This is a genomic window from Variovorax sp. GW821-FHT09A10, from assembly GCF_059418385.1.
The window spans coordinates 773,848-886,986 of record NZ_JBWKPT010000001.1 but is presented as its reverse complement, the minus strand read 5'-3'; the positions used below and the strand labels follow the sequence as shown (position 1 = coordinate 886,986).

The 113,139-nt window shown below is 68.8% G+C and carries 106 protein-coding genes (2 of these 106 cut by a window edge); 60 read left to right on the top strand and 46 right to left on the bottom strand.

Annotation, left to right across the window (positions count from 1 at the left end):
• The 3 genes from flgK to AC07Q9_RS04200 form a co-directional block, all read left to right on the top strand.
• A protein-coding gene (flgK, locus tag AC07Q9_RS04210) for a flagellar hook-associated protein FlgK (RefSeq protein ID WP_495307567.1) crosses the window boundary here: on the top strand, window positions 1–1,943 show its 3' portion. It extends 10 nt beyond the left edge of the window; 1,943 of the gene's 1,953 nt are visible here — the last part of the coding sequence; its start codon lies beyond the left edge, outside the window; it ends in the stop codon at window positions 1,941–1,943.
• Window positions 1,944–1,972: 29 nt separating this feature from the next.
• Complete coding sequence (gene flgL / locus AC07Q9_RS04205; protein WP_495307565.1) at window positions 1,973–3,184, top strand: flagellar hook-associated protein FlgL; 1,212 nt, start codon at window positions 1,973–1,975, stop codon at window positions 3,182–3,184.
• 149 nt (window positions 3,185–3,333) lie between these two features.
• Window positions 3,334–3,957 carry a pentapeptide repeat-containing protein gene (locus tag AC07Q9_RS04200; RefSeq protein WP_495307563.1) on the top strand — a complete coding sequence of 208 codons (624 nt, stop codon included), beginning with the start codon at window positions 3,334–3,336 and terminating at the stop codon, window positions 3,955–3,957.
• 97 nt (window positions 3,958–4,054) lie between these two features.
• Here AC07Q9_RS04200 and AC07Q9_RS04195 read toward each other — a convergent pair whose 3' ends face one another.
• Complete coding sequence (locus tag AC07Q9_RS04195) at window positions 4,055–4,711, bottom strand: dihydrofolate reductase family protein (protein WP_489059588.1); 657 nt, start codon at window positions 4,709–4,711, stop codon at window positions 4,055–4,057.
• A gap of 199 nt (window positions 4,712–4,910) precedes the next feature.
• Here AC07Q9_RS04195 and AC07Q9_RS04190 point away from each other — a divergent pair, with 199 nt between their 5' ends.
• Window positions 4,911–5,282 (top strand): hypothetical protein, encoded by a 372-nt coding sequence (locus AC07Q9_RS04190; protein WP_495307561.1) that lies wholly within the window; start codon window positions 4,911–4,913, stop codon window positions 5,280–5,282.
• Between the two features lie 73 nt (window positions 5,283–5,355).
• Here the strand turns inward: AC07Q9_RS04190 and AC07Q9_RS04185 are convergent, their stop codons facing one another.
• Both AC07Q9_RS04185 and AC07Q9_RS04180 read right to left on the bottom strand, forming a co-directional pair.
• Window positions 5,356–6,303, bottom strand: a complete 948-nt coding sequence (locus tag AC07Q9_RS04185; protein ID WP_492677401.1) for a Bug family tripartite tricarboxylate transporter substrate binding protein — start codon at window positions 6,301–6,303, stop codon at window positions 5,356–5,358.
• Between the two features lie 89 nt (window positions 6,304–6,392).
• Entirely contained in the window at window positions 6,393–7,229 is an 837-nt protein-coding gene (locus AC07Q9_RS04180; protein ID WP_495307558.1) for an IclR family transcriptional regulator, read from the bottom strand.
• Window positions 7,230–7,577: 348 nt separating this feature from the next.
• Between AC07Q9_RS04180 and AC07Q9_RS04175 the strand changes: the two genes are divergently transcribed.
• The 4 genes from AC07Q9_RS04175 to AC07Q9_RS04160 are packed head-to-tail and all read left to right on the top strand — an operon-like array spanning window position 7,578 to window position 12,348.
• Entirely contained in the window at window positions 7,578–8,414 is an 837-nt protein-coding gene (locus AC07Q9_RS04175; protein WP_495307556.1) for an alpha/beta fold hydrolase, read from the top strand.
• Window positions 8,405–9,340, top strand: coding sequence for a VOC family protein (locus tag AC07Q9_RS04170; protein ID WP_495307555.1), 936 nt, complete (start codon window positions 8,405–8,407; stop codon window positions 9,338–9,340). Before AC07Q9_RS04175 ends, AC07Q9_RS04170 begins: the two co-directional genes overlap by 10 nt.
• 9 nt (window positions 9,341–9,349) lie before the next feature.
• Entirely contained in the window at window positions 9,350–11,179 is a 1,830-nt protein-coding gene (locus AC07Q9_RS04165; RefSeq protein ID WP_495307553.1) for a gamma-glutamyltransferase family protein, read from the top strand.
• Window positions 11,180–11,220: 41 nt separating this feature from the next.
• Complete coding sequence (locus AC07Q9_RS04160) at window positions 11,221–12,348, top strand: FAD-dependent monooxygenase (RefSeq protein WP_495307551.1); 1,128 nt, start codon at window positions 11,221–11,223, stop codon at window positions 12,346–12,348.
• Between the two features lie 17 nt (window positions 12,349–12,365).
• On the opposite strand, the gene AC07Q9_RS04155 is transcribed toward AC07Q9_RS04160, so the two are convergent.
• From AC07Q9_RS04155 to fliF, 14 genes are all read right to left on the bottom strand, one after another.
• Window positions 12,366–13,247, bottom strand: a complete 882-nt coding sequence (locus AC07Q9_RS04155) for a hypothetical protein (protein ID WP_495307549.1) — start codon at window positions 13,245–13,247, stop codon at window positions 12,366–12,368.
• A gap of 110 nt (window positions 13,248–13,357) precedes the next feature.
• Entirely contained in the window at window positions 13,358–14,155 is a 798-nt protein-coding gene (gene fliR, locus AC07Q9_RS04150) for a flagellar biosynthetic protein FliR (protein WP_492677408.1), read from the bottom strand.
• The gene (gene fliQ, locus AC07Q9_RS04145) at window positions 14,152–14,421 is read right to left on the bottom strand and encodes a flagellar biosynthesis protein FliQ (protein WP_495307547.1); all 270 of its coding nucleotides are present in this window, start codon (window positions 14,419–14,421) and stop codon (window positions 14,152–14,154) included. Before fliQ ends, fliR begins: the two co-directional genes overlap by 4 nt.
• The gene (gene fliP, locus AC07Q9_RS04140) at window positions 14,418–15,176 is read right to left on the bottom strand and encodes a flagellar type III secretion system pore protein FliP (protein ID WP_062469318.1); all 759 of its coding nucleotides are present in this window, start codon (window positions 15,174–15,176) and stop codon (window positions 14,418–14,420) included. The genes fliQ and fliP overlap by 4 nt, the downstream gene beginning before the upstream one ends.
• On the bottom strand, window positions 15,173–15,655 hold the full coding sequence (fliO, locus tag AC07Q9_RS04135; protein WP_495307545.1) for a flagellar biosynthetic protein FliO: 483 nt from the start codon (window positions 15,653–15,655) through the stop codon (window positions 15,173–15,175). Before fliO ends, fliP begins: the two co-directional genes overlap by 4 nt.
• On the bottom strand, window positions 15,652–16,080 hold the full coding sequence (gene fliN / locus AC07Q9_RS04130) for a flagellar motor switch protein FliN (RefSeq protein ID WP_062469325.1): 429 nt from the start codon (window positions 16,078–16,080) through the stop codon (window positions 15,652–15,654). The genes fliO and fliN overlap by 4 nt, the downstream gene beginning before the upstream one ends.
• Complete coding sequence (gene fliM, locus AC07Q9_RS04125; protein ID WP_062469328.1) at window positions 16,073–17,074, bottom strand: flagellar motor switch protein FliM; 1,002 nt, start codon at window positions 17,072–17,074, stop codon at window positions 16,073–16,075. The genes fliN and fliM overlap by 8 nt, the downstream gene beginning before the upstream one ends.
• A gap of 30 nt (window positions 17,075–17,104) precedes the next feature.
• Window positions 17,105–17,620: a flagellar basal body-associated protein FliL gene (gene fliL / locus AC07Q9_RS04120; RefSeq protein WP_495307543.1), complete on the bottom strand. Its 516-nt coding sequence runs from the start codon at window positions 17,618–17,620 to the stop codon at window positions 17,105–17,107.
• Window positions 17,621–17,737: 117 nt separating this feature from the next.
• Window positions 17,738–19,075: a flagellar hook-length control protein FliK gene (locus tag AC07Q9_RS04115; protein WP_495307541.1), complete on the bottom strand. Its 1,338-nt coding sequence runs from the start codon at window positions 19,073–19,075 to the stop codon at window positions 17,738–17,740.
• Window positions 19,076–19,094: 19 nt separating this feature from the next.
• Window positions 19,095–19,553, bottom strand: coding sequence for a flagellar export protein FliJ (gene fliJ / locus AC07Q9_RS04110; protein ID WP_062469337.1), 459 nt, complete (start codon window positions 19,551–19,553; stop codon window positions 19,095–19,097).
• Window positions 19,550–20,977 (bottom strand): flagellar protein export ATPase FliI, encoded by a 1,428-nt coding sequence (gene fliI, locus AC07Q9_RS04105; protein WP_495307540.1) that lies wholly within the window; start codon window positions 20,975–20,977, stop codon window positions 19,550–19,552. The genes fliJ and fliI overlap by 4 nt, the downstream gene beginning before the upstream one ends.
• Before the next feature lie 4 nt (window positions 20,978–20,981).
• The gene (gene fliH / locus AC07Q9_RS04100) at window positions 20,982–21,746 is read right to left on the bottom strand and encodes a flagellar assembly protein FliH (protein ID WP_495307538.1); all 765 of its coding nucleotides are present in this window, start codon (window positions 21,744–21,746) and stop codon (window positions 20,982–20,984) included.
• Window positions 21,733–22,734, bottom strand: a complete 1,002-nt coding sequence (gene fliG, locus AC07Q9_RS04095; RefSeq protein ID WP_062469343.1) for a flagellar motor switch protein FliG — start codon at window positions 22,732–22,734, stop codon at window positions 21,733–21,735. The genes fliH and fliG overlap by 14 nt, the downstream gene beginning before the upstream one ends.
• On the bottom strand, window positions 22,727–24,424 hold the full coding sequence (gene fliF, locus AC07Q9_RS04090) for a flagellar basal-body MS-ring/collar protein FliF (RefSeq protein WP_495307536.1): 1,698 nt from the start codon (window positions 24,422–24,424) through the stop codon (window positions 22,727–22,729). Before fliF ends, fliG begins: the two co-directional genes overlap by 8 nt.
• A 280-nt stretch (window positions 24,425–24,704) precedes the next feature.
• On the opposite strand from fliF, the gene fliE reads away from it, so the two are divergent.
• The 24 genes from fliE (at window position 24,705) to AC07Q9_RS03970 (ending at window position 48,673) form a co-directional block, all read left to right on the top strand.
• Entirely contained in the window at window positions 24,705–25,022 is a 318-nt protein-coding gene (fliE, locus tag AC07Q9_RS04085; RefSeq protein ID WP_495307535.1) for a flagellar hook-basal body complex protein FliE, read from the top strand.
• A 166-nt stretch (window positions 25,023–25,188) separates the two neighbouring features.
• A complete protein-coding gene (locus tag AC07Q9_RS04080) occupies window positions 25,189–26,844 on the top strand; it encodes a FliC/FljB family flagellin (protein ID WP_495307533.1) in 1,656 nt (551 codons plus the stop codon).
• A 163-nt stretch (window positions 26,845–27,007) separates the two neighbouring features.
• A complete protein-coding gene (locus AC07Q9_RS04075) occupies window positions 27,008–27,373 on the top strand; it encodes a flagellar protein FlaG (protein WP_495307531.1) in 366 nt (121 codons plus the stop codon).
• A 54-nt stretch (window positions 27,374–27,427) separates the two neighbouring features.
• Complete coding sequence (gene fliD, locus AC07Q9_RS04070) at window positions 27,428–28,876, top strand: flagellar filament capping protein FliD (RefSeq protein WP_495307529.1); 1,449 nt, start codon at window positions 27,428–27,430, stop codon at window positions 28,874–28,876.
• A 14-nt stretch (window positions 28,877–28,890) separates the two neighbouring features.
• A complete protein-coding gene (gene fliS / locus AC07Q9_RS04065; protein ID WP_495307528.1) occupies window positions 28,891–29,310 on the top strand; it encodes a flagellar export chaperone FliS in 420 nt (139 codons plus the stop codon).
• Window positions 29,310–29,675: a flagellar protein FliT gene (locus AC07Q9_RS04060; RefSeq protein WP_223301366.1), complete on the top strand. Its 366-nt coding sequence runs from the start codon at window positions 29,310–29,312 to the stop codon at window positions 29,673–29,675. Before fliS ends, AC07Q9_RS04060 begins: the two co-directional genes overlap by 1 nt.
• A gap of 31 nt (window positions 29,676–29,706) precedes the next feature.
• A complete protein-coding gene (gene fliK, locus AC07Q9_RS04055; protein WP_495308217.1) occupies window positions 29,707–30,930 on the top strand; it encodes a flagellar hook-length control protein FliK in 1,224 nt (407 codons plus the stop codon).
• Window positions 30,927–31,211 carry an EscU/YscU/HrcU family type III secretion system export apparatus switch protein gene (locus tag AC07Q9_RS04050; protein WP_492685892.1) on the top strand — a complete coding sequence of 95 codons (285 nt, stop codon included), beginning with the start codon at window positions 30,927–30,929 and terminating at the stop codon, window positions 31,209–31,211. Before fliK ends, AC07Q9_RS04050 begins: the two co-directional genes overlap by 4 nt.
• A gap of 350 nt (window positions 31,212–31,561) precedes the next feature.
• On the top strand, window positions 31,562–31,924 hold the full coding sequence (gene flhD / locus AC07Q9_RS04045) for a flagellar transcriptional regulator FlhD (protein ID WP_370869944.1): 363 nt from the start codon (window positions 31,562–31,564) through the stop codon (window positions 31,922–31,924).
• The gene (gene flhC, locus AC07Q9_RS04040; protein WP_070061562.1) at window positions 31,921–32,511 is read left to right on the top strand and encodes a flagellar transcriptional regulator FlhC; all 591 of its coding nucleotides are present in this window, start codon (window positions 31,921–31,923) and stop codon (window positions 32,509–32,511) included. Before flhD ends, flhC begins: the two co-directional genes overlap by 4 nt.
• Before the next feature lie 62 nt (window positions 32,512–32,573).
• Window positions 32,574–33,434, top strand: a complete 861-nt coding sequence (gene motA, locus AC07Q9_RS04035; protein WP_070061563.1) for a flagellar motor stator protein MotA — start codon at window positions 32,574–32,576, stop codon at window positions 33,432–33,434.
• Window positions 33,435–33,447: 13 nt separating this feature from the next.
• On the top strand, window positions 33,448–34,356 hold the full coding sequence (gene motB / locus AC07Q9_RS04030; protein WP_495307526.1) for a flagellar motor protein MotB: 909 nt from the start codon (window positions 33,448–33,450) through the stop codon (window positions 34,354–34,356).
• A gap of 52 nt (window positions 34,357–34,408) precedes the next feature.
• Entirely contained in the window at window positions 34,409–36,421 is a 2,013-nt protein-coding gene (cheA, locus tag AC07Q9_RS04025; RefSeq protein ID WP_495307524.1) for a chemotaxis protein CheA, read from the top strand.
• A gap of 22 nt (window positions 36,422–36,443) precedes the next feature.
• Window positions 36,444–37,730, top strand: coding sequence for an EAL and HDOD domain-containing protein (locus AC07Q9_RS04020; RefSeq protein WP_495307522.1), 1,287 nt, complete (start codon window positions 36,444–36,446; stop codon window positions 37,728–37,730).
• Between the two features lie 58 nt (window positions 37,731–37,788).
• Window positions 37,789–38,649: a CheR family methyltransferase gene (locus AC07Q9_RS04015; protein ID WP_495307520.1), complete on the top strand. Its 861-nt coding sequence runs from the start codon at window positions 37,789–37,791 to the stop codon at window positions 38,647–38,649.
• Window positions 38,646–39,239 (top strand): chemoreceptor glutamine deamidase CheD, encoded by a 594-nt coding sequence (gene cheD, locus AC07Q9_RS04010; RefSeq protein WP_062469392.1) that lies wholly within the window; start codon window positions 38,646–38,648, stop codon window positions 39,237–39,239. The genes AC07Q9_RS04015 and cheD overlap by 4 nt, the downstream gene beginning before the upstream one ends.
• 2 nt (window positions 39,240–39,241) lie before the next feature.
• Entirely contained in the window at window positions 39,242–40,333 is a 1,092-nt protein-coding gene (locus AC07Q9_RS04005; RefSeq protein ID WP_083259225.1) for a protein-glutamate methylesterase/protein-glutamine glutaminase, read from the top strand.
• A 37-nt stretch (window positions 40,334–40,370) separates the two neighbouring features.
• Window positions 40,371–40,763, top strand: a complete 393-nt coding sequence (gene cheY, locus AC07Q9_RS04000) for a chemotaxis response regulator CheY (RefSeq protein WP_056582361.1) — start codon at window positions 40,371–40,373, stop codon at window positions 40,761–40,763.
• Window positions 40,760–41,404 (top strand): protein phosphatase CheZ, encoded by a 645-nt coding sequence (cheZ, locus tag AC07Q9_RS03995; RefSeq protein WP_307586336.1) that lies wholly within the window; start codon window positions 40,760–40,762, stop codon window positions 41,402–41,404. The genes cheY and cheZ overlap by 4 nt, the downstream gene beginning before the upstream one ends.
• Window positions 41,405–41,538: 134 nt before the next feature.
• On the top strand, window positions 41,539–42,681 hold the full coding sequence (flhB, locus tag AC07Q9_RS03990) for a flagellar biosynthesis protein FlhB (RefSeq protein ID WP_159274399.1): 1,143 nt from the start codon (window positions 41,539–41,541) through the stop codon (window positions 42,679–42,681).
• Window positions 42,678–44,783 (top strand): flagellar biosynthesis protein FlhA, encoded by a 2,106-nt coding sequence (gene flhA, locus AC07Q9_RS03985; RefSeq protein ID WP_095946642.1) that lies wholly within the window; start codon window positions 42,678–42,680, stop codon window positions 44,781–44,783. Before flhB ends, flhA begins: the two co-directional genes overlap by 4 nt.
• Window positions 44,780–47,104 (top strand): flagellar biosynthesis GTPase FlhF, encoded by a 2,325-nt coding sequence (gene flhF, locus AC07Q9_RS03980; protein WP_495307517.1) that lies wholly within the window; start codon window positions 44,780–44,782, stop codon window positions 47,102–47,104. Before flhA ends, flhF begins: the two co-directional genes overlap by 4 nt.
• A gap of 5 nt (window positions 47,105–47,109) precedes the next feature.
• Complete coding sequence (locus AC07Q9_RS03975) at window positions 47,110–47,913, top strand: MinD/ParA family ATP-binding protein (RefSeq protein ID WP_495307515.1); 804 nt, start codon at window positions 47,110–47,112, stop codon at window positions 47,911–47,913.
• 25 nt (window positions 47,914–47,938) lie between these two features.
• Entirely contained in the window at window positions 47,939–48,673 is a 735-nt protein-coding gene (locus AC07Q9_RS03970; RefSeq protein ID WP_070061574.1) for an RNA polymerase sigma factor FliA, read from the top strand.
• 6 nt (window positions 48,674–48,679) lie between these two features.
• Here AC07Q9_RS03970 and AC07Q9_RS03965 read toward each other — a convergent pair whose 3' ends face one another.
• Genes AC07Q9_RS03965 through AC07Q9_RS03945 form a run of 5 tightly spaced genes read right to left on the bottom strand, consistent with a single transcriptional unit; the run spans window position 48,680 to window position 54,985 of the window.
• Window positions 48,680–49,543: an isocitrate lyase/PEP mutase family protein gene (locus AC07Q9_RS03965; protein WP_495307513.1), complete on the bottom strand. Its 864-nt coding sequence runs from the start codon at window positions 49,541–49,543 to the stop codon at window positions 48,680–48,682.
• A gap of 29 nt (window positions 49,544–49,572) precedes the next feature.
• Complete coding sequence (prpF, locus tag AC07Q9_RS03960) at window positions 49,573–50,763, bottom strand: 2-methylaconitate cis-trans isomerase PrpF (RefSeq protein ID WP_495307511.1); 1,191 nt, start codon at window positions 50,761–50,763, stop codon at window positions 49,573–49,575.
• 2 nt (window positions 50,764–50,765) lie between these two features.
• Window positions 50,766–53,360, bottom strand: coding sequence for a Fe/S-dependent 2-methylisocitrate dehydratase AcnD (acnD, locus tag AC07Q9_RS03955; protein ID WP_495307509.1), 2,595 nt, complete (start codon window positions 53,358–53,360; stop codon window positions 50,766–50,768).
• 60 nt (window positions 53,361–53,420) lie between these two features.
• Window positions 53,421–54,578 (bottom strand): bifunctional 2-methylcitrate synthase/citrate synthase, encoded by a 1,158-nt coding sequence (prpC, locus tag AC07Q9_RS03950; RefSeq protein ID WP_487850331.1) that lies wholly within the window; start codon window positions 54,576–54,578, stop codon window positions 53,421–53,423.
• Window positions 54,575–54,985, bottom strand: coding sequence for an acyl-CoA thioesterase (locus tag AC07Q9_RS03945; RefSeq protein WP_495307506.1), 411 nt, complete (start codon window positions 54,983–54,985; stop codon window positions 54,575–54,577). The genes prpC and AC07Q9_RS03945 overlap by 4 nt, the downstream gene beginning before the upstream one ends.
• A gap of 120 nt (window positions 54,986–55,105) precedes the next feature.
• On the opposite strand from AC07Q9_RS03945, the gene AC07Q9_RS03940 reads away from it, so the two are divergent.
• Entirely contained in the window at window positions 55,106–56,533 is a 1,428-nt protein-coding gene (locus AC07Q9_RS03940) for a short-chain fatty acyl-CoA regulator family protein (protein ID WP_495307505.1), read from the top strand.
• A gap of 58 nt (window positions 56,534–56,591) precedes the next feature.
• Window positions 56,592–57,647 carry a hypothetical protein gene (locus AC07Q9_RS03935; RefSeq protein WP_495307503.1) on the top strand — a complete coding sequence of 352 codons (1,056 nt, stop codon included), beginning with the start codon at window positions 56,592–56,594 and terminating at the stop codon, window positions 57,645–57,647.
• 28 nt (window positions 57,648–57,675) lie between these two features.
• On the opposite strand, the gene AC07Q9_RS03930 is transcribed toward AC07Q9_RS03935, so the two are convergent.
• The 4 genes from AC07Q9_RS03930 to AC07Q9_RS03915 all read right to left on the bottom strand — a co-directional run bounded on the left by AC07Q9_RS03930 (window position 57,676) and on the right by AC07Q9_RS03915 (window position 64,690).
• On the bottom strand, window positions 57,676–59,142 hold the full coding sequence (locus AC07Q9_RS03930) for an efflux transporter outer membrane subunit (protein ID WP_495307502.1): 1,467 nt from the start codon (window positions 59,140–59,142) through the stop codon (window positions 57,676–57,678).
• Window positions 59,142–62,306: an efflux RND transporter permease subunit gene (locus AC07Q9_RS03925; protein WP_495307500.1), complete on the bottom strand. Its 3,165-nt coding sequence runs from the start codon at window positions 62,304–62,306 to the stop codon at window positions 59,142–59,144. Before AC07Q9_RS03925 ends, AC07Q9_RS03930 begins: the two co-directional genes overlap by 1 nt.
• Window positions 62,307–62,315: 9 nt before the next feature.
• Window positions 62,316–63,542 carry an efflux RND transporter periplasmic adaptor subunit gene (locus AC07Q9_RS03920; protein WP_495307498.1) on the bottom strand — a complete coding sequence of 409 codons (1,227 nt, stop codon included), beginning with the start codon at window positions 63,540–63,542 and terminating at the stop codon, window positions 62,316–62,318.
• Window positions 63,543–63,739: 197 nt separating this feature from the next.
• Complete coding sequence (locus AC07Q9_RS03915) at window positions 63,740–64,690, bottom strand: LysR substrate-binding domain-containing protein (RefSeq protein ID WP_492677431.1); 951 nt, start codon at window positions 64,688–64,690, stop codon at window positions 63,740–63,742.
• A gap of 182 nt (window positions 64,691–64,872) precedes the next feature.
• Between AC07Q9_RS03915 and AC07Q9_RS03910 the strand changes: the two genes are divergently transcribed.
• Window positions 64,873–66,246 (top strand): amidohydrolase, encoded by a 1,374-nt coding sequence (locus AC07Q9_RS03910; RefSeq protein ID WP_495307496.1) that lies wholly within the window; start codon window positions 64,873–64,875, stop codon window positions 66,244–66,246.
• Window positions 66,247–66,256: 10 nt separating this feature from the next.
• Here AC07Q9_RS03910 and AC07Q9_RS03905 read toward each other — a convergent pair whose 3' ends face one another.
• Window positions 66,257–67,018 (bottom strand): glucose 1-dehydrogenase, encoded by a 762-nt coding sequence (locus AC07Q9_RS03905; protein WP_495307495.1) that lies wholly within the window; start codon window positions 67,016–67,018, stop codon window positions 66,257–66,259.
• 179 nt (window positions 67,019–67,197) lie between these two features.
• Here AC07Q9_RS03905 and AC07Q9_RS03900 point away from each other — a divergent pair, with 179 nt between their 5' ends.
• Window positions 67,198–68,151, top strand: a complete 954-nt coding sequence (locus AC07Q9_RS03900; RefSeq protein ID WP_495307493.1) for a 2-hydroxyacid dehydrogenase — start codon at window positions 67,198–67,200, stop codon at window positions 68,149–68,151.
• A gap of 14 nt (window positions 68,152–68,165) precedes the next feature.
• Window positions 68,166–69,233, top strand: a complete 1,068-nt coding sequence (locus AC07Q9_RS03895; protein ID WP_495307492.1) for an L-idonate 5-dehydrogenase — start codon at window positions 68,166–68,168, stop codon at window positions 69,231–69,233.
• Between the two features lie 120 nt (window positions 69,234–69,353).
• Here the strand turns inward: AC07Q9_RS03895 and AC07Q9_RS03890 are convergent, their stop codons facing one another.
• Window positions 69,354–70,265 (bottom strand): LysR family transcriptional regulator, encoded by a 912-nt coding sequence (locus AC07Q9_RS03890; protein WP_495307490.1) that lies wholly within the window; start codon window positions 70,263–70,265, stop codon window positions 69,354–69,356.
• 144 nt (window positions 70,266–70,409) lie between these two features.
• Here AC07Q9_RS03890 and AC07Q9_RS03885 point away from each other — a divergent pair, with 144 nt between their 5' ends.
• The gene (locus tag AC07Q9_RS03885; RefSeq protein WP_495307488.1) at window positions 70,410–71,612 is read left to right on the top strand and encodes an MFS transporter; all 1,203 of its coding nucleotides are present in this window, start codon (window positions 70,410–70,412) and stop codon (window positions 71,610–71,612) included.
• 36 nt (window positions 71,613–71,648) lie between these two features.
• Here the strand turns inward: AC07Q9_RS03885 and AC07Q9_RS03880 are convergent, their stop codons facing one another.
• Window positions 71,649–72,659, bottom strand: coding sequence for a LacI family DNA-binding transcriptional regulator (locus AC07Q9_RS03880; protein WP_495308216.1), 1,011 nt, complete (start codon window positions 72,657–72,659; stop codon window positions 71,649–71,651).
• Window positions 72,660–72,735: 76 nt separating this feature from the next.
• Window positions 72,736–73,137 carry a phage holin family protein gene (locus AC07Q9_RS03875; protein ID WP_489059527.1) on the bottom strand — a complete coding sequence of 134 codons (402 nt, stop codon included), beginning with the start codon at window positions 73,135–73,137 and terminating at the stop codon, window positions 72,736–72,738.
• 203 nt (window positions 73,138–73,340) lie between these two features.
• Between AC07Q9_RS03875 and shkS the strand changes: the two genes are divergently transcribed.
• The gene (gene shkS, locus AC07Q9_RS03870) at window positions 73,341–74,756 is read left to right on the top strand and encodes a surface-behavior sensor histidine kinase ShkS (RefSeq protein ID WP_489059525.1); all 1,416 of its coding nucleotides are present in this window, start codon (window positions 73,341–73,343) and stop codon (window positions 74,754–74,756) included.
• A gap of 103 nt (window positions 74,757–74,859) precedes the next feature.
• On the top strand, window positions 74,860–76,047 hold the full coding sequence (locus AC07Q9_RS03865) for a hypothetical protein (protein WP_495307487.1): 1,188 nt from the start codon (window positions 74,860–74,862) through the stop codon (window positions 76,045–76,047).
• A gap of 90 nt (window positions 76,048–76,137) precedes the next feature.
• Here AC07Q9_RS03865 and AC07Q9_RS03860 read toward each other — a convergent pair whose 3' ends face one another.
• The 8 genes from AC07Q9_RS03860 to AC07Q9_RS03825 form a co-directional block, all read right to left on the bottom strand.
• Complete coding sequence (locus tag AC07Q9_RS03860) at window positions 76,138–76,740, bottom strand: LuxR C-terminal-related transcriptional regulator (RefSeq protein WP_056578680.1); 603 nt, start codon at window positions 76,738–76,740, stop codon at window positions 76,138–76,140.
• Between the two features lie 76 nt (window positions 76,741–76,816).
• Window positions 76,817–78,148, bottom strand: a complete 1,332-nt coding sequence (locus AC07Q9_RS03855; protein ID WP_095744105.1) for a tryptophan--tRNA ligase — start codon at window positions 78,146–78,148, stop codon at window positions 76,817–76,819.
• A 17-nt stretch (window positions 78,149–78,165) separates the two neighbouring features.
• Window positions 78,166–78,837 carry a site-2 protease family protein gene (locus AC07Q9_RS03850; protein ID WP_489059521.1) on the bottom strand — a complete coding sequence of 224 codons (672 nt, stop codon included), beginning with the start codon at window positions 78,835–78,837 and terminating at the stop codon, window positions 78,166–78,168.
• A gap of 43 nt (window positions 78,838–78,880) precedes the next feature.
• On the bottom strand, window positions 78,881–79,516 hold the full coding sequence (locus tag AC07Q9_RS03845; protein WP_489059519.1) for an L-threonylcarbamoyladenylate synthase: 636 nt from the start codon (window positions 79,514–79,516) through the stop codon (window positions 78,881–78,883).
• An 18-nt stretch (window positions 79,517–79,534) separates the two neighbouring features.
• The gene (locus AC07Q9_RS03840) at window positions 79,535–80,512 is read right to left on the bottom strand and encodes a DMT family transporter (RefSeq protein WP_307694629.1); all 978 of its coding nucleotides are present in this window, start codon (window positions 80,510–80,512) and stop codon (window positions 79,535–79,537) included.
• Window positions 80,509–81,366 (bottom strand): 3',5'-nucleoside bisphosphate phosphatase, encoded by an 858-nt coding sequence (locus tag AC07Q9_RS03835; protein ID WP_062482136.1) that lies wholly within the window; start codon window positions 81,364–81,366, stop codon window positions 80,509–80,511. Before AC07Q9_RS03835 ends, AC07Q9_RS03840 begins: the two co-directional genes overlap by 4 nt.
• Window positions 81,367–81,486: 120 nt before the next feature.
• A complete protein-coding gene (locus tag AC07Q9_RS03830) occupies window positions 81,487–83,061 on the bottom strand; it encodes a GMC family oxidoreductase (RefSeq protein WP_495307486.1) in 1,575 nt (524 codons plus the stop codon).
• A gap of 7 nt (window positions 83,062–83,068) precedes the next feature.
• Window positions 83,069–84,016, bottom strand: coding sequence for a Bug family tripartite tricarboxylate transporter substrate binding protein (locus AC07Q9_RS03825; protein ID WP_495307485.1), 948 nt, complete (start codon window positions 84,014–84,016; stop codon window positions 83,069–83,071).
• Window positions 84,017–84,161: 145 nt separating this feature from the next.
• Between AC07Q9_RS03825 and AC07Q9_RS03820 the strand changes: the two genes are divergently transcribed.
• On the top strand, window positions 84,162–85,103 hold the full coding sequence (locus tag AC07Q9_RS03820) for a LysR family transcriptional regulator (RefSeq protein ID WP_495307484.1): 942 nt from the start codon (window positions 84,162–84,164) through the stop codon (window positions 85,101–85,103).
• Between the two features lie 13 nt (window positions 85,104–85,116).
• Here AC07Q9_RS03820 and AC07Q9_RS03815 read toward each other — a convergent pair whose 3' ends face one another.
• Both AC07Q9_RS03815 and AC07Q9_RS03810 read right to left on the bottom strand, forming a co-directional pair.
• Entirely contained in the window at window positions 85,117–86,157 is a 1,041-nt protein-coding gene (locus AC07Q9_RS03815) for a transporter (RefSeq protein ID WP_495307483.1), read from the bottom strand.
• 9 nt (window positions 86,158–86,166) lie between these two features.
• Window positions 86,167–87,810: an inorganic phosphate transporter gene (locus AC07Q9_RS03810; RefSeq protein ID WP_492677457.1), complete on the bottom strand. Its 1,644-nt coding sequence runs from the start codon at window positions 87,808–87,810 to the stop codon at window positions 86,167–86,169.
• A 157-nt stretch (window positions 87,811–87,967) separates the two neighbouring features.
• On the opposite strand from AC07Q9_RS03810, the gene ppk2 reads away from it, so the two are divergent.
• The 3 genes from ppk2 to AC07Q9_RS03795 all read left to right on the top strand — a co-directional run bounded on the left by ppk2 (window position 87,968) and on the right by AC07Q9_RS03795 (window position 91,540).
• Window positions 87,968–88,894 (top strand): polyphosphate kinase 2, encoded by a 927-nt coding sequence (gene ppk2, locus AC07Q9_RS03805; RefSeq protein ID WP_174250231.1) that lies wholly within the window; start codon window positions 87,968–87,970, stop codon window positions 88,892–88,894.
• 49 nt (window positions 88,895–88,943) lie between these two features.
• A complete protein-coding gene (locus AC07Q9_RS03800; protein WP_495307482.1) occupies window positions 88,944–89,978 on the top strand; it encodes an extracellular catalytic domain type 1 short-chain-length polyhydroxyalkanoate depolymerase in 1,035 nt (344 codons plus the stop codon).
• A 71-nt stretch (window positions 89,979–90,049) separates the two neighbouring features.
• On the top strand, window positions 90,050–91,540 hold the full coding sequence (locus AC07Q9_RS03795) for an MFS transporter (protein WP_495307480.1): 1,491 nt from the start codon (window positions 90,050–90,052) through the stop codon (window positions 91,538–91,540).
• Here the strand turns inward: AC07Q9_RS03795 and AC07Q9_RS03790 are convergent.
• A complete protein-coding gene (locus AC07Q9_RS03790; protein WP_495307478.1) occupies window positions 91,489–91,929 on the bottom strand; it encodes a hypothetical protein in 441 nt (146 codons plus the stop codon). The genes AC07Q9_RS03795 and AC07Q9_RS03790 overlap by 52 nt on opposite strands.
• Window positions 91,901–92,527 (bottom strand): nucleotidyltransferase domain-containing protein, encoded by a 627-nt coding sequence (locus tag AC07Q9_RS03785; RefSeq protein WP_495307476.1) that lies wholly within the window; start codon window positions 92,525–92,527, stop codon window positions 91,901–91,903. The genes AC07Q9_RS03790 and AC07Q9_RS03785 overlap by 29 nt, the downstream gene beginning before the upstream one ends.
• Window positions 92,528–92,577: 50 nt before the next feature.
• Here AC07Q9_RS03785 and AC07Q9_RS03780 point away from each other — a divergent pair, with 50 nt between their 5' ends.
• From AC07Q9_RS03780 to AC07Q9_RS03745, 8 genes are all read left to right on the top strand, one after another.
• On the top strand, window positions 92,578–92,901 hold the full coding sequence (locus tag AC07Q9_RS03780; RefSeq protein ID WP_495307474.1) for a nucleotide pyrophosphohydrolase: 324 nt from the start codon (window positions 92,578–92,580) through the stop codon (window positions 92,899–92,901).
• A gap of 117 nt (window positions 92,902–93,018) precedes the next feature.
• On the top strand, window positions 93,019–94,287 hold the full coding sequence (gene urtA, locus AC07Q9_RS03775) for an urea ABC transporter substrate-binding protein (protein WP_013543023.1): 1,269 nt from the start codon (window positions 93,019–93,021) through the stop codon (window positions 94,285–94,287).
• Between the two features lie 184 nt (window positions 94,288–94,471).
• Entirely contained in the window at window positions 94,472–96,019 is a 1,548-nt protein-coding gene (urtB, locus tag AC07Q9_RS03770) for an urea ABC transporter permease subunit UrtB (protein ID WP_495307472.1), read from the top strand.
• Window positions 96,016–97,239, top strand: a complete 1,224-nt coding sequence (gene urtC / locus AC07Q9_RS03765) for an urea ABC transporter permease subunit UrtC (RefSeq protein ID WP_495307470.1) — start codon at window positions 96,016–96,018, stop codon at window positions 97,237–97,239. The genes urtB and urtC overlap by 4 nt, the downstream gene beginning before the upstream one ends.
• Window positions 97,236–98,114, top strand: coding sequence for an urea ABC transporter ATP-binding protein UrtD (gene urtD / locus AC07Q9_RS03760; RefSeq protein ID WP_495307468.1), 879 nt, complete (start codon window positions 97,236–97,238; stop codon window positions 98,112–98,114). The genes urtC and urtD overlap by 4 nt, the downstream gene beginning before the upstream one ends.
• Window positions 98,115–98,377: 263 nt before the next feature.
• Window positions 98,378–99,070 (top strand): urea ABC transporter ATP-binding subunit UrtE, encoded by a 693-nt coding sequence (gene urtE, locus AC07Q9_RS03755; protein WP_062472198.1) that lies wholly within the window; start codon window positions 98,378–98,380, stop codon window positions 99,068–99,070.
• 109 nt (window positions 99,071–99,179) lie between these two features.
• A complete protein-coding gene (locus AC07Q9_RS03750; protein WP_095744119.1) occupies window positions 99,180–100,436 on the top strand; it encodes an MFS transporter in 1,257 nt (418 codons plus the stop codon).
• 73 nt (window positions 100,437–100,509) lie between these two features.
• Window positions 100,510–101,043, top strand: coding sequence for a hypothetical protein (locus tag AC07Q9_RS03745; protein ID WP_495307466.1), 534 nt, complete (start codon window positions 100,510–100,512; stop codon window positions 101,041–101,043).
• 81 nt (window positions 101,044–101,124) lie between these two features.
• Here AC07Q9_RS03745 and AC07Q9_RS03740 read toward each other — a convergent pair whose 3' ends face one another.
• Both AC07Q9_RS03740 and AC07Q9_RS03735 read right to left on the bottom strand, forming a co-directional pair.
• Window positions 101,125–101,802 (bottom strand): anti-sigma factor family protein, encoded by a 678-nt coding sequence (locus tag AC07Q9_RS03740; protein WP_495307464.1) that lies wholly within the window; start codon window positions 101,800–101,802, stop codon window positions 101,125–101,127.
• Window positions 101,789–102,367: a sigma-70 family RNA polymerase sigma factor gene (locus tag AC07Q9_RS03735; RefSeq protein ID WP_495301205.1), complete on the bottom strand. Its 579-nt coding sequence runs from the start codon at window positions 102,365–102,367 to the stop codon at window positions 101,789–101,791. The genes AC07Q9_RS03740 and AC07Q9_RS03735 overlap by 14 nt, the downstream gene beginning before the upstream one ends.
• Window positions 102,368–102,520: 153 nt before the next feature.
• On the opposite strand from AC07Q9_RS03735, the gene AC07Q9_RS03730 reads away from it, so the two are divergent.
• From AC07Q9_RS03730 to AC07Q9_RS03715, 4 genes are all read left to right on the top strand, one after another.
• Complete coding sequence (locus tag AC07Q9_RS03730; protein WP_495307462.1) at window positions 102,521–103,765, top strand: YVTN family beta-propeller repeat protein; 1,245 nt, start codon at window positions 102,521–102,523, stop codon at window positions 103,763–103,765.
• Between the two features lie 115 nt (window positions 103,766–103,880).
• Window positions 103,881–105,419: an alkaline phosphatase D family protein gene (locus AC07Q9_RS03725; RefSeq protein ID WP_495307460.1), complete on the top strand. Its 1,539-nt coding sequence runs from the start codon at window positions 103,881–103,883 to the stop codon at window positions 105,417–105,419.
• A gap of 89 nt (window positions 105,420–105,508) precedes the next feature.
• Entirely contained in the window at window positions 105,509–106,519 is a 1,011-nt protein-coding gene (locus tag AC07Q9_RS03720) for an aldo/keto reductase (RefSeq protein WP_495307458.1), read from the top strand.
• A gap of 151 nt (window positions 106,520–106,670) precedes the next feature.
• The gene (locus tag AC07Q9_RS03715; protein ID WP_070061610.1) at window positions 106,671–107,609 is read left to right on the top strand and encodes a VTT domain-containing protein; all 939 of its coding nucleotides are present in this window, start codon (window positions 106,671–106,673) and stop codon (window positions 107,607–107,609) included.
• A gap of 10 nt (window positions 107,610–107,619) precedes the next feature.
• Here AC07Q9_RS03715 and AC07Q9_RS03710 read toward each other — a convergent pair whose 3' ends face one another.
• Window positions 107,620–108,045, bottom strand: coding sequence for a hypothetical protein (locus AC07Q9_RS03710; RefSeq protein WP_495307456.1), 426 nt, complete (start codon window positions 108,043–108,045; stop codon window positions 107,620–107,622).
• Window positions 108,036–108,809 (bottom strand): LysM peptidoglycan-binding domain-containing protein, encoded by a 774-nt coding sequence (locus tag AC07Q9_RS03705; RefSeq protein WP_495307454.1) that lies wholly within the window; start codon window positions 108,807–108,809, stop codon window positions 108,036–108,038. The genes AC07Q9_RS03710 and AC07Q9_RS03705 overlap by 10 nt, the downstream gene beginning before the upstream one ends.
• 146 nt (window positions 108,810–108,955) lie before the next feature.
• On the opposite strand from AC07Q9_RS03705, the gene AC07Q9_RS03700 reads away from it, so the two are divergent.
• The 4 genes from AC07Q9_RS03700 to AC07Q9_RS03685 form a co-directional block, all read left to right on the top strand.
• A complete protein-coding gene (locus AC07Q9_RS03700) occupies window positions 108,956–110,320 on the top strand; it encodes a cache domain-containing protein (protein ID WP_495301208.1) in 1,365 nt (454 codons plus the stop codon).
• Window positions 110,321–110,325: 5 nt separating this feature from the next.
• A complete protein-coding gene (locus AC07Q9_RS03695) occupies window positions 110,326–111,006 on the top strand; it encodes a response regulator (protein ID WP_495307452.1) in 681 nt (226 codons plus the stop codon).
• 380 nt (window positions 111,007–111,386) lie between these two features.
• Complete coding sequence (locus AC07Q9_RS03690; RefSeq protein WP_495307450.1) at window positions 111,387–111,629, top strand: hypothetical protein; 243 nt, start codon at window positions 111,387–111,389, stop codon at window positions 111,627–111,629.
• A gap of 170 nt (window positions 111,630–111,799) precedes the next feature.
• Window positions 111,800–113,139 carry the 5' portion of an SEC-C metal-binding domain-containing protein gene (locus AC07Q9_RS03685; RefSeq protein ID WP_495307449.1) on the top strand. It continues 835 nt past the right edge of the window, so only the first 1,340 of its 2,175 coding nucleotides appear in the window; it begins with the start codon at window positions 111,800–111,802; its stop codon lies off the right edge, out of view.

The window sequence follows — 113,139 nt, the reverse complement described above, 5'->3', positions numbered from 1 at the left end:
CAGGTCTGAGCGGCCTCGCGGTCGCCCGCACCGCGCTGATGACCACGGCCCACAACACCGCCAACGTGTACACGGCCGGCTACAGCCGCCAGATCGCGCAGATCGCCTCGGCCGGCGGCATTGCCAGCGGCTCGGGCTTCATCGGCTCGGGCGCCAACGTGACGACCGTGTCGCGCAGCTACGACCGCTACCTCACGGTGCAGCTGGCCACCGCGCAGTCGCAGTCGGCCGCGCTCGCCACCAACGGCGTGCAGGTCAACCGCATCGACCAGCTGCTGGCCGACAAGACCTCGGGCATCGCGCCGCTGATGCAGAGCTTCTTCACCAGCGTGCAGGGCGTGGCCAACACGCCGGCCGACCCGGCGGCGCGCCAGCAGATGATCAGCGCGGCGCAGTCGCTGGCCAGCAAGTTCCGCGCGACCGACCAGTACCTGGCGGACCTGAACACCTCGGTCAACGAGCAGATCGTGGGCAGCGTGAGCCAGATCAACACCTACGCCGCCAAGATCGCCAGCCTGAACCAGCAGATCAGCCAGATGAGCGCGGTGGCCGGCGGCCAGGCGCCGAACGACCTGCTCGACCAGCGCGACCAGCTCGTGAGCGAGCTGAGCCAGGTGGTCGACGTGCGCGTGCTGCAGCAGGACAACGGCAAGTACAACGTGTTCATCGCCACCGGCCAGTCGCTGGTGGTGGGCGACCATGCCTCCAAGATGGCGGCGGTGACGTCGTCGGCCGACCCCACGCGCCAGGTGGTGGCGCTGTCGGGCTTTGCCGGCAACACCGTCGAGCTGGACGACAGCGCCTTCACCGGCGGCGTGCTCGGCGGCCTCATGGCCTTCCGCAAGGACACGCTGATCCCCACGCAGAACGCCGTCGGCCGGCTCGCCATGTCGGTGGCCGACGCGGTGAACGCACAGCACAAGCTCGGCGTGGACCTGAACGGCGCGCTGGGCCAGAACTTCTTCTCGCAGGCCGTGCCGGGCACGATCGCCAATGCCGGCAACAGCGGCAACCTCGAGCTGGGCGCCACGCTGACCGATGCGTCCAAGCTCACCACGAGCGACTACAACGTGAGCGTCACCGACGTGGCGGGCACGCTCACCTACACGGTCACGCGGCTGTCGGACAAGACGCCGATGGGCAGCTTCACCACCTTCCCGATCAGCTTCGACGGCGTGAGCCTCACGGCCGCGAGCGGCGCGGCGCAGGCCGGCGACTCGTTCCTGGTGCAGCCCACGCGCACCGGCGCGCGCGACCTCGAGGTGCTGGTGCGCGACCCGGCCAAGGTGGCCGCCGCCTCGCCCGTGATCACCGGCAACACCGCGGGCAACAAGGGCAGCGGCGCGCTGGGCGCGGCCAGCGTCGATGCCGCCTACCCGGGCTCGCCGCTGGCCGGCAACGTCACGCTGAGCTTCAACGCGGGCACCGGCACGCTGTCGGGCTTTCCGGCCGGCTCGGCCGTGACCGTCACGCTGGCCAACGGCACCGCCACCAGCTACCCGGCCGGCACGCCCGTGCCCTACACGGCCGGCGCGAAGATGAGCTTCGACGGCATCACCGTGGCCATGACGGGCGCGCCCGCGCAGGGCGATACCTTCACCATCGGCAAGAACACCGGGGGCGTCTCCGACGGCGGCAATGCGCTGCTGCTGGGCGCGCTGCAGCGCAAGACCACCATGTCGAACGGCACCGCGACCTTCAACGGCGCCTACTCGCAGCTGGTGAGCGACGTCGGCAACCGCGCCATGTCGATCAAGGTGGCCGCCGTCACGCAGGACAGCGTGATCGGCCAGATCAAGGCCAGCCAGCGCGCGATTTCCGGCGTGGTGCAGGACGAGGAAACCGGCAACCTGCTGATGTTCCAGCAGATGTACCAGGCCAACGCCAAGGTGATCCAGACCGCCTCGGCGATGTTCGACGCCATCCTCGGCATCCGTAGCTGAACCCTTTTGTACAGATTCCAGGACCCGCGATGCGCATCAGCACCCAATCCTTCTACGAACAGAGCCTGCAGTCGATGGGCCTGCAGCAGCAGAAGCTGTTCAAGGTCCAGCAGCAGCTGGCGACCAACTCCAAGTTCCTGTCGGCCGGCGACGACCCGGTGGGCGCGGCGCGCGCGCTCGGCGTGAGCCAGACGCTGGCGGAGGGCGCCCAGTTCGCCACCAGCCGCCAGCGCGCGGCGCTGGCGCTGTCGACCGAAGAGAACGCACTCGACTCGGTGACGTCGATCCTGCAGCACGTGAAGACGCTGGTCGTGCAGGCCGGCGGCGGCGGCCTGTCGGACGCCGATCGCGGCTCGCTTGCCACGGCCATCCAGAGCAGCCTGGAGCAGCTCGTGGGCGTGGCCAACAGCGACAACGGCAGCGGCCAGTACCTGTTCGCCGGCTACAAGAGCGGCAGCCCGCCCTTCGTGATGGCCGCCGGCGGCGGTGTGCAGTACGTGGGCGACCAGGGCGAGCGGCTGATGCAGATCGACGTGGCGCGCCAGATGTCGACCTCGGACGACGGCCGCAGCATCTTCCAGTCGGTGCAGGGCGGTGCGGGCTACGTGACCTCGGGCTCACCTGCCAACACCGGCTCGGGCGTGTTCGGCGCGGTGAGCATCACCGACGCCACCGCACCGAACTACGGCAAGGACTTCACCATCCGCTTCACCGGCACCGACTACACGGTGATGACCAAGGACACGCCGCCCGTGGTCGCCGCGAGCGGCCTGTTCACCGCCGGCACCCCGATCTCGTTCGGCGGCGTGCAAATCGCGATCAGCGGCACGCCGGCCAACGGCGACAGCTTCGACGTGTCGACCGCGCAGAACGCCGGCACCGACATCTTCGCGGCCCTGGGCGAGTTGGTGACGGCGCTGCGCGCACCGCTCAACGGTGGTGGCGCGGCGGCCCAGGCGCAGCTGCGCAACGCCTTGAGCACCGCCAACGTGAAGGTCACGAACGCGCACGACAACGTGCTCACCGTGCTGTCGTCGGTGGGCTCGCGCCAGGTCGAGCTGCAGGCGCTCGACAGCGCCGGCGCGATGAACAAGCTGCAGGAAGAAAGCTACCTGTCGTCGATCGAGGACCTCGATCCGTACACGGCGATTTCCGAGTTCTATCAGCGGCAGTCGTCGCTGCAGGCGACGCAGATGACGTTTGCCAAGTTGAACAGCATTTCGCTCTTCAACTACCTGTGAGGGTGGGGTGGCCAACGGCTGCGTGCTGGCCACTGGAGGGGGAAAGCCGATCGTCGCGATGGACGCGGGCAGAATGCGTCGACTGGCTGCCGCCGGTCATCCGCCTGGCAGCTGCGCACCACCCCCCACCTTCCTCGGAGAATCGATCCATGGCCGAACGTGCATATGGGGCACCGGCACCTGCGACCCAGACCACGCTGGCTGGAGAGCGCTGGTACGGGAGGGACATCGACCGGCAAACCTACACGGCCGTCCTGTTCAGCGATCTGGACATGACGGAGGCCAGGAACACCGGGTCGGTGTTCGCCGACTGCACCTTCCGGAGCGCGCGCTTCAATTCGTCGGTCCACATGGATGCGGCTTTCGTCAATTGCACGTTTGTCGCCTGCAAGTTCTTCGACGCCAGCTTCATCGATTGCAAGTTCATCGGCAGCATGTTCGATGGCTGCATGTTCGAGGTGATGAAAGCGGTCGGCGGCGACTGGTCATTTGCCGGCCTGCCGGGTGCCGACCTGCGCAAGGCGTCGTTCACCGGCACACGGATGCGAGAGATCGACCTCACGGGCGCACGGTGCGACGGCGGCGTGCTTCGCGACGTCGATCTGTCGGGTGCCTGGCTGCACAGCGCCAACCTCTCGCGATGCGACCTGCGTGGCAGTGACCTGAGTGCACTGGAGCCGCAGCACGTACAGCTTCAGGGGGCAATCATCACGGCCGTGCAGGCGCTGACCATCGCCGAGGCGCTGGGCATGGACGTCAGGCCGGAGGAATAGACACGAGACAGCGCGGGTGCGATGAACACGCTGCAGGAAGAAAGCGGCCTGCCGTGGCGGCTTGCGCCATGGCGGTGCCCCTTGCACCTGCGTGACGTCAGGCTGCGGTGCGGCTCAGGAACATGTGCGTGGCGCGCTCGCCTGCGATCTGCCGTTCGCAGCGGTAGCCCAGCGCCGGCAGGTCCAGGCCTGCGAACAGGGCCTCGCCCTGTCCCAGCAGCACCGGTCGCACGGCCAGGTGAAGTTCGTCGATCAGCCCGGCCTTCAGATACTCGCGCACGGTGGCCACGCCGCCGCCCAAGCGCACGTCGCGCGCACCCGCGGCGGCCTTCGCCTGCGCCAGCGCATCGTGGATGCCGCCGGTGACGAAGTGGAAGGTGGTGCCGCCCTGCATCGTCAGGGGTGCGCGGGCATGGTGGGTCAGCACGAAGACCGGCACGTGATAGGGAGGCTCGTCACCCCACCAGCCTTTCCAGCTGTCATCGGGCCAGGGGCCGCGTACCGGGCCGAACATGTTGCGACCGAGGATCCAGGCGCCCATCTCGGCGAAGCCTTGTTCGGCGATCTCGTTGTCGATGCCGGTCTCGCCGTTGGTCTCGCCCGTCTTTTGCATCTGCTGCCAGATGCGCGTGGGAAAGAACCAGTCCATGAGTTCCGGGCCGCGAACGCCCAGCGGATGCGCCAGGCTCTGGTCCGGGCCGGCGGCAAAGCCATCGAGCGAAACGCCGAAGCTGCGCACGAGCAATCGGGTCATGGCGGGTCTCCTGAAAAACGGAGCCGCAGTTTAGCGCCGGGCGCGCCCGCCACGGGGGAGGGGCAGCCGCGTCAGGGCCTGGTGTGCCCGTTGAACTTGTGACATTTGGGAACGTTCTTCACCGTGGCGATGTACGCGGCGCCGCAAGGCCGGGCGTTGGTGATGCATCAGGGCGATTTCTTGCCCTCCAGGAGATGAAATGACTTTTCCCCGAATCGCTCTCAAGCTGGGTGCCGCAGGTCTTGTTGCTGTCGGCGCCTTGTTTACCGCCGCATCGGCCAACGCGGGCACCAGCTGGTCCATTGGCGTCAACGTGCCCGGCGTGGTCGTGAGCGAGCCCGCACCGGTCTATTACGAGCCGGCGCCTGTCTATTCGAGGCCGGCACCGACCTACTACCAGCCTGTCCAGCCGGTCTACTCCAGCCCGGCACCTGTCTACTACGAGCCCGGATCGCGTTGGGAGGAGCGTCGCGCGCAACGCTGGGAAGAGCGCCGCGCGGAGCGCCGTGAGTGGCGTCGCCGGCAATGGGAGCGTGAGCAGCACCGCCGTTATTACGAAGACCGCGACTGATGCCGGCAACGGCTGTGCGCGAGGGGGTTGAAGGGCCGGTATCGATGCGACGCGGTCTGCCCGAAGAACGCACTCAGTCGAGCTGGATGCCCAGCGGTTCAAGGCGCCGCTTGTAGTTGGCGATCTCCGCAGACACCGTGTCCGAGAACTGCTGCGGGGTGGTCACGACCGATGTGCTGGCGAAGGTCTTCAGCGATGCCTGGAACGCAGGCTCCTGCACCGCCTTCGCCACGTCGTCCCGGATGGCCGTGGCCAGTGCCGGTGACATGCCCTTGGGCCCCCACAGCCCTGACCACGCCGGGATGTCCACGCCCTTGAGGCCGAACTCCGAGACGCTGGGCACCTCGGGAAGGTAGGAGATGCGGGAAGCCGACGTGATGGCCAGGCCGCGCGTCTTTCCCTCATGAATCAAAGGCAGGCCGCTCGAGGTGCCGATGAACAGGAAGTCCACATGGCCGCCCAGCAGGTCCGGGATCGGCGAGGCCTTGTACGGCACATGCACGAGCTGAAGGTTGGCGGCGCGCGCGAACAGCTCTCCCACCAGGTGCGTGGTGTTGCCGGTGCCGTAGGAGGCGAAGGTGACGGTGCCCGGCTTGGCACGCGCCGCCGCCATCAGGTCGTTGAGGGTCCGGTACGGCGCGTCTGCGCGAACGAGCATGACGAAGCCCGGGGAACTCGTCACCTGCGAGATGGGGGTGAAGTCTTTTTGCGAGTCGTAGGGCAACTTGCCGTAGAGCACCGCATTGGTCGTGTGGCCCCCGGTGGTGAAGAGCAAAACGGACCCGTCGGGCCTGGCGCGCGCCACCTCGGCGCTGCCGATGATCGCGCCGGCGCCGGGCTTGTTGTCGACGATGTGGTTGCGACCGGTGGTGCGTCGCAGCGCCTCGGCCAGCTGGCGTGCGGAGGCATCCACGGCGTTCCCGGGTGCGAACGGCACGACGATGCGGGTCACGGCGGGGCGGTCCTGCCCAAAGGAGAGCGAGGGCGCTGCCAGGGCCACCGCACCCAGCGTCTGGAGCATGGCTCGGCGATTCGTGGACGACAGCTTCCGGTGGGGGATCGATTTCACAAGGCTCTCCTGCAGTGGATGGGGTGGGAAGAAAAAACAGATCACCAGAACACGGCGCCGCCCGGGCGTTGGCTCGCCGGTGCGTGCAGGTGCTTGAAGAACTCCAGCTTGGCGATGCGGCTCGCTGCCGCGCGCAAATCCTTGGCGACCGTGGCCTGCCTTTGTGGGTCCAGTCGCTCGGCGATGGCGGACAGGCTGAGGCCTGCCTGAACGTGCTGCCGGTTGGCCGGAACGGCGACACCCACGCTGTGGATGCCGGGGAACGTGCGCCCGTCCATCAGTGCGTAGCCTTGCGCCTCTGCGCGGGCCATCAGCTCCGTCACGTCGCTCATCTTCAGCCGGTATTCGGGCACCAGCGGCGCGACGCGCTGCAGCACTTGCTCGCGCTCCTCGTCGGGCAGCGTCGACAGGATGGCCATGCCCGCGGCGCCCACGCCGAGAGGCACATGCGTGCCGACGTCGACGGTCACTGCCCGGATGGGAAAGGAGCCCGAGGCGCGGTACACGAACACGGCCGACAGGCCCTGGCGCACGCACAGGTAGATCGACTCGCCGGTCTTGTCCGCCAGGTCATCGACCAGCCCGCGGATCTCGGCACTGACTTGGAGGCGCGACGCCGTCGCCGCGCCCAGCAGCGCGGCGCCGAAGCCCAGCCTGTAGCGCCGCGTGTCCGGGTCCTGTTCCACGAAGCCCAGCTGCTGCATCGCGCGCACCATGCGCGACGACGTTGCGACATGAAGTCCGGTGGCTTGCGAGATGGTCTTGATGCGCAAGCCGTCGGCAGGGCGAAGCGCCAGCAGCCGGAGGATCGACAGGCTTCGCTCGACGGCTTGCGCGCCGCTGCGCGCATCCGATGGCTCATGGCGGGAATCGATCATGGGCAGGTCCGTTTCGTTCAGAGGTCAGTCAGGTCGTGAGGCAGACAGGCAGATGAACCCGGGAATCCAGCAAGGACGTCGTTGAACTTGCGGCAATGCTAGGGTCGAAGGGCACCCGAAGTCATCCGTGTCGGCTCACATGGTGAGAATCAAATTCTGACTGTTGTTCTGAATGAAGAATGAGCGAGGAGGTCGGTCCCCTATTCATGCGCCGTGGATTCTCACGATGTGATCGATCCAGGAGAAATGAGGCTTCTGCGGGTGCGCGTTCGTGCCTAGACTTCATTGCAAGGACGCACTGCGCCACGCACCCCTCCACTGCACTGAATTCGCTGAAAGACTGTCTCCATGGCCGACCCGCTGCAACGATCCACGCAAGGCTTCTTCGATCACGAGGGCGTGCGTACGGCCTACGCGCTGCAAGGGCAGGGGCCGGCACTCCTGCTGATGCATGGCGCCGAGGCCACGCGGCAGATGTTTGCCGAGCTGGTGCCTCTGCTGAGTCCAGCCTTCACGGTCATCTCCTACGACCAGCGCGAGTGCGGAGAGACCACGGCACCCGCACACGCCGCCAGCCTGGAAGCGCTGGCGCACGATGCCCATCGCCTGATCGTCCATCTCGGATTCCAGCGCGCCCATGTGTTCGGCTCCTCGTTCGGCGGCCGGGTCGCGCAGGCGCTCGCGCTGCTGCACCCTGACGTGGTCGATCGGCTGGTGCTGGGAAGCACCTGGCCGCTTCCTCACGCGATGGCAGAGCTCAACCCTGCGGGCGTGGCCCGGCTGTCGCAACTGCGCGCGGCCTTGCCCGAGAGCGCCGAGGCACTCGCGACCCTGTTCTTCACCGCGCCCTTGCTGGCCGAGCGACCCGAGCTGCGGGGCTTCTTCTTGAAGGTCAGGCCGGCGGATGACGGCACCCGGCGACGCGCCGCAGCCGTCGCGTCGAGCCTCGATGCCGACCTCGGTGCGATCGCCGCGCCCACCCTGGTGCTCACGGGCGATGCCGACGCCGTGGTCCCGCCGGAGGTGGCGCTCTCGATCGTGCGCGAGATTCCCGATTGCCGTTCCGTCGTCCTGCCTGGCGTGGGGCATGCCACGGCCATGCAAGCCCCCGCGCAGCTCGCCGCGGCGCTCACGCAGTTTCTTCTCCCGTCCGACGCATCCCGGGGACACGCCACATGCCCTTGACCGACCTGAACCACTTCCTCGTGCTCACCAAGGACATCGAGGCCTCGCGGCGCTTCTACATCGAGGCGCTGGGCATGCGCGATGCACCCCGGCCGTGGGCGCCTTTCCCGGGCGCGTGGCTGGCCATTGGCTCGCAGGTCTGCCTGCACCTGGCGCAGGCCAACGACGATCCGGCCATGCTCCATCACTTCGGACGCAGCCCGGGCGAGACGCTGCACGGCAGCGGCGCCGTCGACCACATTGCCTTTTTCGCCAGCGACCTGCAGGAGTTCGAGCAGCGGCTCACGCGGCAGTCGATTCCGTACCGGCGCCGGAGCATTCCGCAATCCAGTCTGGAGCAGATCTTCGTCAACGACCCGGACGGGGTCACGATCGAACTGAATTTTCCTGCCGATGCGCTCGGCAGTGCCCGGGGCACCTTGCCGGATGGCGCGTACGCCGACCTGACAACCGCGTTCAGCGACGCCCCGGACGCGGCGACCCGGTACCGAAAGATCGCCAGGATCGTGGACAAGCATCTGCGCCCCGTGCTGTTCAGCATCAATGCGCGCGTTGGCCACTCCATGCGCCTGCAGCGCGTGTATTCCAGCGACGAACACGCGTATCCCGTGGGGGGAACGAAGGACAAGGAGGGCACCCACTTCGGCGAGACCGTGCTGCGGGGGGCCCAGGTCCTGAGCAGTGACGGCGTCGACGCCATCCGGCAGAACTTCGATGACCACCAGCGGATCCTGGACCTCGGCGGGAGGTCGCTGCTGAACGTGCCCATCGTCGCCGACGGCGTGTGCATCGGCGTGCTGAACGCCGTGCTGCGCGAGCCCGCCGTGCAGGCGCAGCAGGTGGAACTCCTGCAGGCCGTGGCCGGCATCCTGGCCCCCGGCCTTCGCATGCATGCCGTGCCTGCACCCGATACAGACCCCGCCTGACGCACCACCATGAGCTTCACCACCCGCCCTGAACTCAAGGGCACGTTCGGCGCTGCCGCGTCGACGCACTGGCTCGCCACGGCGAGTGCCATGTCCATCCTCGAACGCGGCGGCAATGCCTTCGATGCGGCCGCCTGCGCGGGCTTCGTGCTGCAGGTCGTCGAGCCGCATCTGAATGGCCCGGGCGGTGAAGTGCCGATCCTGTTCTGGAACGAGTCGGGCCACCGCGCCCAGGTGCTGTGCGGGCAGGGCGTGGCGCCGGCGGCTGCCACCATCGAGCACTTTGAGTCGCTGGGGCTGCAGCTGGTCCCCGGCATCGGTTTGCTTCCGGCATGCGTCCCTGGCGCGTTCGGTGCCTGGATGACGCTGCTGCGCGATCACGGAACCATGCCCTTGCGCACGGTGCTGGAGCCGGCCATCCAGTACGCGCGCGACGGCTACCCGCTCGTGCCCCGCATCGTGCAGGCGATCGTTGCGGTGCGCACGCTCTTCGAGACGCAATGGCCGACGTCGGCGCAAATCTACCTGCCGGGGGGCGACGTGCCCTCGCTGGGGAAACTGTTCACCAACAAGGCGCTGGCCGACACCTACCAGCGCCTGCTCGAGGAGGCCGAGCAGGCGAGTACCCAGCGCGAGCAGCAGATCGATTCGGCATTGCGCGGCTGGTACCAGGGCTTTGTGGCCGATCGCATCGACGCCTTCTACCGAACGGAAGTCATGGACTCCTCGGGCGAACGGCAACAGGGGCTTTTGCGTGGGGAGGACATGGCGCGTTGGCGGCCCACCTATGAAGCGCCTCGCATCTGCGACTACGGCGACTTTGCGATCGCCAAGTGCGACGCGTGGAGCCAGGGGCCCGTGATGCTGCAGCAGCTCAACCTCCTGCAGGCCGATGCCCTCGAGGGGCTGGACCCCATGGGCGACGAGCTTGTGCACCGCATGGTGGAGGCGGCCAAGCTGGCCTTTGCGGATCGCGATGCCTGGTATGCCGATCCCCGTGCGATCGATGTTCCGTTGGAGGAGTTGCTCTCGATGCCGTATGCGGCTGCGCGCCGCCCACTGATCGACGACAGGGCGTCGTCCCTGATCCGCCCCGGCAGGCCGGGTGGCCTGGCCCCGCAGCTGTCGCTGCACGAAGACCATTCGCGCGCATTGGCCGCAGGCGGCTTTCTCTTCGGTGCCGGCGAACCCACCTTCGCGGCACTGCCGGCGCAGGCCTGGCAACCGACCGAAGAGATCGTCGTGGGCGACACCTGCCACATCGACGTGGCCGACCGATGGGGCAACCTGGTCGCGGCCACACCCAGCGGGGGATGGCTGTCCAGCAGCCCCGTGGTGCCGGGGCTGGGCTTCTCGTTGAACACACGCCTGCAGATGACATGGCTCGACCGGCGCATGCGCAACGCGCTGCGGCCGGGCTTCCGGCCGCTCACGACGCTCAGCCCGTCCCTGGCATTCAGGCAGGGCCAGGCCTATGCCGCCTTCGGAACGCCGGGCGGCGACCAGCAGGACCAATGGCAGACCGCGTTCGCCGTGCGCCATCTGCGCATGGGCATGACCATGCAGGAAGCCATCGACGCGCCGGCCTGGCACATGAACCATTTCACCGCGTCCTTCTGGCCGCGCCTGGTCGAGAGACAGCGCCTGACCGTCGAGAGCCGCTTTCCTGCGCAGAGCATCGACGCGTTGCGCCGCCGCGGGCACGAGGTGGTCGTCGGCGATGCCTGGTCCGAGGGGCGGCTGTCGGCTTGCGCGCGCGAACGCATCGGCCCCGGCCGCTTCATGTTCAAGGCCGCAGCCAATCCGCGCGGCATGCAAGGCTACGCGGCGGCGCGCTGATTCCCACTGGCACAACCACTCACTACATCTGGAGCTATTCGATGAACGTCCTGATTTCCGGCGCCAGCATGGCTGGCCTTTCCGCCGCCCACTGGTTTGCCCGCCTCGGCCACAAGGTCACCGTGGTCGAGCGCTCGAACGGATTGCGCGCGGGCGGCGCGCCGATCGATGTACGCGGCGATGCAATCGGAACTGCCGAGCGCATGGGCATCCTGCCGCAGATCCTCGCGGAACGCGTGGTGCCGGGCGACCCCACGCCCATCCTGGATGGCACCGGTGCGCAGGTGGCCTCCTTCGACATGCGCTGGTTCGGCAACCAGACCGATGACGACGTCGAAATTTCGCGGGATCGCTTGAACCTGATCCTGCGTCGGTCGATTCCGTCAGACGTCGCGTTCCACTTCTCGTCTTCCATTGCCTCCATCAACGACAGCGACGCCGGCGTGGACGTGACCTTGGCCGATGGCACGCAGCACCACTGCGACCTCGTCGTGGGTGCCGATGGCCTGCATTCGAACGTGCGCAGGCTGGCATTCGGACCCGAGCACGACTACGTGAAGCACTTCGGGCACTACGTGGCGCTCGTGGACCTCCCGAAGGACAGGACGTGGCAACGGGCCATGCTGAACGTTCCGGGCCTGAAGATTTCGGTGAGAGATTCGGGCGACGGCCCGCAGGGCATGATGATCGTTGCGAGCGAGGAGGTCGACTACGACTTCCGCGACATCGAATCGCAGCGCCACCTGGTGGACCGTTTCATGTCGCGCGTCGACGCCTGGCAGGTGCCGCAGATGCGTGCCGCCTTCACGGCGCCCGACGCCGAGGGCTTCTACTTCGATTCCGTGAGCCAGACGCGCATGCCCCGTTGGATCAACGGCAATGTGGCCGTGATCGGCGATGCCGGTCACTGCGCCGCGCTGCTGTCCGGCCTGGGCACCACCCTGGCGATGGTGTCCGCAGAGATGCTGGCCACCACGTGGACCGAGTGCGGCGGCCGGATGGCGCAGGCGAGCCCGCTGTACCACGAGCGCCTTCGCCCCTATGTCGAGCACTGCCAGCAATTTGCGACGGTCGGAGCACCGCTGATGGTGCCCGCCACGCAGGAAGCGTTGGACGAGCGCAATCAGAATCTGCGTGACTGCGCGGCGAAGTTCGCCGAAGCCGCCTAGCTGTTTCTCGTGCGCGGTCAGCGTCTCGGGGCGCGCAGCCTCGCAATGCCGAAGCCCAATGCCACTGCGATGCACAAGAAGGCCAGCACGGCCAGCCAGGTGGATTGGGTGAAGTAATAGGCGCCCAAGGCCGCACCCGCGGCCACGAAGGCGCCCAGCCATTCCAGGGCGGGGTCGAGCCAGCTCTTCGCAGCGTGCGCCTTGGGTTCCGCGAACGCGCGATCGTGTTCGTCGATCTGCTGGGTTGTTGTCGGCGGTCTGCGGGCCTTCCTTTGTCGCGGGTCGGGGAAGTGTTCTCGCAACGCCGGCGTGGGCCAGGCGCCATCGCTGGATGACGCGATGCCGCTCAAGGTCCAGACCGGGTCCGCATCGTGCCGTGCAAGATCCGACATCAGGCTTTCGAGCGCCTTGCCGTTGTGGAGACCGTCGATGTCCTCAAGATCGGCGCGCAGCCATGGCTCGGCGTCGGCCGCATCCGGCAGGCCGGAAGTGCGCAGCAGGAGGTAGTCCCCGAAGTGCTGTGCAATCAGTGCTTCGAAGGACGCGTAGATCGGGCGGTAGCGTTCTCCGACGGCGCCGAGGATCGCTTCACGCCGCTGCGTCAGCCGCGCAACCGCTGCGGCCTTGTCAATGACGAGGTAGGGGTAGGTCGCGTCGGCGCCGAAATCCTCGATGCATTCCTCGCGGTCGACGGCCGAGGCTTCGTCGTCGATGTCGTATTCGTCGATGAAGCGCGCATGCCGGATGTCGCTGGGGCTGAAGAGTGCCCGCCAGAACAACGGGAAGAACGCGTTGGCCTCCAACTCGGCACCATGGCCGAAGAAACTGCGCCATTCGTTGCGGCTGCCTTCCGGCATCCGGGGCAGGGAGGAGCTGGACAGGTAAATGGGGTGTGACATGCGCGACCTTCCGTGTTGCGGCTGGAATCATCTTAGTGGGAGCGGCGCGTCATCCCGTGACCCTGCGGTCCTTCAGACCAGCCGACTGGCCGCAAGCAGCCCTTCACCCCTCAGCGCCGCAGCCCCTGCGTGAACCGCAGCATGTTCGAAAGCGACTCCGCAAACCGCGGCTCCAGGAACGCCGCCAGGTGCGGCATCAGCAGCTGCAGCATCACCAGCCCCGCCAGCAGCGTCAGCGGAAAGCCCACCGCGAAGATGCTGAACTGCGGCGAGGCGCGGTTCAGGATGCCCATGGCGAGGTTGAGTGTGAGCAGCGCGGTGATCAGCGGCAGCGCCAGCAGCAGGCCGCTCGCGAAGATGTCGCCGGCCGCGAGCACCAGGAACATCCAGCCGCCGGCCGCCAGCGGCGCGTCGGCGATGGGCAGCGTGTGAAAGCTCGCGGCCAGGGCCTCCAGCATGAGCAGGTGGCCGTCCAGCGCCATGAAGATCAGCATCGCCAGCATGTTCAGCAACCGCGACACCACCATCGTGCTGCCGTGGCTCATCGGGTCGAAGAAGGACGCGAACGACAAACCCATCTGCAGGCCGATGTACTCGCCCGCGGCCAGCACGGCCGTGAACACCAGCCGCATCGAGAAGCCCATGGCGGCGCCGATCAGCACCTGCTGCACGATGATCCAGAGGCCGCCTGCCGACACCACGGGCACTGCGGGCAGCGGTCCGAGCGTGGGCGAGATCACCAGCGTGAGCACGGCGGCGATGCCCACCTTCACCTGCCGCGTCGCCCAGGGTTCGCCGAACACCGGCGCGGTGGAGACCATGGCCAGCATGCGAACGAAGGGCCAGAGGAAGGCCACCAGCCAGGCCTCGAGCTGGCCCGAGGTGACGGAGAAGACCGAGGGCGTCACGCCAGCATCTGCGGGATGCTGGCGAACAGGGCGCGAATGTAGTCGAGCATGCGGTCGAGCATCCACGGCCCGGCGATGACCAGCGTCGCGAACACCGCGAGCAGCTTGGGAATGAAGGACAGCGTGGCCTCGTTGATCTGCGTGGCCGCCTGGAAGATGCTGACCACCAGGCCGATCACGAGCGCCACCAGCAGCAGTGGCGCACCCAGCAGCAACGAGATCTCCATGGCCCGGTGGCCCATGGTCATGACGGATTCGGGCGTCATAAGTAGAAGCTCTGCGAGAGCGCACCGATCAGCAGCTGCCAGCCGTCGGCCAGCACGAACAGCATGAGCTTGAAGGGCAGCGCGATGGACGCGGGCGGCACCATCATCATGCCCATCGACATCAGCACGCTCGCCACCACGAGGTCGATGATGAGAAAGGGAATGAAGATGGTGAAGCCGATCTGGAACGCGGTCTTCAGCTCGCTGATCACGAAGGCCGGCAGCAGGATGCGCAGCGGCACGTCTTCGGGCCCCTGCATCTCGGGCGCCTTGGCGAGCCGCGCGAACAGCGCCAGGTCGGTCTCGCGCGTCTGCTTGAGCATGAAGGTCTTGAAGGGCGCGATGCCGCGCTCCAAGGCCTTCTCGGCGCTGAGCTTGCTTTCGGAGAAGGGCACGTAGGCCTCGGTGTAGGCCTTGTCGAACACCGGCGACATCACGAAGAAGGTGAGGAACAGCGACAGCCCCACCAGGATCTGGTTGGGCGGCGAGGTCTGCGTGCCGATGGCGGTGCGCAGCAGGCCCAGCACGATGAGGATGCGCGTGAAGCTGGTCATCGACAGCAGCAGCGCGGGCAGGAAGGTGAGCGAGGTCAGCAGCACCAGCGTCTGCACGCTCAGCGACCAGGTCTGGCTGCCGCCGGGGCCCGGCGTGCTGGTGAGGCCGGGCAGGCCTTGGGTCCACGCGGCGGCGGGCAGCGTGGCGGCGAGCAGCAGCAGGGCGGTGCGCAGGCCGCGGTGCAGGGCAGGGCGCGTCATGGCGCGGTGCGCGCCTTGCCCGCGAGCGAATCGCGCAGCTTCTGGGCGAACAGTCCCATCGGATTTTGCGCAGGCGTAGGCGTTGCAACGGAAGGCGTTGCCTGCGCCGGCAGCGTGTGCAGCGTGCGGACCTGGCTGCTGGTGACGCCCAGCACCAACCACTGGCCGGCCACGTCCACCACGACCACGCGCTCGCGCGGGCCGACCATGGCGGTGGACACCACCTTCACCACCTGGCCGCCGCCCAGCCGCTGCAGGCCGAAGCGCCGCGCCAGCCACGCGCACAGGAAGATCAGGCCGACGACCGCCGCCATGCCGAAGCCCGCCTGCAGCAGGCCCGCGCCGCCGACCGCAACGGGTGGCGCGGCTTCGCGCACCGGCGTGGGCACGGTGGGCAAGGCCGCATGCGCCGCATGCAGGCCCAGTGCGAGCAGCGCGGTGCCCCGCGCGAACAGCGAAGACACCCGCGCCAGGCTCATGCGCGCGCGAGCTTCTGCATGCGCTCGGAGGGCGTGACGATGTCGGTCAGGCGGATGCCGTACTTCTCGTTCACCACCACCACCTCGCCCTGCGCAATGAGGTAGCCGTTGATCAGCACGTCCAGCGGCTGGCCGGCCAGGCCGTCGAGCTCCACCACCGAGCCCTGCGACAGCTGCAGCAGGTTCTTGATGGTGATGCGCGTGCGGCCGATCTCGGCGGTGAGCTGCACGGGCACGTCGAGCACGCGCGCGATGTCCACGGGCGTGGCGGACGATGCAGCCGGTGCATCCTGGATCTGCTGGAAGACCTGCGCCGTTGCGGGGGCCACGGCAGGGTCGGGCGCGGGCGCGCTCGCCGCGGTCTGCTCGGCCAGTGCGCTGGCCCAGTCGTCCGCGTCGCTGGCGGCAGAGGTGTTGTCAGTCATGGTCGTTCTTCGAATCGCTGTCTTGGTGGGAGATCATGTGTTGCACGCGCAGGGCGTAGCGCTCGTTGGAGGTGCCGTAGCCGCAGGCCATCACGGGCACGCCGCCGACCTTGGCGACCACCGTCGCCGGCAGCTCGATGGGAATCACGTCGCCCACGCGCAGCTTCATCACCTCGCCCAGCGTCGATGGCATGGTGACGAAGTCGGCGGTGAGCTCGACGTCGGCGGCCTGCATCTGGCGCGACATCTGCGTGACCCAGCGCTTGTCGACCTCGACCTCGTCCTGGATCGGGTTGGACAGCAGGTCGCGGATCGGCTCGATCATCGAGTAGGGCAGGCACACATGCAAAAAGCCGCCGATGGGGCCGAACTCGATCTGCAGCGTGGTGTTGATCACCACCTCGTTGGGCGCCACGATGTTGGCGAGCTTGCCGTGCATCTCGGCGCGCACGTAGTCGAAGGCCAGTGGAAACACCGGCTGCCACGCGTCGCCGTAGCACTGCAGCGACAGGTCGAGCAGGCGCTTGATGATGCGCTGCTCGGTGCGCGTGAAGTCGCGGCCTTCCACGCGCACGTGGTAGCGACCGTCGCTGCCGAACAGGTTGTCCACCACGAGGAACACCAGCTTCGGATCGAACACGAAGAGGGCGGTGCCGCGCAGCGGCTTCATATGGACCATGTTGATGTTCGCGGGCACCGGCAGGTGCCGCACGAACTCGCCGAACTGCTGGATCTGCACCGGCCCGACCGAGATGTCGGGGCTGCGGCGCATGAAGTTCAGCAGCGCGCTGCGCAGGCCGCGCGCAAAGCGGTCGTTGATGACCTCCAGCGTGTGCATGCGGTTGCGCACCACGCGGTCGGGCGCACCGAGGTCGTAGGCCGGCAGGCCGTCGGGCGGCGGCGCGGGCGCGGCGGCCTGGTCGAGGTCGCCGCCGGTGACGCCCTGCAGCAGGGCATCGACCTCGTCCTGGGAGAGCACCTGTTCATACGCCATGGATCGCGGGTCCGCAAACGGGCATCGTCGTCACTGCACGACGAAGGAGTTGAAGGACACGCTCGCGATGCCCAGCTCGGGCAAGCCCTCGGCCAGCGGTGCGTTCAGGGCGCTGTGGATCTCCGTGGCCAGCCGGGCCTTGTCTTCCGAGGTGACCAGCGATTCGGGCGGGCGGTTCGACAGCAGCACCAGCAGGCGGCTGCGCAGCTCGGGCATGAACTCCACGATCTGCGCCTTGGCCTGCTCGTCGCGCAGCTTCAGCGCCAAGCCGATCTGCAAAAAGCGCGAGCGGCCTTCCGATTGCAGGTTGACGGTCAGCGGCTCGAGCATGAGGAAGATGGGCTTCTCGGGCACCGGCGCCTTGGCCGTCTCGGTGGCGGCGTGCTCGATGAAGCGGGGCAGCACGAAGACGTACGCCGCCGCGCCGGCCGCGGCCAGGCCGAGGGCGGCCACGAGCCCGATCAGCAGTTTCGAGGTGCGGCGCGAGGCCGGCGGGTCGGTCGCGACCGACGCAGCCGCGGTGGCGGCGGGAGAAGAGGTAGCCATGGTGAAACGGTGGACGGGTCCGATCTATTCTTTGCGAAGTCGCCCGCCGGCGAACGGCCGAACAAGCGCACAAAGGCGCTTTACATCCGTTCATTGCGGGAGGCGGGTGGGGCGGTTTCAGGCGAAGGTGTCGACGCCGGGGCCCGTGCGTGGGGAGGCAACGGGGCGGGGTGCTGCCGTTGCCGTGCGGGCGATGTCGGTGGCAGCGGAAGTGCCCTGCGGTCGCCATGCGCCCTGTCGCTGGTTGTGTTGCTGCTGCTGTTGCTGCGCGAACGCGGCGTCCTGGCCGAACGGCGCGCGCGTGTCCGCGCCCACCGAGGTCTGGCCCAGCGTGATGCCCTGCTCCGACAGGCTGGTGCGCAGCTGTGGCAGCGCAGCCTCGACGGCCTTGCGCACGCTCTCGTGCGCCGACACGAACGCGGCCTGCGCCTGGTGCTCGCCGACCGACAGCGTGACCTTCAGCGGGCCGAGGCCGGCGGGGTTGAGGTTCAGCTCGGCCGTGTGCGTGCCGGTCAGGCTCATGCGCGCGAGCTGTTGGCCGAGTGCGGGCGCCCATTTCTCGCTGCCGACTTCGGGGGCGAGCGTGTGCATGGCGGGGCGTGCGGCGGGGCTTTCGGACGCGCGCTCGGTGGCCGTGGCGGTGGGCTGTTGCAGCGCGAACGGCGCGGTGGACGGCGCCGCCGCGTCGTCGCCCGAGGTGCCGGCCGACACCGCGGTGACGGGGGCCGTGTCCGCTGTCGCGGGCTTCGCGTCGCCGGCAGGCTGGGCTTGCGCCGCGGCTGCGAGCTGTTCGGTGGTGGTGGCGCTCACGGTGCGCGGTGCGCCCGCGCGGCCCGGTGCGGCGGTGCCGACGGGTGGGCCTGCAGGTGCAGCAGCCGGCTTCTTGCCATCGACAGCCATCGGCTGCGCGGCCACGGCGGCGCGCACGATCTCGTACAGCGAGGGCGGCGCGGCGTTGTCGGTTTCAGGCGTCGCGTCTTGTGCGGCGGCGGTTGCAGTGGGAGCGGAAGCGTCTTCGGTGGCGATGGCGGGCGCGGGCGTGGCGGCGGCTTCGCTGCTCACGCGGACCGTGCCTGCAGGCAGACCGGCTTGCGCGTCAGGCGTGACCGGCGCCAGCGAGGTTTCTGGCGCACCGCTGCCCTGTGTGGTCGCACCTCCCGCAAGCACCAACGCCTGTTGCGGCGTGACGGCGGCTGCGAGAAAGGCGAGGTCCGGCTCCGCAGGCTGCGCATCCCGTACCTCTTCCGCAAGGTCTGTCTTGCGCAGCGGCTTGGCGTCCGCCACCACGCTGTCGGCATCCGATGCCTTCTCGGCCTGGCTCGCGCGCGAACGTTCGAGCGCGGCACCGAACGCGCGGCCCTGCGCCTCGTCGGCGTTGCTGCGGCCACGTGCGCCGCCCTGCGCGACCGGCGAAGTGGCGGCAGGCGTGACGGACGGCGGGATCATGGGAGGCATGTCGGTTCCTGGAGGAGATTCAATGGGTGGGGTGCGAGGCGCGGTCGAAGAACTGGCGGGCGGCGCGTTCGTCGCTGTCGCGCTGTTCGCGCTTGGCCTGCGCCATCAGCTCCTGCGCGCGCACGCGATCGGCCAGCGTGTCGAAGGAGCTGAGGCGGCGCTTCTCGCGCTGCCAGTCGGTGCGGCCCCGGTCGAGCTGGTGCCCGGCCCGCTCGGCGATGGCGCGTTGCTGCGCGATCGCGTGGTCGAGCGTGCCGAGGAAGTTGCGGTAGTTGCGCCACTGCGACGACGGCAGGCCGCCGCGCATCAGTGTGTCGAGCTGCGCGTGGTAGTCCTGGCGGTACTGCAGCAGCAGCTCGAGCTTCTGCTGCGCGCTCAGGTGCGCGCTCTGCAAGGCGCCCAGGCGGCGCGCGGCGTCGTCGGTCTGGCTCTGCGCCAGGTCGATGAGCATGCCGAGGGGGAGCTTGCTGCTGCTCATGGGCGTCCTGGTGAAGGTGTGTTCGTGAACAGGCTGTCCATGTGGGCGATGGCCTCCTCGTAGCCGGTGCGCTCGTGCATCGACTGCTGCAAAAAGGCCTCGATGCGCGGGTACATCGCGATCGCCTGGTCCAGTTGCAGGTCGTGCCCCGGCGCGTAGGCGCCGACGCTGATCAGGTCGCGGTTGCGCTGGTAGCGCGACAGCATCTGCTTGAAGCGGCGCACGGTGTCGAACTGCGCGGGCGCAATCAGCGACGTCATCGTGCGGCTGATCGAGGCCTCGATGTCGATGGCCGGGTAGTGCCCCGCTTCGGCCAGCGTGCGCGAGAGCACGACGTGGCCGTCCAGGATCGCGCGCGCCGAATCGGCGATCGGGTCCTGCTGGTCGTCGCCTTCCGAGAGCACGGTGTAGAAGGCGGTGATCGAGCCGCCGCGCCCCTGCGCATCGCGCGCGCCGTTGCCGGCGCGTTCCACCAAGGCCGGCAGCCGCGCGAACACCGAGGGCGGGTAGCCCTTGGTGGCGGGCGGCTCGCCCACGGCCAGCGCGATCTCGCGCTGCGCCATCGCATAGCGCGTGAGCGAATCCATGATGAGCAGCACGTCCTTGCCCTGGTCGCGAAAGTACTCGGCCAGGCAGGTGGCGTAGGCCGCGCCTTGCAGACGCAGCAGCGGCGAGTTGTCGGCCGGCGCGGCCACCACCACGGCGCGGGCCAGGCCTTCCTCGCCCAGCGTGTTCTCGATGAAGTCCTTCACCTCGCGCCCGCGCTCGCCGATGAGGCCGACCACGATCACTTCGGCGCTGGTGTAGCGGGCCATCATGCCCAGCAGCACGCTCTTGCCCACGCCCGAGCCGGCAAACAGGCCCATGCGCTGGCCGCGGCCGACGGTGAGCATGGCGTTGATGGCGCGCACGCCCACGTCGAGCACCGAGTCGATGGCCGCGCGCGACAGCGGGTTGATCGGCGGCGCCGCCAGCGGCACCTGGCGCGCCACGTCGAGCGGGCCCAGCCCGTCGAGCGGCCGGCCGGCCGCATCGACCACGCGGCCGAGCATGCCTTCGCCGACGGGCAGGCGCTTGGTGTGGGCGTCGCCGGTCGCGCCGGGCTCGCGCAGGCCGGGCCGCGCAAACACGCGCGCGCCGGGCAGCAGGCCCGCCACCTCGGTCTGCGACATGAGGAAGAGGCGGTCGCCCGCGAAGCCCACCACTTCGGCCTCGGCATGGCGCTGCGGATGGCCGGGCGGCAGTTCGATGAGGCAGTCGCTGCCCACGGGCAGCTGCAGGCCCACGGCCTCGAGCACGAGGCCGACGGCGCGCGTGAGGCGGCCCGAGGCGGTGGTGGTCGTGCTGCGGGCGACGTCGGCGCGCGCCTGTTCCAGCACGGCGCGCACGCTGTTCAGATGAGGGTTCGTAGGCGCGGTCTGCATTGAATCAGGGGGCGTCGCCACGCAGCGCCGCACCCACGCGCTCCCAGCGCGTGGCCAGGCTGGCGTCCAGCTCGCCCGTGGCCGACTGCACGCGGCAGCCGCCGCGCGCCAGGCTGTCGTCGGCGCGCAGCTGCCAGCCGGCCGCCTCGATCTCGCTGCCCAGGCTGTTCTTCACCAGCGCCAGGTCGTCGGGGTGCAGCAGCAGGCGCGGTTCGCCGCGCAGCGCGGGTTCGGCGTGCAGCAGGTCGCGCACCAGCGGCAGCACCCATTCGGGCTCGGCCTGGTAGGTGCGGTGCACCACCTGGCGCGCCACGTCGAGCGCGAGCGCGAGCACGGTCTCTGCCAGCTCGACTTCGGCGCCGCGCAGTGCCTCGGGCAGCGAACGGGCCAGCGCGCGCAGGCGTTCGGCATGCGCGCTGGCGGCGGCGAGGCCGGTGGCCAGGCCTTCGGTGTGGCCGACCTGGCGGCCTTCGGCCAGCCCGGCGGCGCGGCCCTCGGCTTCGCCTGCAGCGCGTGCTTCCTTGCGGATGCGGGCCAGCTCGGCGAGGTCGACCTTGGGCGCGGGAGGCGCAGGCGGTGGAGAAGGGCGCTGCGCCGTGTGACGCGAAAGCGCCGTGCCCGACGGCGCCTTGCCATCGAGCGTGCCCATCTCCCAGCGCTCCCACGCCGACAGCGCGGGCGTGCCGGCGCCGGCCTGGCGCGCGGCCGCGTGGATGGCGGCGAGGCGCTCGCGCGATCCTCCGAAGGCGCCGGGGTCAGACGAAGTCATCGGTGCCAGGCGCTGCGATCACGATCTCGCCGGCGTCCGCCAGACGGCGGGCGACCTGCAGGATGGCCTTCTGTTCGGTCTCGACCTGCGACACGCGCACGGGACCGCGCAGCTCCATGTCCTCGCGCAGCGTCTCGGCCGCGCGCTGCGACATGTTGCTGAGGAACTTGTCGCGCAGCTCCAGCGGCGCGCCCTTGAGCGCGATGATGAGCGAGTCGCTCTCGATGTCCTTGAGCAGGCGCTGGATGCTGCGGTCTTCCAGGCCCAGCAGGTTCTCGAACACGAACATCTCGTCGACGATGCGCTGGGCCAGCGCCTCGTCCTGTTCGCGCACATGGGCGATGGCTTCTTCTTCCACCGTGGTGCTCATCAGGTTGACGATCTCGGCCGCGGTGCGCACGCCGCCCAGGCGGCTGCGGCGCAGGCCCTGGCCCGCGAGCATTTCGGTCAGCACCTCGGTCAGCTCGTTCAGCGCCGACGGCTGCACGCCGCCGAAGGTGGCCACGCGCATGATCACGTCGTGGCGCAGGCGCGCGGGCAGCTTCTCGAGCACCTCCGAGGCCTTCATGCGGTCCAGGTGCACCAGCAGCGTCGCAAGGATCTGCGGGTGCTCGTCGCGGATGAGTTCGGCCACCTCGCCGGCCTCGAGTTCGTTCAGGCGCTCGATGCCGCCGTGCGGCTCGTCGGGCTGCAGGATGTCCTCGAGCAGGTTGCTCGCGCGATCGTCGCCCAGCGCCTTCTTGAGCACGGCGCGGATGTAGCTGGTGGAGCCCAGGTGCAGCGCCGACAGTTGCTCGGTCTCCTGGCGGAACTCGGCCAGCACCGAGGCCAGCTCGTCGCGCGAGACCGCGCTCAGCTTGGACATGGCCAGGCCCAGCGCCTGCACCTCGGAGGTGGGCAGCAGGTGCAGCGCGGCGGCGGCGCGGTCTTCGCCCAGCGCCATGAGCAGGATGGCGCTCTTGCGGGTGCCTGCTTCACTGCTAGTCATCGGAGTGCATCCAGTGCTGGATCAGGGCGGCCACGAGCTTGGGGTCCTTGTCGGCGGTCTGCTGGGCGTAGTCCATGTCGGCCTTCTGGCGTGTGGACTCGCGCTGCTGCAGTGTTTCTTCGGGTTCGGCGGAAGGCGCGACGGTGTCAGCGGCCACGGGCGTCGCAGGTGGTGCGGGTGGTGCGGGTGGCAGCGCAGCCAGGTGCCGGCGCATCAGCGGGCGCCCCACGGCGAACCAGGCGAACAGCGCGAGCAGGCCGATGAGCAGGTAGGGGACCAGCGTCTTGCCGAACGCGAGGTTGTCGCGGTCGCGCCAGAACGGCACGTCGGGCGTGGGGCCGGCCTCGCTGTCGCCATCGCGGGCGAAGGCGCTGTTGACCACGTTGAGCGAGTCGCCGCGCTCCTGGCTGAAGCCCATCGCTTCCTTGGCGAGGTTGCGGATCTGCTCCAGCTCGGCCGGAGCGAGCGCGCGGGCGCTGGTCTTGCCCGCGGCATCGACCGTGTCGCGGTGGTTCACCACCACGGCGACCGACAGGCGCTTCACGCCGCCGGCGGCCTGCTGCACGTGGCGGATGGTCCGGTCGAGTTCGTAGTTGGTCGTGACGTCCTTGCGCGTGTTGCTCGGGCCGGCCGGTGCAGCGGGCGCGTTCGCCGTGCCCGGTGCGTTGGGCGCGTTCGGCGGCTTGGGCGCGGTGATCGGCGCCGTCGGATTCACCGGCGGCTGGTTCGACAGCGCACCCGGCACGCCACCGGGCGGCGCGCCGTTGTGCTGCGCCGATTCACTGGACTGCTGGCTGCGGATCGCGGCCTGCGCCGGGTCCTGGTTGGGCCTGTACTTCTCGTCGGTGTGTTCCACCACCGAGAAGTCGATCTCGGCCGCGACCTGCGCGCGCACGTTGCTCGCGCCCACCAGCGGCTGAAGAATGGCTTCGATGCGGCGCACGTAGCCCTGCTCGATCTCCTGCGCGTACTTGAGCTGGCTCACGTCCAGCCCCTGGCTGGTGCCGCGCGCCGACGACAGCAGGTTGCCGCGCTGGTCGACCACCGTGACGCTCTTGGCGTCCAGGTCGGGCACGCTGGCGGACACCATGTGCACGATGGCGCTCACCTGGCCTTCGTCGATGCTGCGCCCGCGCATCAGCGTGAGCACCACCGAGGCCGAGGGCTTCTTCTGGTCGCGCACGAAGAGCGACGGCTTGGGCAGCGCCAGGTGCACGCGCGCGGCCTCGATGCTGCCGATCGATTCGATGGAGCGCGCCAGCTCGCCTTCGAGCCCGCGCTGGTAGTTGACCTGCTCGGCGAACTGGCTGGTGCCGAACTTCTGGTTGTCCATCAGTTCGAAGCCCACGCCGCCGGCCTTGGGCAGGCCCTGGGCCGCGAGCTTCAGCCGCGTCTCCGCCACCTTGTCGCCCGCGATCAGGATCGCGCCGCCGCCCTCGGCGAACTTGTAGGGCACGTTCATCTGCTGCAGCGACGCGATGATCGCGCCGCCGTCGCGGTCCGACACGTTGGTGTAGAGCACCTTGTAGTCGGGGCCGCGGCTCCACAGGAAGAAAGCGGCCGCCACCGTCACCAGCGCCGCGGCGCCAATGATCAGCGGCAGCCGGGGCTGCGCGCGCATGCGCTCCAGCATCGGGGGCAGGCCGTTGGCGCCCGCCGCCAGGCCGCCCGTGGGCGCGGCCGTGCTCATCGGCGCGCCTTCGCCTGGGCCGTTGCGCCGCGCAGGGCCGGCGCCGGTGTGAGAGAGGGAATTCGGTGTTGGGATGTCATGCCGGTGGCCGGCGACGTCGTGCGCGGCCTGTGGTTTCGCGAACGATTGTCAGCAGGCGATGGGGAATTCGATCGGTCGAACAGCCGGGGGTTTTGCCCTCAGTTGCGCGTTTGAATGGGGGTCTTCCCTTGATACGCTGCCTGCCGGTCGGAGCGCTCGCGCGCTCCGTGTCAAGTCAGCTGGAAGTGAACTTTTCCCCATGTCCATCAATGCCATCGAATCCGTCCTGCAGCAGATGCGCGCCACCGCGCTCGCCAGCGGCATGGGGCCCGCGACGACTGCGCCGGCCGGCGCGGGCGGCTTCGCGGCCGAGCTGCAGCGCTCGCTCGCCAACATCAGCGGCGCGCAGCAGCAGGCCTATGCGCAGGCCGAATCCTTCGAGCTGGGCAAGCCCGGCGTGGCGCTCAACGACGTGATGGTCGACCTGCAGAAGGCCAACGTGGCGTTCCAGGCCGGGCTGCAGGTGCGCAACCGGCTGGTGACGGCCTACCAGGAAATCATGAGCATGCAGGCATGACGAGGCAGGGGGCGGCAACGTAGAACTTTTTTCGTTGCGGCCCTAAAGGTTTGCGGACACCCGCCGATATCCCCTTCAACGATGGCTTGAGTCTCACCGTGGAAGCGGGTCCAGCGTTACGGCCGATGGCCGGAGTCCACAACCTTTTGTCAATCAGGAGTCGAACATGGCGCAAGTCATCAATACGAACAGCCTTTCTCTTCTCACGCAGAACAACCTCAACAAGTCGCAATCGGCCCTGAACACGGCCATCGAGCGCCTGTCGTCCGGCATGCGCATCAACAGCGCCAAGGACGACGCCGCCGGCCAGGCCATCGCCAACCGCTTCACCGCCAACATCAAGGGCCTGACGCAAGCCGCGCGCAATGCCAACGACGGCATCTCGATCTCCCAGACCACCGAAGGCGCGCTGACCGAAGTCAACAACAACCTGCAGCGCATCCGCGACCTGTCGGTGCAAGCCGCCACCGGCACCAACTCGGCCACCGACCTGGACTCGATCCAGTCGGAAATCGGCCAGCGCCTGGACGAAATCAACCGCGTGTCGGAACAGACCCAGTTCAACGGCGTGAAGGTCCTGTCGGCCAACGCTGGCAAGCTGACCGTGCAAGTCGGCGCGAACGACGGTGAAACCATCGACATCGACCTGCAGGAAATCAGCGCCAAGACCCTGGGTCTGGACAACTTCAACGTGAACGGCAAGGGCGCCACCAACAAGGCCGCCACCGAAGCCGACCTGCTGGTCGCCGGCTGGGCCAAGGGCCTCACCACCAACGGCAACACCGCCTACACGAAGAACACCGTGGCTGCCACGGCCAACGACGTGCTCGGCAAGATGCAAGACGGCGGCACGGTCAAGATCGGCGCGAACGCCACCTACACGTACAGCGCTTCGTCCAAGAGCTACACGCTGGCTGAAACGGGCCGCACCGGCACCGCGCTGACGGACTCGCTGAAGGCGCCGGCAGGCCAGAGCCTGTCTGCCACCGTCACCCTCAGCGGCAAGGCCACGGACGTCAAGATCGACAGCTCCGGCGGCATCACCGCGGCCGACGGCTCCGCGCTCTTCGTCGACACGACCGGCAACCTGACGGCCACCAACAACGGCGGTACGGCCGTTGCTGCGACCGTCACGTCGCTGACCGGCAAGATGGGCACTGCTGGCGACACGATCAAGATCAACGGCACCGGCACGGTGTTCACCGCCACGGCCGCCGCCGGCACGATGAACGTCAAGAACGAGCCCGTGGCTGCTGCGACGGTCAAGGCACTGGTGAACACGTTTGCAAGCGCCAACGAGATCGACATCGACGGCGCCGGAACCACCGACGCCTACACCGTGGATATCACCACGGGCGACGTGAAGAGCAAGACCGCGCCTGCCGCGCAATTCGTCGACATCAGCGGCGCATTGACCGCTGCGACGTCGGAAACGATCACGATGCACGAAAACGGCGTGGTGACCGACAGCAAGGCCAACACCGTCTACGCAGACGCCACGAAGACCGGCGCCCTGACCACCAAGACGGTCAGCAACACCACCGCAACGGTCGATCCGCTCAAGGCCCTGGACGCCGCCCTGTCGAAGGTCGACAAGCTGCGCTCCTCGCTGGGCGCGGTGCAGAACCGTTTCGACTCGGTGATCGCCAACCTCGGCACCACCATCACCAACCTGTCGTCGTCGCGTTCGCGCATCGAAGACTCGGACTACGCCGTGGAAGTGTCGAACATGACGCGCGCGCAGATCCTGCAGCAAGCCGGTACCTCGGTGCTGGCCCAGGCGAACCAGACCACGCAAGGCGTGCTGTCGCTGCTGCGTTGATTCGCTGAGGCCGCCGGGCGCCCCTCACGAGGGCGGCGTCCGGTGTCTTGCTTTTTTGCTCGCAGGCCTTCGGGGCGACCCGAAGCCGCCTGCGTTGTCCTGTGCGGCCACGCTTGTGGCGAGGCCGCACAGGACAACGAACTCCAGAAGAAGAACGCAGACCATGTCCCAGCCCGTACCCGCCGCCTCCGCCGTGGAAAGCCCCTGGCTGCAGCAACTGCTCGCCGGCCGCACCGGTGGCGCCGCTGCGGCCGCCGCCGAGGCCACCGCACTGCGCAAGGCCGAGGCCGAGGTCGAAGAGGCGACGCCGGTGCAGATCGAGATGGCGGTGAAGTCCGTCAACGCCTCGCTCGAGAGCCGCTCGATCAGCCTGCAGTTCGAGGGCGACCGCGACACCGACAAGCTCATCGTCAAGGTGGTCGACCGCAGCAACGGCGAAGTCATCCGCCAGATTCCGACCGAAGAGGTCGTTCGCATCGCCAAGGTCATGGACCGGCAGGCCGGGCTTCTGGTGAGCCAGCAAGCCTGATCGCGACCCGCTCCAGACCTCTTCATTTCATTCGCATTTCAGGACACCCCCGACATGGCATCGATCAGCAGCATCGGCGTTGGCGCCAACCTTGACCTGGGCGCATTGCTCACCCAGCTGCAGACCGCGGAGAACCAGCCGCTGGTGGCCCTGAAGGCCAAGCAGACCAGCTACAACAGCAAGCTCTCGGCCTACGGCACGCTGCAAAGCGCGCTCACCGGCATCCAGGCGGCCGCCAAGAAGCTGGGCGACCCGGCGCTGTTCCAGGCCATCACCGGCACGCCGAGCGTGAGCGGCATCATGGCGGCGAGCGGCACAGACCCGCGCTCGGTCGGCACCTATGCCATCGACATCTCGCAGCTCGCGCAGGCGCAGTCGGTCATCGCGAAGGGCCAGGCCAGCACCACCGCCGCGATCGGCAGCGGAAAGATCACCATCGACTTCGGCAAGGTGTCCGGCGGCACGCTGGACCCGGCGACCGGCCAGTACACCGGCGCCACCTTCGACAAGGACGCCACGCGCACGGCCAAGCCGATCACCATCGATGCGACCAACAACACGCTGGGCGGCATCCGCGATGCGATCAACGCGGCCAACGCGGGCGTGTCGGCCACCATCGTGAACGACGGCAGCGGCACGCCCAACCGGCTGGTGCTCACCTCCACGCAGACCGGCGAGGCCTCGGCCATGCGCATCTCGGTCGACGGCGACGCCGCGCTGCAGAACCTGCTGGGCAACGACCCCGCCGGCACGCAGAACCTGAAGCAGACCGTGGCGGCGCAGGACGCCAAGCTCACCGTCAACAACATCGCCGTCACCAGCACGAGCAACTCGGTCACCGACGCCATCCAGGGCACCACGCTCACGCTGGTGCAGACCGGCAAGCTCAGCCTGGTGATGAAGGCCAACACGACGTCGGTGAAGACGGCCATCACCGATTTCGTGAAGGCCTACAACGCGCTGCAGAGCACCGCGAAGTCGCTCACGGCCTTCGACACCGACGCCAAGGCCGCCGCGCCGCTGGTGGGCGACTCGACCTTGCGCAACCTGCAGACGCGCATCCGCCAGGCGCTGGTCGCACCGCAGGTGGGCGGCCCGAACGACCTGAAGGTGCTCACGGCCATCGGCATCTCGTTCCAGAAGGACGGCACGCTGGCGATCGACAACGACAAGCTCGACAAGGCCATCGACACCAACCTGGAGGGCGTGGCGAAGCTGTTCTCCAGCGGCACCGGCAGCACCGCCGGCTACGGCAAGCAGCTGACGGCGCTGGTCGACGACCTCACCGGCACCAAGGGCGCGCTCAAGGTCGCCACCGACGGCGTGACGAGCTCGCTCAAGCAGCTCGACACGCAGTACACCGCGATGAAGGAGCGCGCCGACGCGACGGTGGAGCGCTATCGCAAGCAGTTCGTGCAGCTGGACGTGGCGATGAACAAGATGAACGGCACGCTGAAATACCTCGCGCAGCAGTTCGACGCGATGAACGCCAACAAGGGCTGAGGACAGGACGCGACATGTACAGCTCTCACCACTCCCGCACCGGTGCCGGCGTCTACGCGCGCGTCGGCGTGGAGACGCGCGCCATGAGCGCGTCGCCGCTGCAGCTCATCCACATGCTGTTCGACGGCGCGAAGACCGCCATCGGCGCGGCGCGCCTGCACATGACGGCCGGCGACATCGGCGCCAAGGGGCAGGCGATTTCGAAGGCGATCAACATCGTCGACAACGGCCTGAAGGCCAGCCTCGACGCCGAGGCGGCCGGCGAGGCCGGCGGCGAGATCGTCGGCAACCTCTCGTCGCTGTACGACTACGTGGTGCAGCGCCTGCTGCTGGCCAACCTGCGCAACGACGTGCAGGCGCTGGACGAGGCCGACCGCCTGCTCGACCACCTGGCGTCCGCCTGGCGCGAGATCGACGACAGGCCTTCCAACTGATGATGCAGAGCGTGACCTGGGGGCAGGAACAGATGGCCGTGCGCAGCGAGATCGTTCATTGCTACGAGCAGCTGGCCGCGTGCATCTCGACGATGCTGGCGCTGGCCCGTGCCAAGGAATGGGGGCAGCTGCCCGAGCTGGAGGCCCGGTGCTCGGCGTCGGTCGAGCGCCTGAAGGCGATCCAGCCGCTGGCGTCGCTGGAGCCCGCGCAGCGCGACCTGGTGCTGCGCCTGCTCGAGCGCATCTGCACCGAGCAGGCCGAGCTGTCGGGGCTCATCAAGCCGCAACTCGACGACCTGATCCGCCGCATGGATTCGCTCAACCACCAGAAGAACCTGGGCAAGGCCTACGGCCTCGCGCACTGACGCGAACCGACAGGACGACACCACCGTGGCCATGCTGGGACTCACCGGACTGATCGATGCACTGAGGGCCGCGCGCCTGACGCCGCCGCTCGACCTGCTCGGCCTGCGGCCCGAGACCACGGTGGGCGCGCCCGGTGCGGCGGTGGCCGTGCCGAAGACCGCGAACGACGTGCGCCTGCCGTCGCGCGCGGCGCTGGACCGGCTGGTGCCCTCGGGCGCGTCCGGTGGCGATGGGGCTGCGCCTCCTGCCAGCGGCGCGCCGCCTTCCATCGACACCCGCCTGTCGCTGGCCGCGCGCGTGATCGGCGCGGTGCTGGCCGACCTGCAGGCCGCGCCGGGGCCGGTGCGGGGCGAGGCGCCGCTGCTGCTGCCCGTCGCGCGCCAGGGCACGAACACCGTGGCACTCGCGGGCACGCTGGCGCAGACGGTGGCGGACAGCGGGCTCTTCTACGAATCGCACCTCGCCGAATTCGCGGCCGGCACGCGCACGCTCGCGCAGATGGCGCGGGAGCCGCAGGCGCGCTGGGCGAGTCCGGTGATGGTGGCGATGACGACTGCAGCAACAGGGCAGGGCGTGGTGGCTGCGGCGACGGCGTTGGCGGTGACTGACGTTGCGACGCCGCCCGCGCCGAATGCACAGGCGCAGGCCCCGCGGGTCGATGCGCCGGAAGCCGACATCGCACAAGCTGCGCGCGGGGTCGCACGCAGCGAGACCACCGCCGCGCCCGCACCGGATGCGGCGCGCGTGCAGGCGGCCTACGGCCTCTCCGATGCCGCGCCGGAAATGCCCGCGCCCCGCATCGCAGAACACGCACGCGCGGCATCCGACGTCGCCAGCACACCTACTCCGCGCAGCGCCGAAGTGATCCACCCGCAAGCCGTCACCGTCGTGCACCTGCAGCTCGACCTGCTGGCCAGCGCCGCCTTCCGCTGGAGCGGCCACGCCTGGCCCGAGGTGCCGATGGCGTGGACCATCGAGGAAGAGCCCGCCAACCCAAGCGCACGCGAAGGCGAACCCATCGAAGACGAAGGCGCACGCCGCTGGTCGACCACCGTGTCGCTCGTGCTGCCGCGCCTGGGCGAAGTCGACCTGCGCCTGAGCCTCAGCGGCCCGACCGTGCAGGCGCAGCTGCAGGCGCGCGAGCACGCCACCGTGGTCCGCCTGCGCGGCGACGCCGGCCGGCTCGCGCAACGCTTCGAGGCCGTAGGGCTTCAGCTGCAGCAGCTGCAGGTCACGGAGAAGGCGGCGACATGACCGACGAGCTTCGCAACCGCCACAGCGCCGTCGTGCTCTCGCACGCGGACACGCGCAAGGCCCCCGTCGTCGTCGCCAAGGGCTATGGCGTGGTCGCCGAATCGATCCTGCGCGAGGCGCGCGCGCACGGGCTTTACGTGCATGCGTCGGCCGACCTCGTGAAGCTGCTGATGCAGATCGACCTCGACCGCCAGATCCCGCCGCAGCTGTACCAGGCGGTCGCGGAAGTGATGGCCTGGATTCACCGGCTGGAAGGCGGCGCCGAGGCTGCGGCGCCTTGATCGGCGGTTGTTCTATGGAAAGTCATTGACCTATTGAAAGACCCTGAATAAAGCCGCCGATTAACGTCCGGCGGTGTTCGATAGTCTTTATAAATTCAATTGGCGAACGGATTGCCAATTGCCGGAATACGCACGCTCGTAACAATTGCTTGCGCTCCATGAACGCGCGCCTGCGTCGGGGCTGAAACCGCTTCTCCAGAGGGAGTTTCGAAGTTCACCGTTGGCAGCCACGTCAAGACCCTATTACTTTTTGGTCTACTTTGTCTTCGAAGTGTAAATAAGTGTGTATATAATGTATACATGTTGGATGGACGTGCGGAGTCGACATGGAATCGGAAATGGAAGTAGACGTGGAAAATTGCAATGTCAACGCGGGCGGCGTGATTTCGAAGGAAATCGGCGAGATCAATCTGGCCTACATGCTGCTCGCGCAGAAGCTCGTGAAGCGGGACCGGGCGGAAGCCATGTTCCGTCTCGGCGTGGGGCGCGAGCTGGCCGATCTGCTCATGAACATGTCGCTCAGCCAGATCGTGAAGCTGGCCGCGTCCAACTTCCTGCTGTGCAGCTTCCGCCTGGACGACCGGCCGATGTTCGCGGTGGTCGGCGAGGGCAAGGAGCCCGCGCTGCAGCAGGCCCACATGTCGATCCTGATGAGCGCGCGCCAGGCCCAGGCCCAGCCGCAGATGCGCAAAGCCGGTTCGGCCAGCGCATGACTGCCAAGAGCATCCTGGGCGAGGTGCGGCAGGTGCAGCTCGCGGTCGAGCTCATCGGCCTGGGTGCGCGCCTGCAGTTCCTGGAGGCCGTGGTCGCGCTCAGCCGCGAGCGCCTGATCCGCCTGTACAAGGAACTCAAGGGCGTCTCGCCGCCCAAGGGCCTGCTGCCGTTCTCCACCGACTGGTACATGACCTGGCTGGCCAACATCCACTCGTCGATGTTCTACAACATCTACCGCTTCATGCGCGACGAGGCCGGCGAGGGCGAGCTGCCCGCGCTCATCAAGGCCTACCGCCTGTACGCCGAGCAGGTCGAATCGCAGGGCAGCGAGGTCGTGCTCGACTTCACGCGCGCCGAGACCATGGTGCGTTTCTTCGACAGCGACATGCTGCAGCTGAGCCCGTGCAGCCGCTGCGGCGGCCACTTCGTGGCGCACGCCCACGACCACAAGCACGGCTACGTGTGCGTGCTGTGCCGCCCGCCTTCGCGCGCGGGCAAGGCGCGCAAGCCCAAGCTCGAACCGGTGCGCCGCGGCGGCCTCATTGCCGGCGGCCCGGTGCTCGACATCGGCGGCGCCGTCTCGTGAAAGTGCCCCGGCGCCCGGCGCGGGTTTTTTGTTTTGGACGCCTCAGGGCATAGGGGAAGCGCGTGCTGGTACTGGTGGGATATCTGGTGGTGATCGGCGCCGTCTTCGGCGGCTACGGCCTCATGGGCGGGCATTTCGGCGTGCTGTTCCAGCCCGTGGAGTTGCTCATGATCGGCGGCTCCGCGCTCGGCGCGTTCATCGCGGGCAACAACGGCAAGACCATCAAGGCGACCATCCGGGAGTTGCCGCTCCTGCTGCGTTCTTCCAAGCACAACCGCCAGCTCTACATGGACCTGCTGGCGCTGCTGTACGAGCTGCTCGCCAAGGCCCGCAAGGAGGGCATGATGAAGCTCGAGTCCGACGTCGAGGCGCCGGAGCAGAGCGAGATCTTCGGCCGCTACCCGACCATCCTGGCGCACGAGGGCATCACCGTGTTCCTGTGCGACTACCTGCGCCTGGTCATCAGCGGCAACACCGACGCGCACGAGATCGAGGCCCTCATGGACCACGAGATCGACACCATCCGCCACGAGGCCGCTGTGCCCGGCCACAGCCTCTCGCGCGTGGGCGACGCGCTGCCCGCGCTGGGCATCGTCGCGGCCGTGATGGGCGTGGTGCATGCGCTGGGCTCGGCCCACCTGCCGCCGTCGGAGATGGGCGCGCTCATCGCGCACGCCATGGTGGGCACCTTCCTGGGCGTGCTGCTGGCGTATGGCTTCGTGTCGCCGCTGGCCTCGCTGATCGAGCAGAAGGTCGAAGAGGGCATGAAGATCTACCAGTGCGCCAAGGTCACGCTGCTGGCCAGCCTGAACGGCTACGCGCCGCAGCTGGCCGTGGAGTTCGGCCGCAAGGTGCTGTTCTCGACCGAGCGCCCCTCGTTCACCGAGCTGGACGACCACGTGCGCGAAGTCAAGGCACGCTGATTCCCCGACGGCCATGAGCGACGCGAAGCCCCGCATCATCATCAAGCGCGCCCACGGCGGCGGGCACGGCGGCGGCCATGCGGGCGGCGGCTGGAAGATCGCCTACGCCGACTTCATGACGGCCATGATGGCCTTCTTCCTCGTGATGTGGCTGCTGTCGATCTCCAGCCCCAAGCAGCGCGAAGGCATTGCCGAGCACTTCCGCATGCCGCTGCGCGTGGCGCTGGCGGGCGGCGACAAGAGCAGCATGAGCACCAGCATGATCCCCGGCGGCGGCACCGACGTGATGCACGCCGAGGGCGAGGTGCGCCACACCGAGGCCGACAGCGAAGACGCGGCCGACGCCAGCCGCCTGGCCGAGATGAAGAAGAAGCTCGACGAGCTGATCGAGAAGAGCCCGGTGTTCCAGCAGTTCCGCTCGCAGATTCTCATCGACATCACCACCGAAGGCCTGCGCCTGCAGATCGTGGACAGCGAGAACCGCCCGATGTTCGAGCTGGCCAGCGCCCGCGTGGTGCCGCACATGCGCGCCATCCTTCGCGAGCTGGCGCCCGTGCTCAACGGCCTGCCCAACAAGCTCACGCTGTCGGGCCACACCGACGCCATCGTCTACACCAACGACCGTTCGTACGGCAACTGGGAGCTCTCGGCCGACCGCGCCAACGCCTCGCGCCGCGAGCTGGTCACGGGCGGCATGACCGAGGACAAGGTGCTGCGCGTGATCGGCCTGGCCGACAGCATGCACCTGGACCGCGCCGACCCGCGCAACCCCATCAACCGCCGCATCAGCATCATCTTGCTGAACCACCGCACGCAAGAGCGCATCGAGCGCGAGAACAGCAACGACGCCGGCGCCACGCGCATCGGCCTGCCGCCACCGGCCGCGCAGGCGCGCACGGCGGCAGGACACACGGCGGGATAACAAGAACAAGGAAGTGGCTTCGCGCAAGCGCGCGGGCCCCGGAGCACCACAGATGGACCTCAGTCAATTCACCCAGGCCTTCTTCGTCGAAGCCATCGAGCTGCTGGCGGAGATGGAGCAGCTGTTGCTCGACCTCGACGTCGAGGCGCCCGACGGCGAGCAGCTCAACGCCATCTTCCGCGCGGCGCACTCCATCAAGGGCGGCGCGGCCACGTTCGGTTTCACCGCCTTGACCCACACCACGCACGTGCTCGAAACGCTGCTGGACAGGGCCCGCCACGGGCAGCTGCACCTGAGCGCTCCGATGATCGATGCCTTTCTGGAAACGAAGGACGCCTTGCAAGAACAACTCACCGCCTACCAGGCCGGCAAGGAGCCGGACGCCGAGAGGGTCGCCCACATCTGCGGCGTGCTGCAGCAGCTGGCGATGGAGAACAATGCCGCCACCGCACCGGTGCCGGCACCCGCGCCCGCACCGGCGCCTGTCGTGCAAGCCGCTGCGCCGTCCGAGGAAGGCGGCAGCAGCGACGGCGTGCTGGTCGTGCGCTTCGCGCGCCTGTCCGACAGCGAATGCGAGCTGCTCGCCGGCGAGCTGACCAACCTGGGCACCGTGCTGACGCGCACGCGCAGCAACGACCAGCTGACCGTGCGGCTGGCCACCACCTGCGACCCCGACGACATCGTGGCCGTGTGCTGCTTCGTCATCGACGAGTCGCAGATCGACATCACGCGCGAGGTGGCCGACGTTGCCGAACCCGTGGTCGCAGTTGAAGCGCCGGTCGTGCAGCCACCCGCCGCACCAGCACCGGCCGCCGCCGCGCCCGTGCCCGCCAGCGCCAAGGAATCCAGCTCCATCCGCGTCGACGTCGAGAAGGTCGACCAGCTCATCAACCTCGTGGGCGAGCTCGTCATCACGCAGTCGATGCTCACGCAGGCCGCGACCGTGCTCGACCCCGTGGCCTACGAGCGCTTCCTGAGCGGCCTGGGCCACCTGGAGCGCAACGCGCGCGACCTGCAGGAATCGGTGATGTCCATCCGCATGATGCCGATGGACTACGTGTTCAGCCGCTTCCCGCGCGTGATCCGCGACGTGAGCGCCAAGCTCGGCAAGCAGGTGCGCCTGGACACCTACGGCAAGGAGACCGAGCTCGACAAGGGGCTCATCGAACGCATCGTCGATCCGCTCACGCACCTGGTGCGCAACAGCCTGGACCACGGCATCGAGGCCCCCGAGGTGCGCCTGGCCAAGGGCAAGGACGCCACCGGCCAGCTGCTGCTGTCGGCACAGCACCACGGCGGCAACATCGTGATCGAGGTGAGCGACGACGGCGCGGGCCTGAACCGCGAGCGCATCCTCGACAAGGCGCGCCAGCAGGGCCTGCCGGTGAACGACGCCATGCCCGACGAAGAGGTGTGGCAGCTGATCTTCGCGCCCGGCTTCTCCACCGCCGAGCAGGTCACCGACATCTCGGGGCGCGGCGTGGGCATGGACGTGGTCAAGCGCAACATCCAGGAGATGGGCGGCCATGTGGAGATTCATTCGCGCGGCGGGCAGGGCACGTCCACGCGCATCGTGCTGCCGCTCACGCTGGCCATCCTCAACGGCATGTCGGTGCGCGTGGGCAGCGAGGCCTACATCCTGCCGCTGAGCTACGTGATCGAGTCGCTCCAGCCGCTGCCCGAGCACCTGCATTCCATCACCGCCGACGGCCACGTGATCCGCGTGCGCGGCGAGTACCTGCCGCTCATCGAGCTGCACCGCGTGTTCGACGTGGCCGGCGCGCAGACGCAGCCCACGCAGGGCATCCTGGTGATCGTGCAGGCCGACGACAGCCGCTTCGCGCTGCTGGTCGACGAACTGCTCGGCCAGCACCAGGTGGTGGTGAAGAACCTGGAGACCAACTACCGCAAGGTGCCGGGCATCTCGGCCGCCACCATCGTGGGCGACGGCAGCGTGGCCTTCATCGTCGACGTGGGCGCGATGCCGCGCATCCAGCGCGCGCAGGCCGCCAGCGCGGCGGCCCTGGCGGGCGCCGCGCGCCGCACCGACGCGCTGGCTTCCTGATCCCGACGCGAGGGACGGCCGCATGAGGTTCGATTTCTTCCGGCGCCCCGGCGTCGACGGCAACGGCGCGCCAGCCGACGCAACGCCCGCCATCACGCCTGCCGTGGGCGCCGACGGCCACGTGGCCTACGCCATGCTGCTGGACGGCAAGCGCCGCGTGGTCGGCTACCGCATGGCCTGGCGCGCGGCGGGGCAGGGCACCGACGCGGGTGCCGCCGCCGGCGTCAAGGCGCTCATGGACACGCTGGGCCTGCACCTGAACCCGGGCGGCCACGGCTGGCTGCTGGGCGGGCAGATGGTGTTCGTCGACGTCACGGTCGATGCGCTGTTCCAGAGCGAGCTGCAGTCGCTGCCGCCGCGCAACGTCGTGCTGTGCATGAAGGCCGACGATCTGATGGACGCCGACATGCGCTCCATCCTGCTGTTCCTGCGCGAGCAGGGCTTCGGCTTCATGCTGTGCGGCGGCGTCGCGCTGCCGGACGACGACGAGCTGCACGCCATCGTCACGCACCGCGAGGTGCTGCCCTCCCTGCTGGCGGACGTGTCGCCCGCCGGCCCGGCGCCCATTGCCGCGCGCGTGGCGAACTGGGCCGAGTTCGAGGCCTGCGCCGCGCGCGGCGTGCAGGTGTTCGTCGACGGCGCCGTGCGGCTGCCGCCGGCGCGCGACAGCGCCGACGCGCTGCAGCCCGAGTCGCAGCTCATCGTGCACCTGATGCAGATGATCCTGCGCAACGAGGACGTGCGCGCCATCGAGGGCGCGCTCAAGCACGACGCGGCGCTCACCTACCGGCTGCTGCGCTACATCAACTCGCCCTCCGTCGGGCTGGCGGTCGAGATCCACTCGCTGCGCCATGCGGTCGCCATGCTCGGCTACTCGCCGCTGTACCGCTGGCTGTCACTGCTGCTGGCCACCAGCAACAAGGTCAGCTCGCCCTTCATGATGAAGAAGGCCATCCTGCGCGGCCGCTTCGTCGAGCTGATGGGGCAGGGCATGCTGCCGCCCGGCGAGGCCGACAACCTGTTCGTCGCCGGCATGTTCTCGCTGCTCGACCAGCTGCTGGGCGTGCCGATGGAAGGCGTGCTGCGCAAGGTGCAGCTCACCGAAGCCGTGCAGCAGGCGATTCTGTCGCGCAGCGGCGTCTACGGCCCCTTCGTGGCGCTGGCCGAAAGCTGCGAGACCGACGACGGCCGCGCCGCGCGCCTGTCGGAGGCGCTCTTCCTGAGCGCCGCGCAGGTCAATGCCGCGCAGCTGTCGGCGCTGGTGTGGGCGCTCGACGCCGGCCCGGCCGTGACCGCGCCGCCTGCCTGACCCCCGGAAATGCAAGGCTTTTGCGCGTCTGATCGGCCGATTGGAAACGGCGGTTTCCGTGACCATTGAAAGTCACGCTTCCAGGCTGGCTGTGACGACCGAGTTCCTCTTTACCGACCACGACTTTTCCAGAATCCGGACCCTCATCCATCGCCGCGCCGGCATCGCCCTGGGCGAGCAGAAGCGGCAGATGGTGTACAGCCGGCTGTCGCGGCGCCTGCGCGAACTGCAGCTGCCGGCGTTCGCGCCGTACCTGGACCAGCTCGAGGCGCGCCACGACGGCGACGAGTGGCAGCTGTTCATCAACGCGCTCACCACCAACCTGACCTCGTTCTTTCGCGAGGCGCACCACTTTCCCACGCTGGCCGACCATGTGCGCAAGCGGCCGGGCCCGGTCACCGTCTGGTGCGCCGCCGCCTCGACGGGCGAGGAGCCGTACTCGATCGCCATCACGCTGATGGAAGCGCTGGGCGAGCGCGCGGGCTCGGCCCGCGTCATCGCCAGCGACATCGACACCGCGGTGCTGGCCAAGGCCGCCACCGGCGTCTTCACCACCGAGCAGGTGCGGCGCCTGTCGCCCGAGCGGCTGCGTCGCTTCTTCAACAAGGGCACCGGCACCAACGCCGGCAAGGTGCGCGTGCGCCCCGAGGTGGCCACGCTGGTGAAGTTCTCGCGCGTCAACCTGCTGGACAGCGCCTGGTCGGTGAAGGAGCCGGTGGACGCGATCTTCTGCCGCAACGTGATGATCTATTTCGACAAGCCGACGCAGAAGAAGGTGCTCGACCGCTTCGCGCCGCTGCTCAAGCCGGGCGGCCTGCTGTTCGCCGGGCATTCCGAGAACGCCTCGCTCGTCAACCCGGCCTTCCGCCCGCTGGGGCAGACGGTGTACGAGCTGTCGCGCACGCCGGGCCTCAAATGAGCCTGGCGAGCCACCACTACTTCGACCGCGATGTCGGGCGCATGGCCGTCAAGCTGTTGCCCTCCGAGTACTACGTGACCACCGACCACACCGTGCTGAGCACCGTGCTCGGCTCCTGCGTGGCCGCCTGCCTGCACGACGCGCAGGCGGGCGTGGCCGGCATGAACCACTTCATGCTGCCCGACGACGGCGAGCCCGGTGGCGGCTCGATGCGCTACGGCGCCTTCGCCATGGACGTGCTGGTGCGCGAGCTGGTGCGCGCGGGCGCGCGGCGCGAGCGGCTGCAGGCCAAGGTGTTCGGCGGCGGCGCTGTGCTGGCCGGCATGACCACGCTCAACATCGGCGACCGCAATGCCGACTTCGTGCTGCGCTACCTGGAGGCGGAACGCATCGAAGTGGCGGCGCAGGACCTGCGCGGACCGCATGCGCGCCGCGTGTGCTTCCTGCCCGAGAGCGGCAAGGCCGTGGTGCGCCGCCTGCGCGCACAGACCGAGGTGCTGCGGGTGCGCCGCGACGAAGGCGAGCTGCTGCGCCGGCTGTCGGTGCCCGCCGCGCCGCACGAGATCGACAGAACCAAAGGAAGCCGGTGAGCCTGCCAAGCAAGAAAAAGATCAAGGTGCTCTGCGTCGACGATTCGGCGCTGATCCGCAGCGTGATGAGCGAGATCATCAACAGCCAGAGCGACATGACCGTGGTCGGCACCGCGGCCGACCCGCTGGTGGCGCGCGACCTCATCAAGGTCACCAACCCCGACGTGCTCACGCTCGACGTGGAGATGCCGCGCATGGACGGCCTGGAGTTTCTCGAGAAGCTCATGCGCCTGCGGCCGATGCCGGTGGTCATGGTGTCCTCGCTCACCGAGCGCGGCTCGGAGATCGCGCTGCGCGCGCTGGAGCTGGGCGCCATCGACTTCGTGACCAAGCCGCGCCTGGGCGTGCGCGACGGCCTGCTCAACTACACCGAGCTCATCGCCGGCAAGATCCGCACGGCCGCCAGTGCGCGGCTGCTGCCCGCGCGCCCAGCGGCCACGGCGGCGCGGCCCGCCCACGAGGCCGCGCCCGAGGCGCTGCTGCGCAGCCCGCTGCTGAGCACCGAGAAGCTGCTCATCATCGGCGCCTCCACCGGCGGCACCGAGGCCATCCGCGAGGTGCTGCAGCCGCTGCCGCCCGATGCGCCCGCGGTGCTCATCGCGCAGCACATGCCGGCCGGCTTCACGCGCTCCTTCGCACAGCGCCTGGACGGCCTGTGCCGCATCCGCGTGAAGGAGGCGGAGCAGGGCGAGCGCGTGCTGCCGGGCCATGCCTACATCGCGCCGGGCGGCTTTCACCTGTCGCTGGCGCGCAGCGGCGCCAACTACGTGGCGCACCTGGACCAGGAGCCGCCCGTGAACCGCCACCGGCCGTCGATCGACGTGCTGTTCGATTCGGCGGCCAAGCACGCGGGCAAGAACGCCATCGGGATCATCCTCACCGGCATGGGCAAGGACGGCGCCGAGGGCCTGCTGCGCATGCGGCGCGCGGGCGCGCACACGCTGGCGCAGGACGAGGCCAGCTGCGTGGTCTTCGGCATGCCGCGCGAGGCGGTGGCGCTGGGCGCGGTGGACGAGGTGTCGCCGCTGAACGAGATCAGTCGCCGCGTGATGGCGCACCTTCGCACGTTCGGTGAACGTGCGAACCGGGTATGACGAGTTTGAACAACGACCTGTGGAGCTGGAAAAAATCGTGATCGACAAGAGCATCAAGATCCTGGTGGTGGATGACTTCCCGACCATGCGGCGCATCGTGCGCAACCTGTTGAAGGAGCTGGAGTTCCTCAACGTCGACGAGGCCGAGGACGGCGTGGCCGGCCTGGAGAAGCTGCGCGGCGGCAGCTTCGGCTTCGTGGTCTCCGACTGGAACATGCCCAACATGGACGGCCTGACCATGCTGCAGACCATCCGCGCCGATCCCGAGCTGAAGACGCTGCCGGTGCTGATGGTCACGGCCGAGGCCAAGAAGGAAAACATCGTCGCGGCCGCGCAGGCCGGCGCCAACGGCTACGTGGTGAAGCCCTTCACCGCGGCGACGCTGGAAGAGAAGATCACCAAGATCTTCGAGAAGCTGGCCAAGGCATGAGCCAGGACACCGCCGGCGCGGCAGACGCCACCAACAACACCACCGAGGAACTGCTGGGCCGCATCGGCCACCTCACGCGCCAATTGCGCGAAGGCCTGCGCGAGCTGGGCCTGGACAAGCAGGTGGCCAAGGCCGCGCAGGCCATCCCCGATGCGCGCGACCGCCTCAACTACGTGGCGGCCACCACCGAGCGCGCGGCGCACCGCGCGCTCAACGCCATCGACGTGGCGCAGCCGCTGCAGGAAGCCCTGGCCACCGACGCCAAGGCCCTGACGCAGCGCTGGGACCAGTGGTTCGAGAACCCGATCGAACTCGACCAGGCGCGCGAGCTCGTGCTGGACACGCGCGGCTACCTGAACGACGTGCCCCAGCGCGCCAGCGCCATCAACACGCAGCTCATGGAGATCCTGATGGCGCAGGACTTCCAGGACCTCACCGGCCAGGTCATCAAGAAGATGATGGAAGTCGTCAACGACGTCGAGACGCAGCTGCTGCAGGTGCTCATCGACAACTCGCCGCCCGAGAAGCGCCACGAGGCCGTGCAGAGCCTGCAGAACGGGCCGCAGGTGAAGGCCGGCAACCCCGACGCCGTGACCGACCAGGCGCAGGTCGACGACCTGCTCGAAAGCCTGGGTTTCTGAGCCGCTCGCAGCCTGCTTGATTGGCCGAATTGCAGGGCGATACCGGCCCTGATCGGCAGATTGTTCCGCACCACCGGATCCAATAATTTGGTTCTGGGCAAGGCGTACTTCGCCAGTGCTGGTTCGGAGCATGAATGGCTGAGGAAAGCGATCTCGAGAAAACGGAACCCGCCTCCGAGCGGCGCCTGGAGAAGGCGCGCGAGGAAGGCAACGTGGCCCGTTCGCGCGAGCTCACCACCTTCGTCATGCTCGCCACCGCGAGCGCCGGCCTGTGGCTGGCGGCCGAGTCGCTCGGCGCGAGCCTGAGCGGCGCGCTGCGACGCGGCCTGCAGTTCGAACGCGCCAGCGCCTTCGACCCCGCGCACATGCTCTCGCAGAGCGGGCTCATGGTGCTGCATGCACTCATGGCCATCGGGCCGCTGTTCGCCATGATGGTCGTCGCCGCCGTGGCAGCGCCGCTGATGCTCGGCGGCTGGATGTTCTCCGGCAAGGCCGTTGCACCCAACTTCGGCAAGCTCAATCCCCTGGCCGGCATCGGCCGCATGGTCTCGGCGCAGGCGCTGGCCGAACTCGTGAAGGCGCTGGCCAAGTCGGCGCTCATCGGCGGCGTGGCGTGGTGGGTCATCGTGGACGACATCGAGGCCGTGATGGCGCTCATGTCGCAGCCCGCGCACGAGGCGCTGCCGCATGCGCTGGTGCTGGTGGCCAAGCACTGCGCGCTGATCGCCGCCACGCTCTTTCTCGTCGCGCTCGTCGACGTGCCGTTCCAGCTGTGGAACTACTACCGCAAGCTGCGCATGTCGCGCGAGGACGTGCGCCAGGAGCACAAGGAAAGCGAAGGCGACCCGCACATCAAGGCGCAGATCCGCCGGCAACAGCAGCAGATGGCACGCCGCCGCATGATGGCCGAGGTGCCCAAGGCCGACATCGTGCTCACCAACCCGACGCACTTCGCCGTCGCGCTGCAGTACCTGGACAGCGACATGCGCGCACCGCGCGTGGTTGCCAAGGGCACCGAGCTGGTGGCCGCGCGCATCCGCGAGATGGCCAGGGAACACAAGGTCGCGATCCTGGAGGCGCCGCCGCTCACGCGCGCGCTGTATCGGCACACGAAGCTGGGCGAGGAAATTCCCGCAGGGCTGTACACCGCCGTGGCCGAGGTGCTGGCCTGGGTGTACCAGCTCAAGCGCTGGAACAGCGAGGGCGGCGAGGCGCCGCGCACGCCGACCGACCTGCCGGTGCCGGCCGACCTGCAGTATTCGCCGGCGGTCGCATGAACGGATTGAACGACCTGATGCGCCTGCCGGCGCGGATCTTCTCCGGCTCGCAGTTCAAGGGCCTGGCGGGCCCGATCCTCATCATCCTCATCCTGAGCATGATGGTGCTGCCGCTGCCGCCCTTCCTGCTCGACCTGCTGTTCACCTTCAACATCGCGCTGTCGGTGATGGTGCTGCTGGTGAGCATGTACACCATGAAGGCGCTGGACTTCGCGGCCTTCCCGGCGGTGCTGCTGTTCTCGACGCTGCTGCGCCTGTCGCTCAACGTGGCCTCCACGCGCGTGGTGCTCATGCACGGCCACACCGGGCCCGACGCGGCCGGCAAGGTGATCGAGGCCTTCGGCCACTTCCTGGTGGGCGGCAACTTCGCGGTGGGCGTGATGGTGTTCATCATCCTCGTGCTCATCAACTTCATGGTGATCACCAAGGGCGCGGGCCGCATCGCCGAGGTGGGCGCGCGCTTCATGCTCGACGCGATGCCGGGCAAGCAGATGGCGATCGACGCCGACCTCAACGCCGGCCTGATCGGCGAGGAGATCGCCCGCAAGCGCCGCGCCGAAGTGGCGCAGGAGGCCGACTTCTACGGCTCGATGGACGGTGCCAGCAAGTTCGTGCGCGGCGACGCCATCGCGGGCCTGCTCATCATGGTGATCAACATCATCGGCGGCCTCGTGGTCGGCATGCTGCAGCACGGGCTCGACTTCTCGACAGCCGGCAAGACCTACACGCTGCTGGCCATCGGCGACGGCCTGGTGGCGCAGATTCCGGCGCTGGTGATCTCCACCGCGGCCGGCGTGATCGTCTCGCGCGTGACCACCGACGAGGACGTGGGCAGCCAGCTCACGGGCCAGCTCTTTTCCAACCCGCAGGTGCTGTTCCTCACGGCCGGCATCGTCGGCCTGCTGGGCATGATCCCCGGCATGCCGAACCTGGCCTTCCTGCTGATCGCGGGCGGCCTGGTGTGGCTCGGCAAGCGGCTGGTGCAGCGCAAGCCGCAGGTCGCCGCGCAGCAGGCAGCCGCCGCCGCAACGCAAGGGGCAGGCGTGCCCGCCGCGGCCGAGCAGGCCGAAGCCACCTGGGACGACGTGGCCATGGTCGATCCGCTGGGCATGCAGGTCGGCTACCGGCTCATCCCGCTGGTGGACCAGTCGCAGCAGGGCGAGCTGCTGGGCCGCATCAAGAGCATCCGCAAGAAGATCGCGCAGGAGCTGGGCTTCCTGGTGCCGGTGGTCCACATCCGCGACAACCTGGAGATCAAGCCCAACGCCTACGTCATCAGCCTGAAGGACGTGGAGATCGGCCGCGGCGAGGCTTTCCCCAACCAGTGGATGGCGATCAACCCCGGCCAGGTGACGGGCACGCTGACCGGCACGCCCACGCGCGACCCGGCCTTCGGCCTGGAGGCCACCTGGATCGACGCCAGCCTGCGCCAGCAGGCGCAGGTGTACGGCTACACCGTGGTCGATGCCTGCACCGTGATGGCCACGCACCTGAACCACCTGATCCACACCCACGCGGCCGAGCTGCTGGGCCGCCAGGAAGTGCAGCAGCTGCTCGACCAGATCGCCAAGACCGCGCCCAAGCTCACCGAAGACCTGGTGCCCAAGGTGCTGTCGCTGAGCACGCTGCACAAGGTGCTGCAGAACCTGCTCGACGAAGAAGTGCCGATCCGCGACATGCGCACCATCCTGGACGTGATGGCCGAGCACGCGCCCACGGTGAAAGACCCGACCGAGCTCACCACGCTCACGCGCCTGGCGCTGGGCCGCGCCATCACGCAGCAGCTGTTCCCGGGCGACGAGGAGATGCAGGTGATCGGCCTGGACGGCTCGCTCGACAGCGTGCTGCAGCAGGCCCTGAACAACAGCAGCGGCATCGAGCCGGGCATTGCCGACAACCTGCTCAAGCAGGCGCAGGCCGCCATGGTGCGCCAGGAGCAGATGGGGCTGGCCCCGGTGCTGGTCGTGCAGCACGCGCTGCGTGTGCTGCTGTCGCGCTTTTTGCGGCGCAGCCTGCCGCAGCTCAAGGTGCTCTCGCACGCCGAGATCCCTGACGCCCGGACCATCAAGATCACCGCCGCCATTGGAGGACGAGCCGTTTGAATCCCCAGACCGACGTGCGCACCACCGCACGCAAATTCGTCGCCGCCACCGGCCGCGAGGCCCTGCGCCTGGTGCGCGAATCGCTCGGCGCCGAGGCCATCGTGCTCACGCACCGCGCCACCGCGCAGGGCGTCGAAATCGTCGCCATGGCCGAGGGCGATGTGCAGGAGACGGTGCAGGCCGCAGTGCCCGCAGCCGCACCTGCCACGGCCGCACCGGCCGACCCCACCGTGCTCAGCGAACTCCATTCGATGCGCGGCATGATCGAAGAACAGCTCGCCAGCGTGGTCTGGAGCGACAGCCAGCGCCGCGACCCGGTGCGCGGTCGCCTGCTGCGCACGCTGCTCGGCGCCGGCTTCAGCGCGCGCCTGTCGAAGGCCATGCTCGAGAAGTTGCCCACGGGCCAGAGCTACGCCGACGGCATGGCCTTCGTGCGCTCCGAGCTCGTGCGCGCGGTGCCGGTGCATGAAGACGAGGACGCGCTGTTCGCGCAGGGCGGCGTCTATGCCTTGATGGGCCCGACCGGCGTCGGCAAGACCACCACCACCGCCAAGCTGGCGGCGCGCTGCGTGATGCGCTTCGGCGCCGACAAGCTCGCGCTCGTCACCACCGACAGCTACCGCATCGGCGCCTACGAACAGCTGCGCATCTACGGCCAGATCCTCAACGTGCCGGTGCATGCCGTGAAGGACGCGGCCGACCTGCAGCTGGTGCTGCACGACCTGCGCGACCGCCACATGGTGCTCATCGACACCGTCGGCATGAGCCAGCGAGACCGCGCCGTGCCCGAACAGATCGCCATGCTCGGCAGCAGCCAGCGGCCGGTGAAGCGGCTGCTGCTGCTCAACGCCACGAGCCACGGCGACACGCTCAACGAGGTGGTGCATGCCTACCGCCAGGGCCATGCGCTGGCGGGCTGCATCTTCACCAAGGTCGACGAGGCCACGCACCCGGGTGCGCTGATCGACACCGTGATCCGCCACCGCCTGCCGGTTCACTACATCTCGGGCGGCCAGAAGGTGCCCGAGAACCTGGTGCGCGCGGACCGCGTGCAGCTGGTGGACAGCGTGTTCCAGCCGCGCCAGCACAGCCCGCTCTTCGTGCCGGCCGAAGCCGACCTGCCCGACGAGGCCGCGCCTTCGCCGCAGGCGCAGAGCGAGACCGATCGCCTGCGCTTGCGCTACCAGAGCCTGATCCGTGCGATGGCGCACGACGCGCAGGAACTGGCGACCACTGCGGGCGCGCTGGCTGGGGCGCACATCGGCTTCGATGGCGCGCGCATGCTGTGGCGGCAGGCCGGTGACGAGGCCGTCGATGCCAGGGCCGTGCTGCACGATCTGCCCGCGTTCGCGCGCGGCGAGGTGGTTGGGGGATGCGACACCTACGTCCTCGCGCTGGCCGGGCAGGTGGGCCTGCGCGCGACCGACAGTGGCGACGCTTACGTGTGCCATGGCAGCCTGCTGCTGTCGGACCGCAACGGGTTGCCGCTGGCGGCGCCGAACCAGTGGCTTTCGACCGCTGCGGCGCGCCAGTCGGCCGCACCGGGCCAGCGTCAGGCGCAGTGGCTGCAGCAGCAGGATTTCGGCAAACGATTGGTGCATGTGCTGGGCAAGCCGCCGGCCATCGAACAGATGCTGGCGTGGCAGGCCGAAGGCACGCAGTGGCTGGCGCGCGCGCCGGGCAGCACGGCTGTGACGGACGTGCGCACCGGCACCGCGACCACGCTCGCGCGCCTGGCCTTCGCGTTCGACGATGCGACCGAACGGCCCGTGCGCTATCGCGGCAAGGCCGCGCTGCAATGCGAAGCGCAGGTCGAGGTGTTGCCGCGCACTGCCATCGACCGCGACACCCTGCCCATGCTGCGCTGCGTGGCCGTGCGCGTGGTCGATGCGCGCAGCCGCAAGCTGCTGTCGCAGACCTGCGTGCTCACCAACCTGGGCGACGAAGTGGGCGCACCGCAGCTCGCGCAATGGCAGGGCTGGGTCGCCGACGCCGAGCCGTGCTTCCGCCTGCTGCGCGACGGCGTGCAGCTCGTGGGCGGCATGGGCGAGCCCGGCGATCCGCACATGATGAAGCGCCTGCTCGTCGCCGGTCAGGTCACGACCACCGTGTGGCGCCTGCTGCAGGCCGAGGGCGAATGGGCCGATCGCACGCGCCTGCTGCTGGGCCAGCTCACGGGCCGCGCCGCGCGCGCCGGCCGCGCGCTGACGGGCGGCGCGCTGTACGCGGGCGTGGGCAAGCTGTTCCTGCTGCTCGATGCGCTGGGCACCGAATCGGCCGCGCCCGCGCAAGCGCCGCGCGCGCTGGAACGCCTGGGCTGAAGGCGATGAGCGCACGCGTCACGGACCAGGCCGACGGGCTGCGCCGGCTGCTCGGGCAGGCGCCGGTGCGCGTCGTCGCCGTCGCGGGCATGGGCCCCGGCGCGGGCGCGACCACGGCTGCGATGAGCCTGGGCGCGGCGCTGGCGCAGCAGGGCAAGGACGTGCTGTTGCTGGATGAACATCACCCGAAGGGACGCTCGGTGTGCGATGTGTGGGCGCTCGGCCCACGCGGCACGCTGGCCGATGTGGCGAGTCGGCGGCTGCGCATCGACCAAGCCGCCGCGAGCGCGGTGTGCGGCGTGCAGGTGCTGCCCGCATCGCCCGGCGCGACCGTCGACCCGCGCACGCTGTGGCCGCGCGGCATCGTGCTCGTCGATGCGGCTTTCGACGACGAAGGCCGGCTGTCGCCGCTGGCGGAAAGCGCCGACGAACTGCTGCTCGTGCTGCAGCCGCACCCGGCGGCCATCACCTCGGCCTACGCGGGCATCAAGCGCCTGCACCGCACGCATGCACTGAAGCAGCTGCGCTTCCTGCTCAACGGCGTGGCCGATGCGGGCACGGCGCAGCAGGTCATGCACAACCTCGCACAGGCCGCCAGCCGCTACCTCGCGTTGTCGCTGCTGCCCGTGGGGTGGGTGCGTACCGACCCCTGGTTGGCCGATGCGGCGCGGCTGCGCCAGACCGTGGTCGAGGCCTTTCCGGCCAGTGCGGCGGCGGTCGATTTCCGCGCCATCGCCGACGAGATGGGCCGCTGGACCTGGCGCACGCCCGCGCGGCCGGCCGTGTTCCCGCAGGCGCTCGCGGCCTGAGGCACGACCACGAGGACGGACGGCCGTGTACACCGCACAGGGCACCATCGAGAAATCGCATCTGCTGGAACAGCACCAGCCGCTGGTGCGCCGCATCGCGCTGCAGATGATGGCGCGGCTGCCGGCCAGCGTGGAGCTGGACGACCTGATCCAGGCCGGCATGCTCGGCCTGCTCGATGCGTCGAGCCGCTACCAGGACCACCGCGGCGCACAGTTCGAGACCTTCGTCAGCCAGCGCATCCGCGGCGCCATGCTCGACGAGCTGCGCGCCAGCGACTGGGGTTCGCGCGGGCTGCGCCAGTCGGCGCGCGGCATCGAGAAGGCGATCCAGGCGCTGGGCCACCGGCTGGGCCGCGCGCCCACCGAAGGCGAGATCGCGAAGGAGCTGAAGGTCGACCTGGACACCTACCAGTCGATGCTGCAGGACATCCAGGGCTGCCAGCTGCTGTACGTGGAAGACTTCGCCAAGGGCGACCCCGACAACCCCTTTCTCGATCTGCATGCGCAGGAGGCGCGCAAGGGGCGCGGCGACTTCGACGACCCGCTGGCGCGCCTGCTCGAAAGCGGCTTTCGCCACCAGCTGGTGGACGCCATTGGCGCGCTGCCCGAGCGCGACCAGCTGCTGCTCAAGCTCTACTACGAGGAAGAGCTGAACCTGCGCGAGATCGGCGCGGTGCTCGAAGTGAGTCAGTCGCGCGTGTGCCAGCTGCACGGGCAGGCGGTGAGCCGGCTGCGTGCGAAGCTGAAGGATTCTCTGTAGAGAAACTCAGCTGGCGTAGCGCGCGTCGAGCGCATCGAGTTCGGGCTTGCGCACCAGCCGCTGCCGCTCGGCGAAGGGCGCGACCAGCGACGGGTCTTCGTCCATGCGCCGCGTGTCGCGCAGCACCGTGAGCGCCTTCTGCATGCCGGCCAGCGCGCCCTGCAGCGCGGCGTTGGCATACAGCACGATGCCGTAGCCCAGGCCGCCGAGCTCCTCGGCGCCGAAGATCGGCGTCTTGCCGCCGATCACCATGTTCATGAGTTGCGGCTTGTGCAGGCGCTGCGGCAGTGCGCGAATTTCGTCGGCTGTGGTGACAGCTTCGACGAACAGGATGTCGGCGCCGGCCTCGCTGAACTTCTGTGCGCGCTCGATCGCGGCCTCGAAGCCCAGCGTGGCGGCCGCGTCGGTGCGGGCCATGATGAGCAGGTCGGGGTCGGTGCGGGCATCGACGGCGGCCTTGATCTTGTTCACCGCTTCCTCGGTGGAGATCACCTCCTTGCCCGAGAAATGGCCGCAGCGCTTGGGCGCGACCTGGTCCTCGAACTGGATGCAGTCGGCGCCCGCGCGCTCCAGCATGCGCACCGTGTGGCGCACGTTCAGCGCGTTGCCGAAGCCGGTGTCGGCATCGACGATCAGCGGCAGGTTCACGGCGTCGCGGATGCGCGCCGTGTGGTCGGCGATCTCGTGCAGGCCCATGAAGCCCTGGTCGGGCAGGCCGAACCACATGTTGGTGACGCCCGCGCCGGTCACGTAAATGGCTTCGAAGCCCAGGTCTTCGATGACGCGCGCCGACAGCGCGTTGAAGGCGCCCGGCACCAGCACGCCGCGGCGGGCCTCGGCCAGGGATCGGAGGGTCTTGCGAGTCGACATCGGAATTTCCTGTGAATGGATCTGAAAGCTCAAAGGGTGTCGCCGGGCACACGGACCCAGCCTTCCATCAGTACGCGGGCGCTGCGGCTCATCACTGCCTTGGTCACCTGCCATTCGCCATCGACCTGGCTGGCCTGCGCGCCCACGCGCAAAGTGCCCGAGGGATGGCCGAAGCGCACGGCCTCGCGCGCGCCGCCGCCGGCCGCGAGGTTCACCAGCGTGCCGGGAATGGCCGCGGCCGTGCCGATGGCCACCGCTGCCGTGCCCATCATCGCGTGGTGCAGCTTGCCCATCGACAGCGCGCGCACGAGCAGGTCGATGTCGCCGGCCGCCACAGCCTTGCCGCTCGATGCGGTGTAGCCGGCAGGCTTGGCCACGAAGGCGACCTTGGGCGTGTGCTGGCGGCTGGCCGCTTCGTCGAGCGACTGGATCAGGCCCATGCGCAGCGCACCGTGCGCGCGGATGGCCTCGAAGCGGGCGAGCGCGGCGGCGTCGCCGTTGATCGCGTCCTGCAGTTCGGTGCCGGTGTAGCCGAGCGCTTCGGCGTTCACGAAGACGGTGGGGATGCCGGCGTTGATCATCGTGGCCTGCAGCGTGCCGAGGCCGGGCACCTCGAGGTCGTCGACGAGGTTGCCGGTCGGGAACATCGCGCCGCCCGCGCCGTCTTCTTCGGCGGCGGGGTCCATGAACTCGAGCTGCACCTCGGCCGCGGGGAAGGTCACGCCGTCGAGTTCGAAGTCGCCGGTCTCCTGCACCGCACCGCCGGTCATCGGCACGTGCGCGACGATGGTCTTGCCGATGTTGGCCTGCCAGATGCGCACGACCGCCACGCCGTCGCGCGGCACGCGTGCCGCGTCGATGAGGCCGTTGCTGATCGCGAACGGGCCCACGGCCGACGAGAGATTGCCGCAGTTGCCGCTCCAGTCCACGAAAGGCCGGTCGATCGACACCTGGCCGAACAGGTAGTCCACGTCGTGGCCGGGCCGTTCGCTCTTCGAGAGGATGACGGTCTTGCTGGTGCTCGACGTCGCGGCGCCCATGCCGTCGATCTGCTTGCCGTAGGGGTCGGGGCTGCCGATCACGCGCAGCAGCAGCGCGTCGCGCGCTGGGCCCGGCACCTGCGCCGCCTCGGGCAGGTCCTGCAGGCGGAAGAACACGCCCTTGCTGGTGCCGCCGCGCATGTAGGTGGCGGGGATCTTGATCTGCGGAAGATGCGGCATCGTCAGTCGGCTTTCGTGGCGGCGAGGAAGTCCTGCGCAAAACGCTGCAGCACCCCGCCGGCTTCGTAGATGGAGACCTCTTCGGCGGTGTCGAGGCGGCAGGTCATGGGCACGTCGAGCCGTTCGCCATTGCGGCGGTGCACGACCAGCACGAGGTCGGCGCGCGGGGTGCGCGCACCGGTCACATCGTAAGTCTCGGTGCCGTCCAGGCCCAGCGTGAGGCGGTTGGTGCCGGGCTTGAATTCGAGCGGCAGCACGCCCATGCCGATGAGGTTGGTGCGGTGGATGCGCTCGAAGCCTTCCGCCGCGATCGCTTCCACGCCGGCCAGCCGCACGCCCTTGGCGGCCCAGTCGCGCGACGAGCCCTGGCCGTAGTCGGCGCCGGCCACGATGATCAGCGGCTGCTTGCGCCCCATGTAGGTCTCGATGGCCTCCCACATGCGCATCACCTCGCTCTCGGGCTCGACACGCGCGAGCGATCCGGCGCGCACCGTGCCGTCGGCCTTGCGCACCATCTCGTTCTTCAGCGTGGGGTTGGCGAAGGTGGCGCGCTGCGCCGTGAGGTGGTCGCCGCGGTGGGTGGCGTAGGAGTTGAAGTCGTCCTCGGGCAGGCCCATGCGGTGCAGGTACTGGCCGGCCGCGCTGTCCAGCAGGATCGCGTTCGACGGCGAGAGGTGGTCGGTCGTGATGTTGTCTGGCAGGATCGCCAGCGGGCGCATGCCCTTCAACGTGCGTTCGCCGGCCAGCGCGCCTTCCCAGTACGGCGGGCGGCGAATGTAGGTGGAGGCGGGGCGCCAGTCGTACAGCGGCGCGACCTGCTCGCCCGTGTCGGGCTGGATCGCGAACATCGGCTCGTACACCTGGCGGAAGTGCGCGGGCTTCACGCTGGCCTTCACGATGGCGTCGATCTCTTCGTCGCTCGGCCAGAGGTCCTTGAGGCGAATTTCCTTGCCGTCGACGACGGTGAGCACGTCCTTCTCGATGTCGAAGCGCACCGTGCCCGCAATCGCGTAGGCCACCACCAGCGGCGGCGAAGCGAGGAAGGCCTGCTTCGCATACGGGTGGATGCGGCCGTCGAAGTTGCGGTTGCCCGAGAGCACGGCCGTGGCGTACAGGTCGCGCTCCACGATCTCCTGCTGGATGGCCGGGTCGAGCGCGCCCGACATGCCGTTGCACGAGGTGCAGGCATAGGCGACCACGCCGAAGCCCAGCTGTTCGAGTTCGCGCATCAGGCCCGCGTCTTCCAGGTACAGCGTCACCGCTTTTGAGCCCGGCGCGAGCGAAGTCTTGACCCACGGCTTGCGCGCGAGCCCCACGCGGTTGGCATTGCGCGCAAGCAGGCCCGCGGCGATCACGTTGCGCGGATTGCTGGTGTTGGTGCAGCTGGTGATGGCCGCGATGATCACGGCGCCGTCGGGCATCTGGCCGGGCACGTCGTCCCACGGGGCGGCGATGCCACGCGCCGCGAGGTCGGCGGTGGCCACGCGCGCATGCGGGTTCGACGGGCCGGCCATGTTGCGCACGACCGTCGAGAGGTCGAACTGCAGCACGCGCTCGTATTCGACTTCGCTCAGCGTGTCGACCCACAGGCCCGCCTGCTTCGCATAGACCTCGACCAGGCGCACCTGCTCGTCGGCGCGGCCCGTGAGGCGCAGGTAGTCGAGCGTCTGCGTGTCGATGGCGAACATCGCGGCGGTGGCGCCGTACTCGGGCGCCATGTTGGAGATGGTCGCGCGGTCGCCCAGCGTGAGGCTGGCCGCGCCTTCGCCGTGGAACTCCAGGTACGCGCCCACGACCTTCGCCGCGCGCAGGAACTCGGTGAGCGCCAGCACGACGTCGGTGGCCGTGATGCCCGGCTGCGGCCGGCCCGCGAGCCGCACGCCGACGATGTCGGGCAGCCGCATCCACGAGGCGCGGCCGAGCATCACGTTCTCGGCCTCGAGCCCGCCCACGCCCACGGCGACGACGCCCAGCGCGTCGACGTGCGGCGTGTGGCTGTCGGTGCCCACCAGCGTGTCGGGGTAGGCCACGCCGTCCTGCGCGTGCACGACGGGCGACATCCGCTCCAGGTTGATCTGGTGCATGATCCCGTTCCCCGGCGGGATCACCTCCATGTTGCGGAAGGCCCGCTTCGTCCATTCGATGAAGTGAAAGCGGTCTTCGTTGCGCCGGTCCTCGATGGCGCGGTTCTTCGCGAAGGCATCGGGGTCGAAGCCGCCGCACTCCACGGCCAGCGAATGGTCGACGATGAGCTGCACCGGCACCACGGGGTTCACCTGCGAGGGGTCGCCGCCCTGTTCGGCGATGGCGTCGCGCAGGCCGGCCAGGTCGACCAGCGCGGTCTGGCCGAGGATGTCGTGGCAGACCACGCGCGCGGGGAACCACGGAAAGTCATGGTCGCGCCGGCGCTCGATGAGCTGCGTGAGGCTTTGCGCGAGGATCGCCGGGTCGCAGCGGCGCACGAGGTTCTCGGCATGCACGCGCGCGGTGTAAGGCATCGTGGCCCAGGCGCCGGCGCGGATCGCTTCGACGGCTTCGCGTGCATCGAAGTAGTCCAGCGCGGTGCCGGGAAGGTTCTTGCGGTAGTCGGTGTTCATGGGGCGCTTGTCGCTCGGCACCCGCGCGCGGGCACGGGCGCTTTTCTTCTTCTCGTGTTTTTACTTCCGATCCTGGATTGGCGCGAACTTCAGGTCTTCGGGGCCCGTGTAGTTGGCGCTCGGCCGGATGATCTTGTTGTCGATGCGCTGCTCGATGATGTGCGCCGCCCAGCCCGAGGTGCGCGCAATGACGAACAGCGGCGTGAACATGGCGGTGGGCACGCCCATCATGTGGTAGCTCACGGCGCTGAACCAGTCGAGGTTGGGGAACATCTGCTTCACGTCCCACATCACGGCCTCGAGCCGCTCGGCAATGTCGAACATCTTGGTCGAGCCGGCCTCCTGCGACAGCGTGCGCGCCACGCCCTTGATGACCACGTTGCGTGGGTCGCTCACCGTGTAGACCGGGTGGCCGAAGCCGATCACGACTTCCTTGGCGGCGACGCGGCGGCGGATGTCGGCCTCGGCCTCGTCGGGTGCGTCGTAGCGCTTCTGGATTTCGAAGGCCACCTCGTTCGCACCGCCGTGCTTGGGGCCGCGCAGCGCACCGATGGCGCCGGTGATGGCCGAGTACACATCGGAGCCCGTGCCCGCGACCACGCGCGCCGTGAAGGTGGAGGCGTTGAACTCGTGCTCGGCATAGAGGTTGAGCGAGGTGTGCATCGCGCGCTCCCACTGCGCGCTGGGCTTGCGCCCGTGCAGCAGGTGCAGGAAGTGCGCGCCGATGGAGTCGTCGTCGGTCTCGACTTCGATGCGCCGGCCCTGCGTGGACCAGTGGTACCAGTACAGCAGCATCGAGCCGAGCGAGGCCATCAGGCGGTCGGCGATGTCGCGCGCGCCGGGCAGGTTGTGGTCTTCCTTCTCGGGCAGCAGGCAGCCCAGCGACGAGACGCCGGTGCGCATCACGTCCATCGGGTGCGCGCTGGCGGGCAGCTGCTCCAGCGCCTCCTTCAGGCTCGCGGGCAGGCCGCGCATGGCCTTGAGCTTGGCCTTGTAGGCGCGCAGCTCGGCAGACGTGGGCAGCTTGCCGTGCACCAGCAGGTGCGCGATTTCCTCGAACTCGCAGACCTCGGCGATGTCCAGGATGTCGTAGCCGCGGTAGTGCAGGTCGTTGCCGGTGCGGCCCACGGTGCACAGGGCGGTGTTGCCGGCGGTCACGCCCGAGAGGGCGACGGATTTCTTGGGCTTGAAGCCGGTGGGGGTGGCGGTGTCGTTCATGCGGGTTCCTTGTCTGTGGGCACGGGGTACAGGTAGGTGTTGCGCAGGCGCGCGGGACGGCCGCGGCCATCGACGGCCACCATCTCGAACAGGCCTTTCAGCGAAGGGCGGGCTTCGCCGTCGGGCGGCTCGGCCGCGCCGGTGACGCAGACCGTGAGCGAGCTGCGCCCGGCGCGCGTCACCCAGGCCCGCAGGCGCAGCACATGGCCGACGGGCACGGGCGCGAGGAACTGCGCGTCGCCCAGGCTGGCCATCACCACGTCGGACTTCGCGAAGGCGCGCGCGGCGAGGAAGGCGGCCTTGGACATCAGCAGCAGGGCGTTGCCGCCGAACAGCGTGCCGTAGTGGTTGGTGTGCTCGGGGAACACGATGTCGGTCAGCTCGATGGCGGCGGATCGGTTTGTCATGCTTCGCAATTTACGCAATCGAACGCCCATAATGAAGGCCTGAATTGGCGAATGATTGCGAATGAAGACGGCTGATTTTGCAAATATTGCGAATATCGCAAAGACCCACGAGGTGACCCGATGAGCAAGACCTTCATGGGCGTGCGCCTGCGCACGCTGCGCGCCGAACGCGGCCTCACGCAGGTGGCGCTGGCCCAGATGCTGGGCCTGTCGCCGAGCTACCTGAACCAGATCGAGCAGAACCAGCGCCCGCTCACCGTGGCGGTGCTGCTGCGCATCAGCAAGACGCTCGGCGTCGACGTGCAGCAGTTCTCCGAAGACGAAGAGGCGCGGCTGGTGGCCCGCATGCGCGAGGCGCTGGCGGACAACCCCGGCGGCGAGGCCGTCGCGCTGCCCGAGCTGCGCGAGGTGGCGTCGCAGATGCCGGCCGTGGCGCGCGCGCTGCTGGCCTTGCACCGCCGCCACCAGGAGGCGCAGGAGCGGCTGGAGCTCATGGCCGCCGAACTCGGCGACGGGCGCGGCGACATCTCGCGCAGCCGGCCCATGCCTTTCGAGGTGGTGCGCGATTTCTTCTTTGCCCACCAGAACCATTTCGACCCGCTCGACACCGCCGCCGAATCGCTCGCCGCCGAGGCCCGTGCGAACGGCGGACCGCTCGCCGAATGGCTCCAGCAGCGGCTTCTTTCGGCCCACGGCGTGCGCGTGGTGCCGGGCGACGAAGGGGAGGGCGCGCTCGACAGCCAGCGCCGCTACGACCCGGCCCGCCGCGTGCTGCGCCTGTCGGCCGGCCTGGAGCCGGGCCAGCAGGCCTTCCAGCTGGCCACGCAGCTCGCGCTGCTGGAGCAGGCCGCGCTCATCGAGTCGCTGGTCGTGCAGGCCGATTTCGGCGACGCCCCGGCCCACGCGCTCGCGCGCATCGGGCTGGCCAACTACTTCGCGGCCGCCGTGCTGCTGCCCTACGGCCCGTTCCTGCAGGCGGCCGAGGCGCTGCGCTACGACATCGACCTGCTCGCGCGCCAGTTCGGCGTGGGCTTCGAAACCGTCTGCCACCGCCTGAGCAGCATGCAGCGCCCGGGCGCGTCGGGCGTGCCCTTCTTCTTCATCCGCGTGGACCGGGCCGGCAACATCTCCAAGCGGCAGTCGGCCACGCACTTCCACTTCTCGAAGACCGGCGGCACCTGCCCGTTGTGGAACGTGTACGAGGCCTTCGCGCAGCCCGGGCGCGTGCTGCCGCAGCTGGCGCGCATGCCCGACGGCCGCGCCTACCTGTGGATTGCGCGCACCGTGTCGCACGGCCAGCGCGGCTTCGGCTCGCCGAGCAAGACCTTCTCGATCGGCCTGGGCTGCGACATCCGCCACGCCCCGCGCCTGGTCTACGCCAAGGGCCTGGACCTGAAGGACCCCGACGTGCCCACGCCCATCGGCATGGGCTGCAAGGTGTGCGAGCGCGTGGCCTGTCCGCAGCGGGCGTTCCCGTTCATCGGGCGGCCGCTCGATGTGAACGAGAACGAAAGCCGGTTCACGCCGTATGCGGTGGCGGGGGCTTAAGTAGAAACAGGGCACGAGCTGCTGCGCCGATTCCAAGCAAAGAGGGAAGGATCTCCAGATGTTGAAACCGCATCACCACCGCTCGTTGGCAAGCGCCTGCAAGGCCATCGCATCCCTTGGCGTTCTTTTGTGCCTTGCAGGATGCCCGCCGGTCCTGATCCCCTCTGTCTCGCGCGATGTGGAGACCCAGAGGATGGTCGAGATGAAGTTGATGAATCTCGATGCCAATGAGGATCTGCATCTCTTGAAAAAATGCCGGCTGTCCAGCAAGGCAACGGTCGAGGGCTGCAGCGGCCCCCTCGACGTTTCTTTGCTGGTTCGGCCTGTGGGCTGGTCTGCCAAAAAGTTTGCCCGGCAAGATCCTTCGAAGATCGCCAAACTCACAGAGGGCCGTTTCGGGTTTTCGTTGCGATCGCATTTCTCCGGCGTCCATGGTTTTGGCCGGCCGACGATCGCGAAGCACAACGCGCCGGACACCTTCATCGGCTACTTCGTCGATGCCTACGGTTGGACGTCCCTGGTCTGGCTTGGCAAAGACGCCTTGTTTCCCGACGAATCGGATCCGAAGCCATCGTTCCCGGAGCGACAGTTCCTGCATGTGACCCTGCCGAAGAAGAACGCGAACGCATCGCCTGCGTTGGTCCTTCAAGAGGGTGACAAGGTCTGGCTCTTCATGGATGCCGGTGATCAATGTCTGTCCGAGCAGTGCTTCGCAGTCGACGAGGTGCTGCAAGCGCGTGTCGACCCAGTGCCCGAGCGATTCAGGAATCGCCGGTTCGAGCTCTACTTCGCTCGCGACCTGCGGTACGAGGCGAACGAGGTCACCACGAAAAACTTCGAGCCGGTCGTCAAGGCGAGAACGGGGACAGGAAGTGAAAGATCGCTTCCGATCGGGCAGCTTCCAAAGCCGAAGGGAGACTTCGCATTCGATGAACGGGTGATTCCGGCGTCGCGTTTCTCCGACGCATTGCCATCGGTCGCTTGCGAATGGGTGTCCTACTCCGCCGGGACGGTGGTGATGCTCACTGCGGAGAACAGTGTGAAGAGCACGATGAAGCTCTCGGGATGTACCGTTCTCGAACCCTACGTCCCATGGACCCTCGAGGCACGCTAGTGCGCTTCGAGGGCTCCTTCCGACAGAGTCAGAGCGAGGAGGGAGGCGTGGCGCTCGCCTCGCTCCACCCACCCCCCAGCGCCTTGTAGATCGCCAGCCGGTTCGTCTGCTCCGTGAGCTGCAAACCGATGAGCGTCTGCTGCGCCGCATAGTCGCTGCGCTGCGCGTCCAGCACGTCGAGGTAGTTGGCGGCGCCGCTCTTGAAGAGCGACTGCGAGAGCTCGAAGCTGCGCGCGGTGGCGGCGCGCAGCGAGCGCTGCGCGTCGAGGCGCTCGGCCAGCGTGCGGCGTTCGGCCAGGGCGTCGGCCACTTCGCGGAAGGCGGTCTGTACGGCCTTCTCGTAGGTGGCGATCTGGATCTTCTGCTGCGCTTGCGCCACCTGCAGGTTGGCGCGGTTGGCGCCGCCGTCGAAGATCGGCACGCTGATCGACGGCGCGAAGCTCCAGGCCTTGCTGCCGCTCGCGAACAGGCCCGAGAGCGTGCTGCTCGCGGTGCCGGCCGAGGCGGTGAGCGCGATGCGGGGGAAGAAGGCCGCGCGCGCCGCGCCGATGTCGGCGTTGCTCGCGCGCAGCGCGTGCTCGGCGGCGCGCACGTCGGGGCGCTGTTGCAGCACGCTCGACGACAGACCAGCCGGGGGCGCGAGCAGTTGCGCGACGTCGGCGGTCGTCGCGGCGGTCGGCAGCAACTCGGGCGGCGGCGTGGCGCCGACCAGCAGCGCCAGCGCGTTGCGGTCCTGCTCGACCTGGCTGTCGAAGGCCGCGGCGTCGGCGCGCGCGGCATCGACGGTGCTTTGCGCCTGCGCCAGCGCCAGGCCCGACTGCGCGCCGAGCGCATGGCTGCGCTGCACCAGCTCGAAGGACTTGCGCTGGCTCTCGAGCGTGCCGCGCGCCAGCTGCAGGCGCTGCTCGTCGGCGGCCAGTTGCAGCCACGCCGTGGCGACGGAGGCCACGAGGCTGATCTGCGTGCTGCGCTGCGTTTCCTCGGTCTGGAAGTAGCCCTGCAGCGCCGATTCGCCGAGGTTGCGCACGCGCCCGAACAGGTCGAGCTCGTAGGCCGTCATGCCGAGGTTGGCGCTGTACTGCGAGGCGATGCGCGATTCGCCGCTGGTCGACAGGCTGCCCGGCGTGCGCGAGCGCGTGCCGGCGGCGCCGGCGTTGACGGTGGGGAACAGGTCGGCCCGCGCGATGCCGTACTGGGCGCGCGCACGCTCGATGTTGAGCGCCGCCACGCGCAGGTCGCGGTTGTTGGCGAGCGCGAGTTCGATCACGCCCTGCAGCTGCTTGTCGACGAAGAAGTCACGCCAGCCGATGTCCAGCGGCGTGGCCGTGGCGACGCCGGCCGAGGGCAGGGCCGATGGGACCGGCGAGGCGGGCGTTTCGTACGCGGGCGCGAGGTTGACGCAGCCGGCGAGCACGGCCGAGGCCAGGGCGGCGCAGGCCAGGGCGCGCAGGGGAAGGCGGGGCAGGGGAAGGCGGGGCAGGGTGGTGCGCGTCATCATTGCGCTCCCTGTTCTGCGGGCAAGGCATCCGGCGGCGTGTCGGCCGGCTTGCGGCGGCCTTCCAGCCAGCCGCGGATCATCGCGAAGAACAGCGGCACGAAGAAGATGCCCAGCGCCGTGCCGACCACCATGCCGCCCAGCACCGCGGTGCCGATCGACTGGCGGCCGCCCGCACCTGCGCCGGTGCCGATGGCCAGCGGCAGCACGCCGAAGCCGAAGGCCAGCGAGGTCATGAGGATGGGGCGCAGCCGCAGCCGCACGGCCTCCAGCGTGGCCTCGATCACGCCCTTGCCCTGCTCCTGCAGCTGCTTGGCGAACTCGACGATCAGGATCGCGTTCTTGGACGACAGGCCCACCGTGGTGAGCAGGCCGACCTGGAAGTACACGTCGTTGCTCAGGCCGCGCAGGCTGGTGAACAGCAGCGCGCCCACGATGCCCAGCGGCACCACCAGGATCACCGAGAACGGCACCGACCAGCTCTCGTACAGGGCCGCGAGGCACAGGAACACGAACAGGATCGAGATGGCGTAGAGCACTGGCGCCTGCGCGCCCGACAGGCGCTCCTGGAACGAGGCGCCGGTCCATTCGTAGCCGATGCCGGCGGGCATCTGCTTCATCACTTCATCGACGGCGGCCATGGCGTCGCCCGAGCTCACGCCGGGTGCGGCATCGCCGACGAACTCGTAGCTGGGGCTGCCGTTGTAGCGCTGCAGCTGCGGCGAGCCGTAGGTCCAACGCGAGCTCGAGAAGGCCGGGAACGGCACCATCTGGCCCAGGTTGTTGCGCACGCTCCAGCGGTCGATGTCGGTGGGCAGCATGCGAAAGGCCGTGTCGCCCTGCATGTACACGCGCTTGACGCGGCCGTTGTCCAGGAAGTCGTTGATGTAGGTGCCGCCCATGGCGCTCGACAAGGTGCTGTCGATGTCGGACGTGGCCAGGCTGGCCGCGCCGGCGCGCGCGTCGTCGATGTCCACCGCGAACTGCGGCGTGTCGTCCAGGTTGTTGCTGCGCACGTTCGCCACCTCGGGGCGCTTGGAGAGCAGGTCGATGAGCTGGTCGCGCGCCTTCACGAGCGCGTCGTGGCCCAGCCCATTGATGTCCTTCAGGTGGAAGTTGAAGCCCGCGTTGGCGCCGAGCCCGCGCACCGCCGGCGGCAGCAGCACGAAGATGCGCGCGTCGCGGATGGTCGAGAGCTCCTTGTTGGCGCGCCGCGCGAGTTCGGCGGCCGACTGGCCGGCGCCTTCGCGCTCGGCCCAGTCCTTCAGCTTCACGAAGGCGCGCGCCGAACTCTGGTCGCCGTTCTGCCCGGTGATCACGTTCACGCTCACCACCTCGGGCTGCTTGGTGAAGTAGTCCTGCATCTGCGTGACCACCGGCTGCAGCCGCGCGTCCGACGCGCCCGGCGGCAGCGTCACCTGCACCTGCAGGAAGGCCTGGTCTTCATCGGGCAGGAAGGAGGTGGGCAGGCGCATGAACAGCAGCGCCATCACGGCCGCGATCAGCAGGTACACGACGAGGCTGCGCTTGCCGCGCCGCACGATGCCGCCGACGATGCCCTGGTAGCGGTCGGCGCCCTGGTCGAAGCGGCGGTTGAAGCCCGCGAAGAAGCGGTCGACCGCGCCCAGCACGCCCTTGCGCGGGGCTGCGTGGCCGCCCTTGGCGACCGGCTTGAGCAGCGTGGCGCACAGCGCCGGCGTGAGCGTGAGCGCCACGAACACCGACAGCGCCATGGCCGAGACGATGGTGATCGAGAACTGGCGGTAGATCACGCCGGTTGAGCCGCCGAAGAAGGCCATGGGGATGAACACGGCCGACAGCACCAGCGCGATGCCCACGAGCGCGGGCGTGATCTCGGCCATCGACTTGCGCGTGGCCTCCTTGGGCGAGAGGCCCTCTTCGTGCATCACACGCTCGACGTTCTCCACCACCACGATGGCGTCGTCCACCAAGAGGCCGATGGCCAGCACCATGCCGAACATGGTGAGTGTGTTGATCGAGTAGCCCGCCACGGAGAGCACGCCGAAGGTGCCCAGCAGCACTACAGGCACGGCAATGGCCGGGATCAGCGTGGCGCGGAAGTTCTGCAGGAAGATGTACATCACCAGCACGACCAGCACCATGGCCTCGGCCAGTGCCTTCACCACCTCGTCGATCGACGCGCTCACGAAGGGCGTGGTGTCGTAGCTCACGAAGGTCTGCATCTGGTTGGGAAAGAGCGGCTGCAGCTCGGCCACCTTGGCCTTCACGGCCTCGGCCACCTGCACCGCGTTGGCGCCGTCGGCCAGCACGATGCCCATGCCGGCACCTGGGCGCCCGCCCAGCACCGAGCGCACCGTGAGGTTTTCGGCGCCCAGCTCCACGCGGGCCACGTCGCGCAGGCGCACCACGGCGCCGTCGGGCGTGGCGCGCAGCACCACGTTCTCGAACTCCTCGACCGTCTTCAGCTTGCTGCGCGCGGTGATGGTGGCATTGAGCTGCTGCTGCGCACCGGCCGGCAGCGCGCCGAGCTGGCCGGCCGAGACCTGCGCGTTCTGCGCGGTGATGGCGCTGCCCACGTCGGAGGGCATGAGCGCGTACTTGCGCAGCTTGTCGGGGTCCAGCCACAGGCGCATGGCGTAGCCGGTGCCCAGCGTCTGCACCTCGCCCACGCCGTCGACGCGGCTGATGACGTCGACCAGGTTGCTGCTGATGTAGTCGCCCACGTCCACCGCCGAGGCGCTGCCGTCGCCGGAGAACATCGAGACGATCAGCAGGAAGTCGTTGCCGCCCTTGGTGACGGTGACGCCGCGGCTTTGCACCTGCTGCGGCAGGCGCGACATGGCCTGTTGCAGCTTGTTCTGCACCTGCATCTGGGCCACGTCGATGTTGGTGCCCGCGTTGAAGGTGAGCGACAGCCGCGCCACGCCCGACGAGTTGCTGGTCGACTGCATGTACAGCAGGTTGTCCAGCCCCTTCATCTGCTGCTCGATGACCTGGGTGACGGAGTCTTCGACCGTCTTGGCCGAGGCGCCGGTGTAGGTGGCGTTGATGGACACGCGCGGCGGCGCGATGTCGGGGTACTGCTCCAGCGGCAGCGTGCGGATGGCCATCAGGCCGGCGAGCATGACGACGATGGAAAGCACCCACGCGAAGATGGGGCGGTCGATGAAGAACTGGGCCATGGCGGGGCCTCAGCGCGCGACGGTGGCGGAGGCGGCGTCGGGCGTGGCGCTCGCAACTGCGGCGCCGGCCGGCTTCGCGCCGAGGTCGACCGTGCGCACCTTGTCGCCCACCTTCACGCGCTGCGAGCCTTCCATGAGCACGCGGTCGCCCGCGGCCAGGCCGTCGATCACCTGCCAGCGCGTGCCGATGGCGCGGCCGATGCGGATGGGCCGCTTCTGGACCTTGTCCTCGGCGTCGATCACCAGCGTGGAGGCGCTGCCGTCGGGCGCGCGCGTGACGGCCTGCTGCGGCACCAGCAGCGCGGCGTCGTTCACGCCTTCCTGCAGCACGGCGCGCACGTACATGCCGGGCATCAGCAGCTTGTCGGGGTTGGGCACCACGGCGCGCAACGTGACGCTGCCGGTGCCGGCATCGACCGTCACGCCGCTGAAGGTGAGGCGTCCGGCGTGCGGGTAGGGGCTGCCGTCTTCCAGCAGCAGCTGGATGCGCGCCTCGGCCTCGCTGGCGCGCTGCAGCCGGCCGCTGGCCAGCTCGCGCTTCAGGCGCAGCAGCTCGCTGCTGGACTGCGTGACGTGCACATGGATCGGGTCGAGCTGCTGCACGGTGGTCATGGCCGCCGCCTGGTTGGCTGTGACCAGCGCGCCCGGCGTGACGGTGGACAGCTCGGCCCAGCCGGTGATGGGCGAGGTGATGCGCGTGTAGCCCAGCTGGATGCGCGCGGACTGCTCGGCGGCGCGGGCCACGCCGAGGTCGGCCTCGGCCTGCTGCTCGGCGGCCTGGGTCTCGTCGAACACCTGGCGGCTGATGGCGTCGATCTTCACCAGCTCGGCATTGCGCTTGGCCACGGTGCGCGCCGTGGCCAGGGCCGACTCGGCCTTGCGCACGCTGGCCTGCGCGCTGGCGTGGGCGGCCTGCAGCGAGGCCGGGTCGAGCTGGTAGAGCACCTGGCCGGCCTTGACCTGCGAGCCTTCGGTGAAGAGCCGCTCCTTGAGGATGCCCCCGACCTGCGGGCGGATCTCGGCGATCACCGGGGCCGCGGTGCGCCCGGGCAGTTCGGTGCTCAGGGCCAGCACCTCGGACTTGAGCGTGACGATGCCGACTTCTTTCGCCGGAGCGTTGGCCGCCTTGGCCGCGCCGGGGGCCTCCACATGGGTGCGCGAGCACCCCGCGAGGGCGGCGGCGATGCACAGGGCCGTGAGGAGCGGGGCGGAGCGGGAGGCGAAGTGGACGGGCATGGACAGGCAGAAGTAACGAAAGCCAAAGATGGAGCGGGCTCGCGCCGTCGAGTTCAATGCCGCGGCGCGGGGGCGGCGAACTTTACAGAGCGGAAACCGTGCCATGTCCCGAGGGGACTGGCGGGTGGCGCCGAGTGTGCGGCCCCACAGTTAAGCGGGTGTGAAGCGGGGCATTGCCCGCATGAAAAACCCGCCGGCTACGGTTTCTTCCTGGCCTGCGCGACCAGGAAATCGACCAGCAGCTGCAGCGGCCCGACCTCGTTGTCGGTGCGGTAGAGGATGCCCAGCGGCGCGATGGGCGCGTTCATGCGCAGCGGCAGCTCGGCCACGGCCGCGCGGTCGAGCTGGTCGAGCACGGTGCGCGGAACCGGCACCACCACGTCGGGCTGCGAGAGCAGGGCGCGCACCAGGTGCGGCGTGAGCACCTGGATGGCGTGCGGGCGCGGCACGATCCGCTCGGCGGCCCAGGCGGCCTCCATCACCTGGCGCACCGCGAAGTGCGCGGGCGGCAGCACCCAGCGCGAATCGGCGAGGTCGCGCAGCCGCAGGCGCTTGCGCTGCACGGCCGGATGGCCGATGCCGGCGATGACCACCACTTCGTCGCTGCGCAGCGGCACGAAGCGGTGGGCGTCGGGCACGCGCGCCGGCTGGCGCAGCAGCACGGCGTCGAAGGCGCCCGCGCGCAGGCCGATCGTGAGCCGCTCGATGTTGCCTTCCTCGATGAACAGGCGCAGCTTGGGGTGCTTCGCATGCAGCAGGTTCAGCGCGGGCTGCAGCACGCTGGCGATGGCCGCCTCGATGGCGCCGATGCGCAGCGCGCGCGTCTCCTGCGCGGCCAGCGCCGCGAGGCCGTCGCTGGCCACCTGCATGGCGTCGATCACCATGCGCGCGTGCAACGCCAGCAGGCGCCCGGCCTCGGTGATGCGCATGCCGCGCGCGTGGCGCTCGAACAGCGGGGTGTCGAGCAGGCCCTCGACCTCTTGCAGCATCTGCGTGGCCGCCGGCTGGCTGATGTGGATCGCCTCGGCCGCGCGGCGCAGGTGCGAGTGCGCGGCCAGCGCGTCGATGAGCTTCAGGTGGCGCAGGCGCAGGCGCGCGAGCAGCCGTTCGTGCAGCACGGAAGAGGGTGTGGGCGTGTCGGCGGCCATCGATAGGCAATCATTATCAGTCGATGCAAAAGCGATTGGACGCCAATCGGTGGCCTTCCTACGCTCACGGGGTCGGGCGGCAGACAAGGGCGCATCGGCTGCCGGCCCGACGGGGCCGTGCGGACGAAGGGCTCCCGCCTGGCGGGTCCTTCCCTTTCTTGCTTTTCTCACAACACCTCACCATGTCCCACCGATTCCGTCCGGCCACGCGCCTGTGCCTGCCCATCGTCCTTGCCGTCTCGTCCCTGTGCGCTTCGGCGCAGGAGGCGCCTGCTGCGGCTGCTGCCGCATCGCCCGCGCCGGCCGCCGCCGTGCCGCTGTACCCGCTGATCGCCGAGCGTTCCAAGGCCATCGAGCAGAAGGTGATCGACTGGCGCCGCGACATCCACCAGCACCCCGAGCTGGGCAACCAGGAAAAGCGCACCGCCGCGCTGGTCGCGGCCCACCTGAAGGCGCTGGGCTACGAGGTGCGCGAGGGCGTGGCCGTGACCGGCGTGGTCGCCACGCTGCGCGGCGGTAAGCCCGGCCCGGTGGTGGCGTTGCGCGCCGACATGGACGCGCTGCCCGTGAAGGAACAGGTCGACGTGCCCTTCGCCTCCAAGGCGCGTGCCCAGTGGGGCTTTGCCACGGTCGACGTGATGCACGCCTGCGGGCACGACGGCCACGTGGCGATCCTCATGGGCGTGGCCGAGGTGCTGGCCTCGATGAAGGCGCAGCTGCCGGGCACCGTGAAGCTGATCTTCCAGCCGGCCGAAGAAAAACTGCCCAATGCCGAGATCGGCGGCGCGCGCCGCATGCTGGCCGAAGGCGCCTTCGACGCGCCCAAGCCCGACGCGGTGTTCGGCCTGCACCTGGTCTCGGCACTGAACACCGGGCAGATCGGCTACAAGCCCGGCCCCATCACCGCAAGCTCGGACACCTTCAAGGTCAGCGTGAAGGGCCGCCAGACGCACGGCTCGCAGCCCTGGAGCGGGGTCGACCCGATCGTGCTGGGCTCGCAGATCGTGCTGGGCTTCCAGACCATCGCGAGCCGCCAGGTCAACGTGACCAAGGAGCCATCCGTGTTGAGCGTGGGCACCTTCAATGCGGGCACGCGCTACAACATCATTCCGGATTCGGTGGAGATGAGCGGCACGCTGCGCACCTACGACGACGAGATGCGCCAGTTCATCATCAAGCGCATGGGCGAGACCGCCTCGCACATCGCGCAAAGCGGCGGCGGCACGGCCGAGGTCCGCGTTGAGGCCGACGGCTACGCCCCCACCGTGAACGACCCGGCCCTGACCGCCAAGATGCTGCCCAGCCTGCAGCGCGTGCCCGGCGCCACGCCGATCGTGATCCCCAAGGGCACGGGCGGCGAAGACTTCTCGTTCTTCGCGCAGAAGGCGCCCGGCCTGTTCGTGATGATCGGCGCCACGCCGCCCGGCCGCGACGCGAACAAGGCCGAGCCCAACCACTCGCCGCGCTTCTTCGTCGACGAGGCCAGCCTGCTGGTGGGCGTGCGCACGCTGACGCAGCTCACGGTGGACTACATGGCGGGCGCGCAGCAGCGCTGAACCGCGCCGGCTACAGGCTGGCGGTGATCCCGCCGTCCACGTACAGGATGTGGCCGTTGACGAAGCTCGAGGCGTCGCTGGCCAGGAAGATGGCCGCGCCGCCGAGCTCCTCGACCTCGCCCCAGCGCCCGGCCGGCGTGCGGCCTGAGAGCCAGCCGGTGAAGGCCTCGTCGGCCACCAGCGCCTGCGTCAGCTCGGTCTTGAAATAGCCGGGCCCCAGGCCGTTGACCTGGATGCCGTATGGGCCCAGGTCGATGGCCATGCCCTTGGTCAGCATCTTCACGGCGCCCTTGGTGGCGGCGTAGGGCGCGATGCCGGGGCGGCCCAGCTCGCTCTGCACCGAGCACACGTTGATGATCTTGCCGCGCCGGCGCTCGATCATGCGTTGCGCCACGAAGCGGCCCACCAGGAACACGCTGTCGATGTTGGTGGTGGTGATCCGGTGCCAGGCGTCGATCGGGAATTCGGCGAAGGGCCCGCGGTGCTGCATGCCGGCGTTGTTGACCAGGATGTCGATGGCGCCGATGTCGGCTTCCACTGCCGCCACGCCGGCTTCCACCGCCGCAGCGTCGGTCACGTCGAAGGCCGCCGCCTCGGCCGCCAGGCCCTTGGCGCGCAGCGCGTCGCATACCGCCGCCAGCGGGGCGGCGCTGCGCGCGTTGAGCACCACGCGCGCGCCGGCCGTGGCCAGTGCTTCGGCCAGCGCGTAGCCGATGCCCTTGCTGGCGCCGGTGACGAGGGCGGTGCGGCCCGAAAGATCGAACAGTTTCATCCAGCGCAGCTCCTGCAGGCGGGCCCCTGCCGGGCCCGGTGGATCGGTGTGTGACAGTGTGAATAAGTTACCGGTATCTATTTGGCGCGTCAACCGGGCGAATCCGGTCTTGCGGCCGTGCCGGGCGGGTGGATAGAGTTACCGGTATCCACCGTTCCATCCCTTTGCAGGAGACCCGCTTGACCGCCGACGCGACACCCCCTCACGTGCTCATGACGGGCGCGTATCCCGACTGGGACATGGCGCCGATGCAGGCGGCCTACACGCTGCACCGCCTCTGGGAGGCGCCCGACCGCGCCGCTTTTCTTGCCGCCCACGGGCCGCAGGTCCGCGCCATTGCGACGCGCGGCGACCTGGGCGCGAGCGGCGAGCTGATCGCCGCGCTGCCCAACCTGGAGCTGGTCGCCTGCTACGGCGTGGGCACCGATGCCGTCGACTTCGCCGCCTGCCGCGCGCGCGGCATCCAGGTGAGCAACACGCCCGACGTGCTCAATGGCGACGTGGCCGACCTCGCCGTGGGCCTGGCGATGGCGCTGCAGCGGTGCGTGCCCGCGGCCGACCTGTTCGTGCGCGGCGGCGCCTGGGTCCAGGGCGCGATGCCGCTGGCCACGCGCTTCTTCGGCCAGCGCGTGGGCATCGCCGGCTTCGGGCGCATCGGCCGCACCATCGCGCAGCGGCTGTCGGGCTTCGAGATGGAACTGGGCTACTTCACCCGCACGCCGCAACCGGACAGCCCGCACCGCCACTTCGCGAGCCTGGCGGCCATGGCCGACTGGTGCGATGTGCTGATCGTCATCCTGCCGGGCGGCGAGGCCACGCGCGGCATCGTCGATGCGCAGGTGCTGCAGGCGCTGGGGCCGCGGGGCTGGCTGGTGAACGTGTCGCGCGGCTCCACCGTGGACGAGGGCGCGCTGCTCGATGCGCTGGAGCGCAAGGCCATCGCCGGCGCCGCGCTCGACGTGTTCCTGAACGAGCCGCGCATCGACCCGCGCTTTGCGCTGCTCGACAACGTGGTGCTGCACCCGCACAACGGCAGCGGCACCGAGCAGACCCGCCGCGCCATGGGCGAGCTGGTGCGCCGCAACCTCGAGGCCCACTTCGCAGGCCGCCCCCTCGTCACACCCGTGGCCTGAAAGGAAAAAATTCCATGCGTCTACGCTGCATGTGCCTCGTGATCCACGCGCCCGACGACCTGCGGCTCGACGCGCAGGAGGTGGACGAGATCGGCCCCGGCCAGGTGCTGGTGAAGGTCGGCATGGGCGGCATCTGCGGCTCCGACCTGCACTACTTTCGCCACGGCGGCTTCGGCACCGTGCGCATCCAGGAACCCATGGTGCTCGGCCACGAGGTGGCCGGCACCGTGGTGGCGGTGGCGCCCGGCGTGCAGACCGTGCGCATCGGCGACAAGGTGGCGGTGAACCCCAGCCGCCCCTGCGGCGCCTGCAAGTTCTGCCTCGAAGGCCTGCCCAACCAGTGCCTGGAGATGCGCTTCTACGGCAGCGCGATGCGCACGCCGCACGTGCAGGGCGCGTTCCGCGACATGCTGCTGTGCGAGGCCACGCAATGCGTGAAGGTGGACGCGCACGTGCCGCTGCGCCTGGCCGCGCTGGCCGAGCCCTTCTCGGTCGGGCTGCATGCGGTGTCGCGCGCCGGCTCGCTGCTGGGCAAGCGCGTGCTGGTGTCGGGCTGCGGACCGATCGGCGTGCTGGCCATCGCGGCGGCACGCGTGCACGGCGCGGCCGAGATCACGGCCACCGACGTGGTCGACGAGCCGCTGGCCGTGGCGCGTGCGATGGGGGCGGACCACGCCATCAACGCCGCGAGCGACACCGGCTGGGTGGCGGCGCACGCGGCCGGCAAGGGCAGCTTCGACGTGATGCTCGAATGCTCGGGCAACGAGCGCGCGCTGCGCGACGGGCTGGAGACCATGCGCCCGCGCGGCGTGGTCGTGCAGCTGGGCCTGGGCGGCGACGTGCGCATTCCGCAGAACCTCGTGGTGGCCAAGGAGCTCAGCATCTGCGGCTCGTTCCGCTTCCACGCCGAGTTCGCGCTGGCCGTGCGCCTCATCAACGAAGGCCGCGTCGACCTGTCGCCGGTGGTGTCGCACACCTTCCCGATGGGGCAGGCGCGCGAGGCCTTCGAGCTGGCGAGTGATCGGCAGAAGGCGATGAAGGTGCTGATCGACTTTGCGGATACCGCGGCCGTCTCGCAGTGAGCGAATGCCGGGTGTCTTGATCGGTCAGCGAACGGATTTGAAATAGACCCCGTTCGGGGTCGTCCTCGTCGAGGTTCTTGCCTCCCGCGTCGATGTGACGGGGGCTCGCTTCACTGCGGTTCACAGCGGCTGCGCCAGCGCATCCGAAAGCGGAAACAGGTGCTGCGCGATGAAGTCCACGAACACACGGATCTTGGGCGACAGCTGCCGGCTCGACGGCCACAGCACGTGGAAGATCATGTGTTCGTGGTTGTGGTCGTCCAGCACCGTGACCAGGCGGCCCTGTTCCAGTTGCTGGCGCACGGCGATCTCCGGCACGCAGGCAATGCCCAGCCCCTGCTCGGCAAAGCAGACCTGCGGATCGAGCGTGTTGGTCACCATGCTGGCCGGCAGGTCGATGGCGGGCGCGCCGGCCGCAAGGCCCAACGGCCACACGTCCAGCTTGCCGGTGCTGGGAAAGCGATAGAGCAGGCAGGCGTGGCTTGCCAGGTCTTGCGGTTCGCGCGGCACGCCGGCCCGGCGAAAGTAGGCCGGCGCACCGACGATCACCTTGCGGCAGGAGCCGATGCGGCGCGCCATCAACCGTGAATCGCTGGGCTCGCCGGTGCGGATGACCGCGTCGAAGCCTTCCTCGATGACGTCCACCAGCCGGTCGGCGTAGTCGATGTCCAGTTCGATGTCGGGGTAGAGCCGCTTGAACGCCGCCAGCTTGGGCATGAACAGCGTGCCCACCGACGGCAGGCTGATGCGCAGCTTGCCGCGGGGTGCGCTCTGTGTCTGCAGCAGTTCCGCTTCGGCCGATTCCACCTCGCAGAGGATGCGCCGGCAGCGCTCCAGGAACAGCGCGCCTTCCGGCGTCAGGTGGACGGTGCGCGTGGAGCGATGGAACAGCCGCACGCCCAGCCGTTCTTCGAGCCGCACGATGGCCTTGCTGACGGCCGAGGCCGAGATGCCCAGCTGCTGCCCCGCGGCCGTGAAGCTGCGCGTTTCGCCAGCGCGAACGAAGACGTTCAGCGAACCCAGGTTGTCCATGGCCTGACTTTGATTGATGACTTGGGAGTCATATGTATTTGAAACTTTAGCCCATTTTTCATTGATGCATTCCCGCTCACACTGCGGTGAACGCCAACGCGGGCCACCCGGCCAACGCGGGCACAGACGATGGAAAACAACTGAATGACCACCACAACCGCCACCGTGGGCCAGCGCGCTGAACGACTGCCCGTGGCCGCCTTGCTGGCCTTGTCGATGACCGGCTTCCTGGCACTGCTGACGGAGACGATGCCGGCCGGCATGCTCTTGCGCATCAGCCAGGACCTGGGCGTGTCGGAAGCGCTCGCGGGCCAGTTCGTGACCCTCTATGCCATCGGCTCGCTGGTCGCGGCCATTCCGCTGACGGCGGCCACGTTGGGCTGGCGGCGCCGGCCGTTGCTGATCGCGGCGCTGGTCGCCGTTCTGGCCTTCAACACGCTCACGGCGCTGACGTCGAGCTATGCCGTCGCGCTGGTTGCGCGCTTCATGGCCGGCATGGCGGGCGGTCTGATCTGGGGAATGCTGGCGGGCTATGCGCGGCGCATGGTGCCCGAGCACCTCAAGGGGCGCGCGCTGGCAGTGGCCGGGCTGGGGGCACCGCTGGCGTTGTCGCTGGGCGTCCCGCTGGGGACGTTGATGGGCGCCACGCTGGGCTGGCGCACCGCGTTCGGCGGCATGTCGCTGCTCACGCTGGCGGTGATGGCCTGGGTCTTCCTGCAGGTGCCCGACTACCCGGGGCAGGCGGCCGAAAAGCGCGCGCCGGTGCGCCGGATCTTCGTCACGCCCGGCGTGCGACCGGTGCTGGCCGTGCTTGCGCTGTGGGTGCTGGCGCACAGCATTCTCTACACCTACGTGATGCCGTTCCTGGCGCCGGCCGGCCTGTCCGATCGGGTCGATGCGGTGCTGCTGGTCTTCGGCGTGGCGTCGCTCGCGGGCATCTGGATCAGCGGGCTGCTCATCGACCGCATGCTGCGCTCGCTGGTGCTGCTCGCCCTCGCGGGCTTTGCGCTGGCGTCGCTGGCCCTGGGCGTCGCCGGCACGCAACCGGTGGTGGTCTATGTCGCGGTGGCCGCGTGGGGGCTGACCTTCGGCGGCTCCGGGGCCTTGCTGCAGACCGCGTCGGCCGAAGCAGCCGGCCCCGGCGCGGACGTGGCGCAATCCATTCTCGTGACGGTGTGGAACATCGCCATCGCGGGCGGCGGCATCGTCGGTGGCGTGCTGCTGGAGACATCGGGCGTCGGCGCTTTTCCGTGGGCATTGCTGGCGCTGTTGCTTCCCGCCCTTCTGATTGCCTGGGCATCGCGTGCGCACGGTTTTCCCGCGAAGCCGCACCGGTCGTCCCACTGATTCCGAAGGGCGCGGCGCATATCGCGCGCAACCGCCTCAGGAGCTTTCGCGCTGCTCGATGTGGAACGGGATCATCACCGTCTCCGTCGGCGGCCGGTGCCCGTCCCGCGCACCGTCCATCACACGCAGCAGCAGTTCGCCCGCCGCCTTGCCGATACCCACGCAGTCCACCGCCACGGTGGTGATGCGCGGATGGCAGGCGCGCGCGACTTCGAAGTCGCCGAAGCCCGCGATCGCGATGCGGCCCGGCACGTCCCAGCCCTGGCGCTGGCATTCCATCAGCGCACCGAAGGCCGACAGGTCGGACACGCAGAGCACCGCGTCGACGTCGGGCCATTGGCGCATCAGCTGGCGCACGGCCTCGCCGCCTTGCACCATCGAGATCGGCGGTTCGCCGAAGCTGATGACCCGCCCGTCGGGCAGCCCGAGCTCGCGGATCGCGCGGGCGTAGCCGCGCTGGCGGTCGGCGCCGCGCGTGTCGCGCCCGGAGGTGCCGCCGATGAAGGCGATGCGCCGGTAGCCGCGCCCGTGCAGGTGGTGCACCATCGCCGCCGCCGCGTCGGCGTTGGAAAAACCCACCGTGTGCCCGAGCGGCTCGGCCGGCAGGTCCCAGGTCTCGACCACCGGCACGCCGGCGGCCTGCAGCATGGCGCGCGCGGCGGGCGTGTGGCTGCCGCCCGTGAGGATCACGCCCTCGGGCCTGCGCATCAGCATGGAGCGGATCAGCCGCTCCTCGGTGTCCTGGCGGTAGTCGGTGTGGCCCAGCAGCGGCTGCAGCCCGCGCGCCTCGAGCGCGGCGGTGATGCCTTGCGCGGTGTCCGAGAAGTTGGAGTTGTTGAGCGAGGGGATCAGCACCGCCACGAAGCCCGAGCGCTTGCTCGAGAAGGTGCGCGCGGTCTGGTCGATGACGTAGCCCATCTCTTCGCAGGCCGCGAGGATGCGCGCGCGCAGTGCCTCGGAGGCCAGGCGCCCGCTGCCGGGGCGGCGGTTGAGTGCGCGCGAGACCGTCATCTTCGAGACGCCCACGCGCGCGGCCACGTCGGCCATGGTCACCGGACGGGCGGGGGGCGCGGCGGCCTGCGGGCGCGGGGGCAAGGTGCGGTCTCGCGGGGGAGGGGCCCGCTCAGAGCCAGTTGCCGCCCTGCGGCATCTGGATCTGCTCGGCCGGATCGCCGCCCGTCACGAACGAGCCGATGACGATGCTCAGCAGCGAGATGAAGATGCTCGCGAACAGCGCAGTCCAGAAACCCGACACCTTGAAGCCCTTCACCAGCGCCGCCACCAGCAGGATCATCAGCGCGTTGATGACCAGAAGAAACAGCCCGAAGGTCAGCAGCGTCAGCGGCAGCGTGAGCACGATCAGCAGCGGCTTGACGATGGCGTTGGCCAGGCCGAGCAGCAGCGCCGACACGATCAGCGCCGAGGTGCTCTCGAACTTGAGGCCCTTGAAGAGATGGCTGGCGACCCACAGCGAGATGCCGGTGATGGCCCAGTGGACGAGGAAAGGGGTGATGTGGTTCAGCATAGGGTGCGGTGTGTGGCGGCAGGCGTCATGGTAATGCGGGGCGCCGCAGTGGACCGGCCACGGGCAGGCGCGGGCGGATTTTCTGCGCGGGGTGGCTCGAACAGCAGGGGGCGGCCCGTTAAGATCGCGACCTTCCGGCGCCTGCGCGGGCGTTTGTCTCCATCCTTCTTTGGTTTGGCCGAATCCACCACGGTCATGCACCCATGGCGAATGCGTCGATCGCAAGCGTGACACCTGCACCGGCATCGGCCGACGAAGCCGAGTCGTGGGTGCGCGGGGAACTCATCCGCAGCCTGATGCGCTCGGCGCGCGGCTCCTACCTCGTCTCGGCGGCATTGATGCCCGCCATGGTCGGCCTGAGCTGGGGCCACGTGCCCCGCTGGGAGCTGCTGACCTGGCTGGCCGCCGGCCTGATCGCCACCGCCTGCCGGGCCTGGGGCGCACGTGTGTACGCCGTGCGCTACGCCGGGCGCAGCGCCGTCGCACAGCAGCAGTTCACCGATCGCTACGGCTTCGTGTGGAGCACCAGCGCGGTGGTCTGGGGCTGCTCGGTGCTGCTGTTCTTCGAGCGCACGCCGCAGGTCAACCAGTTCATGAGCTGGCTCATCGTGGCCGGCGTGGGCACCTTCCCGCTCAACGGGCTGGCGCTGCACCCGCCGCTGCTCAAGCGCTACGTCAACACGCTGTTCATCACCATGCTCGGCGCGGTGCTGGTGCGCCTCGTGGCCGTGACCTTGCAGAGCCCGCAGTTCCAGTACGGCTACCTGATGCCGCTGCTGCCGATCCTGCACTGGTTCCTGCTGCTGCGCGCCGGGCGCAACATCCATGAGACCGCGCGCAACAGCCTGGAGCTGCTGTTCCACAACCACATCCTGATCAAGTCGCTCACGCAGCAGCGGCAGGCAGCGGTGTCGGCCGTGGCCATGAAGAACCGCTTCCTGGCCAGCGCCGCGCACGACATGCGCCAGCCCGTGCTGGCGCTGTCGCTGTACGCCGACTGGCTGCGCAACGAGCCCGAGCTGGTGCTCGAGCTCGCGCCGAAGATCGTGCGCGCCACCCACGCGGTGAACGCGCTGTTCGACTCCATGTTCGACCTGGCGCGTATCGACGCGGGCCAGGTGCGCCTGCACATCGAGCGCGTCGACGTGGCCGAGCTGCTGCACGACCTCGAGCTGCAGTACCGCCCCGTCGCCGAGAGCCGCGGCCTGGACTTCCGGGTGCACGTGACCGAGGGCTCGTTCCTCACCGACCCGATCCGCGTGCGCCGCATGATCGGCAACCTGCTCGCCAACGCCATCAAGTACACGACCGAAGGCGGCGTGCTGCTGGCCGCGCGCCAGACCCGCGAGGGCATGCGCGTGGAGGTGTGGGACACCGGCATCGGCATCGCGCCCGAGCACCTGCGCGACGTGTTCCTCGAGTTCTACAAGGTCGCCGACCACGCCGGCACCTCCGACGGCTTCGGCCTCGGCCTGGCCATCGTCGCGCGGCTGTCGCACGTGCTCGGCCACCCGGTCAGCGTGCGTTCGCGCCTGGGCAGCGGCAGCGTGTTCCGCGTGGCGCTGCACGACGCCGACGAGGCGGTGGCGCAGGCGCGGGTGAGTGCGTCGGGCGGCTGAGCGGCGCTCGATCACACAGGTGCCGCAAAGCCGCGTCGAGCGCGCGAATGCGTCGCCGGCTCTGCTATCTTCCCTGTCAATACACAAGGGAGGATCAGGCGATATGGCGATTCAGTTCAAACATGCGTTGGGCGTTGCGGCGCTCGCATTGCTGACCGCATGCGGTGGTGGAGGTGGTGGCGGCGGAGGGCCTGTCTTCGGCCTGCCTTCGCCAAATTCGGGCACGGGCACGGGCGGGCCTGCCGGCCCCTCGGAGCCGGAGACGCCGGCACCCGTCGGGGATGAACCGCCGCAAGCCCGCGTGGCGAAACCCGCCGACACGACCCTGGGGCTGGTCCTCAAGCTCGATGGCCGCACGAGCCAGGCGGCGCAAGGGCGTTCGCTGCGCTACGTGTGGGTGCTGCAGTCCAAGCCCTTGAACAGCAAGGCGGTGCTCGCTGGCGCCGACAGTGCAACTCCTTCTTTCCTCCCGGACGTTCCCGGCGAGTTCGTGGTTCGCCTGGTGGTGAACGATGGGGTGAAGGACAGCGAGGCGGCCTACCTGACGGTCACGCCCACCGCGCCGGCGGCGGGGCCACATCTGAAGTTCGCGTTGATCGAGACGCTTGCCGCGCCGGACAACGGAAGCAGGTACACCCCCGATGTGGGGTGCAATGGCTATCGGCTCGAGACGTACTTCAAGGATTTCTGGCCATCGGGGTTCGATGTCGGAAGTTGCTCCATCCCCATGCCAGGCTTTGAACTTCGCGGCTATCTGTCCGGATCGGGTGGAAGCTTCAATGGCGCCAGTCCACATCGCATGGGCGAATTGGTTCTGGCGACCCCCGGAACGTTTCCTGCGGATACGCCGGTCACGTCGGTCAGCACGGCCTATGACATTGGCGCAAATGCCGTGGTGTTGGCGCAGACCCCGATCGGCAAGAGTGCGGGATTCGCTTTCCGCTACAGCCTGGAAGGGGCCCGGATGATCTACTGGCCGGATGATCCGCGCGTTGCCATCCAGCGGCCCAAGGCGCGATATCGCATTACCGGAACGGTGGTACCGACCAATGCACCTCGCGGGTGGGAGGTCACGGGACAGACCTCGGTTCGCATCGTGGTCACCTTGATCACCGATCGGGACAGTCCGTACGTCAAGGTCCCCGTCTATTCAAAGACGTTCGACACGGAGTTTTCCGAGAACGTCGAGCTCGACCTCAATGCGGCGGTCTATCAAGTGGTGCCGAACACGCAGGGGATCTACACCGTCGAGGTCGTGCATCAGCTCGTGTACCGGCGAAAGCCCTCCTGAGCGGATGAACGGAGGCGCCTGCAGGGGGCGCCTCCATGAAAAAACCGCGCACGAGGCGCGGTTCCTGATCAAGCCAGCAGCTTCGCGGGCTCAGCCCGACAGCAATCCATTCGTCCGTGCATAGTGCAAGGCCTGCGTACGGCTCTTCACGCCCAGACGGCGGAACAGGCGCCACAGGTGCACCTTCACCGTGTGTTCGCTGATCTCCAGGTCGGTCGCGATGTCGCGGTTGCTCATGCCCTTGTCGAGCATGGCGATCAGCTGGGTCTGGCGCTTGGAGAGCTTGCCGCTGTTGGCGGCCGGCATCTCCTCGGTGTCGTCTTCCGACCCGGCCATCAGCAGGCCGCGCAGGGCGGCTGCCAGCTCGTTGGAGCTGGCCGACTTTTCGATGTAGGTGTCGGCGCCGGCCTCGATGCAGGCGTCTTCCATGTCGGCGGCCGGGGCCGCCGAGTACACGGCGATCGGCACGTTCGGATAGACCTGCTTGACCGCGATCACGCCCGAGACGCCATTGGTGTCCGGCAGCTTCAGGTCCAGGCAGAAAAGAGTGGGCGCGCCACGCTGCTGGACCGAACTGGCGAGCTTGTCGAGCCGCTCGAGCTCGACGATGTTCTCGGCGGGGCGCAGGCGTCGCAGGACCATCACGATCGCGTCGCGCATCAGGGGGTGGTCGTCGATGACATAAATGCTCATGTTTTCTTCCTTTGTGATCGCACCGTCTTCTCTCTTGTCACGCCCGCCGGCGGATGGCCCGCGGGTTGTTGCCGGATCAATGTCCCTGGGTGGTGGACGTTGCCTCCGCCAGTGCCTCCAGCGCCTCGGTGGCGGCGCGAGCCTGTTGCGCGTCGACCGGTTCGAGCTGCGCGGCCAGTGCCGTGAGCGCCGCGCCGCGTTGCGCCTGCAAGTCGGCGATGGTACGGCCGGCTTCCTGCGGCGACGCGAATCCACGGCTTTGCAAAAGGGTTTCGCCGCGCGCATCGAGCAGCTTGAAATAGAACAGGCCGTCGGCCTTCTCGCGGTATTGCTTGAAGCTGGGCTTCGCCACCTTGGCGGCCTTGGCACCGGCGCCGTCGCGGCCCGCCGCGAGGTTGCGCAGGCCGACCGCATGGCGCAGCGAGGTCATGAAGGGGCGCGACAGCTTGCGCGCCTTCTCGGCGCCCAGCAGCAGGATGCGTTCGATCTCGGCCGGGTCGTTCATGAGCGCCTCGTAGCGCGCGCGCAGCGGCGCCACTTCGCGGTCGATGCGCTCGAACAGCACCTGCTTGGCGTCGCCCCAGGCGATGCCGTCGGCGTACGCCTTGCGCAGGGCTTCGGTTTCCTCGGCGCTGGCGAAGGCCTGGTAGATCTGGAACAGGGCCGAGCCCTCGGTGTCCTTGGGCTCGCCGGGCGCGCGCGAGTCGGTGACGATGCTGGCGATCTGCTTTTGCAGCTGCGCGCGCGGTGCGAACAGCGGGATCGTGTTGTTGTAGCTCTTGCTCATCTTGCGGCCGTCGAGGCCGGGCAAGGTGGCGACCGCATCGTCGATCTCGGCGTCGGGCAGCGTGAAGTGCTCGCCGTACTGGTGGTTGAAGCGCTGCGCCATGTCGCGCGCCATCTCGATGTGCTGCACCTGGTCGCGGCCCACGGGCACCTTGTGGGCGTTGAACATCAGGATGTCGGCGCCCATCAGCACGGGGTACATGAACAGGCCCGCCGTGACGTCGGCATCGGGTTCTTCGCCCTTGGCGATGTTCTTGTCGAGCTGGGCCTTGTAGGCATGGGCGCGGTTGAGCACGCCCTTGCCGGTGACGCAGGTCAGGAACCAGGTGAGCTCGGTGATCTCGGCGATGTCCGACTGGCGATAGAAAGTGACGCGTTCGGGGTCGAGGCCGCAGGCCAGCCAGCTGGCGGCGATCTCGAGCGTGGAGCGCTGGATGAGCGCCGGCTCCTGCACCTTGATGAGCGCGTGGTAGTCGGCCAGGAAGAAGTAGCTCTCGACGCCGGCCGCGACGCTCTGGCGCACCGAGTGGCGAATGGAGCCGACGTAGTTGCCGAGGTGGGGCGTGCCCGACGGCGTGATGCCGGTCAGGACGCGCAGGGGAGCGGGAGAAGACGAAGCCATGTGACGGAAGGAGAGACTTAGAGCAGCATTGCCTTGAGCGGCGTGATGAGCAGGTTGACCACGAAGTAGCCGGCATCCATCAGCGGGCGCAGCCAGTAGTTGCTGACGATGCCGGCAAGCACCAGCGCCATCACGATGAAGAAACCGTAGGGCTCGATGCGCGCCAGGAAGTTCTGCGCCGGGCCGCTGGGCAGCAGGCCGGCCAGCACGCGGCCGCCGTCGAGCGGGGGCAGCGGGAACAGGTTGAAGGCCCACATCACGAGGTTGACCAGCACGCCGCCCTGGCACATCTTGATGAAAAAGGTTTCATTGACGCCGGCCGCGACGATGACGATGAGCAGCACGGCCCACAGGATGGCCTGGATGAAATTCGAGGCCGGGCCCGCGAGCGCGACCCACACCATGTCGCGCTTGGGATGGCGCAGGCGGTTGAAGTTGACCGGCACCGGCTTGGCATAACCGAACAGGAAGGCGCCCGAGGTCGCGAAGTACAGCATCAGCGGCATCAGGATGGTCCCGATGGGGTCGATGTGCTTCAGCGGGTTGAGCGTCACGCGGCCCATCATGGCCGCGGTGTTGTCCCCGAAGTGGCGGGCCACGTAGCCGTGCGCCGCTTCGTGCACGGTGATCGCGAAGATCACCGGCAGTGCGTAAATCAGAACGGTCTGTATCAGATTGGAAATATCCACTGCGCGATTGTGTCAGAGAGGAATGAGGCGGCCGAGCCGTTTGTCAGAGGCCAAGCACCGCGAGTGCACCCCGGCCCTGGCGCACCACGACCGGGTCGTCGCCCGTGCCCATGGGCGTGAGGTCGACCACGGTGGTCGGCTGCGACGGGCAGGCGCCGGCGTCGATGACGGCGCCGATCTGCTTCTCGAAGCGCTCGCGGATTTCCTGCGCGTCGTTCAGCGCCTCGGTCTCGCCGGGGGCGATGAGGGTGGTGGCCAGCAGCGGCGCGCCGTGCAGTTCCAGCAGTTCCAGCAGCACCTTGTGGTCGGGCACGCGCAGGCCGATGGTCTTGCGCTGCGGGTGGCTCACGCGGCGCGGCACTTCCTTGGTGGCTTCGAGCAGGAAGGTGTAGGGCCCGGGCGTGGCGGCCTTGAGCAGGCGGTACTGCTTGTTGTCGACGCGCGCGTAGTTGGCCAGCTCGCTCAGGTCGCGGCACAGCAGCGTGAGGTGGTGCTTCTCGTCGACCTGGCGGATGCGGCGCAGTTGGTCGACCGCGTCCTTGTCGTCCAGGTGGCAGGCCAGCGCGTAGCTGGAGTCGGTGGGCACGGCCACGATCTCGCCGCGCGCGAGCAGCGCCACGGCCTGCTTCAGCAGGCGCTGCTGGGGGTTCTCGGGGTGGACTTCGAAGTACTGGGCCATGGTGTGGGTTGCTCCTGATCAGGATTCCGCAGGCTCGATCGGCACGCGCCGCTCGCGCACGGTGAGCCACGCGCCGGCGGCGCCGCACACGGCGATCATCGCCATGCCGATCAGCGAGAAGCGGTCGGGCACGTGGGAAAAGATGAGCCAGCCGCCCAGCATCGCGAAGGCGATCTGCGCGTACAGGTACGGGGTGAGGGTGGAGGCGGGCGCGCGCTGGTAGGCCAGGATCAGCATGAAGTGTCCCACCGTGCCCATGAAACCCATGAGGCACAGCAGCGCCCACCATTCCCACGAGGGCAGGGCGGTCCAGGCGAAAGGCACGGCCACCGAGGCCAGCAGCGTGCCGACCCAGCCCGTGTAGAAGTGCATGGTCAGCGGGTTCTCGGTCTGCGCGAGCTTGCTCGTGAGCACCTGGAACCAGGCGTTGGTCAGCACCAGCCCCAGCGGCAGCAGCACGGCCCAGCTGAAGCTGCCGCCGCCCGGTCGCAGGATGACCAGCGTGCCGATGAAGCCGCCGGCCACCAGCGTCCAGCGCAGCGGCGACACCTGCTCCTTGAGCGTGGTGGCGGCCAGCAGCGTGATCACCAGCGGCGCGATCAGCACGATCGACGTGAACTCGGCCAGCGGCATGTAGCGCAGGCTCAAAAAGGCAAAGAGGCTCGAGCCCAGCAGCAGCGCCCCGCGCAGCGCCTGGTAGCGCGGGTGCTGCGTGCGCAGCAGGGCCGTGCCGCGCAGCGGCAAGAGCACCAGCGTGGTGGCCACGGCCTGGAAGGCGTAGCGGAACCACACGCCCATGAGGATCGGCACGGCGAGCGTCGAATACTTGGTGGCGGTGTCGAGCGTGGCGAAGCAGGCCACCGCCAGAATGACCAGCCCGATGCCCGCCAGGATGCGTTCGGATTCGGTGCGGCGGCGGGTTTGCGCTGCGGCGCGTGCCTGGGCGAGCGCGGCGGTGGCCGCGCTGTCGATGCCGGGCCCGGGGCTCTGGCTCACTGCTGGATGCGGTGGCCGAGCAGTTCCCACACCGGCGTGAGGCTGCCGGGCAACGGTGGCAGCTTGCCGAGATCGCAATGGCTCTCGTCGGGGCTGTGGAAATCGCTGCCGCGCGAGGCGGCGAAATCGAACTCGAGCGCCTTGTCGGCGTACTCGACGAACTCGGCCGGCGTGTGGCTGCCCGTGACGACCTCGATCGCCTGGCCGCCGTGCGCCTTGAATTCGAGGAACAGCGCGTACTCCTCGTTGGCCGTGAACTTGTAGCGGCCCGGGTGCGCGATCACGGCCATGCCCTTGGCGGCGGTGATCCAGTGCACGGCATCCTTCAGCGAGGCCCAGCGGTGCGGCACGTAGCCGGGCTTGCCTTCGGTGAGGAACTTGCGGAACACCTCGGGGGTGTCGCGGCAGTGGCCCTGCTCGACCAGGAAGCGCGCGAAGTGCGTGCGCGAAATGAGTTCGGGGTTGCCGACGAACTTGAGCGCGCCTTCGTAGGCGCCGTGGATGCCGACCTTGGCCAGCCCCTCGGACATTTCCTGCGCGCGCTTGCCGCGCCCGCCGCGCGTGTCGTACAGGCCCTGCGACATGGCGGCGTCGTCGGGGTCGAAACCCAGGCCGACGATGTGCACGGTTTCGTTCGCGAAGGTCACCGAGATCTCGGTGCCCGTGAGGTAGCGCATGCCGTTTTCGCGCGCGGCCGCGGCGGCGCGGTGCTGGCCGCCGACCTCGTCGTGGTCGGTGAGGGCCCAGAGCTCGACCCCGTTGGCGGCGGCGCGGGCTGCCAGCGCTTCGGGCGTCAATGTGCCGTCGGAGACCACGGAGTGGCAGTGAAGATCGGCATTGAGAGTAGAAGACACCGGCCGATTCTAGGCGCTCTCGCCCGCCGACACCGGCGTGTGGATGCTTCGCGGTGCTACTAGATAAATAGCATTAACCTCATCGCCCAAGCGGCTTGGCGCGCGCCGTCCCGTGGGCGCTCAGGCGCGCAGGTCGTGCCTGACGAGGTCGGCGGCGCGCTCGGCGATCATGATGATCGGCGCGTTCGTGTTGCCCGACACCAGCCGCGGCATCACCGAGCCGTCCACCACGCGCAGCCCTTGCAGGCCATGGACCCGCAGGCGGGCATCCACCACCGCAGCGCCATCGTCGGCGGGGCCCATGGCGCAGGTGCCCACCGGATGGAAGATGCTGCCGCCGCGGCGGCGCACCCAGTCCAGCAGCTGCGCGTCGCTGGCCAGCGCGGGCCCGGGCTCGTGCTCCTGCGCCAGGTAGCGCGCCAGCGGCGGTGCGGCGGCGATCTCGCGCATCTTGCGCACCAGCCGCACGGCCAGCGCGCGGTCGGCTTCGTGCGACAGGTAGCGCGGCTGGATCGACGGCGCCGCCAGCGGATCGGCCGAGCGCAGCATGATCTCGCCGCGGCTGTGCGGGCGCAGCAGGCAGGCCGACAGCGTCACGCCCGGGAATGGATGCGGCGGCTGGTGCGGCCGCTCGAAGCTCACCAGCCCGAAGTGGATCTGCGCATCGGGCCACCCCGCGGCGTCGTCGCCCGCCGGAAAGAAGGCGCCGGCGCGGTAGACGCCGCCGTTCAGCGCGCCGCCGCGCGTCAGCAGGTAGCGCATGAACTCGCGCGCGCTGCGCCAGCGGCTGTGGGCGATGTCGTTGAGCGTCTCGATGCCGTGGCAGCGGTAGCTGGGCCGCACCTGCAGGTGGTCCTGCAGGTTGCGCCCCACGCCCTCGAGCGGCGCCACCACCGGCAGGCCGAGGCGCCCCAGCAGCCCGGCCGGCCCCACGCCCGAGAGCTGCAGCAGCTGCGGCGACTGGATGGCGCCGGCGCTCAGGATCACCTCGTGCCGCGCCGAGACGCGTTCGGCCTTGCCGTCGCGCACATATTCCACGCCGACGGCGCGCCGCCCCTCGAAGCACACGCGGGTCGCCTGCGCGCCCGACAGCACGCGCAGGTTGGGCCGGCCCCGCGCCGGCGCCAGGAAGGCCCGCCCGGTGTCCATCCGCTGCCCGTTGCGCGTGGTCATCCGGAAGTAGCCGGCGCCGCTGTTGTCGCCGCCGTTGAAGTCGGCCGTGGGCGCGATGCCGGCGTGCGCCGCCGCGGCGATGAAGGCATCCGACAGCGCATCGCGCGGCAGCGCGGACACCCACAGCGGCCCATCGGCCGCGGGCTGCGACCGGTCGAAGTAGGGGCGCACGCTGTCCCAGTCCCAGCCCGGGTTGCCCAGCGCGGCCCACTGGTCGTAGTCGGCGCGGTGGCCGCGCAGGTACAGCATGCCGTTGATGAGGCTGGAGCCGCCCGGCCCCCGCCCGCGCGGCCAGGGCAGGCGGCGCTGTGCCATGTCCGGCTCGGGGTCGGTTTCGAAGCGCCAGTCGTGCCGGGGGTGGCCCACCGTCTTGAAGTAGCCGATGGGAATGCGCAACCACGGGTTGCGCGAGGGCCGCCCCGCCTCGACCAGCACCACCTGCAGCGCGGGGTCTTCGCTCAGGCGGGCGGCCAGCACGCAGCCCGCCGAGCCGCCCCCGACGATCACGATGTCTGCCTGCATCGCCCGCTCAGTCGGCCTTGATGCCGGCGTTGCGGCCCAGGCGCAGCCACTTGTCCGACTCGGCCGCCAGCACGGTGCGAAAGCGCGCCGGCGTCATCGGCTCCGGCTCAAGCGCCAGCGTGGCCAGGCGCTCGCGCACCTCGGGGGCGGCCAGCGCCTTGGCGAGCGCATCACTGAGCCGCTCGACGATCTCGCGCGGCGTGCCGCTGCGCACCGTCATGCCGTCGAAGGAGCGCAGCTCGAAGCCCGCGTAGCCCTGCTCGATCATCGTGGGCACGGCGGGCAGGGCCGGCAGGCGGTGCGCACCGGTCACCGCGAGCGCGCGCAGCTTGCCGGCCTGGATCTGCGGCAATGCGGCTGATGCGGTCAGGAACATGGTGTCCAGGCGCCCGGCCAGCAGGTCGCCCACCGCCATCGGGAACTGGTTGTACGGCACGTGCGTGAGCTGGCTGCCGGTCTGCTGGGCGAACAGCGCGCCGGCCAGGTGCGCCGGCGTGCCGTTGCCGCCGGAGCCGAAGCTCAGCGTGCCCGGCCGCGCCTTGGCCGCGGCCTCCAGCTCGCGCGGCGAGCCCAGCGCCGAGGCGGCGGGCGCCACCAGCACGTTGTAGCTCCAGGCCGTCATGCCGACCGGCTCCAGGCTCTTGAGCAGGTCCAGCGACTGGCCGGGGAACAGCAGCGGCGCCACCAGCGAGGCCGACGACAGCATGTAGACCGTGTAGCCGTCGGCCGGCTGGCGCAGCACCTCGCCCAGGCCCACGGTGCCGGCCGCGCCCGGCCGGTTCTCGACGAACACGGTCTGGCCCAGCCCGCCCGCCATGCGCTCGGCCACCACGCGGCCCGCCACGTCCGCCGGCGTGCCGGGCGCCCACGGCACGATCAGGCGCACGGGCCTGGACGGGTACGCCTGGGCCGCCGCACCGGCGGGCAGCAGGCCGGCCAGCAGGGCGGCAGCCATGAGGGCGGCGCAAAGGGATCGCTTCGTCGGTTCGGTCGTCGCGGGTCTCCGGGGTGCCAGGGGGTGGGCGGATTCTGGGCAGGCCGGGGGAGGGCGACAAATGAGAAATCCGAGCGTACTCATACCGTTGCCGATATAAATGGCCATGGCCTCCTTCCTGGAACGAAACCTCACGCTGCGCCAGCTGCGGCTGCTCAGCCAGCTGGGCCGCACGCTCAGCCTGAGCAAGTCGGCCGAGCTGCTCAACACCACCCAGCCCGCGCTGTCGCGCACGCTGGCCCAGCTCGAGGCCACGCTGCAGGTGCGCCTGTTCGAGCGCACCACCAAGCGCATCTCGCCCACGGCGGCGGGGCTGAGCATGGTCCGGCATGCCGACCGCGTGCTGGGCGAGCTGATGCTGGCCGAGGAGTCGCTGCGCGACCTGCGCGTGGGCGTGAGCGGCGAGTTGCGCCTGGGCGTGCTGCCCGTGTTCTCGGCGCAGCGGCTCGCGGCCGCGCTGCTGCAGGCCTCGCAGATGCTGCCCCACGTGCGCCCGATGGTGCAGACGCTGGAGATCGAGGACCTGCACGGCGCGCTGCAGGACGGGCGCATCGACCTCATGCTCGCGCACGCGGAGTGGACGGTCGACCTCAACCGCGTCGAGGTCACGCCGCTGTACGAGGAGTTCAGCAGCATCGTGGCGGCGCCGCGGCACCGGCTGGCGCTCAAGCGCGCGCCGACCTGGGCCGAGGCCGCCAACGAGCGCTGGGTGCTGCCGCCGCACCGCACGCCTCTGCGGCCCAAGCTGGACCGCATGCTGTCGGTGCACCGCCGCCCGGGCGGGCCGCATCCGGCCGACATCCAGGCCGACTCGGCCCCGCTCGCGCTGCACCTCGTGCGCAGCTCGGGCCTGCTGTGGGCCACCGCCAACCACTACGCCGAAGACTTCGAGCGGCGCGGGCTCGTGCGCCGCATCGCCATGCCGGGCGAGCTGCTGCGCGGCCCCATGTGCGCCTTCCGCCTGCGCAGCGAGGCGATGAACACGCCCACGCGCGTCTTCCTGCAATGCATGCAGGACGCGGCCGTTGCGCCGCTGCCGTCGGATTGAGTGCGGCCGCGCCTCAGCGCTTCTTGCGAAACGCCGTCCAGGCGGCCACGGCGGTGAAGGTGGCGACGATCGCCACCACGATCCAGAACCCGTGCTTGTGTTCCGCCAGCGGGATGCCGCCCACGTTCATGCCGAACAGGCCGGCCAGGATGTTGATCGGCAGCGCCAGCACCGTGACCACTGTCAGCACGAACAGGCTGCGGTTGTTGTCCTCGTTGACGTTGGCGGCGATTTCTTCCTGCAGCAGCTTGATGCGCTCCTGCAGCGCTTGCATGTCGCGCAACACCACCGAGAACTCCTCGGTCGAGCCGCGCAGCTCCTGCACGTCGGGCTCGGCCATCCAGGCCGGCGGGCCCTGCAGCAGGCGGAACAGCGCGGCCGGCTCGGGCGCCAGCAGCCGCTGCAGCCGCACCAGCAGCCGGCGCAGCACGCCCAGGCGCGCGCGCTTGTGGTCCAGGCGCCCGGCCAGCAGCTCGTCCTCGATGCGGTCGATGCGCGAGGTGACGCCGCGCACGATCTTCACCAGCACGTCGGCCTGCGCGCGCAACAGGTGCTCGAGCAGCTCGGTGCTCGAGCGCGGCGCCTCGCCCGCCTTCACGGCCGTGCGCAGCGCGTCGACCGAACGCAGCGGCTTGGTGCGCGCCGTGACCACCAGGCGCGGGCCGACGCTGATCCACAGCGTGGAAATGTCGGACGGCTCGAAGCTGAACTCGAAGTGCACGTCGTTGATGACCGCGATCAGCGAGTCGTCCGCGCGCTCGATGCGCGTGGAGGGCAGGCCCTCGTGCAGCGTCTCGTAGAAGGTGTCCGACAGCGCCGCGTGCCGCGTCAACCAGCGCTCCGCGTGCGCGTGGCTGAGGTTGAAGTGCAGCCACACGTAGGCGCCGCCGTCGTCCTCCGCGCTGTTGTGCGCAGCCAGCCACGCGGCGGCCTGCGCCGAATCGATCGCCCGCGCGGGCTCCGGCGCCGCGGCATCGAACAGGTAGCCGCAGATCAGCCCGGCTTCGTCGCCGCCGTAGGTCTGGGCGGACAGGTCATGGAATACCGACGACAAGGTGTGTGATCAGAAAAGACGGGTGAACAGCCAGTACAGCGAGCCCGACAGCGCCATGGCCACCGGCAGCGTCAGCACCCAGGCCAGCGCGAGGTTGCGCAGCGTGGACATCTGCAGGCCCGAGCCGCTGGCCGTCATGGTGCCGGCCACGCCCGACGACAGCACGTGCGTGGTCGACACAGGCAGGCCGTACATGTCGGCCGCGCCGATGGTGCACATCGCCACCAGCTCGGCCGAGGCGCCCTGCGCGTAGCTCAGGTGCGTCTTGCCGATCTTCTCGCCCACGGTGACCACGATGCGCTTCCAGCCGATCATGGTGCCCAGGCCCAATGCGATGGCCACCGCGATCTTGACCCACAGCGGAATGAAGCGCGTGGCGCTGTCCAGCTCCTGGCGGAACGTGTTGACGCGCAGCTTCGTCTCGTCGTCGAAAGCCGCGGCCCCGCTCTTGTCGAGGTGGCGGATCGCCTCCGAGGCCAGGTACATGTCGTTGCGCACGTTGGCCACCGCCTCGGCCGGCACCGCGGCCAGCGAGCCGTGCTGGCGCACCTGCTGGCCGATGCTGCCGGCCGTGACGGCCAGCGCCGGCACCACGCGGTCGTTGAACTCGCGGGTGCGCACGTAGGTGGAGAGCGTGTCGCGCGCGGCGGCGGGCTCCAGCGCGGGCAGGGTGGCGGGTGCCTTGCGGTTCAGCGCGTTCTGCGCCATCTCGGCCACGGCCACGAACTTCACGGTTTCGTTCGCGGGCATCGCGCGGTTCAGCGCGTAGGCCATCGGCACCGTGCCCACCAGGATCAGCATGATCAGGCCCATGCCCTTCTGGCCGTCGTTCGAGCCGTGCGCGAACGACACGCCAGTGCAGGTGAGGATGAGCAGGCCGCGAATCCACCACGGCGGCGGCGTGCTGCCCTTGGGCTCTTCGTACAGTGCGCGGTTCTTCACGAAGGCGCGCAGCACCAGCAGCAGCAGGGCGGCGCAGCCGAAGCCCACCATCGGCGACAGCAACAGCGAATAGCCCACCTTGGTGGCCTGCGCCCAGTCGACCCCGCTCGTGCCGTCGCGCCCGTGCATCAGCGCATTGGCCACGCCCACGCCGATGATCGAGCCGATCAGCGTGTGCGACGACGACGCCGGCAGGCCCAGCCACCAGGTGCCCAGGTTCCAGATGATCGCGGCGATCAAGAGCGCGAACACCATCGCGAAGCCCGCGCCCGAACCCACCTGAAGAATCAGCTCCACCGGCAGCAGCGCGATGATGCCGAAGGCCACCGCACCGCTGGACACCAGCACGCCCAGGAAATTGAAGAAGCCCGACCACACGACCGCGAAGTTGGGCGGCAGCGAGTGCGTGTAGATCACCGTGGCCACGGCATTGGCCGTGTCATGGAAGCCGTTGACGAACTCGAAGCCCAGCGCGATCAGCAGCGCCACGCCCAGCAGGATGTAAGGCACCCAGGTCGTCACCGGCGCGCCCGAGGCCGTGACGTCGCCCACCAGGCTCCAGGCCGTGAACAACAGGCCCGCGGCCAGCAGGCCCACGAAGGTGATCAGCGTGATCGCGCCGGGCTTGGCGTCGAGCTGGGGCCGGTGCGCCGCGCTGGGCGCGGCCGGCATCTCCGGTGCCTGCGAGGGCGGGGCGGCGAGCGTGTTCATGGACGGTTTTTGGGCTGTTGTAGTGCCCCGGATGGTGTTCGCGCCATGTGACAACGGCGTGTCGGCTGACAGGAACCCGCCGCAAAACCGTCACGCCGCCGTCATGCGGCGGGTGCAGCATGCTTTTTGTCTACCCGCCACTCTTTCCCCTTTCATCATGCTGACGAGCGCACTTCCCGACCACGAAGACCTGATGCAACGCATCGCCCGCGACCTGATCGACAGCTACGACGAAGAGCTCGAACTGGAGATCGAAGACCGCAACCTCGACGGGCTCGACCCCGGCTCGGCCGCGTCTTCCGTGTCCGACAAGGCGGCGCGCCAGGCCTACTTCAAGGAACTCTTTCGCCTGCAGGGCGAGCTGGTCAAGCTGCAGGACTGGGTTCAGCACAGCAAGCAGAAGGTGGTCATTCTTTTCGAAGGCCGCGACGCAGCGGGCAAGGGCGGTGTCATCAAGCGCATCACCCAGCGCCTGAACCCGCGCGTGGCCCGCGTGGCCGCGCTGCCCGCGCCCAACGACCGCGAACGCACGCAGTGGTACTTCCAGCGCTACGTGGCGCACCTGCCGGCCGCCGGCGAGATGGTGTTGTTCGACCGCAGCTGGTACAACCGCGCCGGCGTCGAGCGCGTGATGGGCTTTTGCAGCGACGACGAGTACGAGGAGTTCTTCCGCACCGTGCCCGAGTTCGAGAAGATGCTCGTGCGCTCGGGCATCAAGGTCATCAAGTACTGGTTCTCCATCACCGACGACGAGCAGCACATGCGCTTCCTGGGCCGCATCCACGACCCGCTCAAGCAGTGGAAGCTCAGCCCCATGGACCTCGAGAGCCGTCGCCGCTGGGAGGAATACACCAAGGCGAAGGAGATCATGCTGGAGCGCACCCACATCCCCGAGGCCCCGTGGTGGGTGGTGCAGGCCGTCGACAAGAAGAAGGCGCGCCTGAACTGCATCAGCCACCTGCTGGGCCAGCTGCCCTACCAGGAAGTGGCGCACGCGCCGGTCGAGCTGCCGGCGCGCGAACGGCATGACGACTACCTGCGCCAGCCCGTGCCCGCCACCATGATCGTGCCGGAAATCTACTGAAGGCTCCGCGGCCGTTTGGCCGCCCGGCGCTTTGCCTGCACACTGCGCCATGGCCCGTCGCTCCACCGCTTCCTTCTTCGCCCGCGCTTACGAGCGCAACCTGAAGGCGCTCACCAAGCTCACGCTGAGCAACGGCAAGCGCGTGGCCGGCCGGGTGCGGCGCGCGACCGCCGAGCGGCTCAAGCCACCGCCCGGCAAGGGCGACTGGCTCAGCGGCATGGCGCTCGGCCCCGGCGGTGCACGCGGCTTTCACCTGTTCCGTCCGGCCGGCCTGGAACTGCAGCCCGGCGAGAAGCTGCCGCTCATCGTCATGCTGCACGGCTGCGGCCAGACCGGGCGCGACTTCGCGGCCAGCACGCGCATGAACGCGCTCGCGGTGCGCCAGCGTTTTCTCGTGCTCTACCCCGAGCAGGACCGCATCGCCCATCCGCAGGGCTGCTGGAACTGGTACGAGCGCCGCTCCGGCAAGGCCGACGCCGAGGCCGCCACGCTGATGGCCGCCGTCGACCAGGCCTGCATGCTGTACCCCGCCGACCGCGACCGCGTGGCCGTGGCCGGCTTGTCGGCGGGCGCGAGCATGGCGGCGCTGCTGGCCACGCGCTACCCGAACCGCTTTCGCGCCGTGGTCATGCACTCGGGCGTGGCGCCCGGCGCCGCGAAGTCGCCGGCCACCGCGCTCGGTGCGATGCGCGGCGAGCACGTGCCGCCGATGCCCGTCACCGCGGTCGGCAAGGCCATGGGCGCCGCGGCCGTCTTCGCCACGCTGCCGCCGATGCTGGTGCTGCACGGCGACGCCGACACCGTGGTGGCGCCGAGCAACGCCGTGAGCAGTGCGGCCGTCTGGGCCACCGCCCTGGGCGCGCGCCCCGGCACGCCGCGCGACCTGCAGCGCGGCAAGCGCCACGCCATGCGCGTGACCGACTTCAAGCGCAAGGGCGTCACGCTGGTCACGCTGTGCGAGATCGCGGGGCTCGGCCACTCGTGGAGCGGCGGGGCGCGCGGGCAGCTGTTCAGCGACCCGATCGGGCCTGATGCGACGCGCATGACGTGGGCCTTTGCGTCCGCGCAGTTCGACAAGCGCTGAGCGCCCGCGCCTTGCGCGCATGACCTTGGAGGTCATTGCCGCGATGCCCGCCGGTGCCGACAGTGGGGGCCATGACCTCGTCGAATCCTGCCGTTCCTGCCCCATCGATCACGTCCGCCACACCGGGCCCGCTGGGCCTGTGGGTCATGCTCAGCGGCACCTTCCTGGTGGTGCTCGATTTCTTCATCGTCAACGTCGCGCTGCCGTCCATGCAGCACGACCTGCAGGCCAGCGCGGGCACGCTGCAGCTGGTGGTCGCGGGCTACGGCCTGGCCACCGCCGCGGGCCTGGTCACGGGCGGCCGTCTGGGCGACCTGTTCGGCCGGCGCCGCATGTTCATGCTCGGCCTGCTGCTGTTCACGCTCGCCTCGGCCGCCTGCGGCGTGGCGCCGAATGCCGAGTTGCTCGTGGCCGCGCGCGTGCTGCAGGGCCTGGCCGGCGCGCTGCTGCAGCCGCAGGTGCTCGCGATGATCGGCCTCGCCTACACGGGCGAAGACCGGGCACGGGCCTTCGCAGCCTACGGACTCACGCTGGGCCTGGGCGCCACGCTGGGGCAGCTGGTGGGCGGCGTGCTGATCCATGCCGACCTTGCGGGGCTCGGCTGGCGCAGCTGCTTTCTCATCAACGTGCCCATCGGCCTGCTGGCGCTGGTGCTCGCGCCGCGCGTGGTGCCGCCTTTGATGCAGGGCGGTGGCAGCAGCCGGCTCGACCTGGCGGGTGTTGCATTGGTTGCGGCCGGTTCGGTGGCCGTGGTGCTGCCGCTGGTCGAAGGGCGCCAGCAGGGCTGGCCGCTGTGGAGCTGGCTGTGCCTGGCCGCCGCCGTGCCGCTGTGCGGCTTCTTCGCGAGGCAGCAGCGCCGCCTCGCGGCACGCGGCGGTGCGCCGCTGGTGGCGCCGGTGCTGCTCGCCAACCGCCGCTTCGTGACCGGGCTGCTCACCACGCTGGCCTTCTATGCGGGAAACGCCTCGTTCTACTTCGTGCTCGCGCTGTACCTGCAGGAGGGGATGGGGCTGGGCGCGCTCCACTCGGGCATCGTTTTCACGGCGCTGGCCGTGGGCTTCTTCGCGACCTCGATGGCCGGCGCCCGCATCGCCCGTCGCTTCGGCGGCAAGCCACCCATCGCACTCGGCGCCCTCGTGCTCGCGGCGGGGCATGCGCTGCAGTGCGCCAACGTGGCCGGCTGGCCGGGGCACGCGCATGTCGTGGCGTGGATGGTGCCGCTGCTGTTCGTGCAGGGCGCGGGGCTCGGCATGGTGATGGCGCCCCTGGTGTCCACCGTGCTCGCCGGCCTGCCACCGCAGCACGCGGGTGTGGCGTCGGGCGTGCTGTCGATGGTGCAGCAGGCGAGCAATGCGCTGGGGGTGGCGTTGGTCGGGATCTTGTTCTATGGGCAGTTGGGGAACGGCGCCGACGCTGCAGGCTATGCGAGCGCGCTCGGCGTCGCGCTGCTCTACCTGATGGGCACGGCCTTGCTGGTGGCCGTGTTGCATCGCACAGGCGTGCGACAGCGTCAGGTGGTGGCAGGCGGGGGCAAGTCGGACAGCGCCGAGGCCACGCGCTGACAGGCGACGATGAGGTCGCGAACGATGCGTTCGTCGATGTTCATGTCGCCTTCGTATTCACCGAGATTGCGAATCTCGTGCCCCTTGGCCAGCACGCGCCAGACTTCCGGCCCCAATGCCAGGGTGTGCGGCAGCACCTGGAAGACGATGAAGCGGTTGCCCGATCGATAGCCATGCCATCGCAGTGCAGCGAGGCACAAGGCGTGTGCCGCGTTGTAGGCCAGATCGAAGCGGCTTTCCAGCGAGAGCTGGGTGATCTGCGCATCGGCCAGGCGAGCCAGTCCGGAGCGAAGCAGGCCCGCGAATTCGCGCGCATCGGGTGCTTCGGCCGTCAGCGGTTTCGACGGGCCGCACAGGTTGTCAAGCGGGGAGGGCATGCGCGTCGCCAATCACCCAGAGCTTGGGCTGTGCCATGACGCGGGTGGCGAAAGCTTCGCCGTCCTTGAGTTTTCGCATCAGTTCTTTCCTCGTGAACAGGGTCGGGTTCACTGTACGGCCGAGGCGCGCCGAGACGGCGTCGAGGGCGAGAAAGAGGTCCGAATAGGCAAGTTCTTCACTGATCAGCAGCAGGTCGATGTCGCTGGCGGCGGTGTCGCTCTTCTTGGCCACCGAGCCGAAGACGAAGGCCGCTTCGATCTTGTCGGCCACGGGCGCCAGTGCATCGCGCAGCGGGCCCGCGAGCCCGAAGGTCTTGCGCACGATGCTGCACAGCTCCTCGAAGATCGGTGCGTTCGCGTTCGCGCGGTAGTGTTTCTGGTTGCCGACACGCGACGTCGTGAGCAGCCCGCTGTCGGTCAGCTGCTGGAGTTCTCGCTGCACCGCGCCCGAGCCCGCGCCGGTAAGCTTGATCAATTCACTGGAAAAGAAGCTCCGGTCCGGCTGCCCGAAGAGACACCCCAGCACACGCTGCTGCGTGGTCGTGAACAGGGCGTCCGCCAGGCTGGCGGACTTCTCGACAACCGGTGCCGGTGATTTCAATTTACCCATTTTGGGTATGTTAATGCCCAAAATGGGTTTTTCCAACCCCAAGGAATGCCATGGCCGATGACCTCCAATCGCTGACCCAGGCCTTGCGCGACTTCGCACAAGCCCGCGACTGGGAGCAATTTCACTCCCCCAAGAACCTCGCCGCCGCGCTGTCGGTCGAAGCGGCCGAGCTGCTCGAACATTTCCAGTGGCTCACCGAGGCGCAAAGCCGGGCGCTGCCCGCGGATAAGCGCGCCGAGATCGGCACCGAGATCGCGGACGTCCTGCTCTACCTGCTGCAGCTGGCCGACAAGCTCGGCATCGATCCGGTCGAGGCGGCGAAGCACAAGATGCTCGCCAACGCCGTGAAGTACCCGGCCCCGCCACCCGCCTGAGTACCTCCGTGTACGCCACCCGGCGTATTTCCCCTTTGTGGTGCGTTCCGCAGACTCCTCTCCATCGCCAGCCCCGCGCTGTCGACAAGGTTCAACCCACCCGGAGCAGGAGTCCACATGCAACGTCGTTTCACACTCAAGGCGCTCACCGCCGCCGTCGCGCTGGCCAGCATTTCTGCTGCACCCGCATTTGCCGCCGACACCATCAAGGTCGGCGTGCTGCACTCGCTGTCGGGCACGATGGCCATCTCGGAAACCGTGTTGAAAGACACGGTGCTGATGGCCATCGACGACATCAACAAGAAGGGCGGCGTGCTGGGCAAGCAGCTCGAGCCCGTGGTGGTCGACCCGGCCTCCAACTGGCCGCTGTTCGCTGAAAAGACCAAGCAGCTGCTCGGCCAGGACAAGGTCTCGGTGATCTTCGGCTGCTGGACCTCGGTGTCGCGCAAGTCGGTGCTGCCGGTGGTCGAGGAAATGAACGGCCTCTTGTTCTACCCCGTGCAGTACGAGGGTGAAGAGCTTTCGAAGAACGTGTTCTACACGGGCGCCGCGCCCAACCAGCAGGCCATTCCGGCCGTCGACTACCTGATGAGCAAGGAAGGCGGCGGCGCCAAGCGCTGGGTGCTGCTGGGCACCGACTACGTCTACCCGCGCACCACCAACAAGATCCTGCGCGCCTACCTCAAGAGCAAGGGCGTGGCCGACAAGGACATCGACGAGAAGTACACCCCCTTCGGCCACAGCGACTACCAGACCATCGTCGCCGACATCAAGAAGTTCTCGGCTGGCGGCAAGACGGCGGTGGTGTCGACCATCAACGGCGACTCCAACGTGCCCTTCTACAAGGAACTGGGCAACGCGGGCCTGAAGGCCAAGGACGTGCCGGTGGTGGCCTTCTCCGTGGGCGAAGAAGAACTGCGTGGCGTGGACACCAAGCCGCTCGTGGGCCACCTTGCGGCATGGAACTACTTCATGTCGATCAAGAACCCGACCAACACCGCGTTCATCAAGCAGTGGAGCGACTACGCCAAGGCCAAGAACATCGCCGGCCACAAGGACAAGCCGCTCACCAACGACCCGATGGAAGCCACCTGGATCGGCATCCACATGTGGAAGCAGGCGGTCGAGAAGGCCAAGTCGACCGACACCGACAAGGTGATCGCTGCCATGGCCGGCCAGACCTTCACGGCACCGTCGGGCATCGTCTCGAAGATGGACGAGAAGAACCATCACCTGCATAAGAGCGTGTTCATCGGCGAGATCAAGGCCGACGGGCAGTTCAGCGTGGTGTGGAAGACGCCAGGTCCGGTGAAGGCCAAGCCGTGGAGCCCGTACATCGAAGGCAACGACAAGAAGCCGGATTACCCGGCTGGCAAGTCGATGTAAGTGTGTTTCTCCCTCCCCCGCTGGGGGAGGGCAGGGGTGGGGGCAAGCGGCGGTCGATCAGGTCGAAGCGCCTGAATGAGCGCCGCGTGCCCCCATCCCAACCTTCCCCCGGAAGGGGAAGGGGCCAACCCCAACTTCCAGTTTCATGATGCTTCGACGAACCCTTCACTGCGCCTTCGCCGCCATGCTCCTCGCAGCATCGGCCGCCCATGCGCTGACCGCCGACGAAGCCCGGGCCATCGCCTCCGGCGAATCCGAAGCCCGCATCGCCGCGCTCAACAAGGCCGTCCTCACCGCGGACGACAAGACCGCCGCGTTCATCCAGGCGATGTCCGACGACGCCGTGAAGTACACCGAAGACAAGGTCTTCGTGATGAAGGACGACAAGGGTTTTGACCCGGTCACCGGGACTGAGCTGAAAGTGCCCGACACCGCCGAAGACGTCGTCAACAACAACCTCATGCGCGGCGCACTCGATGCCGCGCAGGCCGCACTCAAGCTCACGAGCACCGACGACGCGGTGCGCGCCGAAGCCGCGCAAGCGCTCTTCAAGGAGCCCGACGAGTCGCGCATCCCCATGGTCGAGAAGGCGCTCGCCGCCGAGACCAACCCGAAGATCAAGGCGCAGCTTGAACTGGTGCGCGCCGCCAGCATGCTCACCAGCGCCGACAAGGCCAAGCGCCTTGCTGCTGCCAAGGAACTGGGCAACAACCGCAGCCCCGACACCAAGCTGCTGCTCAACCAGCGCCTGGCCGACGAGACCGAGGCCGACGTGAAGGCGGCCATCACCGCATCGATCGCCAACATCGACGGCGCGCTGGTCTGGGGCGACCGCATCAACGCCGTGTTCAGCGGCATCAGCCTGGGCTCGGTGCTGCTGCTGGCCGCGCTGGGCCTGGCCATCACCTACGGCCTGATGGGCGTCATCAACATGGCGCACGGCGAGCTGATGATGATCGGCGCCTACGCCACCTACGTGATGCAGGGCATCTTCCAGAAGTACATGCCCGAGGCGGCGTTCGGTTGGTACCTGGTGGCCGCCATTCCCGTGTCCTTCCTCGCCTCGGCGCTCGTGGGCGCGGTGCTCGAACGTGGCGTGATCCGCTTCCTCTACGGCCGGCCGCTCGAGACGCTGCTGGCCACCTGGGGCATCAGCCTGATGCTGCAGCAGCTCGTGCGATCGCTCTTCGGCGCGCAGAACGTCGGCGTGGAAAACCCCGGCTGGATGAGCGGCGGCTTCACCATGCTCAGCAACGTCACGCTGCCGTGGAACCGCATCTGCATCATCGTCTTCGCGGCGCTCGTGCTGCTGGCGATGGGCTGGCTCATCGGCCGCACGCGCCTGGGCCTGTTCGTGCGCGGCGTCACGCAGAACCGCCCGATCGCCTCGTGCATGGGCGTGAACACCGCACGCATCGACACCTACGCCTTCGCGCTCGGCTCGGGCATCGCGGGCCTGGCGGGCTGCGCGCTGAGCCAGATCGGCAACGTCGGCCCCGACCTCGGCCAAAGCTACATCGTCGACAGCTTCATGGTGGTCGTGATGGGCGGCGTCGGCCAGCTCGCGGGCACCGTGTATGCGGCGCTGGGGCTGGGCATTCTCAACAAGTTCATCGAAGGCTGGGCGGGCGCGGTGCTCGCGAAGATCGCGGTGCTTGTCTTCATCATCATCTTCATTCAAAAGAGACCTCAGGGCATCTTCGCCATGAAGGGCCGGAGCGCAGAAGCATGAGCAAGGTCGTACTTCCCACCAAGGGGCCGCTGCTGAGCGGCAAGGGCTGGACGGCCTTCTTCGTCGCGCTCATCGTCGTGTGCGCCGTGGCGCCCGTGCTCAACATGTGGGTGCCGGCCGACAGCCCGCTGCACATGAGCGACTACGCCGTGGCACTCGTCGGCAAGATCATGTGCTACGCCATCTGCGCGCTGGCCATGGACCTGATCTGGGGCTACACCGGCATCCTGTCGCTGGGCCACGGCCTGTTTTTCGCGCTGGGCGGCTACATGATGGGCATGTACCTCATGCGCCAGATCGGCCGCGACGGCAACTACAAGAGCGACCTGCCCGACTTCATGGTGTTCCTCGACTGGAAGGAGCTGCCCTGGCACTGGACCTTCAGCGGCAGCTTCGGCATGACGCTGCTGCTCATCGTGGCGGTGCCCGGCCTCATCGCCTTCGTGTTCGGCTTCTTCGCCTTCCGCTCGCGCATCAAGGGCGTGTACTTCTCGATCATCACGCAGGCCATGACCTTCGCGGCCATGCTGCTGTTCTTCCGCAACGAGACGGGCTTCGGCGGCAACAACGGCTTCACCGACTTCAAGCGCATCCTGAACATCCCGATCGCCACGCAGGAGATGCGCATGACGCTCTTCGCGCTCACCGGCCTCACGCTGCTGGGCTTCTTTCTCTTCGCCAAGTGGCTCATCGGCAGCAAGTTCGGCCGCGTGCTGCAGGCCATCCGCGATGCCGAAACGCGCGTGATGTTCTCGGGCTACAACCCGCTGCCCTACAAGCTCACGATCTGGGTCATCTCGGCCGTCATGTGCGGCGTGGCCGGTGCGCTGTATGTGCCGCAGGTCGGCATCATCAACCCGGGCGAGATGAGCGCGGCCAACTCCATCGAGATCGCGGTGTGGGCCGCGGTGGGCGGGCGCGCCACGCTGATCGGGCCGATCATCGGCGCCTTCATCGTCAACGGCGCCAAGAGCTGGCTCACCGTGGCGTACCCCGAGTACTGGCTGTACTTCCTGGGTGCCTTGTTCATTGCTGTCACGCTGTTCCTGCCGAACGGCATCGTGGGGTTGGTGCGCCAGTGGTTGTCGCGCGAGAAGATGGAGAAGGCTGCGGCGCCGGCCGCGAAGGAAGCGCGGCGCGAGCCCGCCGCCTCGCATACCGAGCCCGAAGCGACCGTGCAGGCGCCCCTGGTCGCCGATGTGAAGGGAGCCCGCGCATGACGCCCGACCTGATGGAAGCCGACGCCGAGCGCGCCGCACGCGCAGCCGGTCTGCACGCGGCCACGGGCCAGACCGAATCGGGCGGCCGCACCGCCGACTTCGGTCGCCATGTCACGCCGGGCGAGGTCGATATCACTCACGGCCGCATCCTGTACCTCGAAGACGTGAGCGTGAGCTTCGACGGCTTCAAGGCCATCAACAAGCTCTCGCTCGACATCGCGCCGGGCGAGCTGCGCTGCATCATCGGCCCCAACGGCGCGGGCAAGACGACGATGATGGACATCATCACCGGCAAGACCCGGCCCGACTCGGGCACCGTGTTCTTCGGCAGCACCATCGACCTCTTACGCCACCGCGAGGCCGATATCGCGCAGCTGGGCATCGGCCGCAAGTTCCAGAAGCCGACGGTGTTCGAGCACCTCACCGTGTTCGAGAACCTCGAGCTCGCACTGAAGACCGACAAGGGTGTGCGCGCCTCGATGCTGTTCAGGCTCGACTCGGCCCAGAGCGACCGCCTGGCCGAGGTGCTGGAGACCATCCACTTGGCCGACAGCGTCTCGCGCCTGGCCGGTAACCTGAGCCACGGCCAGAAGCAGTGGCTCGAAATCGGCATGCTGCTGATGCAGGACCCGAAGCTGCTGTTGCTCGACGAGCCCGTGGCCGGCATGACCGACGAGGAAACCGCGCGCACGGCCGAGCTGTTCCTCACGCTCAAGGGCAAGCATTCGCTGATGGTGGTGGAGCACGACATGAGCTTCATCCGCACCATCTCCGAGATCGTGACCGTGCTGTGCGATGGCTCCGTGCTCGCCCAAGGCACGCTCGACGAAGTGCAGGCCGACGAACGCGTGATCGAGGTCTACCTTGGTCGGTGAACTTGTCGCCGTGGCCAGAGCCGCCGGCATCAACGCCACGACCAGCGCCCGGTGTGCGGTGCGGCGTGGGCGGCCCCTCTGTGCCGCCGAGGAGCGCAGCGTTTCGCGGATCAGGGCTCGCAGCTGTTTGAGCGCAGCGAGTTCTGCGAGACCCCGCGAAACGCGAGCACCGCAGGGCAGCCCGAAGGGCCGGCACAGTGGGGCCGACCGCGCCGTGCCGCGCACCGGGTGCCCCCGATAAAGACCAAGGAAGGCATCCCACCATGCTGACAGTCAAGAACATCCACCAGTACTACGGCGGCTCCCACATCCTCAGAGACGTGAGCTTCGAGGCCACACTCGGCAAGGTCACGGTCCTGCTCGGCCGCAACGGCGTCGGCAAGACCACGCTGCTCAAGTCGCTGATGGGCCTCGTGCCCATCAAGAGCGGCAGCATCGAGCTCGAAGGCAAGCCGATCCACAAGGCCACGCCGTACGACAGGGCCAGGGCCGGCATCGGCTTCGTGCCGCAGGGCCGCGAGATCTTCGCGCGGCTCACGGTCGAGGAGAACCTGCGCATGGGCCTGGCCTACAAGAGCGGCGGCACGCCCATTCCTGCGGAGCTGTTCGAGCTGTTCCCCGTGCTCAAGCAGATGATCAACCGAAGAGGCGGCGACCTCTCCGGCGGGCAGCAGCAGCAGCTGGCCATCGCCCGCGCCCTCGCGCCCAAGCCCAAGCTGCTGATCCTCGACGAGCCCACCGAGGGCATCCAGCCCAGCATCATCAAGGACATCGGCCGCGTCATCCGCATGCTCGCCGACCGCGGCGACATGGCCATCGTGCTGTGCGAGCAGTACTACGACTTCGCGCAGGAGCTGGCCGACGACTACCTCGTGATGGAGCGCGGCGAAGTCATTGCGCGCGGCCTGGGCAAGGACATGGAAGCGCAGGGCGTGCGGCAGCTGGTCGCGATCTGAATTGCAAGACGGTACCGACGCGCCGCATGAGAGCATCTTCACAATTTAAGGGTTTACCCTAGAATCGGGCCTTGCCCGCGTCCGCCGGGCACCCCCCAGGAGCCCGGCCTTGAACGCCTCACCGTCCGCCCGCGAAGGCGCGGAAACCACCGCCATTGCACCGTCCGTCTCGTCCGCCCAGTTCCTGCGCGCGGTGCTCGCGCTCGGCGTCGGCGGCTTTGCCATCGGCACCGGCGAGTTCGTCATCATGGGCCTGCTGCCCGAGGTCGCGAAGGACATCGCCGTCACCATCCCGCAGGCCGGCCACGTCATCAGCGCCTACGCGCTGGGCGTGGTCATCGGCGCGCCCGTGCTCGCGGTGCTGGCCGCCGGCTGGGGCCGCCGCGCGCTGCTGATCGCGCTGATGGCCGTGTTCGCGGCCGGCAACTTCGCCAGCGCGATGGCGCCCGGCTACTTGTCGCTCAACCTGCTGCGCTTTGCCACCGGCCTGCCGCACGGCACCTACTTCGGCGTGGCCGCGCTCGTGGCCGCCACGCTCGCGCCGCCGGGGCGCCGCGCACGCGCCGTCGGCCTCGTGATGCTGGGGCTCACCGGCGCCACGCTGGTCGGCGTGCCCATCGCGGCGTGGCTGGGCCAGCTGTTCGGCTGGCGCGCGGCCTTCGTGTTCGTGGGGGTCATCGCGCTCGTCGCCGTGGTGCTGTTGCGCCGCGACGTGCCCGATATCGCACCCGCCGCCGGCGCCAGCCCCTGGCGCGAACTCGGCGCGCTCAAGCGCAAGCAGGTGTGGTTCACGCTGGGCATCGGCGCCATCGGCTTCGGCGGCATGTTCGCCGTGTTCAGCTACATCAAGCCCACGCTGATCGAGGTGGCCGGCCTGCCGCTGGGCGGCGTGCCCTTCGTGCTTGCGCTGTTCGGCCTGGGCATGGTCACGGGCAACCTCGTGGGCTCGCGGCTGGCCGACAAGTCGCTCATGCGCACCATCGGCGGCGTGCTCGTCTACGCGGCGCTGGTGCTCGCCAGCTTCACCTTCGCCGCGCACCACGTCGTGACGGCGGCCTTCACCGTGTTCCTGATCGGCACCACCGTCGCCATCGGCCCGGCCCTGCAGATCCGCCTGATGGACGTGGCCGGCGACGCCCAAACGCTCGCCGCCGCGCTCAACCACTCGGCCTTCAACATGGCCAACGCCCTCGGCGCATGGCTCGGCGGCGTGGCCATTGCGGCCGGCCTGGGCTGGACCTCGACCGGCTGGGTCGGCGCGCTGCTGGCGCTGGCGGGCGTGGGGATCTTTGCCTGGGCCGTGGCGAGCGCGCGTGCGGATGCGCGGCGGCCGGTGGCGGTGGTTTGCGAAGGGTCGGCGGGCTGAGACGCCGTTCTGCGGCAGCGGTGCCGCAGGAGAAAGACGCCAGAATCGGTCACGTTCCTGATGGCTGGAGTCCATGCATATCCTGCGAGTGTTGGTGGCGACGTGCGTTGCGGCGATGGGCACCGCCATGCTGTGCGTCGCGCTGCTGTCGGCGTATGACGCGGCACGGGTTCTTCTTTCCTACGACGAAGTCGAGGGCGTCGTCACCGGCTCCCACGGCGACGAGGTGCGGGTCGACTACGTCCGGCCCGACGGCCGAAAAGCTGTCCTGCGGGCCGGCCGGGGCGGCAAGTTCAGCGCGCGCCCCGTGGGCAAGAAGCTCGCGGTCCTGCTGCCCCCGCAGGACCGGACGAACAGCGAAGCGCAGCCGATCCTCAAGAGCGACCTGAACCGGGTCGCCGCGGAATTCATGATCGCGCTGCTCCTGCTCGGGGGTGCTGCAGCGATCTGGTCGGGAAAGTCCCGCCGTGTTTCCTCGCAGTCGGTCGAAGGCATACGCACGAGGAGCTTCGACACCCGTCCGAAGAACCCCGAGCGGCAAGCGCAGTTGCAGGCATCGATCGACCTCGAGATCGCCGAGCGACGCGCCAAGAAAGACGCCCGATGACCCTCCGGTTTTCACCCGCCGACGCCTGCTGCACACCGGCCTCGCCGCCGCCGGTGGCCGTCGCGTACTGAACCGAGCCCGCTACTTCGGTGAAACCGCCGGCGCGGTGCGTTCGCGCAGCAGCGCCGCAAAGTTCTGCAGCTCGGCTGCATTGAGGTCCGACACTGCCCAAACCTGCATGCCGCCCTGGGCCCAATGCACCAGCTGGTAGCCCTGCCGCGCGGAGCGCACGGTCGGCTGGGCCTGGGCATCCGGCGCCGGCCACACGAACAGGTTGATGACGTGCGGGCCCGAGCGGTAGACCAGCGCCGCCACGGTGCGGCGGTCGAGGTAGTCGAGCCGCCCGCCCGTCAGCGGAAAACCCTCCGCCGCCAGGTCGACCACCGGCGGTGAGAAGTCGAGCTTGCCGGCGAACCACGGCTTCACCGTGTGCTGGTCGGACGAGGCCACGTCGGCCAGGTGCGAGGCCATCAGCGAGCGCACGTGGTTGGCGGTGACGCCTTCGGCGAGCGCATCCGCAGGCGGCACCGGTGTGGCGAGCAGCACCAGCGCCAGGCCCCAGGCCGTGGCCGCGCCGGTGGCGAACCCTGCCAACCCCTGCCACATGCCGCGGCGCTGCCGTATCGGGGCTGGGGCCGGTGCAACGACCGCCTCGGCACGCACCGCGCGCGCGACGCGCCCGGCCAGCCCCTCGGGCGGGGCGTGCCGCGTGGCATGGCGCCGGACCAGCGTGCCCAGTTCCTCGTCAGACATTGACATGGTGTGTCCTTCCTCCTGCGTCGCCGGGACGTTCGTCGCGCAGGCTCTCGCGCAGCATCGCCCGCGCGCGCGACAGCCGCGACATGACGGTGCCCAGCGGCACGCCCGCGATGCGCGCGATGTCCTCGTAGCGCATCTCCTCCAGCTCGCGCAGCACGATCACCTCGCGGTACACCGGCGGCAGCGCGTCGATGGCGGCGTTGACGCGCTCGCCCTGCACGCGCTGTTCCCATTGCCGCGCCGGATCGCCCGCGTCGGGCGAAGAAGAGGGCGCCGAAGCGGCCTCGCTGTCGCGCAGTTCGTCGAACTCGACCTGGTCGGCCAGCTGCCGGTTCTGCCGCATCCAGTCGTAGCATGCATTGCGCACGATGCCCAGCAGCCACGGCCGCGCGCTCTCGCCGCGCAGCCCGTCGAAGAAGCGGAACGCGCGCAGGTACGCCTCCTGCACCGCGTCGTCGGCCAGCTGGTCGTCGCGCAGGAGCCAGCGCGCCAGGTTCCATGCCGCATCCAGATGCGGCAACGCGGCGGCTTCGAACTGGCGTGTGCGGTCGGTCGACAGGCTCAAGGGCTCCTTCTTCCTGCATGACGTGGCAGCCCGGCGCTTTATTCCAGCGCTTTCCGAATTTTTTGCGGCCCGACTGGAATAAGCAGGGCATGCCATGCGTCATGCCCCTCAGGGATTCTGCTTGTTTCGCTTCTTTCCCAGGAGGTTTTCACCATGATCGCCATACCCGGCTTCGCACGCATCCTCGTCGTTCTTTCGGCCCTGGCGGCCTCGGCCGGCCCCGCGCTCGCGGCGGGCCCCAAGGCCTATGTCGGCAATTTCAAGGACAGCACGGTCAGCGTGATCGACACGGCTTCGGAGCGCGTCGTGGCCACGCTGCCGGTGGCGGCGGGGCCCGACGGCATCGTCCTCACGCCGAACGGCCGCACCGTGTACGTGAGCGGCTCCGGCGCCGCCGCCGTGAGCGAGATCGATGCCGCGAGCGACCGCGTGACGCGCGCCATCGACGTCGGCAAGGGTCCGCAAGGCCTGGCCATGACCGCCGACGGCAAGTGGCTGCTGGTGGCCGTCAACGGCGACGACCGCGTGGCCTTCGTCGACACCTCGGCGCACGGCGTGAGCGCCACCGTGCCGGTGCCCAAGCCGCACACCATCGCCATCCGGCCCGACGGCCGGCAGGCGTACGTTGCGTCGCAGGAGCCGGGGCACTTCGCGCTGGTGGTCATCGACATGGCGACGCGCGCCGTGGTCACGCAGATCCCGCTCGACAAGCCGCCGCGCGACCTGGAGTTCGGCCACGACGGCAAGGCGCTGTACCTCACGCTGGCCGGCGTGCCCGCAGTGCAGGTGCTCGACGCGGCCACCAACCAGTGGGGCGCGCCGATTCCCACGGGCGTGTCGCCGCACATCGCGCAGCACTTCGCGGGCATGGCGAACGGCGCGATCGTGGTTCAGGGCCCGGGCGAGGTCCTGCTGTTCGACCCGGCCACGCGCGCGGCGGTGCGCAGCATCGCCGTGGGCAAGCAGCCGCACTGGCTCGACCTGTCGGCCGACGGCAAGAAGCTGTGGGTCAGCAACGAGGGCTCCAACGACGTGAGCGTGGTCGACCTGGGCGGCGGCGCCATGCACACCGTGGCGGTCGGCAACGCGCCGCGCAAGATCGCCGTGCAGCACGTGGCCGCGTCGCAAGGCGCGCACGCGGGGGCCTCGACGCACGTGGCCATCCGCAACTTCGCCTTCGAGCCGGCGCAGATCAGCGTCAAGGCCGGCGAGCGCGTGACCTGGCAGAACGATGACGGCGCGCCGCACGGCCTGGTCTTCAAGGACGGTTCGGCGGGCGTCGACCTGCTGCTGCCCGGCAAGAATTTCTCCCGAGCCTTCGACAAGCCGGGCGTGTACGACTACGTCTGCTCCGTGCATCCGTACATGACGGCCCGGGTCACGGTGGCGGCGCGGTAGTGCCTGGTGCCGGTCGCAGCCAGGCCGATTGACAGGGGAGCGCGAACCCGACGACATTGCCGGGGATGACCGATGTCGATGTGAACCCCACCGCGTGCGAATGAAGAACGCGGCAATGAAACTCCCCCGCCGGCGCCTGCTGCTCGGCGGTCTCGCGGCCGCGTCGCTGGGCCATCCCTTCCTGAGGCTGAATGCGCAGCCCGCGTCCCGGGCGCTGTTCACGCTGGGCGTGGCCTCGGGCACGCCGAGTGCCGACGGCGTCGTGCTCTGGACGCGGCTGGCGCCCGAACCCCTGCAGGGCGGCGGCATGGGCGATGCGCCGGTCGAGGTGCGCTGGGAAGTCGCCGACGACGAAGGCTTCAGGCGCGTGGTGGCGAAGGGCACGGCCCACGCCACGGCCGACCTTGCGCACTCGGTGCACGTCGAGGTGCGGGGCCTGCGCCCGGGCCGTCCCCACTGGTATCGCTTCACCGCCGCCGGCACGCGCAGCCCCGTCGGCCGCACGCGCACCGCGCCGGCCGACGATGACGCCGCCGTGCAGCCGCTGCGCTTCGCCTTCGCCTCGTGCCAGCAGTACGAGGAGGGCTACTACGCCGCCTACCGCGACATGGCCGCGCAGCCGCTCGACTTCGTCGTGCACCTGGGCGACTACATCTACGAAAGCACGCGCGGCTCGCACAACGTGCGCCGCCACGAGGACGGCATTCCCACCGACCTGGCCGGCTTTCGCAACCGCTACGCGCTCTACAAGACCGACCCGCACCTGCAGGCCGCGCACGCGGCCTTTCCCTGGCTCGTGACCTGGGACGACCACGAGGTTGCCAACGACTACACCGACGACGTCTCGCCGCGCACGCCCGACCCGGCGCAGTTCCTGGCGATCCGCGCCGCCGCCTACCAGGCCTGGTACGAGCACATGCCCGTGCCCGCCTCCATGCGCCCGCGCGGCGCGGGCGCGACCATCTACGGTCGCCACCGCTTCGGCCGCATGCTCGACGTGATGCTGCTCGACGGCCGCCAGTACCGTTCGCACCACGCCTGCCTCCCGGGCCGCAGCACCAAGCCGCTGGTCGACTGCGCCGACCGGCTGCCCCCGGAGCGCAGCCTGCTCGGCATGCAGCAGGAGGCCTGGCTCGCTAACGAACTCGCCACGCCGCCGGCGCGCTGGACCGTCATCGCCCAACCCACCTTGCTCGCCGAAGCCGACCGCCAGCGCGGCCCCGGCCACGGCTACTGGATGGACGGCTGGGACGGCTATGCCGCCGCGCGCACGCGCCTGCTCGACGCGCTGACTGCCAACCCGTCGCGCGGCGGCGATGCGCTGGTGCTCGGCGGCGACGTGCACGCCTTCTGGGCCGCCGACCTGCGCCGCGCGCCGCAGGGCCCCGTGGTCGCGACCGAATTCGTCGGCGGCGCCATCACCTCCGAAGGGCCCAGCGCCGCCAGCGTGGCCCACATGCGTGCGAAGAACGAACACCTGCGCTATGGCCGCGCCGACAAGCGCGGCTACGGCCTTATGACGCTCGACGCGCGCGGCTGCGCCGTCGAGTTCCGCGCGGTGGACGACGAGAAGAACGCCGATTCGCCCGTCGCGACCATGGCCCGCTTTTCTGTCGAACGTGGCGCGCCTGGCGTGCACCTCGAATCCACCTGAATCTCCAGCGCCTGCAGGAAAGCGCGGCCGTGCCTATGATGGCCGCCGCCTCTTTCCCTCCCTCTCTCACCTTCTCGGAGCGAGCCTGCATGAGCATCCCCACCACCCGCCTGGGCCGTACCGGCCTCACCGTGTCCCGCCTGGCCCTGGGCACCATGACCTTCGGCCTGCAGACCGACGAGGCCGTGTCGCACCAGATCCTGGACAAGGCCGGCGACGCCGGCATCAACTTCCTCGACACCGCCGACGTGTACCCGCTGGGCGGCACCATCGAGACCACCGGCCGCACCGAAGAGATCATCGGCAACTGGCTCGACAAGCAGGGCCCCGCGGGCCGCCGCCGCTTCGTGGTCGCCACCAAGGCCGTCAACAAGGTCGGCCCCAACCCCTGGGACCAGGGCGCCTCGCGCAAGCACCTGCTCGACGCCATCGACCTCTCGCTCAAGCGCCTGAAAACCGACCACGTCGACCTGTACCAGCTGCACATGGACGACCGCGAGACCCCGCTCGAAGAAAGCCTGGAGGCGCTCGACGTCATCGTCAGGTCGGGCCGCGCGCGCTACATCGGCGTGTCGAACTTCCTGGCCTACCGCCTGGCCCGCGCGCTGGGCAAGGCCGAGCTGCACCGGTTCACGCGCTTCGTGTCGGTCCAGCCGCGCTACAGCCTGCTGTTCCGCGAGATCGAGCGCGAACTGCTGCCGCTCGCGGCGGAAGAGGGCCTGGGCGTGATTCCCTACAACCCGTTGGCCGGCGGCCTGCTCACCGGCAAGTACAAGCCCGGCGCCAAGCCCGAGGAAAACACCCGCTTCACCCTCGGCACCGCCGGCGGCATGTACCAGGACCGCTACTGGAACGACCGCAGCTTCGACACCGTCACCCAGCTGCACGCGCTGGCCGACGAAGCTGGCGTGCCGCTGGCCACGCTGGCCGTGGCCTGGGTCATGGCCAACCCGCTGATCACCGCACCGCTGCTGGGCGCCAGCCGCCCCGAACAGCTCGACGCCACCGTGGCTGCCGCCAGCTACACGCTCGACCCGGCGCTCAAGCAGAAGCTCGACGCGCTCACCGCCGAGTACCGCAAGGGCGACGCGCCCCGCTGAGCGAACGGGGGCTGCGGGCGCCCCGGATGGCCTGCGCGCAGTACGTGCTTGGGTCATGCGGGAGAATCGCGCCCGGCATGAGCACATCCCACACCCCCTCCCGGCGCGCCGCTCTGCGGCCCCTGGCAACGACCGAACGGCGGCCTGCAGCATGGCGCAGCTGATGTCGCTGCTGGTGCAGAACGCGATCCTGGTGGTGTTTGCCGCCAGCTTCGCCGCGCGCCTGGGCCTGCCCGTGCCGGCCGCGGCCGTGCTGGTCGTCACCGGCGCGCTGCTGGCGGCGGGCGACGTGTCGGTGGTCGGCGTGGTGCTGGCCGCCGTGATCGCCAACCTGCTGGGCGACGGCGCGTGGTTCTATGCCGGGCGCCGCTTCGGCTACCGCTTCATGCGGCTGCTGTGCCGCATCTCGCTGTCGCAGGACTCGTGCGTGCGGCGCGGCGAATCGCTCATTTCCGACTGGGGCGGCATGTCGCTCGTGGCCGCCAAGTTCGTGCCCGGCGTGTCCGTGGTGGCGCCGCCCATGGCCGGCGCATTGGGCATGTCGGTGCGGCGCTTTGTCGGCTTCGACATCGTCGCCGCGCTGGTCTGGACGGGCCTCTTCCTCGGCCTGGGCTGGCTCTTTCGCGACCAGATCCAGCAGGTGCTCGCCGTGCTGGCGCAGGCCGGCGGCATCGCCACCGCCGCGCTGGGCGTGGTGCTGCTCGTGATGCTCGCCGTGCGCTACTGGCGCCGCCGCGCCTTCGCGCGGCTCACCGGCATGCCGCGCATCAGCGTCGACGAACTGTTCGACCTGATGAGCGGCGACGTGCCGCCGCTGGTGATCGACGTGCGCGGCGAAGCCGGCGTGCAGGTCGACCCGCGCCGCATTCCGGGGGCGCTGTCGTACACCCTCAAGGCCCTGCAGCAGCGCAACCTGGACCTCACCATCGATCCCGACCGCGACGTGGTGCTGTACTGCAACTGCCCCAACGAGGTCTCGGCCGCGCAGGCCGCGCGCGTGCTGCTGGCGCGCGGGGCGCGGCGGGCGCTGCCGCTGACGGGGGGGCTGGATGCGTGGGTGGCTTCGGGGCGGCCTACGAGCCTGCACTGAAGGCGAACACTCAATCCAGGCGTGTCATGGGACACGACATGATCAATCGCTCTTCAAGCGGCGAGTTGGCCCAGTCGGGCAGGGCGCGGTTGCGGTACGACTCCATCGACTGGTAGCCCCGCACATCCCAGGAATAGGTACTCAGCCGTTGCACCTCGACCACCTTGTACAGGCAGTGGCGACTGGGAGACTGGAGGCGAAATGCGATCCGCTCGCCTTCTTCCTTGTCCAGCTCGTTGTCGAGAACCTCATAGCGCGCGGGCTTGCAGATGCTGAAGCTCGAGTTCCACTCGATGGTCTTGGTGCGCACATACAGGCCGCCTGAGCATGCGCGGCCTGTTCCGCTGAACTTCCCCGTGAACGGGGCGTCCGCAAGGGCGGTGCCTGGACTTGCCAGGACAAGCGCGACCAGCGCGAACGCTCGGCTCATCTGCATACCGCCTCCTTTGCCTTGCGCGCTGCGGGCAATGCATGGTCCATCTTCCGGGCGTAGTCTGGATCGCCGACGTTGTAGCGGGTGGCGATGCGCGATGGGGTGAGGGGCATCCATCCCGTGATGACCTTCCTGACCGCCGCCTTCTGGAACTTCAGCACCTGACCCGCCTTGAGCAGGTGCGCAGACGGATTGAGCTTCTTCATGACCTCCGGCGTGCTCCCTTGTGCCCTGGCGATTCTTTCAAGACTGTCGCCGTCCTTCACTGTGACCTCGTAGACCTTGTCGTCCGCGTTCAAGATGCTCTTGAACTCGAACGTTGCCATGCGCATCAGGAGATAGCCGATGCCCGCGCGAATGTTCGGAACCGGCTCGGCCCTGACCGAGCTGGCCGACAAGCTGACTCGCAGAGAAGGCGGAACGACCAGGTCACCACCTTCGCGGTCTCCGAGCAGCGCCATCAGTCCGGCGTCTTCGATGTGGCCGATCTGCATCGGCCTCGACTTCCAAGCGAGCGACTTGGCGCCGGTTTCCACCCACAGCATGGCCTTGACCACCTGCCAGTCCAGCGGGACATAGCCCGGTGTGCGTGAGAGGTGCATGTTGTATTCGTTGACCGCCGAGCGGATCTCGCAGTCATAGGCGTTCCATTGGTCGTCGGCCTTGTCGACGCCCTCGGCCCAGCTGTCAAAGCCCGTCCTCGGCCGGGGCGTCGGGTGCCTCTTGTTCGCAAGCCCCGAAGCCAGACGATGTGCGGTGTTGTCCATGCAGTCCTCCCTTTGTATGTAGTGCAGGTCCGGCTTTGTAAGCCGCTCCGTCAAGACACACTCGTATCGATCGTTACCCGAATGGGATTCCTCCACGGTCGGCCAGCCGGAAGCCCGCGCCGCCCCAGTGGTAGTCTCCCTCCCCGATGAACCTCCGCACCAAGATCGTCGCGCTGGCCGTTGCGCCCCTGCTGGTGGCGCTGGTGCTCGTGGCCCTGGCCGTGCGCCACCAGGAGCACGACCTGGCCCAGCGCGAGCGGGCGCTCATCGAGCGCAGCTACATGGCCCAGCGCCGCAGCGAGCTGCGCAGCTACGTCGACCTGGCCGTGAGCAACCTGCTGCCGCTGTACGAGTCGGGCCTGGACGACGAGGCCACGCGCACCGAAGCCCTGCGCCGTCTGGCCACGCTCAACTACGGCGACGACGGCTACTTTTTCGTCTACGACATGGACGGCAACTCGCTCATGCACTCGCGCCAGCCCGAGCTGGTCGGCCAGAACCTGTGGAACCTGCGCGATTCGCATGGCCGCTTCACCATCCAGGAGCTGATCAAGGGCGCGCGCGACAAGGGCGGCGCCTACGTCGAGTACGAATGGCGCAAGCCCTCCAGCGCGCAGATGGCGCCCAAGCTCGGCTACGTCACCGCACTGCCGCGCTGGAACTGGATGGTCGGCACCGGCCTGTACTTGGACGACATCCAGTCGACCATGGACACCCTCGACCGGCAGATGAACGCCAACGTCACCGCCACGCTGCTATGGATCGCCGGCATCGCCGCGCTGTGCCTGGGCGTGGTCAGCGCGGCCGGGCTGCTGCTCAACCTCAGCGAGCACCGCACCGCCGAAGCCAAGCTGCGCCTGCTCGCGCGCCGCGTGGTGCAGTCGCAGGAAGAAGAGCGCGGCCACCTCGCGCGCGAACTGCATGACGGCACCAGCCAGACGCTCGTGTCGGCCAAGCTGCTCATCGAATCGGCCGTGGAGCAGCTCGACCGCGCGCACCAGTCGCCGCCGCCCGCGCTCGGCAAGGCGCTGCAGCGGCTGAACGATTCGCTCACTGAGGTGCGCCGCATCTCGCACCGGCTGCGCCCCGCGCTGCTCGACACCCTGGGCCTGCCCGCCGCGCTGGAGCGCCTGGGCGCCGAGTTCGGTGAAGAAGGCGGCGTGGACGCATCCATCATGGTCGAGGGCGAACCCTTCGAGCTGTCGCAGGAAGCCAAGACCGCGCTCTTTCGCGTCACGCAGGAAGCGTTGACCAATGTGCATAAACACGCACGTGCGCAACAGGTGCACATCGCACTGAGCTTCGACGAAGAGGCCGTGCGCCTGGAGATCAGCGACGACGGCGTCGGCTTCAACGTCGAGGCCATGCAGCTCGACCCGCAACGCGGCATCGGCCTGCGCAACATGCGCGAGCGCATGGAGTCCATCGAAGGCCGGCTGCGCATGCGCTCGGGCCGGGGCCACACCTCCATCGTGGCCGAAGTGCCCGTGCGGCGCGCAAAGCCAGAATAGCGACCATGAAAGAAGACCCCGCCGCTGCTGCCGCTGCCCCCGTGGTCGTGCGCCTGTTCCTGGTCGACGACCACCCGCTGGTGCGCGACGGCCTGCGCGCGCGCCTGGGCGCCATGCCCGGCTTGGAGATCGTGGGCGAGGCCGGCAGCGCGGCCGAGGCGCTGGCACTCATCGGCCCCGCGCAGCCGCACCTCGTGCTCATGGACGTGGGCATGAAGGACATGAACGGCATCGAGCTGGCGGCGCTGCTGCTGCAACAACAGCCGCAGCACCAGCAGCCCGCGCCGCACATCGTGATGCTCAGCATGTACGACAACCCCGAGTACGTGCAGAAGGCCCTGCAGGTCGGCGCGCGCGGCTACGTGCTGAAAGACGCGCCGGCCGCGGAGATCGTGGCGGCCATCGAGGCCGTGTCGGCGGGCGGCACCTTCTTGAGCCCGGCTGTGTCGAAGAAACTCTTTCGCAACCAGACCCCGCGCCCGCTGCTCACGCCGCGCGAGAGCGAAATCTTGAGCGCGCTCGGCCGCGGCGAATCGAGCAAGCAGATCGCGCGCGACCTCGGCCTGAGCGTGCGCACCGTGGAGGCGCACCGCCAGAGCATCAAGCGGCGCCTGGGCATCGAAGGGCAGGCGGAGCTCATCAAGTACGCGGTGGAGCACGCGCGGGAGTTCGGCGGGCAGGGCTGAGGCGCTGCTTTCGATGCGGGGCTCGGTCCCTGCTTTCAGGGCCTGACTGTCAGGGCTTTGTGAATCGCCGCTGCCGCAGCGCGATTACTTGCGCGAACCGCGCATTCCTCGGCGAAATTTCTCTCTGTGCCGGGCGGGACTTCTCTACAGTGAATGCCCCTGTGATGAAACGACCCGCCATGTGGGCGAGGAGGGCAGCACACACCACACCACGGACCACTGACTGATTGAGCGAATGAATGAACCGCTTCGCCTCACGGCGGGCCACCGATGCAGATCGATCGATGCGAACGTGAGGCACAAAAGGCGACGGCCACGGTGCGCGAACACCATGACCGTCTAACCAAGTGACGTGCAATCTTTGAGAAGGAGCACAACAAATGGCTAAACGAATTATGGCCCGCGCTACCGCGCCGGCCTCTCCCCACGCGACCACCCCCAGCGCAGCAGACCTGCTGGAATGCAAGCTGGAACAACTGAACTCACTGCTGTGGTGTTGCCACGGCGCCGGCGATGGATGGTTCGAAGATGCGGGGGCTGGGCATCGGGACAACCTGCTTTGGATCGCTTCGGATTTGGCGCGGGATGCGGCGGCGTTGTTTCAGGAGAGTGGGGGAGGGTGAGAGCTTGGCCCCGGTATTGGATATCGGGGCGGCTGCTTCAGACTGACAGCGGTCGATCGACACGATGCACTTGACCGTCCAATTCATACCCAAAGTCGACATTCGATTCGGGTGACCGGTTGCTCGGATTCCACGTTGCTTAAAGTTGAGTGCGGCGTTATGTTGGCCGCATGAAAGAGACCGGGCGACCCGAAGGAGAAATCTTTGCTGAGCTGGCTGCGCTGTGCGTTCAGCCTGGGTTCGTCCATGCGCTGGCATTCATCTGCTTTCGCGACAACATCGTTCTCTATGCCGGGAACATGGTGGAGAAGGACGTACAGAATCTGTTCGATCCTTCGCGACTGATTCGCACGGAGATCAACACACTCTTTGGTTTGATGATCAAGGCAGAGGTCACGTGGGAGCTGCCCGCGGCTGAACAGTTACAGCAATACTTGGACCGCAGCTACCAACTGCTCGAGGAACTTCACGGTGCGCTCTCCAGCGAGTTCACGAAAGACTTGACCCCTGAGTTGATTGCCAGCGAAGGCTTCAATCCCTTCCGAAGTGGCAAGGTGTTGCGCGAGCCGATCTTCTACAGCGGTGAGTCGGCCTACAACTTTCAGTATCGCGCGCTGGCGCCGCGCAGGTACGGCGCAGACGCCGATTGGCTGCGCAAGCACCGTGGCTTCGACATGGCGCAAGCTGCAGCCGTGGCGAGCGCGGTGGAGCGCGTGCACACGGACCACTTCGAGCGCGGTCGTCAGCAGATCGCTCAGCTGCCTCCCGATCAGTGGTCGATGTTGCCCTTTTTCATCATTTCCTCGGAGGACGTTGCCACAACCTCCGGCATGGACTCCGACGTTGTGACGCATGTGCTCGATGCATTCACGTGCTCACCAGCGGAGCGCAACGCGGGATTTCAGACGCTGAACGACTTCAACATCGTCAGCTCGACCCCACTCCTGCGCGCGCCAGACGGACGCTATCTGTCGCTGCAGGCATACGGTTTGGCTGAGGCGCTTTACGACTCGCCGTTCTATTGGATGACCGCGGACAAGCCGTACCGTCCCACGCTCGCCAAGAACCGAGGCGATTTCACCGAGGCGTTTGTCACCGAACGCTTGGCACTGGTTTTCGGAGAAACGCGAGTGTTTCGGGGGGTGGACATTCATGCGGCAAAGGGCATCAAGATCGGTGAGATCGACACCCTTGTGGTCTGGGGGAACAGAGCCATCGTCGTTCAAGCCAAGTCCAAACGGCTCACGCTGGAAGCGCGCAAAGGCAACGATCAGGTGATCCAGGACGACTTCCGCAAGGGCGTTCAGGAAAGCTACGACCAGGCAATCACATGCGCGAACTGCTTGGGTAACGCGGGGTATGCGCTACAGGCCGCAGATGGAAGAGTCGTGGTGCTTCCTGATTCGCTGGAGGAGATCTACCCGGTCTGCGTCGTCAGCGACCACTATCCGGCGCTGAGCTTTCAAGTGCGTCACTTTCTCGAGGTCGTGCAGGCACAGCGAGTGATGTC

Coding starts and splice junctions, on each gene's coding strand:
- AC07Q9_RS04115 (WP_495307541.1), bottom strand. CDS start 19,075: ATGCCTCCCATGATCCCGCCGTCCGTCACGCCTGCCGCCACTTCGCCG.
- AC07Q9_RS03875 (WP_489059527.1), bottom strand. CDS start 73,137: ATGCTGAACCACATCACCCCTTTCCTCGTCCACTGGGCCATCACCGGC.
- cheD (WP_062469392.1), top strand. CDS start 38,646: ATGAGCCTGGCGAGCCACCACTACTTCGACCGCGATGTCGGGCGCATG.
- AC07Q9_RS03910 (WP_495307496.1), top strand. CDS start 64,873: ATGTCCCACCGATTCCGTCCGGCCACGCGCCTGTGCCTGCCCATCGTC.
- urtE (WP_062472198.1), top strand. CDS start 98,378: ATGCTGACAGTCAAGAACATCCACCAGTACTACGGCGGCTCCCACATC.
- AC07Q9_RS03880 (WP_495308216.1), bottom strand. CDS start 72,659: ATGGCCGACGTGGCCGCGCGCGTGGGCGTCTCGAAGATGACGGTCTCG.
- fliE (WP_495307535.1), top strand. CDS start 24,705: ATGTCCATCAATGCCATCGAATCCGTCCTGCAGCAGATGCGCGCCACC.
- AC07Q9_RS03935 (WP_495307503.1), top strand. CDS start 56,592: ATGTTGAAACCGCATCACCACCGCTCGTTGGCAAGCGCCTGCAAGGCC.
- fliM (WP_062469328.1), bottom strand. CDS start 17,074: ATGGCGTATGAACAGGTGCTCTCCCAGGACGAGGTCGATGCCCTGCTG.
- AC07Q9_RS03940 (WP_495307505.1), top strand. CDS start 55,106: ATGAGCAAGACCTTCATGGGCGTGCGCCTGCGCACGCTGCGCGCCGAA.
- AC07Q9_RS03975 (WP_495307515.1), top strand. CDS start 47,110: ATGAGCGCACGCGTCACGGACCAGGCCGACGGGCTGCGCCGGCTGCTC.
- AC07Q9_RS04020 (WP_495307522.1), top strand. CDS start 36,444: ATGAGGTTCGATTTCTTCCGGCGCCCCGGCGTCGACGGCAACGGCGCG.
- AC07Q9_RS04075 (WP_495307531.1), top strand. CDS start 27,008: ATGTCCCAGCCCGTACCCGCCGCCTCCGCCGTGGAAAGCCCCTGGCTG.
- AC07Q9_RS04185 (WP_492677401.1), bottom strand. CDS start 6,303: ATGCTCCAGACGCTGGGTGCGGTGGCCCTGGCAGCGCCCTCGCTCTCC.
- AC07Q9_RS03705 (WP_495307454.1), bottom strand. CDS start 108,809: ATGGACAACACCGCACATCGTCTGGCTTCGGGGCTTGCGAACAAGAGG.
- fliS (WP_495307528.1), top strand. CDS start 28,891: ATGTACAGCTCTCACCACTCCCGCACCGGTGCCGGCGTCTACGCGCGC.
- AC07Q9_RS03855 (WP_095744105.1), bottom strand. CDS start 78,148: ATGGCTTCGTCTTCTCCCGCTCCCCTGCGCGTCCTGACCGGCATCACG.
- AC07Q9_RS03860 (WP_056578680.1), bottom strand. CDS start 76,740: ATGAGCATTTATGTCATCGACGACCACCCCCTGATGCGCGACGCGATC.
- AC07Q9_RS04165 (WP_495307553.1), top strand. CDS start 9,350: ATGAGCTTCACCACCCGCCCTGAACTCAAGGGCACGTTCGGCGCTGCC.
- AC07Q9_RS03930 (WP_495307502.1), bottom strand. CDS start 59,142: ATGACGCGCACCACCCTGCCCCGCCTTCCCCTGCCCCGCCTTCCCCTG.
- AC07Q9_RS04160 (WP_495307551.1), top strand. CDS start 11,221: ATGAACGTCCTGATTTCCGGCGCCAGCATGGCTGGCCTTTCCGCCGCC.
- AC07Q9_RS04190 (WP_495307561.1), top strand. CDS start 4,911: ATGACTTTTCCCCGAATCGCTCTCAAGCTGGGTGCCGCAGGTCTTGTT.
- flhC (WP_070061562.1), top strand. CDS start 31,921: ATGACTGCCAAGAGCATCCTGGGCGAGGTGCGGCAGGTGCAGCTCGCG.
- cheA (WP_495307524.1), top strand. CDS start 34,409: ATGGACCTCAGTCAATTCACCCAGGCCTTCTTCGTCGAAGCCATCGAG.
- AC07Q9_RS04060 (WP_223301366.1), top strand. CDS start 29,310: ATGATGCAGAGCGTGACCTGGGGGCAGGAACAGATGGCCGTGCGCAGC.
- AC07Q9_RS03740 (WP_495307464.1), bottom strand. CDS start 101,802: ATGTCAATGTCTGACGAGGAACTGGGCACGCTGGTCCGGCGCCATGCC.
- AC07Q9_RS03925 (WP_495307500.1), bottom strand. CDS start 62,306: ATGGCCCAGTTCTTCATCGACCGCCCCATCTTCGCGTGGGTGCTTTCC.
- AC07Q9_RS04080 (WP_495307533.1), top strand. CDS start 25,189: ATGGCGCAAGTCATCAATACGAACAGCCTTTCTCTTCTCACGCAGAAC.
- AC07Q9_RS03830 (WP_495307486.1), bottom strand. CDS start 83,061: ATGCAGGCAGACATCGTGATCGTCGGGGGCGGCTCGGCGGGCTGCGTG.
- AC07Q9_RS03785 (WP_495307476.1), bottom strand. CDS start 92,527: ATGGGTAAATTGAAATCACCGGCACCGGTTGTCGAGAAGTCCGCCAGC.
- AC07Q9_RS03820 (WP_495307484.1), top strand. CDS start 84,162: ATGGCCTCCTTCCTGGAACGAAACCTCACGCTGCGCCAGCTGCGGCTG.
- AC07Q9_RS03885 (WP_495307488.1), top strand. CDS start 70,410: ATGACCACCACAACCGCCACCGTGGGCCAGCGCGCTGAACGACTGCCC.
- flhA (WP_095946642.1), top strand. CDS start 42,678: ATGAACGGATTGAACGACCTGATGCGCCTGCCGGCGCGGATCTTCTCC.
- urtA (WP_013543023.1), top strand. CDS start 93,019: ATGCAACGTCGTTTCACACTCAAGGCGCTCACCGCCGCCGTCGCGCTG.
- AC07Q9_RS03725 (WP_495307460.1), top strand. CDS start 103,881: ATGAAACTCCCCCGCCGGCGCCTGCTGCTCGGCGGTCTCGCGGCCGCG.
- AC07Q9_RS03865 (WP_495307487.1), top strand. CDS start 74,860: ATGGCGATTCAGTTCAAACATGCGTTGGGCGTTGCGGCGCTCGCATTG.
- AC07Q9_RS03800 (WP_495307482.1), top strand. CDS start 88,944: ATGGCCCGTCGCTCCACCGCTTCCTTCTTCGCCCGCGCTTACGAGCGC.
- AC07Q9_RS03845 (WP_489059519.1), bottom strand. CDS start 79,516: ATGGCCCAGTACTTCGAAGTCCACCCCGAGAACCCCCAGCAGCGCCTG.
- AC07Q9_RS03730 (WP_495307462.1), top strand. CDS start 102,521: ATGATCGCCATACCCGGCTTCGCACGCATCCTCGTCGTTCTTTCGGCC.
- AC07Q9_RS04170 (WP_495307555.1), top strand. CDS start 8,405: ATGCCCTTGACCGACCTGAACCACTTCCTCGTGCTCACCAAGGACATC.
- AC07Q9_RS03965 (WP_495307513.1), bottom strand. CDS start 49,543: ATGTCGACTCGCAAGACCCTCCGATCCCTGGCCGAGGCCCGCCGCGGC.
- shkS (WP_489059525.1), top strand. CDS start 73,341: ATGGCGAATGCGTCGATCGCAAGCGTGACACCTGCACCGGCATCGGCC.
- acnD (WP_495307509.1), bottom strand. CDS start 53,360: ATGAACACCGACTACCGCAAGAACCTTCCCGGCACCGCGCTGGACTAC.
- fliI (WP_495307540.1), bottom strand. CDS start 20,977: ATGCAGACCGCGCCTACGAACCCTCATCTGAACAGCGTGCGCGCCGTG.
- AC07Q9_RS03915 (WP_492677431.1), bottom strand. CDS start 64,690: ATGGCCGCCGACACGCCCACACCCTCTTCCGTGCTGCACGAACGGCTG.
- fliL (WP_495307543.1), bottom strand. CDS start 17,620: ATGGCTACCTCTTCTCCCGCCGCCACCGCGGCTGCGTCGGTCGCGACC.
- AC07Q9_RS03810 (WP_492677457.1), bottom strand. CDS start 87,810: ATGAACACGCTCGCCGCCCCGCCCTCGCAGGCACCGGAGATGCCGGCC.
- AC07Q9_RS03780 (WP_495307474.1), top strand. CDS start 92,578: ATGGCCGATGACCTCCAATCGCTGACCCAGGCCTTGCGCGACTTCGCA.
- AC07Q9_RS03905 (WP_495307495.1), bottom strand. CDS start 67,018: ATGAAACTGTTCGATCTTTCGGGCCGCACCGCCCTCGTCACCGGCGCC.
- AC07Q9_RS03745 (WP_495307466.1), top strand. CDS start 100,510: ATGCATATCCTGCGAGTGTTGGTGGCGACGTGCGTTGCGGCGATGGGC.
- AC07Q9_RS03690 (WP_495307450.1), top strand. CDS start 111,387: ATGGCTAAACGAATTATGGCCCGCGCTACCGCGCCGGCCTCTCCCCAC.
- AC07Q9_RS03825 (WP_495307485.1), bottom strand. CDS start 84,016: ATGGCTGCCGCCCTGCTGGCCGGCCTGCTGCCCGCCGGTGCGGCGGCC.
- fliJ (WP_062469337.1), bottom strand. CDS start 19,553: ATGAGCAGCAGCAAGCTCCCCCTCGGCATGCTCATCGACCTGGCGCAG.
- AC07Q9_RS03795 (WP_495307480.1), top strand. CDS start 90,050: ATGACCTCGTCGAATCCTGCCGTTCCTGCCCCATCGATCACGTCCGCC.
- AC07Q9_RS03890 (WP_495307490.1), bottom strand. CDS start 70,265: ATGGACAACCTGGGTTCGCTGAACGTCTTCGTTCGCGCTGGCGAAACG.
- AC07Q9_RS04200 (WP_495307563.1), top strand. CDS start 3,334: ATGGCCGAACGTGCATATGGGGCACCGGCACCTGCGACCCAGACCACG.
- urtD (WP_495307468.1), top strand. CDS start 97,236: ATGACGCCCGACCTGATGGAAGCCGACGCCGAGCGCGCCGCACGCGCA.
- fliD (WP_495307529.1), top strand. CDS start 27,428: ATGGCATCGATCAGCAGCATCGGCGTTGGCGCCAACCTTGACCTGGGC.
- fliN (WP_062469325.1), bottom strand. CDS start 16,080: ATGACTGACAACACCTCTGCCGCCAGCGACGCGGACGACTGGGCCAGC.
- AC07Q9_RS04175 (WP_495307556.1), top strand. CDS start 7,578: ATGGCCGACCCGCTGCAACGATCCACGCAAGGCTTCTTCGATCACGAG.
- fliP (WP_062469318.1), bottom strand. CDS start 15,176: ATGACGCGCCCTGCCCTGCACCGCGGCCTGCGCACCGCCCTGCTGCTG.
- AC07Q9_RS04155 (WP_495307549.1), bottom strand. CDS start 13,247: ATGTCACACCCCATTTACCTGTCCAGCTCCTCCCTGCCCCGGATGCCG.
- AC07Q9_RS03895 (WP_495307492.1), top strand. CDS start 68,166: ATGCGTCTACGCTGCATGTGCCTCGTGATCCACGCGCCCGACGACCTG.
- fliG (WP_062469343.1), bottom strand. CDS start 22,734: ATGACTAGCAGTGAAGCAGGCACCCGCAAGAGCGCCATCCTGCTCATG.
- AC07Q9_RS03710 (WP_495307456.1), bottom strand. CDS start 108,045: ATGCAGATGAGCCGAGCGTTCGCGCTGGTCGCGCTTGTCCTGGCAAGT.
- fliK (WP_495308217.1), top strand. CDS start 29,707: ATGCTGGGACTCACCGGACTGATCGATGCACTGAGGGCCGCGCGCCTG.
- ppk2 (WP_174250231.1), top strand. CDS start 87,968: ATGCTGACGAGCGCACTTCCCGACCACGAAGACCTGATGCAACGCATC.
- urtC (WP_495307470.1), top strand. CDS start 96,016: ATGAGCAAGGTCGTACTTCCCACCAAGGGGCCGCTGCTGAGCGGCAAG.
- flhB (WP_159274399.1), top strand. CDS start 41,539: ATGGCTGAGGAAAGCGATCTCGAGAAAACGGAACCCGCCTCCGAGCGG.
- fliH (WP_495307538.1), bottom strand. CDS start 21,746: ATGACTTCGTCTGACCCCGGCGCCTTCGGAGGATCGCGCGAGCGCCTC.
- AC07Q9_RS03720 (WP_495307458.1), top strand. CDS start 105,509: ATGAGCATCCCCACCACCCGCCTGGGCCGTACCGGCCTCACCGTGTCC.
- AC07Q9_RS03920 (WP_495307498.1), bottom strand. CDS start 63,542: ATGCCCGTCCACTTCGCCTCCCGCTCCGCCCCGCTCCTCACGGCCCTG.
- AC07Q9_RS03700 (WP_495301208.1), top strand. CDS start 108,956: ATGAACCTCCGCACCAAGATCGTCGCGCTGGCCGTTGCGCCCCTGCTG.
- cheZ (WP_307586336.1), top strand. CDS start 40,760: ATGAGCCAGGACACCGCCGGCGCGGCAGACGCCACCAACAACACCACC.
- AC07Q9_RS03715 (WP_070061610.1), top strand. CDS start 106,671: ATGGCGCAGCTGATGTCGCTGCTGGTGCAGAACGCGATCCTGGTGGTG.
- urtB (WP_495307472.1), top strand. CDS start 94,472: ATGCTCCTCGCAGCATCGGCCGCCCATGCGCTGACCGCCGACGAAGCC.
- fliF (WP_495307536.1), bottom strand. CDS start 24,424: ATGAGCACGGCCGCGCCCACGGGCGGCCTGGCGGCGGGCGCCAACGGC.
- fliQ (WP_495307547.1), bottom strand. CDS start 14,421: ATGACGCCCGAATCCGTCATGACCATGGGCCACCGGGCCATGGAGATC.
- motB (WP_495307526.1), top strand. CDS start 33,448: ATGAGCGACGCGAAGCCCCGCATCATCATCAAGCGCGCCCACGGCGGC.
- AC07Q9_RS04180 (WP_495307558.1), bottom strand. CDS start 7,229: ATGATCGATTCCCGCCATGAGCCATCGGATGCGCGCAGCGGCGCGCAA.
- prpC (WP_487850331.1), bottom strand. CDS start 54,578: ATGAACGACACCGCCACCCCCACCGGCTTCAAGCCCAAGAAATCCGTC.
- AC07Q9_RS03945 (WP_495307506.1), bottom strand. CDS start 54,985: ATGACAAACCGATCCGCCGCCATCGAGCTGACCGACATCGTGTTCCCC.
- fliO (WP_495307545.1), bottom strand. CDS start 15,655: ATGAGCCTGGCGCGGGTGTCTTCGCTGTTCGCGCGGGGCACCGCGCTG.
- flgL (WP_495307565.1), top strand. CDS start 1,973: ATGCGCATCAGCACCCAATCCTTCTACGAACAGAGCCTGCAGTCGATG.
- prpF (WP_495307511.1), bottom strand. CDS start 50,763: ATGCCGCATCTTCCGCAGATCAAGATCCCCGCCACCTACATGCGCGGC.
- AC07Q9_RS04050 (WP_492685892.1), top strand. CDS start 30,927: ATGACCGACGAGCTTCGCAACCGCCACAGCGCCGTCGTGCTCTCGCAC.
- AC07Q9_RS03695 (WP_495307452.1), top strand. CDS start 110,326: ATGAAAGAAGACCCCGCCGCTGCTGCCGCTGCCCCCGTGGTCGTGCGC.
- AC07Q9_RS04195 (WP_489059588.1), bottom strand. CDS start 4,711: ATGACCCGATTGCTCGTGCGCAGCTTCGGCGTTTCGCTCGATGGCTTT.